This is a genomic window from Mesorhizobium sp. M0195 (genome assembly GCF_040322115.1).
In the GTDB taxonomy this organism is placed as follows: domain Bacteria; phylum Pseudomonadota; class Alphaproteobacteria; order Rhizobiales; family Rhizobiaceae; genus Mesorhizobium.
This window is the reverse complement of sequence record NZ_JAMYSV010000007.1, coordinates 1-112,113: the sequence shown is the minus strand read 5'-3', so window position 1 is coordinate 112,113 and position 112,113 is coordinate 1. Positions and strand designations below refer to the sequence as shown.

116 protein-coding genes and 1 pseudogene (1 of these 117 only partly in view) are annotated in these 112,113 nt (G+C 61.0%); 41 read left to right on the top strand and 76 right to left on the bottom strand.

What is annotated here, in order from left to right:
* Window positions 1-678, top strand: partial view of a sensor histidine kinase gene (locus tag NKJ12_RS16385; protein ID WP_352703896.1) — the 3' portion only. The gene continues 837 nt to the left of window position 1, outside the view; the window shows 678 of its 1,515 coding nt (coding positions 838-1,515); its start codon lies off the left edge, out of view; it ends in the stop codon at window positions 676-678.
* A 3-nt stretch (window positions 679-681) separates the two neighbouring features.
* Here the strand turns inward: NKJ12_RS16385 and NKJ12_RS16380 are convergent, their stop codons facing one another.
* The gene (locus NKJ12_RS16380) at window positions 682-1,680 is read right to left on the bottom strand and encodes a nicotinate-nucleotide--dimethylbenzimidazole phosphoribosyltransferase (protein ID WP_254817266.1); all 999 of its coding nucleotides are present in this window, start codon (window positions 1,678-1,680) and stop codon (window positions 682-684) included.
* Window positions 1,681-1,854: 174 nt separating this feature from the next.
* On the opposite strand from NKJ12_RS16380, the gene NKJ12_RS16375 reads away from it, so the two are divergent.
* Window positions 1,855-2,088, top strand: a complete 234-nt coding sequence (locus NKJ12_RS16375; protein WP_031193575.1) for a DUF1289 domain-containing protein — start codon at window positions 1,855-1,857, stop codon at window positions 2,086-2,088.
* Between the two features lie 13 nt (window positions 2,089-2,101).
* Window positions 2,102-2,806 carry a TIGR02281 family clan AA aspartic protease gene (locus tag NKJ12_RS16370; RefSeq protein WP_352703893.1) on the top strand — a complete coding sequence of 235 codons (705 nt, stop codon included), beginning with the start codon at window positions 2,102-2,104 and terminating at the stop codon, window positions 2,804-2,806.
* A gap of 6 nt (window positions 2,807-2,812) precedes the next feature.
* Here NKJ12_RS16370 and dusA read toward each other — a convergent pair whose 3' ends face one another.
* Entirely contained in the window at window positions 2,813-3,808 is a 996-nt protein-coding gene (gene dusA / locus NKJ12_RS16365) for a tRNA dihydrouridine(20/20a) synthase DusA (protein ID WP_352703891.1), read from the bottom strand.
* Between the two features lie 114 nt (window positions 3,809-3,922).
* Between dusA and NKJ12_RS16360 the strand changes: the two genes are divergently transcribed.
* Window positions 3,923-4,984 (top strand): site-specific integrase, encoded by a 1,062-nt coding sequence (locus NKJ12_RS16360; protein WP_352703889.1) that lies wholly within the window; start codon window positions 3,923-3,925, stop codon window positions 4,982-4,984.
* A gap of 73 nt (window positions 4,985-5,057) precedes the next feature.
* Here NKJ12_RS16360 and NKJ12_RS16355 read toward each other — a convergent pair whose 3' ends face one another.
* Window positions 5,058-5,975, bottom strand: a complete 918-nt coding sequence (locus tag NKJ12_RS16355) for a LysR family transcriptional regulator (RefSeq protein WP_352703886.1) — start codon at window positions 5,973-5,975, stop codon at window positions 5,058-5,060.
* A gap of 269 nt (window positions 5,976-6,244) precedes the next feature.
* Here NKJ12_RS16355 and NKJ12_RS16350 point away from each other — a divergent pair, with 269 nt between their 5' ends.
* The 4 genes from NKJ12_RS16350 to NKJ12_RS16335 all read left to right on the top strand — a co-directional run bounded on the left by NKJ12_RS16350 (window position 6,245) and on the right by NKJ12_RS16335 (window position 9,903).
* Complete coding sequence (locus NKJ12_RS16350; protein ID WP_352703884.1) at window positions 6,245-6,904, top strand: ABC transporter permease; 660 nt, start codon at window positions 6,245-6,247, stop codon at window positions 6,902-6,904.
* A 14-nt stretch (window positions 6,905-6,918) separates the two neighbouring features.
* Window positions 6,919-7,668 (top strand): ABC transporter permease, encoded by a 750-nt coding sequence (locus NKJ12_RS16345; protein ID WP_352703882.1) that lies wholly within the window; start codon window positions 6,919-6,921, stop codon window positions 7,666-7,668.
* A 55-nt stretch (window positions 7,669-7,723) separates the two neighbouring features.
* Window positions 7,724-8,572: a transporter substrate-binding domain-containing protein gene (locus tag NKJ12_RS16340; RefSeq protein ID WP_352703880.1), complete on the top strand. Its 849-nt coding sequence runs from the start codon at window positions 7,724-7,726 to the stop codon at window positions 8,570-8,572.
* A gap of 77 nt (window positions 8,573-8,649) precedes the next feature.
* Window positions 8,650-9,903, top strand: coding sequence for a CapA family protein (locus NKJ12_RS16335; RefSeq protein WP_352703878.1), 1,254 nt, complete (start codon window positions 8,650-8,652; stop codon window positions 9,901-9,903).
* A gap of 16 nt (window positions 9,904-9,919) precedes the next feature.
* Here the strand turns inward: NKJ12_RS16335 and NKJ12_RS16330 are convergent, their stop codons facing one another.
* Entirely contained in the window at window positions 9,920-10,429 is a 510-nt protein-coding gene (locus NKJ12_RS16330; protein ID WP_352703876.1) for a helix-turn-helix domain-containing protein, read from the bottom strand.
* A gap of 161 nt (window positions 10,430-10,590) precedes the next feature.
* Here NKJ12_RS16330 and NKJ12_RS16325 point away from each other — a divergent pair, with 161 nt between their 5' ends.
* Window positions 10,591-10,827 carry a helix-turn-helix domain-containing protein gene (locus tag NKJ12_RS16325; protein ID WP_352703874.1) on the top strand — a complete coding sequence of 79 codons (237 nt, stop codon included), beginning with the start codon at window positions 10,591-10,593 and terminating at the stop codon, window positions 10,825-10,827.
* A 1,330-nt stretch (window positions 10,828-12,157) separates the two neighbouring features.
* Window positions 12,158-12,415, top strand: coding sequence for a hypothetical protein (locus tag NKJ12_RS16320; RefSeq protein ID WP_352703872.1), 258 nt, complete (start codon window positions 12,158-12,160; stop codon window positions 12,413-12,415).
* 305 nt (window positions 12,416-12,720) lie between these two features.
* Here NKJ12_RS16320 and NKJ12_RS16315 read toward each other — a convergent pair whose 3' ends face one another.
* Window positions 12,721-13,272, bottom strand: a complete 552-nt coding sequence (locus tag NKJ12_RS16315) for a hypothetical protein (protein ID WP_352703870.1) — start codon at window positions 13,270-13,272, stop codon at window positions 12,721-12,723.
* A gap of 194 nt (window positions 13,273-13,466) precedes the next feature.
* Between NKJ12_RS16315 and NKJ12_RS16310 the strand changes: the two genes are divergently transcribed.
* Window positions 13,467-13,772 (top strand): hypothetical protein, encoded by a 306-nt coding sequence (locus NKJ12_RS16310; protein WP_352703868.1) that lies wholly within the window; start codon window positions 13,467-13,469, stop codon window positions 13,770-13,772.
* Between the two features lie 166 nt (window positions 13,773-13,938).
* Here the strand turns inward: NKJ12_RS16310 and NKJ12_RS16305 are convergent, their stop codons facing one another.
* A complete protein-coding gene (locus NKJ12_RS16305; RefSeq protein WP_352703866.1) occupies window positions 13,939-15,327 on the bottom strand; it encodes an IS1380 family transposase in 1,389 nt (462 codons plus the stop codon).
* A gap of 176 nt (window positions 15,328-15,503) precedes the next feature.
* Between NKJ12_RS16305 and NKJ12_RS16300 the strand changes: the two genes are divergently transcribed.
* Window positions 15,504-15,725 (top strand): hypothetical protein, encoded by a 222-nt coding sequence (locus NKJ12_RS16300; RefSeq protein WP_352703863.1) that lies wholly within the window; start codon window positions 15,504-15,506, stop codon window positions 15,723-15,725.
* Between the two features lie 29 nt (window positions 15,726-15,754).
* Here NKJ12_RS16300 and NKJ12_RS16295 read toward each other — a convergent pair whose 3' ends face one another.
* Both NKJ12_RS16295 and NKJ12_RS16290 read right to left on the bottom strand, forming a co-directional pair.
* Window positions 15,755-16,015 (bottom strand): hypothetical protein, encoded by a 261-nt coding sequence (locus NKJ12_RS16295; protein WP_352703861.1) that lies wholly within the window; start codon window positions 16,013-16,015, stop codon window positions 15,755-15,757.
* Between the two features lie 13 nt (window positions 16,016-16,028).
* Window positions 16,029-16,211, bottom strand: coding sequence for a hypothetical protein (locus NKJ12_RS16290; RefSeq protein ID WP_352703858.1), 183 nt, complete (start codon window positions 16,209-16,211; stop codon window positions 16,029-16,031).
* 205 nt (window positions 16,212-16,416) lie between these two features.
* Between NKJ12_RS16290 and NKJ12_RS16285 the strand changes: the two genes are divergently transcribed.
* The 12 genes from NKJ12_RS16285 to NKJ12_RS16230 all read left to right on the top strand — a co-directional run bounded on the left by NKJ12_RS16285 (window position 16,417) and on the right by NKJ12_RS16230 (window position 30,765).
* Window positions 16,417-16,695 (top strand): hypothetical protein, encoded by a 279-nt coding sequence (locus tag NKJ12_RS16285; protein ID WP_352703856.1) that lies wholly within the window; start codon window positions 16,417-16,419, stop codon window positions 16,693-16,695.
* Between the two features lie 10 nt (window positions 16,696-16,705).
* The gene (locus NKJ12_RS16280; RefSeq protein ID WP_352703854.1) at window positions 16,706-16,999 is read left to right on the top strand and encodes a hypothetical protein; all 294 of its coding nucleotides are present in this window, start codon (window positions 16,706-16,708) and stop codon (window positions 16,997-16,999) included.
* A gap of 40 nt (window positions 17,000-17,039) precedes the next feature.
* The gene (locus NKJ12_RS16275; protein ID WP_352703852.1) at window positions 17,040-17,828 is read left to right on the top strand and encodes a hypothetical protein; all 789 of its coding nucleotides are present in this window, start codon (window positions 17,040-17,042) and stop codon (window positions 17,826-17,828) included.
* Window positions 17,829-17,998: 170 nt separating this feature from the next.
* A complete protein-coding gene (locus NKJ12_RS16270) occupies window positions 17,999-18,193 on the top strand; it encodes a hypothetical protein (RefSeq protein ID WP_352703850.1) in 195 nt (64 codons plus the stop codon).
* 1,365 nt (window positions 18,194-19,558) lie between these two features.
* Window positions 19,559-20,512, top strand: coding sequence for a helix-turn-helix transcriptional regulator (locus NKJ12_RS16265; RefSeq protein WP_352703848.1), 954 nt, complete (start codon window positions 19,559-19,561; stop codon window positions 20,510-20,512).
* Window positions 20,513-20,764: 252 nt separating this feature from the next.
* Window positions 20,765-21,538 carry a transporter family protein gene (locus NKJ12_RS16260; protein ID WP_352703847.1) on the top strand — a complete coding sequence of 258 codons (774 nt, stop codon included), beginning with the start codon at window positions 20,765-20,767 and terminating at the stop codon, window positions 21,536-21,538.
* Window positions 21,539-21,920: 382 nt separating this feature from the next.
* On the top strand, window positions 21,921-24,302 hold the full coding sequence (locus NKJ12_RS16255; RefSeq protein ID WP_352703845.1) for an arylsulfatase: 2,382 nt from the start codon (window positions 21,921-21,923) through the stop codon (window positions 24,300-24,302).
* A 71-nt stretch (window positions 24,303-24,373) separates the two neighbouring features.
* Window positions 24,374-25,333 (top strand): SphA family protein, encoded by a 960-nt coding sequence (locus NKJ12_RS16250; protein ID WP_352703842.1) that lies wholly within the window; start codon window positions 24,374-24,376, stop codon window positions 25,331-25,333.
* Window positions 25,334-25,423: 90 nt separating this feature from the next.
* Window positions 25,424-26,401 (top strand): formylglycine-generating enzyme family protein, encoded by a 978-nt coding sequence (locus tag NKJ12_RS16245; RefSeq protein ID WP_502905712.1) that lies wholly within the window; start codon window positions 25,424-25,426, stop codon window positions 26,399-26,401.
* 34 nt (window positions 26,402-26,435) lie between these two features.
* Complete coding sequence (locus NKJ12_RS16240; protein ID WP_352703840.1) at window positions 26,436-27,608, top strand: DUF1214 domain-containing protein; 1,173 nt, start codon at window positions 26,436-26,438, stop codon at window positions 27,606-27,608.
* A gap of 3 nt (window positions 27,609-27,611) precedes the next feature.
* On the top strand, window positions 27,612-28,820 hold the full coding sequence (locus NKJ12_RS16235; RefSeq protein ID WP_352703837.1) for an alpha/beta hydrolase: 1,209 nt from the start codon (window positions 27,612-27,614) through the stop codon (window positions 28,818-28,820).
* A 283-nt stretch (window positions 28,821-29,103) separates the two neighbouring features.
* Window positions 29,104-30,765, top strand: coding sequence for an arylsulfatase (locus NKJ12_RS16230; protein ID WP_352703836.1), 1,662 nt, complete (start codon window positions 29,104-29,106; stop codon window positions 30,763-30,765).
* A 734-nt stretch (window positions 30,766-31,499) separates the two neighbouring features.
* On the opposite strand, the gene NKJ12_RS16225 is transcribed toward NKJ12_RS16230, so the two are convergent.
* The 3 genes from NKJ12_RS16225 to NKJ12_RS16215 form a co-directional block, all read right to left on the bottom strand.
* Complete coding sequence (locus NKJ12_RS16225) at window positions 31,500-32,912, bottom strand: hypothetical protein (RefSeq protein WP_352703834.1); 1,413 nt, start codon at window positions 32,910-32,912, stop codon at window positions 31,500-31,502.
* On the bottom strand, window positions 32,902-34,107 hold the full coding sequence (locus tag NKJ12_RS16220; RefSeq protein ID WP_352703832.1) for an MFS transporter: 1,206 nt from the start codon (window positions 34,105-34,107) through the stop codon (window positions 32,902-32,904). The genes NKJ12_RS16225 and NKJ12_RS16220 overlap by 11 nt, the downstream gene beginning before the upstream one ends.
* Window positions 34,108-34,215: 108 nt before the next feature.
* The gene (locus tag NKJ12_RS16215; protein WP_352703829.1) at window positions 34,216-35,103 is read right to left on the bottom strand and encodes a helix-turn-helix transcriptional regulator; all 888 of its coding nucleotides are present in this window, start codon (window positions 35,101-35,103) and stop codon (window positions 34,216-34,218) included.
* Window positions 35,104-35,381: 278 nt separating this feature from the next.
* On the opposite strand from NKJ12_RS16215, the gene NKJ12_RS16210 reads away from it, so the two are divergent.
* Entirely contained in the window at window positions 35,382-36,377 is a 996-nt protein-coding gene (locus tag NKJ12_RS16210; RefSeq protein WP_352703827.1) for a class I SAM-dependent methyltransferase, read from the top strand.
* Window positions 36,378-36,388: 11 nt separating this feature from the next.
* On the top strand, window positions 36,389-37,348 hold the full coding sequence (locus tag NKJ12_RS16205; RefSeq protein ID WP_352703824.1) for a LysR family transcriptional regulator: 960 nt from the start codon (window positions 36,389-36,391) through the stop codon (window positions 37,346-37,348).
* A gap of 44 nt (window positions 37,349-37,392) precedes the next feature.
* Here NKJ12_RS16205 and NKJ12_RS16200 read toward each other — a convergent pair whose 3' ends face one another.
* From NKJ12_RS16200 to NKJ12_RS15970, 47 genes are all read right to left on the bottom strand, one after another.
* Window positions 37,393-37,617 (bottom strand): DUF2274 domain-containing protein, encoded by a 225-nt coding sequence (locus NKJ12_RS16200; RefSeq protein ID WP_352703822.1) that lies wholly within the window; start codon window positions 37,615-37,617, stop codon window positions 37,393-37,395.
* A gap of 1 nt (window position 37,618) precedes the next feature.
* Window positions 37,619-38,869: a TraB/TrbI/VirB10 family type IV secretion system protein gene (locus tag NKJ12_RS16195; RefSeq protein WP_352703819.1), complete on the bottom strand. Its 1,251-nt coding sequence runs from the start codon at window positions 38,867-38,869 to the stop codon at window positions 37,619-37,621.
* Window positions 38,866-40,005, bottom strand: a complete 1,140-nt coding sequence (gene trbG / locus NKJ12_RS16190) for a P-type conjugative transfer protein TrbG (RefSeq protein WP_352703817.1) — start codon at window positions 40,003-40,005, stop codon at window positions 38,866-38,868. Before trbG ends, NKJ12_RS16195 begins: the two co-directional genes overlap by 4 nt.
* Window positions 40,002-40,685 carry a conjugal transfer protein TrbF gene (gene trbF / locus NKJ12_RS16185; RefSeq protein WP_352703815.1) on the bottom strand — a complete coding sequence of 228 codons (684 nt, stop codon included), beginning with the start codon at window positions 40,683-40,685 and terminating at the stop codon, window positions 40,002-40,004. The genes trbG and trbF overlap by 4 nt, the downstream gene beginning before the upstream one ends.
* Before the next feature lie 2 nt (window positions 40,686-40,687).
* On the bottom strand, window positions 40,688-42,049 hold the full coding sequence (trbL, locus tag NKJ12_RS16180) for a P-type conjugative transfer protein TrbL (protein ID WP_352703813.1): 1,362 nt from the start codon (window positions 42,047-42,049) through the stop codon (window positions 40,688-40,690).
* Between the two features lies 1 nt (window position 42,050).
* The gene (gene trbK-alt / locus NKJ12_RS16175; RefSeq protein WP_352703811.1) at window positions 42,051-42,470 is read right to left on the bottom strand and encodes a putative entry exclusion protein TrbK-alt; all 420 of its coding nucleotides are present in this window, start codon (window positions 42,468-42,470) and stop codon (window positions 42,051-42,053) included.
* Complete coding sequence (gene trbJ, locus NKJ12_RS16170; protein WP_352703808.1) at window positions 42,457-43,215, bottom strand: P-type conjugative transfer protein TrbJ; 759 nt, start codon at window positions 43,213-43,215, stop codon at window positions 42,457-42,459. The genes trbK-alt and trbJ overlap by 14 nt, the downstream gene beginning before the upstream one ends.
* Window positions 43,212-45,665: a conjugal transfer protein TrbE gene (gene trbE / locus NKJ12_RS16165; RefSeq protein WP_352703806.1), complete on the bottom strand. Its 2,454-nt coding sequence runs from the start codon at window positions 45,663-45,665 to the stop codon at window positions 43,212-43,214. The genes trbJ and trbE overlap by 4 nt, the downstream gene beginning before the upstream one ends.
* A gap of 14 nt (window positions 45,666-45,679) precedes the next feature.
* On the bottom strand, window positions 45,680-45,976 hold the full coding sequence (locus NKJ12_RS16160; RefSeq protein WP_352664808.1) for a VirB3 family type IV secretion system protein: 297 nt from the start codon (window positions 45,974-45,976) through the stop codon (window positions 45,680-45,682).
* The gene (locus NKJ12_RS16155; protein ID WP_352445486.1) at window positions 45,976-46,269 is read right to left on the bottom strand and encodes a TrbC/VirB2 family type IV secretion system protein; all 294 of its coding nucleotides are present in this window, start codon (window positions 46,267-46,269) and stop codon (window positions 45,976-45,978) included. The genes NKJ12_RS16160 and NKJ12_RS16155 overlap by 1 nt, the downstream gene beginning before the upstream one ends.
* Before the next feature lie 35 nt (window positions 46,270-46,304).
* Window positions 46,305-47,321 (bottom strand): P-type conjugative transfer ATPase TrbB, encoded by a 1,017-nt coding sequence (gene trbB / locus NKJ12_RS16150; protein ID WP_352703804.1) that lies wholly within the window; start codon window positions 47,319-47,321, stop codon window positions 46,305-46,307.
* 218 nt (window positions 47,322-47,539) lie between these two features.
* Window positions 47,540-47,854 (bottom strand): helix-turn-helix domain-containing protein, encoded by a 315-nt coding sequence (locus tag NKJ12_RS16145; protein WP_352664812.1) that lies wholly within the window; start codon window positions 47,852-47,854, stop codon window positions 47,540-47,542.
* The gene (locus NKJ12_RS16140) at window positions 47,851-48,198 is read right to left on the bottom strand and encodes a type II toxin-antitoxin system RelE/ParE family toxin (RefSeq protein ID WP_352741917.1); all 348 of its coding nucleotides are present in this window, start codon (window positions 48,196-48,198) and stop codon (window positions 47,851-47,853) included. Before NKJ12_RS16140 ends, NKJ12_RS16145 begins: the two co-directional genes overlap by 4 nt.
* 366 nt (window positions 48,199-48,564) lie before the next feature.
* On the bottom strand, window positions 48,565-49,020 hold the full coding sequence (locus NKJ12_RS16135) for a ribbon-helix-helix domain-containing protein (protein WP_352703800.1): 456 nt from the start codon (window positions 49,018-49,020) through the stop codon (window positions 48,565-48,567).
* 7 nt (window positions 49,021-49,027) lie between these two features.
* Complete coding sequence (locus tag NKJ12_RS16130) at window positions 49,028-51,013, bottom strand: conjugal transfer protein TraG (protein WP_352703799.1); 1,986 nt, start codon at window positions 51,011-51,013, stop codon at window positions 49,028-49,030.
* 27 nt (window positions 51,014-51,040) lie between these two features.
* Window positions 51,041-52,780 (bottom strand): relaxase/mobilization nuclease domain-containing protein, encoded by a 1,740-nt coding sequence (locus tag NKJ12_RS16125; protein ID WP_352703797.1) that lies wholly within the window; start codon window positions 52,778-52,780, stop codon window positions 51,041-51,043.
* A 244-nt stretch (window positions 52,781-53,024) separates the two neighbouring features.
* The gene (locus tag NKJ12_RS16120) at window positions 53,025-53,798 is read right to left on the bottom strand and encodes a lytic transglycosylase domain-containing protein (protein WP_352703795.1); all 774 of its coding nucleotides are present in this window, start codon (window positions 53,796-53,798) and stop codon (window positions 53,025-53,027) included.
* A gap of 3 nt (window positions 53,799-53,801) precedes the next feature.
* Complete coding sequence (locus NKJ12_RS16115) at window positions 53,802-54,137, bottom strand: DUF736 domain-containing protein (RefSeq protein ID WP_352677194.1); 336 nt, start codon at window positions 54,135-54,137, stop codon at window positions 53,802-53,804.
* Window positions 54,138-54,206: 69 nt separating this feature from the next.
* Entirely contained in the window at window positions 54,207-54,752 is a 546-nt protein-coding gene (locus NKJ12_RS16110; protein ID WP_352703793.1) for a S26 family signal peptidase, read from the bottom strand.
* Window positions 54,749-55,270 carry a DUF2840 domain-containing protein gene (locus tag NKJ12_RS16105; RefSeq protein ID WP_352703791.1) on the bottom strand — a complete coding sequence of 174 codons (522 nt, stop codon included), beginning with the start codon at window positions 55,268-55,270 and terminating at the stop codon, window positions 54,749-54,751. The genes NKJ12_RS16110 and NKJ12_RS16105 overlap by 4 nt, the downstream gene beginning before the upstream one ends.
* Window positions 55,267-55,509 (bottom strand): hypothetical protein, encoded by a 243-nt coding sequence (locus NKJ12_RS32275; RefSeq protein ID WP_502897062.1) that lies wholly within the window; start codon window positions 55,507-55,509, stop codon window positions 55,267-55,269. Before NKJ12_RS32275 ends, NKJ12_RS16105 begins: the two co-directional genes overlap by 4 nt.
* Window positions 55,506-56,666, bottom strand: coding sequence for a replication initiator protein A (locus NKJ12_RS16095; RefSeq protein ID WP_352703789.1), 1,161 nt, complete (start codon window positions 56,664-56,666; stop codon window positions 55,506-55,508). The genes NKJ12_RS32275 and NKJ12_RS16095 overlap by 4 nt, the downstream gene beginning before the upstream one ends.
* Window positions 56,667-56,684: 18 nt before the next feature.
* A complete protein-coding gene (locus NKJ12_RS16090; RefSeq protein WP_023690466.1) occupies window positions 56,685-56,966 on the bottom strand; it encodes a helix-turn-helix transcriptional regulator in 282 nt (93 codons plus the stop codon).
* Window positions 56,967-57,107: 141 nt separating this feature from the next.
* Window positions 57,108-57,653: a DUF2285 domain-containing protein gene (locus NKJ12_RS16085; protein ID WP_352703786.1), complete on the bottom strand. Its 546-nt coding sequence runs from the start codon at window positions 57,651-57,653 to the stop codon at window positions 57,108-57,110.
* 16 nt (window positions 57,654-57,669) lie between these two features.
* Window positions 57,670-57,873 (bottom strand): transcriptional regulator domain-containing protein, encoded by a 204-nt coding sequence (locus NKJ12_RS16080; protein ID WP_352703784.1) that lies wholly within the window; start codon window positions 57,871-57,873, stop codon window positions 57,670-57,672.
* A 134-nt stretch (window positions 57,874-58,007) separates the two neighbouring features.
* Window positions 58,008-58,268: a DNA -binding domain-containing protein gene (locus tag NKJ12_RS16075; RefSeq protein WP_023715497.1), complete on the bottom strand. Its 261-nt coding sequence runs from the start codon at window positions 58,266-58,268 to the stop codon at window positions 58,008-58,010.
* A gap of 175 nt (window positions 58,269-58,443) precedes the next feature.
* The gene (locus NKJ12_RS16070; protein WP_352547069.1) at window positions 58,444-58,770 is read right to left on the bottom strand and encodes a DUF736 domain-containing protein; all 327 of its coding nucleotides are present in this window, start codon (window positions 58,768-58,770) and stop codon (window positions 58,444-58,446) included.
* A gap of 615 nt (window positions 58,771-59,385) precedes the next feature.
* Window positions 59,386-59,826, bottom strand: a complete 441-nt coding sequence (locus NKJ12_RS16065) for a hypothetical protein (protein ID WP_352703782.1) — start codon at window positions 59,824-59,826, stop codon at window positions 59,386-59,388.
* Window positions 59,827-59,960: 134 nt separating this feature from the next.
* A complete protein-coding gene (locus tag NKJ12_RS16060) occupies window positions 59,961-60,128 on the bottom strand; it encodes a hypothetical protein (protein WP_352703779.1) in 168 nt (55 codons plus the stop codon).
* A 302-nt stretch (window positions 60,129-60,430) separates the two neighbouring features.
* Window positions 60,431-61,159, bottom strand: a complete 729-nt coding sequence (locus NKJ12_RS16055) for an ABC transporter ATP-binding protein (RefSeq protein WP_352703777.1) — start codon at window positions 61,157-61,159, stop codon at window positions 60,431-60,433.
* On the bottom strand, window positions 61,152-62,924 hold the full coding sequence (locus NKJ12_RS16050; RefSeq protein ID WP_352703776.1) for a branched-chain amino acid ABC transporter ATP-binding protein/permease: 1,773 nt from the start codon (window positions 62,922-62,924) through the stop codon (window positions 61,152-61,154). The genes NKJ12_RS16055 and NKJ12_RS16050 overlap by 8 nt, the downstream gene beginning before the upstream one ends.
* Window positions 62,917-63,750: a branched-chain amino acid ABC transporter permease gene (locus NKJ12_RS16045; protein ID WP_352703774.1), complete on the bottom strand. Its 834-nt coding sequence runs from the start codon at window positions 63,748-63,750 to the stop codon at window positions 62,917-62,919. Before NKJ12_RS16045 ends, NKJ12_RS16050 begins: the two co-directional genes overlap by 8 nt.
* Before the next feature lie 67 nt (window positions 63,751-63,817).
* Window positions 63,818-64,969: a substrate-binding protein gene (locus tag NKJ12_RS16040; protein ID WP_352703771.1), complete on the bottom strand. Its 1,152-nt coding sequence runs from the start codon at window positions 64,967-64,969 to the stop codon at window positions 63,818-63,820.
* A gap of 53 nt (window positions 64,970-65,022) precedes the next feature.
* Window positions 65,023-65,868 (bottom strand): nitrilase family protein, encoded by an 846-nt coding sequence (locus NKJ12_RS16035; protein ID WP_352703769.1) that lies wholly within the window; start codon window positions 65,866-65,868, stop codon window positions 65,023-65,025.
* Between the two features lie 248 nt (window positions 65,869-66,116).
* Window positions 66,117-66,761 (bottom strand): ANTAR domain-containing response regulator, encoded by a 645-nt coding sequence (locus NKJ12_RS16030; protein WP_352703767.1) that lies wholly within the window; start codon window positions 66,759-66,761, stop codon window positions 66,117-66,119.
* The gene (locus tag NKJ12_RS16025) at window positions 66,761-67,894 is read right to left on the bottom strand and encodes a transporter substrate-binding domain-containing protein (RefSeq protein ID WP_352703765.1); all 1,134 of its coding nucleotides are present in this window, start codon (window positions 67,892-67,894) and stop codon (window positions 66,761-66,763) included. Before NKJ12_RS16025 ends, NKJ12_RS16030 begins: the two co-directional genes overlap by 1 nt.
* A gap of 178 nt (window positions 67,895-68,072) precedes the next feature.
* On the bottom strand, window positions 68,073-68,993 hold the full coding sequence (locus NKJ12_RS16020; RefSeq protein WP_352703763.1) for a DUF2493 domain-containing protein: 921 nt from the start codon (window positions 68,991-68,993) through the stop codon (window positions 68,073-68,075).
* A 343-nt stretch (window positions 68,994-69,336) separates the two neighbouring features.
* A complete protein-coding gene (locus NKJ12_RS16015; RefSeq protein ID WP_502905716.1) occupies window positions 69,337-70,371 on the bottom strand; it encodes a DUF7146 domain-containing protein in 1,035 nt (344 codons plus the stop codon).
* The gene (locus tag NKJ12_RS16010) at window positions 70,371-74,699 is read right to left on the bottom strand and encodes a strawberry notch-like NTP hydrolase domain-containing protein (RefSeq protein WP_352703758.1); all 4,329 of its coding nucleotides are present in this window, start codon (window positions 74,697-74,699) and stop codon (window positions 70,371-70,373) included. The genes NKJ12_RS16015 and NKJ12_RS16010 overlap by 1 nt, the downstream gene beginning before the upstream one ends.
* A gap of 172 nt (window positions 74,700-74,871) precedes the next feature.
* Complete coding sequence (locus NKJ12_RS16005; protein ID WP_292177283.1) at window positions 74,872-75,138, bottom strand: DUF6117 family protein; 267 nt, start codon at window positions 75,136-75,138, stop codon at window positions 74,872-74,874.
* On the bottom strand, window positions 75,135-75,560 hold the full coding sequence (locus NKJ12_RS16000) for a hypothetical protein (RefSeq protein WP_352703756.1): 426 nt from the start codon (window positions 75,558-75,560) through the stop codon (window positions 75,135-75,137). Before NKJ12_RS16000 ends, NKJ12_RS16005 begins: the two co-directional genes overlap by 4 nt.
* A gap of 101 nt (window positions 75,561-75,661) precedes the next feature.
* Window positions 75,662-76,138: a UCP036055 family protein gene (locus NKJ12_RS15995; protein ID WP_352447726.1), complete on the bottom strand. Its 477-nt coding sequence runs from the start codon at window positions 76,136-76,138 to the stop codon at window positions 75,662-75,664.
* A gap of 96 nt (window positions 76,139-76,234) precedes the next feature.
* Window positions 76,235-78,367, bottom strand: a complete 2,133-nt coding sequence (locus NKJ12_RS15990; protein WP_352703752.1) for a ParB/RepB/Spo0J family partition protein — start codon at window positions 78,365-78,367, stop codon at window positions 76,235-76,237.
* A gap of 174 nt (window positions 78,368-78,541) precedes the next feature.
* A complete protein-coding gene (locus tag NKJ12_RS15985) occupies window positions 78,542-78,913 on the bottom strand; it encodes a DUF2958 domain-containing protein (protein WP_352703751.1) in 372 nt (123 codons plus the stop codon).
* On the bottom strand, window positions 78,910-79,887 hold the full coding sequence (locus tag NKJ12_RS15980; protein WP_352703749.1) for an ArdC family protein: 978 nt from the start codon (window positions 79,885-79,887) through the stop codon (window positions 78,910-78,912). Before NKJ12_RS15980 ends, NKJ12_RS15985 begins: the two co-directional genes overlap by 4 nt.
* 192 nt (window positions 79,888-80,079) lie before the next feature.
* Window positions 80,080-82,017 carry a DNA ligase D gene (ligD, locus tag NKJ12_RS15975; RefSeq protein WP_352703747.1) on the bottom strand — a complete coding sequence of 646 codons (1,938 nt, stop codon included), beginning with the start codon at window positions 82,015-82,017 and terminating at the stop codon, window positions 80,080-80,082.
* Window positions 82,018-82,441: 424 nt separating this feature from the next.
* Window positions 82,442-82,903 carry a hypothetical protein gene (locus NKJ12_RS15970; protein ID WP_352703745.1) on the bottom strand — a complete coding sequence of 154 codons (462 nt, stop codon included), beginning with the start codon at window positions 82,901-82,903 and terminating at the stop codon, window positions 82,442-82,444.
* Between the two features lie 157 nt (window positions 82,904-83,060).
* On the opposite strand from NKJ12_RS15970, the gene NKJ12_RS15965 reads away from it, so the two are divergent.
* Together NKJ12_RS15965 and NKJ12_RS15960 are read left to right on the top strand one after the other, a co-directional pair.
* The gene (locus NKJ12_RS15965; protein ID WP_352703743.1) at window positions 83,061-83,816 is read left to right on the top strand and encodes a hypothetical protein; all 756 of its coding nucleotides are present in this window, start codon (window positions 83,061-83,063) and stop codon (window positions 83,814-83,816) included.
* A 104-nt stretch (window positions 83,817-83,920) separates the two neighbouring features.
* Window positions 83,921-84,196: a hypothetical protein gene (locus tag NKJ12_RS15960; RefSeq protein WP_352703740.1), complete on the top strand. Its 276-nt coding sequence runs from the start codon at window positions 83,921-83,923 to the stop codon at window positions 84,194-84,196.
* A 1-nt stretch (window position 84,197) separates the two neighbouring features.
* Here NKJ12_RS15960 and NKJ12_RS15955 read toward each other — a convergent pair whose 3' ends face one another.
* The 4 genes from NKJ12_RS15955 to NKJ12_RS15940 form a co-directional block, all read right to left on the bottom strand.
* Entirely contained in the window at window positions 84,198-84,791 is a 594-nt protein-coding gene (locus tag NKJ12_RS15955; protein ID WP_352703738.1) for an SOS response-associated peptidase, read from the bottom strand.
* Between the two features lie 71 nt (window positions 84,792-84,862).
* Window positions 84,863-84,961, bottom strand: a complete 99-nt coding sequence (locus tag NKJ12_RS15950; protein ID WP_352703735.1) for a DUF982 domain-containing protein — start codon at window positions 84,959-84,961, stop codon at window positions 84,863-84,865.
* A 531-nt stretch (window positions 84,962-85,492) separates the two neighbouring features.
* Window positions 85,493-85,705 (bottom strand): cold-shock protein, encoded by a 213-nt coding sequence (locus NKJ12_RS15945; RefSeq protein WP_352704064.1) that lies wholly within the window; start codon window positions 85,703-85,705, stop codon window positions 85,493-85,495.
* Window positions 85,706-86,286: 581 nt separating this feature from the next.
* Window positions 86,287-87,192 (bottom strand): transcriptional regulator GcvA, encoded by a 906-nt coding sequence (locus NKJ12_RS15940; RefSeq protein WP_352703733.1) that lies wholly within the window; start codon window positions 87,190-87,192, stop codon window positions 86,287-86,289.
* 119 nt (window positions 87,193-87,311) lie between these two features.
* On the opposite strand from NKJ12_RS15940, the gene NKJ12_RS15935 reads away from it, so the two are divergent.
* On the top strand, window positions 87,312-87,527 hold the full coding sequence (locus NKJ12_RS15935; RefSeq protein WP_352703731.1) for a DUF1127 domain-containing protein: 216 nt from the start codon (window positions 87,312-87,314) through the stop codon (window positions 87,525-87,527).
* An 87-nt stretch (window positions 87,528-87,614) separates the two neighbouring features.
* Here the strand turns inward: NKJ12_RS15935 and NKJ12_RS15930 are convergent, their stop codons facing one another.
* From NKJ12_RS15930 to NKJ12_RS15920, 3 genes are all read right to left on the bottom strand, one after another.
* Window positions 87,615-88,862, bottom strand: a complete 1,248-nt coding sequence (locus NKJ12_RS15930) for an MFS transporter (protein ID WP_352703729.1) — start codon at window positions 88,860-88,862, stop codon at window positions 87,615-87,617.
* A 70-nt stretch (window positions 88,863-88,932) separates the two neighbouring features.
* Window positions 88,933-90,348 (bottom strand): chromate efflux transporter, encoded by a 1,416-nt coding sequence (gene chrA / locus NKJ12_RS15925; protein ID WP_352704062.1) that lies wholly within the window; start codon window positions 90,346-90,348, stop codon window positions 88,933-88,935.
* A 17-nt stretch (window positions 90,349-90,365) separates the two neighbouring features.
* Window positions 90,366-91,343, bottom strand: a complete 978-nt coding sequence (locus NKJ12_RS15920) for a chromate resistance protein ChrB domain-containing protein (RefSeq protein ID WP_352703726.1) — start codon at window positions 91,341-91,343, stop codon at window positions 90,366-90,368.
* 286 nt (window positions 91,344-91,629) lie between these two features.
* On the opposite strand from NKJ12_RS15920, the gene NKJ12_RS15915 reads away from it, so the two are divergent.
* From NKJ12_RS15915 to NKJ12_RS15895, 5 genes are all read left to right on the top strand, one after another.
* Complete coding sequence (locus NKJ12_RS15915; RefSeq protein ID WP_352704060.1) at window positions 91,630-92,226, top strand: superoxide dismutase; 597 nt, start codon at window positions 91,630-91,632, stop codon at window positions 92,224-92,226.
* Between the two features lie 39 nt (window positions 92,227-92,265).
* Complete coding sequence (locus NKJ12_RS15910) at window positions 92,266-92,691, top strand: YncE family protein (protein WP_352703724.1); 426 nt, start codon at window positions 92,266-92,268, stop codon at window positions 92,689-92,691.
* The gene (locus tag NKJ12_RS15905; protein ID WP_352703722.1) at window positions 92,688-93,155 is read left to right on the top strand and encodes a chromate resistance protein ChrB domain-containing protein; all 468 of its coding nucleotides are present in this window, start codon (window positions 92,688-92,690) and stop codon (window positions 93,153-93,155) included. The genes NKJ12_RS15910 and NKJ12_RS15905 overlap by 4 nt, the downstream gene beginning before the upstream one ends.
* Window positions 93,156-93,280: 125 nt before the next feature.
* A complete protein-coding gene (locus NKJ12_RS15900; protein ID WP_352703720.1) occupies window positions 93,281-93,958 on the top strand; it encodes a response regulator in 678 nt (225 codons plus the stop codon).
* Window positions 93,959-94,005: 47 nt separating this feature from the next.
* The gene (locus NKJ12_RS15895) at window positions 94,006-95,376 is read left to right on the top strand and encodes an ATP-binding protein (RefSeq protein WP_352703718.1); all 1,371 of its coding nucleotides are present in this window, start codon (window positions 94,006-94,008) and stop codon (window positions 95,374-95,376) included.
* A 35-nt stretch (window positions 95,377-95,411) separates the two neighbouring features.
* Here the strand turns inward: NKJ12_RS15895 and NKJ12_RS15890 are convergent, their stop codons facing one another.
* Window positions 95,412-95,714: a hypothetical protein gene (locus NKJ12_RS15890; RefSeq protein ID WP_352703715.1), complete on the bottom strand. Its 303-nt coding sequence runs from the start codon at window positions 95,712-95,714 to the stop codon at window positions 95,412-95,414.
* 298 nt (window positions 95,715-96,012) lie between these two features.
* Here NKJ12_RS15890 and NKJ12_RS15885 point away from each other — a divergent pair, with 298 nt between their 5' ends.
* Together NKJ12_RS15885 and NKJ12_RS15880 are read left to right on the top strand one after the other, a co-directional pair.
* On the top strand, window positions 96,013-97,293 hold the full coding sequence (locus tag NKJ12_RS15885; RefSeq protein ID WP_352703713.1) for a cytochrome b: 1,281 nt from the start codon (window positions 96,013-96,015) through the stop codon (window positions 97,291-97,293).
* A gap of 127 nt (window positions 97,294-97,420) precedes the next feature.
* Window positions 97,421-98,278, top strand: coding sequence for a DUF1259 domain-containing protein (locus tag NKJ12_RS15880; RefSeq protein WP_352703711.1), 858 nt, complete (start codon window positions 97,421-97,423; stop codon window positions 98,276-98,278).
* A gap of 107 nt (window positions 98,279-98,385) precedes the next feature.
* On the opposite strand, the gene NKJ12_RS15875 is transcribed toward NKJ12_RS15880, so the two are convergent.
* The 3 genes from NKJ12_RS15875 to NKJ12_RS15865 all read right to left on the bottom strand — a co-directional run bounded on the left by NKJ12_RS15875 (window position 98,386) and on the right by NKJ12_RS15865 (window position 100,720).
* Window positions 98,386-99,102: a HoxN/HupN/NixA family nickel/cobalt transporter gene (locus tag NKJ12_RS15875; RefSeq protein WP_352703709.1), complete on the bottom strand. Its 717-nt coding sequence runs from the start codon at window positions 99,100-99,102 to the stop codon at window positions 98,386-98,388.
* An 18-nt stretch (window positions 99,103-99,120) separates the two neighbouring features.
* Window positions 99,121-99,750, bottom strand: a complete 630-nt coding sequence (locus tag NKJ12_RS15870; protein ID WP_352704058.1) for a DUF1007 family protein — start codon at window positions 99,748-99,750, stop codon at window positions 99,121-99,123.
* A 145-nt stretch (window positions 99,751-99,895) separates the two neighbouring features.
* A complete protein-coding gene (locus NKJ12_RS15865; RefSeq protein ID WP_352703707.1) occupies window positions 99,896-100,720 on the bottom strand; it encodes a class I SAM-dependent methyltransferase in 825 nt (274 codons plus the stop codon).
* A 206-nt stretch (window positions 100,721-100,926) separates the two neighbouring features.
* On the opposite strand from NKJ12_RS15865, the gene NKJ12_RS15860 reads away from it, so the two are divergent.
* On the top strand, window positions 100,927-101,514 hold the full coding sequence (locus NKJ12_RS15860) for a TetR/AcrR family transcriptional regulator (protein ID WP_352703704.1): 588 nt from the start codon (window positions 100,927-100,929) through the stop codon (window positions 101,512-101,514).
* On the opposite strand, the gene NKJ12_RS15855 is transcribed toward NKJ12_RS15860, so the two are convergent.
* Window positions 101,515-102,042, bottom strand: coding sequence for a hypothetical protein (locus NKJ12_RS15855; RefSeq protein ID WP_352703702.1), 528 nt, complete (start codon window positions 102,040-102,042; stop codon window positions 101,515-101,517).
* A gap of 268 nt (window positions 102,043-102,310) precedes the next feature.
* On the opposite strand from NKJ12_RS15855, the gene NKJ12_RS32270 reads away from it, so the two are divergent.
* Window positions 102,311-102,451, top strand: coding sequence for an ATP-binding cassette domain-containing protein (locus tag NKJ12_RS32270; protein WP_502905711.1), 141 nt, complete (start codon window positions 102,311-102,313; stop codon window positions 102,449-102,451).
* 225 nt (window positions 102,452-102,676) lie between these two features.
* Here NKJ12_RS32270 and NKJ12_RS15845 read toward each other — a convergent pair whose 3' ends face one another.
* Genes NKJ12_RS15845 through metC form a run of 5 tightly spaced genes read right to left on the bottom strand, consistent with a single transcriptional unit; the run spans window position 102,677 to window position 108,005 of the window.
* Window positions 102,677-103,465 carry an amino acid ABC transporter ATP-binding protein gene (locus NKJ12_RS15845; RefSeq protein WP_352703700.1) on the bottom strand — a complete coding sequence of 263 codons (789 nt, stop codon included), beginning with the start codon at window positions 103,463-103,465 and terminating at the stop codon, window positions 102,677-102,679.
* A gap of 9 nt (window positions 103,466-103,474) precedes the next feature.
* Window positions 103,475-104,581 carry an amino acid ABC transporter permease gene (locus NKJ12_RS15840; protein ID WP_352703697.1) on the bottom strand — a complete coding sequence of 369 codons (1,107 nt, stop codon included), beginning with the start codon at window positions 104,579-104,581 and terminating at the stop codon, window positions 103,475-103,477.
* Between the two features lie 2 nt (window positions 104,582-104,583).
* Window positions 104,584-105,699, bottom strand: coding sequence for an amino acid ABC transporter permease (locus tag NKJ12_RS15835; RefSeq protein WP_352703695.1), 1,116 nt, complete (start codon window positions 105,697-105,699; stop codon window positions 104,584-104,586).
* Window positions 105,700-105,739: 40 nt separating this feature from the next.
* Window positions 105,740-106,771: a transporter substrate-binding domain-containing protein gene (locus NKJ12_RS15830; RefSeq protein ID WP_352703693.1), complete on the bottom strand. Its 1,032-nt coding sequence runs from the start codon at window positions 106,769-106,771 to the stop codon at window positions 105,740-105,742.
* 28 nt (window positions 106,772-106,799) lie between these two features.
* Complete coding sequence (metC, locus tag NKJ12_RS15825; RefSeq protein WP_352703691.1) at window positions 106,800-108,005, bottom strand: cystathionine beta-lyase; 1,206 nt, start codon at window positions 108,003-108,005, stop codon at window positions 106,800-106,802.
* 101 nt (window positions 108,006-108,106) lie between these two features.
* Between metC and NKJ12_RS15820 the strand changes: the two genes are divergently transcribed.
* Window positions 108,107-109,045, top strand: coding sequence for a LysR substrate-binding domain-containing protein (locus tag NKJ12_RS15820; protein ID WP_352703689.1), 939 nt, complete (start codon window positions 108,107-108,109; stop codon window positions 109,043-109,045).
* A 38-nt stretch (window positions 109,046-109,083) separates the two neighbouring features.
* On the opposite strand, the pseudogene NKJ12_RS15815 reads toward NKJ12_RS15820, so the two are convergent.
* Window positions 109,084-109,206, bottom strand: a pseudogene (locus NKJ12_RS15815) (metallophosphoesterase); the annotation flags it as partial.
* Window positions 109,207-109,308: 102 nt separating this feature from the next.
* Between NKJ12_RS15815 and NKJ12_RS15805 the strand changes: the two are divergent.
* Both NKJ12_RS15805 and NKJ12_RS15800 read left to right on the top strand, forming a co-directional pair.
* Entirely contained in the window at window positions 109,309-111,357 is a 2,049-nt protein-coding gene (locus NKJ12_RS15805) for a heavy metal translocating P-type ATPase (protein ID WP_502905710.1), read from the top strand.
* 439 nt (window positions 111,358-111,796) lie between these two features.
* Entirely contained in the window at window positions 111,797-112,018 is a 222-nt protein-coding gene (locus NKJ12_RS15800) for a recombinase family protein (protein ID WP_502905715.1), read from the top strand.
* Window positions 112,019-112,113 lie beyond the last annotated feature (95 nt).

The window sequence follows — 112,113 nt, the reverse complement described above, 5'->3', positions numbered from 1 at the left end:
TTTTCCGAAGTGATGGCCAACGAGGTGCTCGGCCCGATGAGCAACCCGACATATCGCGACTATGCCCGTGACGTGCACGACTCCGGACAGCATCTGCTCGACCTGATCAACGAAATCCTCGACCTGTCGCGTATCGAAGCGGGCCGTTATCAGCTCAATGAGGAGCCGATGATGCTGCTTTCCGTCGTCGAGGATTGCTGCCACATGATGGAGTTGAAGGCGCGCAACAAGGACATCCGCATCGTCCAGGATTTCGAAAACGCCTTGCCGCGCCTGTTTGCCGACGAACGCGCGGTGCGGCAGATTGTGCTCAACCTCTTGTCCAACGCCATCAAGTTCACCGCGACCGGCGGCGAAATCCGCGTGCGCGTCGGCTGGACGGCGGGCGGCGGGCAATATCTCTCCGTCAAGGACAATGGGCCGGGCATACCGGAAGACGAGATTCCGATCGTGCTCTCGGCCTTCGGCCAGGGCTCGATCGCCATCAAGAGCGCCGAACAGGGTACAGGGCTTGGCCTGCCGATCGTGCAAGGCCTGCTGGCCATGCATGGCGGTGAATTCCAGCTCCATTCCAGGCTGCGCGAAGGGACCGAGGCGATCGCAATCTTCCCGCTGAGCCGGGTGATGGAGGAACTGCCGGCGCTGCCGACCAAGGCGGTTGCTTCACGCCGCCGCTGAATGCTACCCGCCGACCGCGGCTGCCATGCCGGAGCTGGTCAGCGCGGCCGCCTTGACCAGGCCGGCGGCAAGCGCCGCCCCTACCCCCTCGCCTTGACTGACGCCCAGATCGAGCAGCGGGCGAAGGCCGAGGCGCTCGGCGGCCTTGGCATGGCCAGGCTCCGGCGACAGGCTTGCGAGGAGACAATGATCGAGCGCGGCGGGGTTGGCGGTATGTAGGACGCCAGCGGCCGCAGTCACCGCAAACCCGTCGAGCAGCACCGGGATCTTCTGCATCCGCGCCGCCAGAATGGCGCCGCAGATCGCTGCGAATTCCCGTCCACCGACCCGGCGCAGCGCTTCCAGCGGGTCCTTGAGGCTCGCGCCGTGAAACGCGACCGCGGCATCGACCACCTCCGCCTTGCGCCTTTGCATCGCTGCGTCGGCCCCTGATCCAGGGCCGACCCAGTCGGCGCCGGTGCCGCCGAACAGTGCGGTGCAAAGGGCCGCGGCGACAGTCGAATTGCCAACGCCGAGGTCGCCAAGGCAAAGCAGGTCGGTGCCGCCGGCAATCGCCTCCATGCCGAAGGCCATGGTGGCGGCGCAACCGCGCTCGTCCAGTGCCGCATCCTCGGTGATGTCGGCTGTCGGAATGTGCAGAGCCAGATCGAACACCTTCAAGCCGAGGTCGTTGGCGATGCAGATCTGGTTGATCGCTGCACCGCCGGCGGCGCAGAGCTCGACTGCATTTGCCGTAGCGGCGGCGGGGCGCGGCGAAATGCCGTGGCGGGTGACGCCATGATTGCCGGCAAAGATCGCCACCAATGGTCGAGTCACCGCCGGCGGCGCGCGACCGCTCCAGCCGGCGAGCCAGGCGGCGATGTCCTCGATGCGGCCAAGCGAGCCTTCGGGCTTGTCTGCCTTGGCAAACAACTGGCGAACGCGGGTGTTGGCAGCCATATCTGCCGGCGGCAGGCTCACCAGGAGGTCGCGAAAATCGTCGAAAGGCAGTGCGCTGGTCATGTCGATGGCAATCGTCCTTGTGAATTGGTGAGCGGCATAGCCGCCTTGGCGGGCCGGCACAACCTCGGCAAAACTTCGAGGTATTGACGCGAACGCACCCGTTGGCGGCGCATCCCGGAGGGCTTGCATTGACTTTGTCGTTGCACCATGTGGAGGCTAGCCAAGGAAATCCTTATGACGGCCATTGAATCCCCGTGCATCTTGGTCTGCTCGATCGACATGAAAACCGGCTTCTGTTTCGGTTGCGGCCGCACGCGCGAGGAAATCGCAGCCTGGATCGACATGACCCCGCAAACCCGCCGCAGCGTCATGGCCGAGCTGCCGGCAAGGCTGGAAACGGTCGAGCGACGCCCCCGCCGGGAAACCCGTCGCAGCCGCATGGCACGCGAACGCGACGCCCTCTCGTGAACCGGCCGCAGAGATGAACCGACTGCTGTGGATTCTGATCGTCGCGATCGGGGCAGGTGTACTCCTGCTCATGCTCAACGATTCCGCCGGCAATACATTCGGCATTGAGAATTACGATTTCAGCCAGTTGATCTGGCTTGGCGCCTTAGCGGCACTCGTCGGCGCCGGCCTGCTCAGATCGGGCAGGCCGTTGGGCACCATGGCCCGCAGCCTCGGCGCCTGGGGCGCCATCGTGCTGGCGCTGATCGCCGGCTATCAGTACCGCTATGAGTTGCAGGATTTCGCCAGCCGCGTCACCGCCGGCCTTGTTCCCGGCAGTCCGCTGGCGCTGGGCGTGGAAGAAGGCCATGCCACCGTCACCCTGGACAAGGCCGGCAGCGGCCATTTCGAAGCGCGCGTCACGATCAACGGCACGCCGATCCTGACGGTTGTCGATACCGGCGCGACCAGCACAGTGCTGACCGCCGAGGACGCTGTGGCGGCCGGGTTCAATTCGGCGGCTCTCCACTTCACCATCCCGATCTCGACCGCCAACGGCATGACGCGCGCAGCGGCGGTGCGAAGCGACGAACTGTCGATCGGCGGCATCGTGCGCAAGGACATGCCCATCATGATCGCCGCACCCGGCACCCTCGGTCAGAGCCTGCTCGGCATGAATTTCATTAGCTCGCTGTCGGGTTTCGACGTGCGCGGCGACCGCATGATCTTGCGGGATTGAGTTCGCTCAGGCCGCCTCTGCGGTCCTGCCGAAATCGACCTCGGCGAAGGCTGACTTCAGCACCTCCGGTCCGGCACCCGGCCGTGTCGCCTCGGTGGAGAGGATCTGCCGGTAGCGGCGTGCACCGGGCAGGCCGTGAAACAGCCCGACCATGTGCCGGGTGACATGCCCGAGCCGTCCACCCTGTTCGATATGGCGTGCCGCATAGTTCGCCATGGCGTCGATCAGCGCGGCAAAGTCGAACAACTCAGCTGTGCTGCCGTAAAACGCGGCATCCATGCCGGTCAGTATCCCTGGCGTGTGATAGGCAGCGCGGCCGAGCATGGCGCCATCGACATGGTCGAGATGCGTCAGCGCTTCTGCGAGAGATTGAATGCCGCCGTTGATGCCGATGAATTTGTTTTGTTTTCTGGCTTTCAGCCGATAGACGCGGTCATAGTCGAGCGGGGGGATGTCACGATTTTCCTTTGGGCTCAGTCCTTCCAGCCAGGCCTTGCGGGCGTGCACCCACAGCGCGTCGGCGCCGGTCGCGAAAACACCATCGGCCAACGCATCGAGTGCCGGTTCCGGATCCTGCTCATCGACGCCGATGCGGCACTTGACGGTAACCGGTATTTTCACCGCCGCCTTCATCGCCGCAACGCAATCTGCGACGAGCACAGGCGCCTTCATCAGGCAGGCTCCGAAGGTGCCCGACTGGACGCGGTCGGACGGGCAGCCGACATTGAGGTTGATTTCATCATAGCCGAAGGCTTCGCCGATGCGCGCCGCCTCGGCCAGCTTTCCCGGATCGGCGCCGCCGAGTTGCAGCGCCACCGGATGCTCGCTGTCGTCGAAGCCAAGCAGGCGCTCGCGTGCGCCGTGGATGACCGCATCGGCCACCACCATCTCGGTGTAGAGCAGCGCCTCGCGCGTCAGCTGGCGATGGAAGAACCGACAGTGCCGGTCCGTCCAGTCCATCATGGGTGCCACGGCCACTCTATGGTCTTGATTTTTCAGCATTTTTTCTTTAGCATCAAATCGTTAGAACCTGCCAAGTGCACACGAATTTACGCCAGAATACGACCCTTTTCGCCACGTTTCGATCTCTCAGTGCACACGGAGCGCACACGAAAAATGGCCACCTACACAAAGCTCTCGTCCGGTTCCTGGCGTGTCCAGGTCCGTCGCAAAGGTCGCTACGTCAGCGAGACCTTCCTGCGCCGAGACGATGCACGACGCTGGGCGACCGAAACCGAGCGCCAAGTCGATCGTGGTGAGACGCCGACAAAGTCCCGTATAGCGCGCCTGAAGACCTTCGGCGAACTCATCGACCTTCATATCGACGACATGTGCGATGTAGGCAAGTCCCCTCGCCGCTCCAAGGCCGCAGCCCTCGATATGCTCCGAAGACATCTGGGGAAGTGCAACATCGCAGCCCTTGATCGCGAACGGCTCATTCGTTTTGGTCGCGACCGGGCCGACCAAGGCGCCGGACCGATGACTCTCGGTATCGACATCGGCTTTATAAAACTCATTCTGGCTCATGCCGCTGCAGTTCACGGCCTGCCCGTCAAGGTCGAACCAGTTGATCTCGCGCGTATCGCCCTCAAGAGACTTGGCCTCGTTGGGAAAGGTCACCAGCGCGACAGACGGCCGACGCAGGATGAACTCGACAGGCTCATCGGCCACTTCGATGCAAACGCTCGTCAAATTGCTCCGCTTAGCCAGATCATACGTTTCGCCGTCGCAACCGCGATGCGCCAGGAGGAGATCTGCAAGGTGCGTTGGTCCGACCTGGAATCTCGCACGCGGATGCTTCTTATCCGTGACCGGAAAGACCCTCGGAACAAGAACGGCAACAATCAGCGCATACCGCTATTCGCGGCAACCGGATACGATGCGTGGGCCATTGTTGAGGAGCAACTGGCAAAGCGCAGCAATGAAGATGATCGAATTTTCCCCTTCAATCATAGGTCAGTCGGCACCGCCTTCCGTCGAGGGTGCGCGGACCTGGACATCCACGACCTTCATTTTCATGACTTGCGGCACGAAGGGACAAGCCGCCTTTTCGAGGCCGGATTCACGATCGAACAGGTTGCGCTGGTAACTGGGCACAAAGACTGGAAAATGTTGAAGCGCTACACCCATCTGAAGCCGGAGGCTCTCCACGCGCTGTTGGCAGCGCGCGCCGCATAGAAGCCGGCGCAAGTGCGATCTGCTGTGTGCTAACAACAAAAACTTCAATCTGCCGCTTCCTGAGGATTACCTATCAACCTCCCTCAGGCGGCTGCGTGGAAAACGCAGCGATGATCGCCTCGAGCGAGACATTCAATGCATTGGAAAAGGTCCTGCCCTTCTGCCAAATCGCAACGTAGTGATAGAGCGCGGACGGTTCCACCGGTTTCGCTTCGAGGTTAAACGCCGCGTATTCACGCGCAATGATCTCATTGGTTATCGAAATGCCCAGGCCAGCCGAGACGTATCCGGCTTCGTGACCGTTGCAATCGAATTCCACCAGTATGTCTGGCTCAACGCCGGCGAAGCGCAAGGCATTGAAGTTCATCTGGTGAGCGGCGAACTTGGGATCGATATCGACGATCGTTTCGCCTGCCAGGTCTTGCGCCTCGATACAGGTCTGTTTTGAAAAGCGGTGGTCGGGATGGAAGATGCATACGTTTCGTGCCGACCCGAGCGGCGCCCATTCGAACAGGCGTGGATCCAGGGGCAATCTCGAGATTCCGAGATCCGCGCGCCCAGCCAGGATGTGCTCGCCAATCTGCTCGTAGCTTCCCGAAATCGATCGGACATTCGAAGCGGTCTTTGAGTGGATAGTCGCCACGACTTTGGGCAAGGTCACGAAGCCGAAAACAGAGGGCGCGGCAATCGCAATCCGTTGCTTTTCCTCGTTCTTCATAGCGAAGATCGACGCCTCCAGGCGATCCAGCGACGTCAGGGCAAGTTCTACGTTTCGCAGGAGTTCCCAGGCTTCCTGCAAGGGGACGATGCGGTTGGCTGATCTCTTGAAGAGTGTGATGCCGAGCGTGATCTCGAGTTGCTTCACGTGTTGACTGACGGCCGGCTGGCTTATCCCGAGCGCTGCCGCCGCTCGCCTTGTCGATCCGGCCCGCAAGACTTCTCGGAAGACCTTCAGTTGACGAAGCTTGAGGTCGCTCTGCAACAACTCCATTCCCTGCGCGCCTTTCCCTGATAACCACCCGGGAAGCAGAAATCGCCATCCTGAGGAGCACCGAACCACCTCAGTATATAACGGCGCGTTATAGATAAAATAATAAAAATTATAGATTGAGTGTGTAATTTCACGCGCTAGAATTAGCGAATATCCCAATTAACTCCAAATTACAAATATAACAATTCACAACCTTGGGTTATACGACTTGGTCTGAGTGACAAAGGCCGGCGTATCCTTCGGTAATTGCGAGTCGAGGAAAGCGCCCCATGGGTGGTTTTACTACTCAGTTTGTTGTCGCACTCACCGTGACCATCAGCCTGGCCCTTGTCAGCGGCTGCCTTGGTACGGCATTTGGGTTGTTTTTGGCGATTTCGAAGGGCACGGCAAAACCGCGCCTCAACGCGGTCGTGACCGCCTACACCACAGTCGTCCGGGGTGTACCAGAACTTCTGATTATCCTGCTCATCTACTTCGGCGGAACCACGCTCGCCAGCAAGATCGCCGGCCGGTATGTCGAGGTGAACGCATTCACCGCAGGCGTTATCGCGCTCTCGGTCGTTTTCAGCGGTTATGCGACCGAAGTGTTTCGCGGCGCGATTGCGGCTGTGCCAGCGGGCCAAACCGAAGCGGCAAAGTCGCTTGGGCTGAACGCCTGGCAGCGCTGGATGTTCGTCATCGGACCTCAGATGCTGCGGTTGGCGCTGCCTGCCTATGGCAATCTCTGGATTTCGCTCTTCAAGGATACCGCACTGGTTTCGATCGTCGGCCTGACCGACATCATGCGCGTTGCGTATGTGGGGGCCGGATCCTTGCGCGCACCGTTGACCTTCTACCTTGCGGCCTCCGCTCTCTATCTGTCGCTGACCACCGTCACGCTGCTGTCGATCCGGCTGGCTGAGCGGCGCTATCCGGCACTCGGCCGGTAGGAGGGATGCGAACCATGAACCTCGGCTTGATGTTTGACGCAATGGTTGTCCTGCCTTCGGGCGTTGGTCTCACATTGACCCTGACGATTTTGTCGCTGACGGCCGGGTTCCTTCTGTCCGTGCCGCTTGCCTTCATGCGCGCATTTGGACGTCCCGGTCTTTCGCTCTCGGTGCTGGCATACACCTATGTCATTCGCGGCACGCCGATGCTCGTTCAGCTCTTTCTGCTCTACTACGGCCTGGCTCAGATCGAGGCGGTGCGAACCAGCATCTTCTGGGTGATCCTGCGCGACCCTTTTTGGTGCGCCCTTCTGACATTTTCGCTGAACAGCGCGGCACACACCACCGAGATCCTGTGCCGCGGTCTCCAGTCCGTGCCTAAGGGTGTCACCGAGGCAGCCACGTCTCTCGGCTTGAAACGCTTCCAGATCGCTCGCCTGGTCATTTTCCCGATCGCTTTCAGGATATCGCTCCCGGCCTACGGCAATGAGATCGTCGGAATGATCAAGGGCTCGTCCCTGGCGAGCACGGTAACGCTGCTCGAGATCACCGGCATGGCGAGACAGATGGTTTCGACCACGTTCGCGCCGTACGAGATCTTCATCGTCGCCGGAGCGATCTACCTATCGCTCACCTCGATGGCGGTGAAAGCGATCCAGTTGCTGGAGCGATGGCTGTCGACCGACGGCCATCCGGTTCGCCGACGAAAGGCGCGATTGCGCCCCGCCCTACCTGACCCAGAGATCACGACGCCCCTGCCCTGACGCCGCCGCAGGTTCTGGGCTCCCCTTTCCATCCAAACCAACGAAGAGGTGCATCATGCGCATACCCCTGGCTATTGCTGTTTCTATCGCATCCCTGATGTCGGCAGTGCCGGCGAGCGCGCAAAGCGAGCGCGTCATATCGATTGCCACTGAAGGCGCCTCGCCGCCCTGGGACGGCACCGACGCGAACGGTCAACTTTACGGTTACGATATCGATGTCGGACAGGAGCTGTGCCGTCGCATTGAGATCAAATGTACCTTCGTCCCGCAGGATTGGGACGGGATCATCCCGGCACTGCTTGTCGGCAAGTTCGACGTCATCATGTCCGGGATGGCGATCACGGAAAAACGCAAGCAGTCGATCGCGTTCTCGATCCCCTATGCCACCGGCTTCAACCAGTTCGTGGTGCGCAAGGACCTGGGCCTCGACGCCGGCGGCACCAAGGAAAAGGTCAACCTTTCGACCATCGGCGACAAAGAGAAGGCGACCATCGAACGCCTCAGATCGAAACTCGCCGGCAAGGCGATCGGGGCCCTGCGCTCGTCGAATTCGGAAGCAGTCGTGAAGGAAATCCTGGGCGATGTCGTGACCATTCGCAGTTATGACAGCCTGGACAACATGAAGCTCGACCTTGCCGCGGGTCGCATCGACGGCGGCCTCGCCGACTATTTCACCTGGCGCGATTTTCTGGAGACACCTTCCGGTTCGGATGCGGTGTTTTTCGGGCCGGAATTGAAGGGCGGGCTCTGGGGGCCGGGCGTCGGTGCCGGCATGCGCAAAGACGATGCCGAGTTGCTCACCAAGTTCAACGCGGCAATCGACGCGGCCACCAAGGATGGGACGATCAAGGCGCTGAGCCTAAAATGGTTCAAGAGCGATATCTCACCGGCCGTGTCGCAATAGGCCTCGGCAACCGACTTCGACATTGACCTGGCGCTGGCCGGAACGCCGGCGCCCTCCCCTCCTTCAAGGCGAATTCCATGAAAGACCAGTTCTGCGCGGTCGTTACCGGCCAATCCCTGATCAAGCACGACGTCCGTGACGTCAAAGACGAACGCTTCATCGCGGTTACGGACTTCCTGCGTCAAGGCGACGTCGTCTTCACAAACTTCGAGTCGACGATCCTCGGCAAGCATGGCGGGTGGCCGACCAAGGGCAAATACTTCGGATATTCCAGGGCTGAAGTGCTCGACGCATTGCAGGCCATCGGTTTCAATGCGCTTGCGCTGGCAAACAACCACGCTTTCGATCTCGGTGCTGGCGGCATCCTCTCGACGCTGGAGGAGGTGGAAGCGCGCGGTTTCCTGCATGCCGGCATCGGTGCCGACGAGACTGACGCCGGGAAACCGGGCCGCCGCTGGCTGGGCGCGCGCGAGGTCGCGCTTCTTGCGATGGATGCAGGCCCCGGCCCGACCAACATGTATGCCGAAGACCGCACGGCCTTCCGCCCGGCTCGGCCCGGCGTCAATCGCCTGAACACCGTTCGCAAGATGGGGGTGCCGGACGGACATTTCGGCAGACTGGCAAGGCTGAGCGCTCATTTGCAAAGCTCCCCGTTTGAACTGGCCAACTATGCGCAACCGGAGGACCCGGTAGAGGTGTCGGCCGGCACGGAGATCAATTTCTACGGCACCGTGTTCGCGCAAGCCGCCGATTTCGGCCGTCTGATCGAAGTCGATCAGCGGAGCGCGAGTGTCCATCTGGCCGCCATCCGGCACGCGGCGGCACAAGGCGATTTCGTCATCGCCTATTTGCACCACCATCATTGGGAACCAGGTTGGCAGGACGTGCCGCGCTGGGTACAGACCTTTGCGCGGATGTGCATCGACGCCGGCGCGAACCTGTTCGTCAGCCACGGCGCTCCGGTGCTGCAGGCCGTGGAAATCTACAAGGGCTCGCCGATCTTCTATGGCCTCGGCAATTTCCTCTTCCACGTGCACGCCGACGAAACCGAATGGGATCCACCGGAAGTCTGGCAAAGCATCGTCGCCGCATGCCGCTATGACGCGGGCGGAAACCTCGCGGAAATAGACCTCCTGCCCGTCCTGATCGGCGCGCAGGCCCAGTCTCTCGGATCGGCAACAGGCAGACTGGTGCCCGTCGCCGTGACGGGAAGCGCGGCGAAAGAGATCCTCGAGGGATTCGCGACCCGCTCGCGGGCGTTCGGCGTCGAAATCGAAGTGTCCTCGGCTTGCGGCCGTATCGCCGTGCCGGCTGCCCGAAAATTCGGCTGACAGGCCTGACTGGCCGTTAGGCGGTCTTGCATTCGGCCGGAGAGGATTCGCCGGCCGTCTCGCTGTCCGCCTTTGTGTCTGGCAGGGCCAGTTCTTCTCCTAACGCTGCGATCAGGGACGAGACGCGACCTCGCACACGCGGCGGAAGATTCACTAGCCCCTCGATCAGGCGCCGGCCCTCCGCGCTGGCAATGAAATCCAAGCGCTCATCGACCGGCAGGGGCCGCGCCTCGACGCGGGCCTCATCGTTTCCCGGCAGGCCTTCGAAGAAGCGGCCGACAGGAACGTGCAACGACGTAGCGATCTCGTAGAGCATCGACGCGCTCACGCGATTCCGCGCGTTCTCGTATTTCTGGAGCTGCTGGAAGCTAATACCGATGGATCGCGCGAGCTGGGCTTGTGATATGTCCGACTGGACCCGAACGGTCGCAATCTGCCTGCCGACATGCCGATCGGCAAGATGAGGTTCACTCTCGATCTTTGGCTTCGACGCCATCCGAAAGACGGGTTGTTGCGATTTCAACAATGCCTTTCTGTGCTCCCATAGTCAGTCGGATAGGGTTGTGGCGGTGTGAACTAGCCTCGTCTCTAGGTCACCTGAATGGCAAACGGCCATTTAATATACCTTATAGGGTGTAAAATAACCCTATATGTGGCAAAGAAAATCGGCCTGCCGATTGTGGACTCATGGTCAGTCCACGACAGATTCGAGCCGCACGGGCTTTGCTTGGTTGGTCGCAGCAGGAGCTAGCTGACAAGGCAATTGTATCGCTGAACGCGCTGGCCCGGTTGGAAAATGGCAAGGTAGATTCCCGGATCAGCACTTTGCAGGCGATTGAGGCGGCTCTGACAAAAGCGGGTATCGAATTCTTATCCGCTGGTCAGAAGGGTGAGGGTGTACGGCTCTTAGATCCTCTGGTTTGAATGTTCAGTTAGCGGAAAGACGGGATCCGGGCCGCATTGGGCTGTGATCTCGCCATTGCAATTGACGTTCGCCTAGATACCCTCCTGCGCGTGACGAAAGGTAAAGTCGTGTTATTGTCGGAATCAGTCATGATCCGAGCTCCAGACAGCTTGGGTTGTGGTTAGGTCGAACGATGTGTTGGAGCACGTCGTTCGGCTGCGAAAAGCGAACCACAAATTACGTACATACCGTACATTACGGACACCATCATTGTCAAACACTCCTGATCCTGTCGACACCAAAACCGAACGCTTCGAGTTGCGACTCTCGACTGACTTGCTTGCTCGCGTTGACGAATGGCGTCGCACTCAGCCAGATCTGCCCACTAGATCGGAAGCGTTCCGCCGATTGGTGGAGGCTGGTCTAGCTTCAAAATAGCTTACGCCTTAGTAAAAACATCTCGCTTACAAATTGGAGCGTCTCAAGGATGCTTACGCGATCGACGGGACGGTCGACTTTATTGGATTCGAAATTGCGCACCCAAACCAGTGACAAGCAGGTCTGAGAAATCTGTGGCTCCCGAAGCGAACACGTTCATGACGTGGGTGCAGCATCGAGCCATCCAATCGCCCCTAGCGTGATTGCCGATGTGGCATTCGTTTGACGATTTACAGCCACACTGGTTGGGCGGTCGCTATCCCGACCGCGGGTCACCCTGGGCGTCTGCAAACCACATTGGCTCCCGGCAGCTTCTAGGCCGGAATCGGACTGGCAGCTTCCAGTATAATGATGGGCAGATGCGGTCGTTCCGCTCTTGGCCTATAGGCTGACCTCAAAGTTTCTTGGCCTGTCCAATAGTGTGAAAATCGTATTTCACACCGACGGGCATATTCAACGCCGCTTACTTCGTAGTTTTTTTCGCGCCAGCCCAACGTGAAAGCACACCCTTCACACGGGGTCGCAGGTTCAATCCCTGCATCGCCCACCAAAATCCATTAAAAATCAGGCACTTAGTAACGTTCTGCTCAACTATACCGCCCTGACGTTTTTCATCTCGCCACCATCTCGCCACTGAACCGACAATTTTTTCGACTTTGGCGTCGCGAGCTGAGCGGCGGCTTTCGCCTCTTTCACGGCGGTAACAGGGGTTCGATTCCCCTTGGGCGTACCAGACTTTTCAAGCACTTAGCAGATTTCCAGTCTGCCCGCGGGCAATTTCCCCTAAGTTTTCCCTAATATTCGCCGGCATTCATTGCCGTCCATTTTGGCGAATCAATTTCCCTTTCATCCCCTGCCGCGTTAGCTGCTTGATGAATTATAGGAGGATTTGCAGTGGCAAAGAGGTTCCCTATGTCTGATGACGACCGCCGTCAGATGATCGAAAACGGCGACCTAATGCCGGACACCAACGGAGACGACAGATTTGCAGGGCTGACGGCTGAAGAGTCAGACGAGTTTTGGCCGCTTAGAGCGCTTGCGATTGCGGGACAATGGATGGGTGATCCCTCCAGAGCACGCTATCTCGCACTCATCGAAAAACGCGACCGAGTGCGCGAAGGTCTATTCAATGAAGAATTCAAAGCTAAGCGGACGGGGCGTTTAACGTAAAGCACGCTCAAGGCTCCTCATGGCCACAGGTGGGGGAACGCGGTCCTCATCCATGCCATAAGTGCCAGGATCTCTTCGACAGGACGGTCCCGGTATTGCTCTTTGATCTGGCGTACGATTTCAGCATTTTTGATCATTTTGATGCTCCTGTGTTTCAGTTCACGAAGCATAGGCTAGACCGAAAGCAATATGGATTTCGCCTCGCTGACGAACCAATTATTTGACGCCGTTTCTGTTCTTTTCAATGGCTTAACGCGTGATGAGAATATGGAAAACCCATATTTCATAGGCGCCGGCCCGGCGCTTTAGATAAAGGCCATCGCGATCGAGACAACTGTCACTATGACACCAAGGATCGTGTAAATCGTCGAATATTTGTTCAAGTGGTCCCCAAGCCGCCCTCCGAAGGGCGATGGCACTTCCGGGGCATTTTTTGCGATTTCCTTTGCGATCGACTCGTTATCGCGTCGGCGACGCTCTTCGGTCGACAACCCCAGTTCGCCGCGGAAAAACTCTTCAGACTTCGCGGCAATTTCCCTCCATTCAAACTCCTGCTTGCCCACTATCCGGATAAAGTCCCGTTTGAAGTTGGGGTGGCGGTGCCAATGACGTTGCACTTCGGAGAAAGCAATCCTGCCAGAATCCAGCGCCTTTTGGGTTGGGGAACCCAGTCCCCCCTCACACTCCCAAAAGACAAAATTCTTTGTTTCCGGCGCACGCCAAGTGAGGTCCATCAGGTTTTCGACGTCCTCATCCTCTGCCAGGTCAGAGTTATAGATGTAACGGAATGAGGACTTCCGAACACTGGACACTAATTCCATCGGGAAAATCGGTAGATCTTCCTCGCCTTCAGACATTGGTCGAGCGCCTTTTTGATTCCTGGGAGAACGCAAAGGGTACAAAAACCTTGTGGGAAAAGCCCGCCTCGGCAGGCGCCCGACGCTTCTTGCCTGTAGATGTATGGTGCTGGCTAGGGTTTGCGGTGTCCCCTGACAAGAGACGTGTGCCGCAAACCCTGCGTTCCAGTAGGCGCAACACCCGCCGGCGGGAGATGGCTAGCACCCATCTCCCGTTGGGGCTGCACGGCAACATTGGCGTGAATTTCACTTTCGCGCAACGTGATCCGACCGCAAATGTTGTGGGCAACAACGGAGTTTTCACCATGCGAGACTGGGAAGACGACTACATTGAGGCGTGGAACGTTGGCGGGGCAGACGCCGTCAACAAGCTGATCAAAGACAGGTGTCCCAATGCGGAAGATCAGGTTCGAGAGGCACTTCGATTGGACGATACTGGCCACTGGGATGTGTTGACTCACGAATCCACTAGCCCGGATTTCTCAAGCCTGAGCTGCTGAAGCGGCGGTTGGCGGCTGATTGAGGCAGGCGGGCCGGGGCTGGCGAGGTGGCCAGCGGGATGGCTCGCGTTGGGCGAGTCTGGTGGTTGGCTGTGATCGTGGAAGTAGTGTTGGCGGGCGCGCGGACGCTGCGGGAGGTCGTCGCGGTGGTCGGCCAGGTTCCGGTTCAGGCGGAAGAGAAGGCGCGGCGGAGATACAGGTGGGCCATTTCGAAGTCGATCTGGTTGGGGCAGGCCGAGGCGATGGCGAAGTGGATGCGCCGGACGCTGGTTCGCACCTGGGCGCCGAGCTTGAACAGCTTGAGGCGGATGGTCTGCACTGAGGCGTCGGCGAACTGGGTGTACTTCAGGGCGGTGCGGCGCAGGGCTTCGACCAGAACGTAGGCCATGGCCGAGAACAGCATGCGCAGCTGGTTGGCTGGCAGGGTGGCCGAGGAGGCCCGGTCGGCGAACAACTCGAACTGCTCGCCGATGCGGTTCTCGGCCTCGCCGCGGGCGCAGTAGAGCTCCTCGTAGAGGGCTCTGGCGTCCCACCGTGACTTGGCCAGCGAGGTGACGACGAAGCGAGGGTTTGAGCCCTGCGGCGTGTGCTCGGCCTTGCCCACCACCCGGCGCCGGCGGCTCCAGCTGTCGAGCGTGGCGTAGCGGAAGTCCCTGAACAGGCGGGCCGCCTTGCCGGAGGCGGCGCATAGGCTCGCCACCTCGGCCAGCTGCGGGGCGATCTCGTCCTGCAGGCGGACATTGCGGGCCAGGCCGAAGACGTAGTCGACCTGGTTCTGCTCGCACCAGGCCATCAGCGCCTCGCGGGCGAAGCCGCTGTCGGCGCGCAGAATGATCCGCACTCTGGGCCAGGCGCGGCGGATCTGGGTGATCATGCGGGCGAGCTCCTCCACCGAGCCTGACGCCGCGTCGATGTTGGAGCGGCGCTGGCGGGCCAGGAGCAGATGGCGGCCGCAGAACACGTAGAGCGGCAGATAGCAGTAGCAGTCGTAATAGCCGTGGAAGAAGCGGCCCTCCTGATGGCCGTGCAGGGGGATGTTGGTGGCGTCCAGGTCGATCACGATCTGGCGCGGCGCCCGCTCATGGGCTTCCACGAACAGCTCGATCAGCAGCGCATCGACCATGGCCGGGTCGCAGTCGATCTTGTGATACTTGGCCCCGTGGCGCCGCGGCGTGTGCTCGATCCGGTTCAGCGTACTCTTGCCGGCCAGCGGCTCACAGTCGCCGCGCAGATGCGGCTTCAGCTTGCCGGCCAAGACCTGCAAGGCCGGATCCTTGCGCAGCTCGTCATGGTCGTTCAGGTCCTCGTAGCCCAGCGCCAAGCCGAACACCCGCTGACCCACCAGCGTCTCCAGTCGATGCTCGACCAGGCGCGGGTCGCGCCGATCGGCGAAGCAGCCGGCGAAGCGGCGGATCAGGCCCAGGCCCTTGTCCAACTGGCCCAGCAGCAGCGCCCCGGCGTTGGAAGTGATGGTCCCGCCGTCAAAGCCGGCGACCACAGACTTACGTTCGACCGCTTCAAACTCGAACAGCTTCGCGCTACAGTCCGCCTGCATCGGGGGAATCCTTCAGAATCCGATAACCCATTGTCGCAAATGAATTATCTCAGATTCTGGCCCTCGATGCACTCGTCAGGTTTGAGAAATCCGGGCTAGGGGCCCCCGGAAAAAAATCGATCGAGCCGTAATAAGGCATTACCTGGGCTAGAAGCCAGATTTTCACAGGAGGCATTATGCGAAAAGAGATCGGCAGATACGCCTGCGTCGGGGACGACCGGAAGCGATACACGGTGGTTGAGCTCCACAATCTCAGGAAATTTCAACCTATCGACGGTCCCGCAGAATATATCCCCACCACAAAAGAATGGTTCCTCTCGACGGGCGAGGACGTCAATCAACTGGAGGACGGTAATTTCAAAACGGTGCTTTCTGAAGTTAGTTTGACACGAATTTGACGTCTCTGCGCCCGACCGAGCGGACATGTCTAGCGATGCCCCGGCGTCTTCGGATGGCTGGTGAAAGAGATGTTCCGGTCAGGGCGCCCCGCGTCGCGGCATGGCTGGCAGTACAGCACCTTGACGAGATCCCAGTGCATGCAGCCATGGTCTTCGCCAAGGCGTTTGACGAGCGCCCGGAGATCGAGATTCACATTGCGCCGGCAGGTCATGCAGTCGACCGAGAGCCCCGATCCGACCTGCAGCTTCTTGCCGAGCGTGTCCTCGACAAACGGATATTTCATGGTCATTGGCGGCCGCCAATCATCCGCGAAACCTCTCTGTGTGCCAAACGATTTTGCCATCCAGCTTCATCGGCTTGTGGATCATCAGCCGTTTCGGCAGATGCTCGGGATGCACCTCCAGCAGGGTTATTTTGATCTGCGGCTTGCATCGACTGCAGTCGAATTTGAGCGACATCGGATCGACACCGCCGCCATAGACCATCATGAGGTCCGCTGATCGGCAGTAGCGGACGTTGCCGCAGCTGCACTCGGCCTTCACAAGCATGTTGTGCCGGGTCGCCTTGCCCAGCGTGTCTATCGGATCGTGCGCCATGGACCTAAATGAGGAACATATTCCTCCGAGGTCAAGGCCCTCTTGACTCCGATGTTCTTATTTTGTTCACTGTTGGCAAAATGGAGACACAGCCATGAAATCGATCATCGCCACCGAATCCGAACAGCCCGAGCTTTACGCCCTGGTGAAGCGTGAGCGTCCAGCGATTAACAGGGCGGTCGACAAGATGACCAAGCAGATGCGTGGCCTTTCCGATGTGAGTCAGAAAGTGGCCATTGCCCAGCTTACCGCAACCTGGGCATTGGCGAACTATCCAGACGACCCCGATCTTGCGTTATCTCTTTCGGAGGCAATCCGCCATCAGACGGACATCTATCTCCGGGAAATCACGAAGGCGGGCGTTCGGCACTAGGGGAAGTTACATGGGCCGCATCAGCGTTGCAGTGGACCTGGAGAAGGCCGCTGATACGATTGCGGACGTCTCCCGTGCGGACCTTCAGATAAAGCTACGTCGGGCCGCTCTGATGCTCAGGAACGTGGGCGGCATTGATCTAGACCCAAAGGTCGATGAATCGCTAACCGGGCTGGCCGTTGAGATGGGATTATCCAAGACGGATCTCATTAGGACCATCGTAGGCGATTGGCTCATCGCCAACGCCTATCTGCCCGTGCCGTGCACCCTTGATGAAGAGGGCGCCACTGAGGGAAGTGCTTAATAAGCCTGCTCAAGCGAGGAAGGCAGCCGGAGGGGCATCCATGGAACGCAGCGACGTCTGGTTCATCGCGGTGGTCGCGGCGACATTAGGCTTTCTGGCCGGAATGGCCTGGATGGATAACGGGCACTCGGCCGATAAGCTGGTAACTTATCAAACTCTGATCACAGGCTTCATGGCTGTCGCCGCCGCGTTCATCACGGTCAACGCAATGAACCGATCGGACCAGGAGCAGAGGCGACGGCACGCTGAGCAGATGGCGCATGTCAAAGAACCTGAGCGTCTTGTCCGGCGGCGAGCTGCAGAGGTATACCCGCACTTCTTCAGCTACCTTGCAGAAATAGCCGAGAATATCGGCCTTCTTACGAGGGAAGACAGAGGCCCCAAACACATCGACAAGCAATTGCTCAAGATGGCCTCGGACTTTCTGATCTTACTGCACCAATCGGTGCATTCCGAGACGATGCGCCAGGCCCGCTCATTTTTTGACGCATCGACAGAGACGAACTTCCAGTTCATCTCGCTAAAGGATAACGACTTCGAAAAGGATGAGTATAGGGAGTCCCTAAGACCCATTGCGGTTCACGTCATGGACGGAACCCTTCCGGATTACGAGGAGTCGGACTATTTCTATCGTCTGTGCGACACGATCCATGATATGCATACACCGCTGGTCGGCCTTTCGCGCGGCGACCAGAATTCGGATGGGCGCTGTCTCGTTTTTTATTGGCCATACGTTGCAGCAACACGTTCCCCAGCGTTTGCTAGCTTCGCCTCGGGCGAAGACGCTATTGCAATTCGTCAACGGACGATAGCGAACTCTGGTGTTTAACTTGTGGACGACTCGTCGGAAGTCTATAGCGGAACGCGTTGAACGCGGCAAATTTTCCTAGCCGGGGGAAAGACCCGGAAGATTTTGTTTATCAGACTTGGAGTAGTCTCCTTGTGCGCGGTCATTTGGTAGTGATCGGATGCGCGATCATTAGTTTGGAAAGGGCTGCAATGCCTAAATATCAGCACAATGGCTGGAAAATTCAGACTCAGATGACCTCTGCTGGCTGGCATGCGCTTATGTGGGCGCCCGGGAGCTCGCTCTGCAAAAGCGAGGTCGCAGAAGCGACAATCGACGAGGGTGAGCAAATGTGCCTGGCTCGTGCAAAAAACATGATCGAAGGCTGGGAAAACGGCAACGCTTAGATCGATCCTCGGCGCGGATGAGACGAAAAAGCCGCCGCCCGAGGGCCGCGCGGCTTGCGGGTCATTTGGTCGTCCGATCGTAGGCCGCTCGATTCCGGCATTCCGCGCAACAGTAGCGAGCCGCTGGGCTGCCGGGCTGAAACATGTCGCCGCACTGATCGCACTTGCGGGGTGTAGCCTTCTGGCCCGCTGCCCTGCACTCGATCGAGCACCAATTCTGAGTATGTCTGTGCGGCTTGAACACGCGCTGGCAATGGCTACACAGGCGTTCGGGCTTCGGGGTGCGGCCGGCGTCAGTGCATGCCCGCGAGCAATAGAGACCGGCCTTGCTACGGCTGAGCGTCTGGAATGCCTTCTTGCACGTTGCGCATTCTTTTTGCTCGAGTATGTCACCGCGGGCATGTCGTGCGCACGATGACGAGCAGAACCGGGAGTCCTCCACGGAAGGCCGAAACGACGTGCCGCAGAACTCGCAGGCCCGCTTGCGAAGCTGTTGCTTTTGGGCAAGGTAGAATGCCCGCTTCGTGATTTCCTTGCCCTGGTAATCGTCCGCCTGTTCACGCCGGACTTTGGTGGCCAGTCGGCAGAGTTCGCTGCACCACGACACGCGCCGCAACTGATGGTCCGACGTGTCGAGCAACTGGCCGCAACCAAGGCAGTTTTCTCGATCGGCGCCTTCCGATTGACCTTGCAGCCAGGTCGGAGCCGCCGAGGACCGACGATCCGCTTTTCTCTCTACCCAACGTCTTGTGCACGCCGCATGTCGCCGCCTGGACGACTGAAGGAACTCAGGCCATCGGCTGGCATGCGGCCAAGAACCTGTGGGCGATGATGAGCGGCGAAGGACGTGCCGATATCGTCAATCTGCACGCGCGTGCAGCGGACGGTCAGGTTCTGGAATGAACTAGCCAGAAAGGTGCCCTTCCGCTGGCGAGCCCCATCTCGGCCGATTATACAATTCCACTGTCGGCCAACACCGTCCCGTAGTGCCCAAAGCCAGATTGTTCAAGCTTGGCAATAAGACTCGGCGCCATCAAGCCAAATCGACACGATCCCAGGTAGGCAAAGCCCTGATTTCGTTGAAATATTGAATAGAATCCTCGTCGTGTCGAATATTGCAAGCCTCATTTTGACGTTGTGACATCGTCAGGTTAAGGTTAGAACCTACATTAGGTCGAGAGAGGTTTGTTCGCATCGCCACAACGTCTAGTGTAGTTAGTATGCATCATCACATTGATCGACGATGCTTGTGAATTGGCCAAAAAATCGAGGTTCTTGCTGCGTACCCGATCGAAGAGGTTGCTGCCTTGTTTTGTAGCGGGCCGTTATCGGCCCGGTTTGGGATTGGGTCTGGCGGAGGATTGAATGTCCGAGCTTAGTGCCACCGCCCGCAAGGTCTCGATCGACAGCGTGGAAGCGCTTCGCGAGGCGGTCGCTGGTGCGGATTTCGATATCGTCCAACTTGCAAGAGGCAACCTGACAGGATCGTTGACGCATCTAAGCATCGGAAGCTTCTCCATGAGCATTGGCCGGTTCTCGTCCGCCGTTCGCTCGCGCGGCGTCGTTAGCCCCGACAGGCTGACCTTGGCAATGCTCCTTGATGGGTCCAACCCAAGATACAGCTGGAGCCACGATGTAATCCCCGGAGACATAGGGGTCTTTCCGCCGCGCCTCGACCACGAGAGCGTCTATCAAGGCCCGGCATCATACGCGACCATCTCGATGTTGCCGCCTAACATCGCCGAGATATTCGCCGATGAGAACCTGTCTCAAGACTTATTTAAAGTCGCGGACCGCTATCGCCTTCCCACACAGATCAGAGCGGAGATCCGGAAACGCTTTCTCGCCATCATCGCACAGGTAGAGCCAAGTACGCTTGAGTTATCGCCCGCCGCCGCTGATTTCCTGATGCGGTCAATCAAGGAGGTGTTCGCGATGGGCATACTTCAGTGCATGCCGCCGAGACTTCCCGTTCCGATCCATCACGGTGCTCAGCTTGTCAACGACGTCGAAAATCATATGGAATCGGCAGGTGTGCGCCCTGTCCACATCTCGGAAATCTGCGGCGCCTTTCGGGTTTCAAGACGTACCCTTCACAGGGCTTTCCTTGAAACCCTAGGCATAGGGCCGATCGGCTACCTTCGGCGAAAGCGGCTGTGCTCGATCCAGGCAATTCTCAAACGAAGCGATCCGGAGATGACGAATGTTTCGGACATCGCCATCGAGCATGGTTTCTTCGAACATGGCAGATTTTCTGGCTACTATAAGGCACTGTTTGGCGAAACTCCTTCGGAGACGCTTCGGACTGGCGCCGGGTGATTTCGACCAAGTTTCTGGCCAGAGCCGGATTTGAGCACGGCTAACGAGTGGCACAAACTGCACAAGACGATGCGTTTGGATCGGCGTACCATCAGCTTGTTTGAGTAGGTGTGATGCGAGGGATTACTGGACACTTGACGGTAAAAAGGACCTGAGCGGCGCGCCAGCACTTGATCTAAGGCAGAACTATCAGAACAGCGTCGGCATTTATGCCCGACGTAAGTTCTAGTTCTGTTTTACGGGAGGCGCACTATGGGCCATTCATTTTCCTACCTCGCCGCCACGGGTGTTGTGACCATCTGCACTCTGTCGTCCGGTGCCGGAGCTCAAGAGGCCAAGGATACTTCGGGAACAAATCCTGCCGTGTTGAGCAGGACCTTGGCGATCTCGAACGAGTATCGATTCCTGCCTGGGGATGATTATTACGATCTCACCAACCTGCGCTACACGGAGCCATTCTTCGACGGGAAGGCATCGGTCCGACTGACGTTGCCGTTTGATGCAACGAACCTGACAGGCGAGAACCAGTTCGGCATCGGCGACATCTCGGCAAAGCTCAACTGGATCCCATACATAAGCCGGCAGCAGGCGTTCATTCTCAGCACCGAGATTTTCGCGCCCACTGGCTCCGAGGATGTTTTCGGCAGCGGCAAATGGGTCGCCGCTCCCGGACTGACCTGGGTCTATTTTGCCAGCCCTGAAATAATTGTCGCCCCCGCCTACATCCATAGCCTTTCGTTTGCCGGCGACAGAGACCGCGCTGACGTCAATCGCGGCGATTTCGACCTCTACGTCGTCTACAAGCCCCACGCCAAACGCTGGTGGCTCACCTCGGATGTGACCGCCAGCTACGATTTCGATGCCAAGAAAGCACCCATGTCCTGGGAGGTCGCCCTGGGCTTCAATCTCGGCAAGCTGGCTCGCGGCGGGGCCATCAACGGGTACATCAGACCCGGTATCGGTATCGGCAACGATCGCCCTTACGACTTCAACATGGAGGTTGGCGTTTCGCTTGTCAGTTTTTAGCGAACTTGAAGCACGGCTTTGGTCGTCAGGCATGCAAGCGAGGACGCAAAAGACAGATTGGAGGCTCAAATGGCCCGATTTCAATTACGTGCGGCGACAGCGTTGACACTATTCACGCCCGTCCAAGCTGCCGCTCCAGCCACTGGAAGGCCTCGACATCGGTTCAGACAACATCTCGGCAGTGGCCCGGACCACAAATCGCCGTTCGAATTCGGCGGCAAGATCCACGGGGTGACAATCGCAGTGCAGAAATGAGCGGCATTTGACCTAAGCCCGCGATCCCAACCGGCAGCACCACCGGCGGTGCAGCGAATGAAATGAAGACCGAGGGAGAACAACTACCGCCGGCGTTGGAAAAGGTGCCAAGACAGGAGGAAATCCGATGTTCACGACCACTGTAAATCGCCTTCGCAATCTGGTGACCGTCTTTGCGACTGCGGGTATCGCAACGCTCGCCCAGACGACATTCGCCCAGAGCCAGGATGCATCGCCTCCCGTTGGCTCATTCTCTTTGCCTAGGCCGGATTTCCATTTCAAGGGACAGGTCGGCCGCACATATCTTGACTCCGACCCAGCAACCTTCCCACAGATCGTGCGTCCGCCAAAAGGCGCGCCCAACATCGTGCTGATCCTTCTCGACGATGTGGGCTTCGGGCAGTTCAGCGTGTTCGGCGGTGGTGTGCAGTCGCCAAACATGGAAAAGCTCGCGGCGCAAGGTCTGCGCTACAATCGCTTCCACACAACGGCGCTGTGTTCGCCGACGCGAGCCGCCCTGATCACCGGACGCAATCACCACATGACAGGCAATGGCAGCATAACCGAAGCTGCTACAGGATATGATGGCTATACAGGTATCATTCCGAAGAGCGCCGGCACTGTGGCAGAAATACTTCGGCAGAACGGCTATGCGACCGCCTGGGTAGGCAAGAACCACAATACCCCAGTGTGGGAAACAAGCGAAATCGGTCCGTTCGACCGCTGGCCCAATGGGCTGGGCTTCGACTATTTCTACGGCTTCAATTCCGGGGACACGAGCCAGTACGAGCCGATCCTTTACGAAAACCACAACCGCGTTCCGCGGTCGACCGATCCCAACTATCACCTCTCCACCGACATCGCCGACAAGTCGATCGCCTGGATGCAAAAAGTGAAAGCGATCGACCCGGATCGGCCATTCTTCCTCTACGTCGCTCCCGGTGCGACCCACTCGCCGCACCAGGCGCCGAAGGAGTGGATTGACAAGTTCAAAGGCCAGTTCGACACTGGCTGGGACCGCTACCGCGAGATAACTTTCGAGCGGCAGAAGAAGCTCGGCGTCATTCCGGCAAGTACCAAGCTCACACCGCGACCAGAGGGTCTGCCCGCGTGGGATTCGCTCAATGCCGAGCAGAAACACCTGTACGCCCGAATGATGGAAGTGTTTGCCGGGTATGGCGCCCATGTCGAGCACGAGATGGGACGCGTCCTCGATGCTGTGGCGAAGCTGCCCGATGCCGACAACACATTGATCATCTACATCGTCGGCGACAACGGCGCGTCGGCGGAAGGCGGCATCGAAGGCTCGACCAACGAGAATGCCTTTTTCAACAGTGTACTGGAGACGTGGCAGGACAACCTCAAGGTCATCGACGAGCTCGGCGGCCCGAAGCACTTCAACCACTTTCCGTCGGCCTGGGCGTGGGCCATGAACACGCCGTTCCAGTGGACCAAGCAGGTCGCTTCACATTTCGGCGGCACGCGCAATCCAATGATCGTTTGCTGGCCGGCAAAGATCACCGATAAAGGTGGCCTGCGCGGCCAGTTCCATGACGTCGTCGACATCATGCCCACTCTGCTGGACGTGGCTGGCGTGCAGGCGCCGGACGTTCTCAATGGCGTGCCGCAAAAGCCAATTGATGGCATCAGCATGACCTACACGTTCGGCGACGCGAAGGCTCCAGACCGTCGCAAATCTCAAGTTTTCGAGATGGGCGTCAACCGCGGCATGTACCAGAACGGGTGGATGGCCTCGTCGCTATCTTTCGTTCCCTGGCAGCCGGTTCGCACTGGCTTCGATATCGATAAGGCAAAGTGGGAATTGTACAACATCGACGAAGACTTTTCCCAGGCTGACGACCTTGCCTCGAAATATCCTGAGAAGCTCCGAGCTTTGGAAGACTTATGGTGGGCCGAAGCAGCACGCAACAACATCCTGCCGCTAGATTGGCGCGGCCCTGAGCGAATGTCAGCCGAACTAACCGGAAAGCCGAGCCTTGCCCATGGCCGCAAGACGTTCGTCTATGAGACCCCGCTCGTAGCGCTGCCTGAGGCCTCAGCGCCCGACCTCAAGAACAAATCCTTCACCATTACTGCAGAAGCAGAGATCCCACCCGGCGGTGCCGACGGCATGATTTTCACCCAAGGTGGCTTTACCGGCGGTTGGGGCTTCTACATCGAGCAAGGCAAGCTGGTTGGTCTGCACAACTATGTGGCTCTCGAACGCTACCGCGTCGTCTCGACCGAGCAAGTTCCGACCGGCAAGGTCACTCTGGAGATGGACTTCAGATCCGACGGTGGCGGCATGGGTAAGGGTGGTGAGATCTCACTCCTCGCCAACGGCAAGAAGATCGGCGAGGGTCGGGTCAATAAGACGACGCCCTTCAAATATTCCCTCTACGAAGGGCAGGATATCGGCGAAGACAGTGGCTCACCAATCGACTTTAGCTACACGCCGCCATTCAAATTTACAGGCAAGCTCGGCCGGGTGACGGTGGACTTGAAATGAATGACCTGATCCGGCTTCCCCGTGGTATTGTTGATATCTGGGAGGACCTGTCGTTTCTTGGGAGGGACGAGATGATCAAATCCAGATCAACTGCATGCCTCCTTGCCACGGCGACCGTCTTTGGAGCTTTCGCTTCCGTCCAGGATGCAAGGGCCACCGAGGCGGTAGCTGGGCGGTATGTGCCCGGCGCTTTCGCTGGCCCAGGCGCGGGCATTGTGCCGCCGACGCCGGGCGTCGCCTATTGGGCGGTCTCCAACGTCTACTACCATGGCGAGGCAAGCGGCCAGATTCCGTTCGGCAATGGATCGGTGGCGGTCGGCATGAGCGGCGATGTCTGGGCTACGGTTCTGGCGGGGATCTACGTGCCCCCATTGCACTTGCCGGGCAACTGGACCTACGCCGTCGAGGTCGCCGTCCCTATTGGCTGGACCGGAGCAAAGGCCCAGGTCGGCCCCTTTGGGGTGGATCAGCAGGTCGCCGCGCTCGGCGACATCGCTTTCGCGCCGGTCGTGCTTGGCTGGCACAACGACGCCATGAACACCTGGGTATCGGCATCCCTGACGATTACGGCACCAACCGGTGAATGGAAGCAGGGTGACCTGGCCTTCATCGGCCTCAACTATTGGACATTCAGCCCGGCCATCGGGTTCACCTATCTCGTTCCCGAGCACGGGCTGGACTTCTCGGCCAAGTTCGGCGTCGACATCAACACCAAGAACCCCGACACCGACTACTACAGCGGCGCGACGGCTCACCTCGATCTTTCGGTCACAAAGGACATTACGAAGAGCCTGTCCGTCGGGGCGATCGCAGGCTTTCTGGACCAGATTGAAGACGACCGCGGTGCATTCGCCGACACCCACAATGGCTTCAGGGGCCGCTCCATCGCGATCGGCCCGCTGGTCAAATACAAGGCCACGTTCGGAGAGAAGACCGAGGTCGATTTCACCTTGAGATGGGCCCATGAGGTCGAGGTCGAAAACCGCATGAAGGGAGACGCGGTCTTCTTTGACGTCGCCGGGAAGTTCTGAGCGGTCGGGTGAGGCGGTGCGCTCGCCGTGATGGCAACACGTTGACCGTGCGGACCGACGATGTGAGTGCCTGTTTTTAGGATCATTTCGATGAGCACCGATACCCTTGCCGAAGTCTTCGATAGCGCCGCGGCCGAGCCGCCTTTTCCGGGTATGCTCTGGATCCCCGGCGGCACCTTCCTGATGGGCTCGGACAGCCACTATCCGGAGGAAGCGCCGTCACACCGGGTCAGTGTCGACGGCTTCTGGATGGACAAATTCACCGTCACCAATCGCGACTTCGAACGATTCGTGGCGGCAACAGGCTATGTCACCCTGGCTGAGAACCCAGCCAATCCCGATGATTATCCCGGCGCCTTGGCGCACCTCCTGGCTCCATCCTCGATGATGTTCAGGAAGCCGGACGGTCCGGTCGACCTCAGCAATCACTACAATTGGTGGGTCTATGTCCATGGGGCCAACTGGCGCCACCCCCGGGGGCCGGCCAGCACGATCAAGAAGCTTGCAGAGCATCCCGTTGTGCATGTTGCCTACGAGGATGCAGCGGCATTTGCCGAATGGGCTGGCAAGGAACTTCCCACTGAGGCCGAATGGGAACTCGCAGCGCGAGGCGGCCTCGACGGCGCCGAGTACGTCTGGGGCCACGATCTTACGCCGGACGGCAAGCACATGGCCAACACCTGGCAGGGAGAGTTTCCCTACCGGAATGCTGTTGACGACGGTTTTGAATATACTGCCCCGGTAGGTTCATTCCCTGCCAACGGCTTCGGTCTTTACGACATGGCCGGCAATGTCTGGCAATGGACGACCGACTGGTATCAGGAACATAAGGCGATCGACAGCCCGTGCTGCACGGCCGTTAATCCGCGCGGAGGCAAGCGCGAAGCGAGCTACGACGCCCGGCTGCCCGATGTGAAGATCCCGCGCAGGGTCACCAAGGGCGGCTCCCATCTGTGTGCGCCGAACTACTGCCGGCGCTATCGGCCCGCGGCGCGAATGGCGCAACCGGTCGACACTTCTGTCTCTCATCTCGGCTTTCGCTGCATCGTGCGCAGAAAGCTGGATTGAACGGTCAATAGCACAATCCATAAGGATACTAACAATGCCGCCCGCCGTCGCGATAGTCCGTCGAATAAATCTGATCTACCTCATCCTTCTTGCGGCGCTAGTGACCATACCCACCTTGGCGGGCATGGACTTCTCGGCGGCGAAGTCGATAGGCGGTGCGGTCGCGGTAACAGCCGACAACTTTACCCGAGCTGAGACGGATTCCTATTTCGCCAACATCGTCAAAGCAGCTGATGGCTTGGGCAAATTCTTTCATCGACGCGAAATTGAGCCGATCGACAATCAAATCGTCATATGCGGCAATCGCGACACGCTGTATTCAGCAGCGGTGTTTGACCTCGACGCAGGACCAGTAACGATCAATCTGCCCGTTTCCGGTCAACGCTTCATGTCTCTCATCGTGATCGACGAGGATCAATATACGCCAGCCGTTTTTTACGGCGGGAGTCATAGCTTTACGCGGGAGCAAATCCGCACACGTTACCTGATGCTGGCGTTGCGAATCTTTGTCGATCCGAACGACCGCGGAGACCTTGAAAAGGTGCATGCACTACAGGACGCCGTGAAACTCGACCAGCCGGAGCCGGGCAGCTTCGAAATACCAAATTGGGATCCTATTTCCCACAAGAGGGTGAAGGACGCCGTTTTGGTGCTTTACGCCACGGTGCCCGACCAAAACCGGATGTTTGGCACCAAGGCGCAGGTTGATTCTGTTCGTCGCCTTATCGGAAGCGCCGGCGGTTGGGGAGGAAATCCTGACAGCGAGGCCAAATATCTTAACGTCACTCCAAACCAAAACGATGGCAAGGCCGTCTATCAGCTCGTTGTCTATAACAACGTTCCTGTCGATGGGTTCTGGTCAATCACGGTCTATGACGCGGGAGGCCGCTTTCAGAAGAACGAATACAACGCGTATTCGATCAACAATCTCACTGGAAAAAAAGCTGCTGACGGTTCGGTCACAATCCAATTTGGCGGTTGCGACGGCAAAGTCCCGAACTGCCTCCCAACCATGCCGGCCTGGAACTATATGGTCCGGCTCTACCGTCCGCGCCCAGAACTCCTAAACGGAATTTGGCGGTTCCCGGAGTCGCATTTGGTGAACCGAGTTACGCTGCCGAAGGCAGAACTTTGGTGGTTCAGGCCTGAATTTGAAGGATCTTCAGCATATCGCCAGTGCGGAAGTTCTCCTTGGGACAAGTGCTAGTCAATGTACAAGCGGCTTAAGAAAATAGTTTCGGTTTTGTGTCTGCTCACGCTGACTGCGTGCGGAGGGGGACCGCAAGGCGTCCTAGCGCCAGTCGCCGCGAACATGTCGGCGTCGACGTCGGAGGTAACGATGTTGGTGGCGACCAGCCGCAAACCTTCCGGCGATCCTGCAACTCTGTTTACAGGCGAACGCAGCCCGACACTTTCGTTGACCGACTTGACGATTTCAATTCCCCCGAACCGGGTATCCGGCACGGTCGAGTGGCCGAAAAAGCTGCCGCCGAATCCCCAAAAGGAATTCGCCGTCGTTGCCGTGAAGAACCTTTCGATTCCCCAGGCGGGCGACTGGCTGCACTCCCACAATTCGAACGGTCATGTCCTCGTGTTCGTCCATGGCTTCAACAACCGCTATGAGGATTCCGTTTTTCGCTTTGCGCAATTTGTCCATGACTCGGGGGCAAAGGTCACACCCATTCTCTTCACCTGGCCATCGCGCGCGAGCGTGCTCGACTACAACTACGACAAGGAAAGCACCAACTTTTCCCGCACCGCATTCGAGCGAACATTGAAGGCTTTGGCCAATGATCGCACCGTCACGGACATTACGGTCATGGCTCACTCGATGGGGACGTGGCTCGCCATGGAGTCGCTCAGGCAGATGGCATTGCAGGACGGGCGGGTGACTCCCAAGGTCAAGAACGTAATTCTTGCATCTCCCGACCTTGATGTGGACGTCTTCGGGCGCCAGTGGACCGAACTCGGGCCGGAAAAACCCAAGTTCACGATCATGATCTCGCGGGACGACCGGGCGCTTGCCATCTCGCGTCTGATTTCTGGCGATGTCGATCGGGTGGGGCAGATTGATCCGTCAAAGGAACCGTACAAATCAAAGCTGCAGGCAGCAGGGGTTACGGTAATCGACCTCACCAACGTAAAGACGGACGATCGTTTAAACCACAGCAAGTTTGCCGAGAGTCCTGCAATCGTGGCGTTGCTGGGAGCTCAATTGGCCTCCGGTCAAATCCTGACGGACTCGCGAGTAGGCCTTGGCGACGGACTAGGCATGGTGATTGCCGGCACTGTGGGAACCGTAGGCAAGGTCGCGGCAACGACGGTCAGTGCTCCCATCGCGATGGTGGAGGGAAAAGGAAGCACCCCCGCCCCCGATCAGCTCGGTACGATTCTAAAGCACGATCCGGCGGCGGAATGATGCCGATCCGGCGGAAGGCTCGTCATAATGAGAGGATTGATCATGTTCAGAGGAGAAAGTGACGCTTGCGAGCGCATCCGAGCTGTGAGCGCCATTTCGCGAAGTGCCGCGATAGGAGCACAACATCGCTGAAGCGCATCCTAACGTCAGCGCTTCGGTTTGTTCTCGCCCAACATATTGGGCCACAGCAGTTCGTGACAGAGCACCGGCTGAATCATTGTGCTGCCATGTCGCGACTCCCGTAGGAGGCGAGACAGGTAAAGCTAAACGGAGGAGCAAACACATGACAAAGGATAGAAATAATCCAAGTCCCGTCCGGGTCAATAGACGCTCTCTTTTGCTGGGCGGCACCTCCTTGGCAGCCTCGGCACTGGGGGTAGCCGGCGCGAGTCAAATCCAAGCCGCGCAAGCCCAGAACCAGCCCGCAAATTCTTCCTCGGGGCGACAACCGAATATCCTCGTGATTTGGGGCGATGACATCGGCTGGCAGAATGTCAGTGCCTATGGGATGGGCACGATGGGCTACACCACTCCCAATATCGACCGCGTCGGGTTGGAGGGTATCCGGTTCACCGATCACTATGCTCAGAACTCCTGCACCGCAGGCCGAGCATCTTTCATCACCGGCCAGTATCCGATCCGCTCCGGAATGGTGACCGTCGGGGTGCCGGGTGACAAACTTGGCCTGCAAGCGGCATCACCTTGCTTGGCGGAGGTGCTGAAGAAGGCCGGCTACGCCACTGGTCATTTCGGCAAGAACCACCTTGGGGATCGCAACGAGCACCTGCCGACAGCGCACGGTTTCGACGAATTTTTCGGCAATTTGTACCACCTGAATACCCAGGAGCAGCCCGAGTATCGCGACTACCAGGAGTTCGCCAAAGCATATCCCGGTGGGTCGAAAGCCTTTGCAAACAAGTACGGGACGCGTGGCGTGCTGCACTCAGTCGCCAGCGACACGGACGATGTCACGGAGGATCCACGATTTGGTCGCATCGGCAAGCAGATCATCGAGGACACCGGACCGCTCACCATTGAGCGGATGAAAGATTTCGATGCCGCCGAGGTCATCCCTAAAGCGTTCGATTTCATGAAAAAGGCGAACGGCAGCGGGAAGCCATTCTTCGTTTGGCTCAACACCAGCCGCATGCATCTTTACACCCACCTGAACGACAAGTGGCGCTATGCCGCCGATAAATACACCTACGATGAAGATATCCACGGCAGCGGGATGCTCCAGCACGACCATGATATTGGCCTCGTCCTCGATTGGCTCAAGGAGAACGGGCTCGAGGACGACACCATCGTTTGGTACTCGACCGATAACGGGCCGGAACATTCATCCTGGCCGTGGGGCGGGACAACGCCGTTCCGCGGCGAAAAGATGACCACCTACGAAGGCGGCGTGCGGGTGATTTCGATGCTGCGCTGGCCGGGCGTGATCAAGGCTGGCCAGGTTCTGAACGGCATTCAGGCTCATATGGACATGTTCACCAGCTTCGCTGCGGCCGCCGGCGAAGCTGGTGTTGTTGAACTGATGAAGAGTGAAAAGAAACAGTATATCGATGGTGTCAACAATCTAAACTATTGGACAGGCAAAGCGCTGGATAGCAGCCGAACGAATTTCTTTTACTACTACGAAAGCAAGTTAATGGCTATCCGAATCAGTCCGTGGAAGGTACATTTCCAGACACGCGAAAACTACTACGATATCATTAGACCACAATTGATATTTTTTAACATTCGAGCTGATCCATTCGAGAGTTACGACAGCATCGATTCCTTCGGTCATCTGGAGCAGAGGGTATCGTGGCTGTTCCAGCCAATGAACGAACTCGTCGGCGAGCACCTAAAAACACTCGCCCAATATCCGCCGGTGCAAGGCGGAAGCTCATTCGACATGTCAAACGTTGTCGAGGATTTCTTGCGGAAGTCGCAGCAATAGCCGCGCAGTTGAGTTGACGCTGCGCATCTATTGACCAGGCGACGCCATCGTTAAACTAACCTAGCAGCCCCCAAAGTGAAAAAGGTGCCTTAGACAGAGGAGAAAGCTGAAATGAACACCGTTCTCAAAACGATTGCCATAGTTTCGACCTTGGCAGTGGCACAGCCCGCATTTTCTTTTCCTACAGATGTACGACCGTCCGGTGAGCAGTGGACTCGCCCCTTCGCAGAGCCGGTGGTCCGCAGAAAGGTAATCAGGCCGAGAGTGGTACGTCCGAGGCCGAACGTGATTATCAGGAGAAACGTGGTGGTACGGCCGGTTCGTCGTTGGGTCCGCAGGCCATATTTTGGAGCCATTGTGGCTGGAGTAGCATTGGGGACAATCGTCGCCGTAGCGGCCGCATCTGTGCCACCCCCTGCACCTTCTGCAGATCTGTGTTGGTTCTGGTCGAACAACGCCAGAACGAGAGGATACTGGGACTACTGCGTAGCGCGATAACGCTGGCAAGCTTCCCCACAAGCTGTGAGAACCGGGGAGAAAGTGACCGTGTTCCTCGATGGTGGCCGCACGACAGGTATGCGCGGAAACCGGCGCTGCGCGCAAGCCCGATCTATAGACTGACGACGTCTGCTTTTAGTAAGCGGCAGAGCTTCCCTCAACGGCTGAAATTAGGCGCGAAGCAGCCATTCGCAAACCCGAATACACATGCCAATTGCTGGAAGCGCATAAACGTTTCAGGAAAAGGCCCATTCCTCATCGGTCGGCCCAATCAGCCCGTTTCGCAACCGGCTGTGAAGTTCATGCCATGACGGGTCAGTCACGAAGCCTCTCATGCTTCCACATGCCTCGGCGAAGGAAATGTCGCTCAAACGGTCGATAAGATCACTCATCGCGCCGTTCCTGCAATTTAGGAATAGCTCAAGCGGATCATCATCACACTCAATTACCCGATGTCCCCAAGCACCCGGTACGTCGTCGGTTGCGAGAGCCCGCCGAAGATCTTCATCCACGCCTGCGGCCTCGAGCGCCCGGCAGACGACATAGCGCATCAGGGGGTAGTAGATCGGTTGATAGCTGCCGCCAAGCGCGCGCACGCCGGGCAGGATCGACAAAACCAGAAACATCATCAGGAGATTTGGGACAAGGCTGCGGTTTGCCAGCCGCTCGAGGATGTCGGGGGCTGTGAAGCACGCCACCTTTATACCGGTCGCAGGGTCGATGAGTTCTCCGGCCACCAAACGCAGCGGGAGGCGTTTGCCATTTTCATAGAACCAGAAGAAATCAGTACCGCGCGCGAGCCAGCCGCTCCAGGGGCCGGACGCGAGCCCGTCGAGGCCGGCAAGGATATTGTAGGCGAACTTCGGGTCTTCCAGCAGTCTCATGCGTAGCCAGGAATTTTCGTCCGACAGATGGTCGGCCACCAGGTCAGCGATATCCTCGTCGTCAATCTGCAGGAAGGCAAAGCGGCCTCCGAACATTTTTGGCCAAAGCATGAGATTGGCTGCCTTGATGGCGTGCGCGGGCCGCTCGAATTGCGTCTTCGGCAGAAGGCTACGAAGCAGCGTGAGCGCGTCTCCCTCAGTGTTCGGCTCCCTCGGTAACAACTCGAACCTGTAGGGTCCCGGCCCGGCTAGCAGGCTGTATCCGATCATCCGGCTTCGGCTGAGGCCGAAGACGTTGACCGGCTTCCCGCCAACGGTGAGCCAGCCTGGCCCCTTGCGTGCCCTTTCAACGAGGTTCACCGTCGAAACGGCGTAGGAAACATAGGTCGAACAGCCATGCGCCGAGAGACCAAGGAGGCTGAAGATATGCGTGTAATAGGCTTCTGGCTCCATGAGGAGAAACAAATGAGGGCCTGTCTGCAACACGCGGCGCCTTTCGAAATCCCTGCAGATTTCCGAGGCGGAATCGGTCGATAATCCGTTTCGTGTCGCTGCCTTCCTGATGATGTCGAGTAGTTTGGTGAAGGCTCGAAACCGGATTTCTGGCACGGACCTGGAAGCTGGCGCCTCGAACAGGCGAAACGCATAATCGCGGATCGGCCGGGAATGGTATGGGCTCATCCAGGGGTAGAGTGCCGTCAGCGACCCCAGGACTGCCTGTTTCGCATCTACGCCTGCTGTTAGCTCTTCCACCTCACGATTCACCTTTTTCTTGTGTCTGAATTACACCGACGCTCAAACACGAAATACTGATGAGGAGCACCACTCCGAAGCTGAAGAAAATCGTCGAAGGAAATGCTCGATCTCCTACAGCGGCGGCGATGCCGAAGACGAGTAATCCGAGCGCCACGGCCACACTGTGCATAATGCCTTTTGCCCGGCCCAACAGATAGACCGACACTCGCAACTGCAATGTGACTTCAACGCTGACGCGTCCAAGATTGTACAGAAATCCGAGCGCGGCAAAAAGGATCACTGTCCAGGGCGTGCGCACAGATGTCAGCGCCATGAGGACCAGCGCCGTTAAGCCCAAAAGCATGAGATGCCGCGCGTGGGTACTCATCGCTCTTTCAATCCGGAATAGAGAGACCGCACCGATCAGTGAGCCCACCGACCATGCAGCCTCGAGGTAGCCGAAATCCACGGCGGTACCCTTCTGCTCCTGGAAGACGAAGCTCGATCCCATGACGCTGACAAGCACCGCGCTTGTATAGAGAAGCGCGTAGACGACAATGAGACGACGCAGGCTTGGATCGAATTGTGCTGCCGAGATTTTGGCGATGCGGACATCGCGCGAAACCGGTTCCAGCCGCATCAAGGCCAGGCAGCCGGCTGAAAACAGGAAGAAGGCAGCAAGAACGGTGAATGGCAGGGCTGGGGAGCGCTCATGCAGCAAAGGCCCTGCAAGCAGAGCTGCGCCGAGATTGCCGACCTGCATGACGAAGAAGACGGCGGAATTCGAGGCTACAGGATCCCGGCCGTCAGCGATCACGGGGATCATTGATTGAGAGCTCGTTAGCGCGACACGGTCGCAAAACGAAAACAGGGCCGCTGACAGGCAGATGATCAGAAACACGTCCATGTAGAGGAGCGCGCAAGCGGTAGCCAGCATAACGACGAAGCGGCTGAGGTCTGCCGCAACGTTCAGGCATCGCCTGTCAAATCGATCCGCCGCTACGCCGGCCAGAGGGCTCGCGATGAATTCGGCAATGCTTGCGATCGCAAGGAACGTCGCCACGCCGGCGGTCCCGTACCCTCGCTCGACGAGAATCCAGGCGGATGCGATGTAGTAGCCGTTTCGGGCAACAGCCGCCGATAGCGTGCTGGCCAGGAATCCGAGGCAGGGATTGGACCGGCCGGCCCGTCCTTTGCCATGATGAATTCGAACCAGGTTTGACATGAGCGGCGTATCCCGGGCTGACCGCCGATGGATACCTTCTTCCGCCAAGCCTGCTTTACTGTGATGTTGGGGATTTCCGATACTTGCTGAGAACCGACAGGCGGCGACCTAGATTCTGCACTTACGACGAAATTCCGTCGGGCCCGCACCGAAAGCCCGCTTAAAGGCGGTCGCGAAATGGCTCGAGCTGCCGAAACCACATTCCATCGCGATTTCCGTCGCCGACAGATTGGTCGATCGCAGCATGTCCGCGGACTGCTCCAACCGTCGCTGCGCAATGAATGCGTGCGGCGTCATGCCTGTCGACTGCTTGAAGGCCCTCCAGAAATGGAACCGGCTAACCCCAATTTCTTTTGCCAGATCGGCGAGCGTAGGTCTGCCGTCCGACAACGTCTCGATCATTCCCACCGCTCGCTTGAGATCGAACGATGACAAACCGCCTTTTGCCGGCTCCTGATGGAAGCCGTTCAACCTTAACATTTGCCCGAGCAATTGCGTGGCCTGGCACTCCACCATCGTTGCGCTGATGGGGTCAGGCTGCTTGAGCTCCAAGGCAATCCTCTGCAACGCCAACTCTGCAGTGCCGTCCCGAAATCCGATCGAAGGCGGCAGCACTGCCGGGCGATGGCGAGCCATTCCCGCAAACACCTCGTCGGCGAACCCTTTTTCAATCGAGACCAGGAGGTAGGAAGCGGTCGCGTCCCCCTCGTCCCACCCATTCCAATCACTGCCGGCGGGCATGAAGATTATCGAACCGGCCCGGCGCGGCAAAAAGGCAATCCGGCGCCCGTCCACAATGTCTTCTCCGCGGCACGCTGTGCCCTTCAGATTCATCAAGAACACATGGTTTGGCTGGAGGATTCTTGTCTCCTGGCGCTCAAGCCCGGTTCTTTTGACTACGTCCGCCCGCACGCTCCCCCAATTCTCATACTTGTGGGCAAGCGATTGGTGCCGTGAACGGCGATTCTCGGTCGGGTCGAGGGCAAGAGTATTCACGTATCGACAGCCTCCTTACTGGCGAGTGGCCAGTCGTTGCATGATGTGGCGAACCATGGGTTGCTGAACAACACGCGAATAACTCTGGATTGGTAGAAGATGTGACTTTAGCGAAAAAATGGCAAACGAGTGAAAGCCGCCTGTATCCGGCAGGCCTACCAGTTGGCTCAGCCAATACTTGAGCCAGGTGAAATATTAGACTCCACTTATCTTAGTGGAATTTCCCCCATCGACGTATCGGCATCTCACCAATGGAACGGTGCTGGAGGCATACTGCGATGCGTGGACTCGACGACTTTCTAACTGAGTGCGACCATGGCCCACGGATCAACGGACTAGCCGGCTTTTTCGCCGCTACCGCCGCTGGCAAGAGCGGGATGCCAATCCGCAAGCCGGTCGCCGACGCCCGCCTTCTGCCGAGCGATGAACCGCTGCGCGACCTGGTCAGCCTGCATGCGGCACGACAAGGTTTTTTCGACCAGCACTATCACGGCAGCATTCCTTACAGATTGGAGGAAGAGTGCCGGATGGCCTACGCAGTGCTGAAATATGCACGGCAGCGTGGCGCTCCGCTTGCGCTATACAGCCTTGGGACAGCGGAAGGCACGATGGCGCGAACATTGTCGGAACTGTCCGAGGGACAAATACGCACGCTGTCGTGCAGCCCAAACGCGGAAAATTACAAGTGCTTCATGGCCTATGGCGAACCGCCGCACGCCGACTTCTTCATTGGCCCCTTTCATAGGTTGACCAAGGACGTCCTGAGCTCGAATCCGCGACTGGCAAATTTCGCTCACGGGTTCGATATTATTCTGGAAGATACGACCTTCCAGATGTACTCGCCCAACAGAGCAAGTCAGATCGAGTTCGTAACCCAGCACCTCAAGGCGGACGGAATCTTCGTCTTCGTCGAGAAGTTCCGGGCAACCGAGGAGCCGGACTACAGGCGTCGCGAATATCAAAAGGATTTCGGCTTCAAGGCGCGCTATTTTCCCCCAGACGAAATCGAGAAGAAGCAAACCCTCGTTCTGGATACGATGTTCGGCAATGAGGTGACTTTGGCAGAGATGGCTGACGCAATACGCGCGCATTTCAGCTACTGCTCCCTGACGTGGAACAGCGGAAATTTCTGTAGCCTCGCGGCGAGCAATAGCGAGAAAAACCTGAACCGGTACCTCTACCAGATGACCACTCCAGCCATTCCGCACGAGTACGTCTACGAAACGAGCTTGTATCCGACTCTGCCCGTTAGCGTCCCCGCCGCGCAGGAATAGGCTCCTGCGCCTTGAGACAGGTCAACAACACGCTCCGCCGTTTGGACCATGTCTTCGCAGCTGTCGATCATGGTAGCCTCAGGCAGGCCGCAAGAGTTCTCAGAGTGAGGGAATCCTGTGTCAGCCGCAACATCGTTGCTCTCGAGCAATTGCTAGACATGCAGTTGTTTGACCGCGACGTCCATGGCGTTCGGCTGACCGAGGCGGGCCGGGCCTGGGTCGATCTTGTCCGGGCCCATTATGAAGCCTTGCAGGATGCCTTGGCTGGAGGTAGTCGCGGTCACCAGGATTCCAAAACGGTCAGGATAGGGTTATGCGCCCAAATGGGGCGCACTTTCGTGGCACGTCTCATCGATCGTTTTGGCCATTTGCATCCGGACGTATGCGTCTCGATCGAAGACGTTCCACTCGAGCAGTGCCTTGCGGCTATACGCCGCCGGCGCCTCGACATCGTCTTCACGCACGGACTCGAGAACGCCGCCCTATGCCGTAGCGAGATATTTGCGCACGAGCGCTTGTTCGTTCTACTGCCCTGCTACCATCCGCTTGCTGAAAGGCCTGCGGTCACATGGGCAGATCTTGCAGATACGTGTCTGCTGGTTTCAGGCGGATCCTCCCGGGATCTGCGTTTGCTGGAGCATATCGCTGCAAATGGTGGCCCCACTGTCCAGATATGTCGCACCAGCGAAGCAACGGTCATCCTCAAGGTGCAACTCGGTCAAGGCGTCACTCTGGCGGGCGAGGGTTTTGCCAGGACAGTCGCCATCGACGCCATGGTTTGGAAACCGATCAGTGGCCAGAGTAGCGTCAGTTCGATCAAGGCAGTGTGGCTGGAATCGAACCCAAAGCGCGCGCTTTTGCGGCTGGTTGGGACCGCAAGAAACATGGTGGCAGCAACGCGACCCAGGCCCACCCCTGTCAATGCAGGAAGTACGGAACGCCGCGGCGCGATTTCTGAAGTCACGCCATGACTCGGAGGCGCGACCGTCGCGGTTCGACTTCAGTCGTCCGGCCCTTAGCCACTTTCGGAACGCTTTGCCCTGGCAAAGCCCCGATCCGTCGCAATGAACCTCTCCAACATCGCAACGATAAGGCGCGGCGCATCGGCTGGCCGTTGCCCCGCGTCGCGGCCGAGTATCTCGGCATAGGCGGTCAGGTCACGATGCAGTGCCGCGGGGAGTTCCACCATGACCTTGACGGGTTTGTCGTCGGTGATCGGTCCCAGTTTCAGCTTGGCCATTTCAGCCTCCGTAAGGTTCAAGCACGAGATCGCGCGTGACGATGACGCGCACCGGGAATCCCGGTCGGATGGTGAGCGTCGGCGCTATGTTGAGCTGCCGCTGGACGATCTGCTGGCCGGTCTGGCTGATGCTGTCGGAAGCACCCTGGCGCAAAGCGCGCATGATGTCGCTCTCCTGGTCCGACGATCCTGCTTGCGCCCCGATGCTCAGAACCGTGGAAAGTGCTGCAGCCTTGAAGAGCTCGCCCCAATGATAGTCGACGCCATCCTTGAGGCCAGCATAGCCCTCGGCGTCCGCGCCAGGCTCACGTTCCAGAACGATGGAGCGGCCGTCTGGAAAAATCAGTCTGGTCCATACCAGCAACACGCGACGCTGGCCGAAGCCGACACCATTGTCATACTGGCCGATGAGGCGCGTCCCCTGCGGAATGAGAAGGATGTGGCCGGTTGGGCTGTCATAGACATTCTCCGTTACCTGCGCGGTGATCTGACCCGGCAGGTCGGAACGAATGCCGGTGATGAGGGCGGCTGCGATGACGGCGCCCGCCTGCAGGACGTTCTTCGACGCTGGCGGCGCAACACGATCCGACGAGACGGTGCGCTTGTCCGGCGGCTGATTGAGGAACGCGAGTTGGCGATCCTGCGCCGAGGGCATCGCTGGTTGCGGCGCGAGGCCAAGGCTGGCGAGGTCGGTCTGTGGCATGGTGCCTGTCGTGCCTGTTCCAGGCTGAGCGGCGGTCGCGTCGCTTGCGGGCCGCGTTTGCGTGGACGCAAACAGACGCGCGGTCCTCGCCGCTTCCAGTTCCTGCTCCCGGCGCTGTTCCTCCGGGTCCGGTCCAACGGGGCCTGTCGATGGCGCGGGGCCGCCATTTTGCGCGTTGAGGATCGGGCGGCCGAAATCGCCCGGAAGCGCTGGGCCAAGCTTCGGAACGCCGGCATAATCCTTTGGCAGGCCGGCGAGCCCATCGGGGGTCGAACGATTATCGGTTGAATACAGCTCCTGACCCTGGCCTTGCTGACGGTTCTGCAGCGCATAAATCAGCGTCCCGCCTACAGTGAGGCTTGCGGTGAGCCCCAATGCGGCCAGCGCCTTGCGGGACAGACGTGTTACGCGCGGCGGCTCCGCGCGCAGCCGCATGGCCGCCGGCTCGCCCGTCAACGGACGGGCGCGATCTTCGGCTGACTCCACCCTTTCTTTGTCATTTATCGGCCCCCGGGCTTCTTCCTTCCCGGGATCCATTTTGTCGCTCATGATGACGACCCTCCCCTGTCTGTTCGGAGGTACGTCGCTGGCGGGGTCTCACCAGGGCCACGCATCCAGGAAAATCGACTGCTCCTAACCCCATCGGTACGTGAGACGCGGACGCGCTGCTGCTTCTTGCCGGCGCCGAAGCGCAACTCGGCGGCGGCAAACAGCCGGTCGACGATCATGTAGTTTCCGCGCACGCGAAAGTTGACCAGCTCGGAAGTGTCGCCTTCTGGCCCAACCACGAAGACTGGCGGCATCTCGCCCTGGCCGATGCCCCGCGGGAACTCGATGAACACCTGCTTGCCATCGTCGAAGGCGCGCAGCGGCCGCCACGGTGCGCGATCGCCAGTCACCTCGTAGCGGAAATTGACGCGAGAAAGATCGATGCCCGTCGAGACCGGCTGTGCAGCCTCAGCCTGCTGGTTCTGCCTGCGCAAGGCGATGAGTTGGTCCTGCGGGTATTGCCAGGAGACGGACGCCATATAGGTCGACGGCGTCGAGCGCAGCTCCATGTGATAGGTACGCAGATCGGTATTGATGACGAGATTGGTGAGAAGGTCGGCGCGCGTCGGCTTGACGAGGATGTGGACCTGCTTGGCCCCGCCCGTACCGCTCTCGGTATCGCCGATGATCCAGCGCACGGTGTCGCCGGCGGCGACGGGACCGGAGCCGACGAGCTGCTCGCCGGGCTGGAGCGCGATGTCGGTGATCTGCCCCGGCGAGGCATAGACCTGATAGAGCGCGCCATCGACGAACGGATAGACCTGCATCGAGTTGATGAACCCGTTGCGCACAGGCTGGACGCGCGCGGCGGCATTGGCCAGGTTCACGCGCGCGGCCGGATCGGTCGGTTCCAGCTCCGGCTTTGCCTCCTTGCCGACCGGCTTCAACTGGCCGGGAAGCGGCAGCGGCTTTGACAGCTCGACCACCTTGACGGGTGCGGGCGGATCGACGGCCTGCACGGCCGGGACCGGATCGTCATAGGAGATCTCCGGCGGCTTCTGCCTGGTGGCACAGCCCGCAAGCGCCGATGTGCAAAGCAGAAGTGCCGCAAAGGCCATTTTGCGGAAGGCCGGCATTGCGTGGATGAGGAAAGCCGGACGCCCCCAGGGGGCGGCTTTGCAGAGTGCGGGCGTCATTGTCCAAGCTCCTTCGACCAGTTGATGGCGTTGATGTAGATGCCAAGCGGGTTCTTCCTCAGCGCATCGGCGTCGCGCGGGGGCTGCACGACAATGGTGAGAATGGCGGACCAGCGCTCCGTGGAAGCGAGTGAGCCATCCTGATAGCGGCGTTCGACCCAGGCGATGCGGAAGCTCACCGGCGATGCGCGGATGACCGACGACACGTCGACGGCGACTTGCTGCTTGCCGACCTTGGTGAACGGGTCATTGGCGCGCGCATAGTCGTTGAGAGCCAGCGCCCCGCCCTGCGTCGCGAAGTCATAGGCGCGCAGCCAGTTCTGCCGCACGATGACCGGATCGGCGGGGATCGACCTCACCTGTTCGATGAAGTGCGCCAGGTAGAAGGCGATCTGCGGATCGTTCGGCTGATAGTCGCCGACTGCGGGTCCCACAGCCTGCGCCTGGCCGAGACGATCGACCTGCACCACCCAGGGCACGATCGAGCCGTTGGCGGATTGCCAGACGAGTGCTGTGGAGAAGCCGGCGGCGAGCGCCAAGCAACCGAAGGCCATGGTGCGCCAGTTGCGCGCCTGCACACGAGCCGAACCGATGCGCTCGTCCCAGACCTGGGCAGCGCGTTGGTAGGGCGTCTCGGGTTGTGGGGATTTGCCATAGTGCGTGGACGGTCGTTTGAACATGCTCAGTCTCTTTCAGAGAGGTTGATCGAGGAGCCGCCGCCATGGCTGTCGCCACTGCGAACGGCGTGGGCGGCGGCCTGGACGCCATGGGTCATCTGTTGCGAGCGCTTCATGCGCTTCGCCCAGGCTGGCTGACTTTCGGTTGCGGAGGACGCGACGGGTGCGGAGCCGGCTTCGGGCGCGTTCGCGCCGATTGTGCCAGCCGTGGATGACCCGCCCGTCGTCTCGAAGGCAGCGCGAGCGCCGGACTGGTAGCTGTGCTTCATGCTGCCTGCCGCATTATTGGCCGCGCGCTTGAGCGGTGAGATGGCACCTTGGGCACCGGCGCTGATGACACCGCCGAGCCCGGATGCAACCCCGGAAAAGCCTGACTGTCCCGCCGCGCCGAGGCCGTAGGCTGTGGATGCCCTGCCCGCAGTGGCGGCACCGCCACGGGCCGCCGCTGCAGCACCGCCGCTGACAGCCGCACCTCCGGACACGACGGCGCCGCCGGCCGCTGCGCCCACTGCTGCCATGCCGCCGGCGGCGAGCCCGGTGCCGACCGCCGCACCCGCGCCGAGCTGCGGGCCGCCAGAGACGAGGCCGTTGGCAATGCCAGGTCCAAATATGCCAAGGCCGAGCAGCGACAGTGCGGCCAGCACGATCGCCATGGCGTCGTCGATCGACGGCGTGGTCCCGCCGAATCCGGAAGTGAACTCGGAGAAGAGGGTCGAGCCGATGCCGATGATGACGGCGAGCACCAGCACCTTGATGCCGGACGAGATGACGTTGCCGAGCACCCGCTCGGCCATGAAGGCGGATTTGCCGAACAGACCGAAGGGAATCAGCACGAAACCGGCGAGCGTCGTCAGCTTGAACTCGATCAGCGTGACGAAAAGCTGGATCGCCAGGATGAAGAAGGCCAGCAGCACCAGCGCCCAGGCGAAGAACATGCAGGCGATCTGGATGAAGTTCTCGAAGAAGGACCAATAGCCCATCAGGTCCGAGATCGAGTCCAGCAACGGCCGGCCGGCATCGAGCCCGGTCTGCGCCACCTTGCCCGGGCGCATGAGATCGTTGACGGTAAAACCCGTACCCGAGGCCTTCAGGCCAAGCCCGGCGAAGCTTTCAAAGACGATGCGGGCGAGATTGTTCCAGTTGGAGATGAGATAGGCGAAGACGCCGACGAACAGGGTCTTCTTGACGAGGCGCGCCATGATGTCGTCGTCCGCGCCCCAGGACCAGAAGAGCGCAGCCAACGTCACGTCGATGACGATCAGGGTCGTGGCGATGAAGCCGACCTCGCCGCCAAGCAGGCCGAAGCCGCTGTCGATGTAGCGCGTGAAGACTTCGAGGAAATGGTCGATGACGCCCATGCCGCCCATGTCAGCGAGCCTCCGGCCGGGGCGGCTCGACCTGCATCGCGGGAGCGGTCACATCCATCCGCGTCCCTTCTTTCCGGTCGGCTGACGCCGGCACATTCGGAAACAGCGTTGTCGGCGCTACCGGAGCAGGCGCGGTTGCCGAGTCACGTTGACCGAGAAACCGGCGCCGGCTGGCTGCCCACGCTTTCAGACAGCCGGGATCGCGAGGACCGGCCTCGCCCATCCCGGAACAGCGGCGCAATTCGGATGCGAGTGGGTCTTGTGGCGCGATGGAACGGTCCCGCGTCGCAAGGGCGTCAGGCTCGTCGTCCTCGCTGCTCATCTCGATTGCGGTCACTGTCAAAGCGACCGCGATGAAGATGACCGCGCCGATGCGAGCGAGGAGCTTGCCTTCCATCGCGCCGACCTCAGTTCTTGCCATAGAACATCTGCGCACTGCCGGGCTGGTAGCCCGAGCCCTGCGTCAGGAAGCGCCGGCGCTGCTCTCGGCCCTGGTCGGCAGCGGTGGCCTGTTCGGCCGATTGCAAAGCCTGCGCCCGACCGTTCGCGGCGACGACAGCGGTGAGATCGGCGAGTTGCTGCGCCTGAAGCGCGAGGAGCTGGTTGCCAGCCTGTGTTGCCTGAAGCGCTCCGGTCGCACCCTGGCTCTGGCCGACCAGCGCCGACATTTGCGTGCGATTGGTGTCGATGTTGCCGACGACGCCCGCCTGCACTCGCATGGCATCCTGAAGGCCACCAACCGTGTTGCCCCAGCGCGAGCGCGCGTCGGCGACGAGTTGCTGATCCGAAGCCGACAGCGAGACGTTGCCGTATTTCTGCTGGAAAGCCTGATCGATCTGCTGGACGTCATAGGCAACGTTCTGCGCCTGACCGAGCAGTTGCTGCGTACGCTGGACAGACTGCTGGAGCTGTTGCAGCGAGGAGAACGGCAGGCTTGCGAGATTGCGGGCCTGGTTGATGAGCATCTGCGCTTCGTTCTGAAGCGAGGTGATCTGGTTGGTTATCTGCTCGAGTGAGCGCGCTGCCGTCAGGACGTTTTGCGAATAGTTCGACGGATCGAAAACGATGAAGGCGTGTGCCGGCGTCGCCAGGATGGGCGAGAGCGCGACGGGCGCGACAAGCAGTGCGGCGGCGAACTGCATGCTAAGGGAGCGGCGCAGTTTCATGGGGACTTCTCCTTGTTGGTGAGGGCGGGGCTGGTTAGGGCGGGAACGAGTTCAGCGGCCCAGCCGACGCCGCGGTGGCTAAGCCAGGCAGCGAGGAAACCCTCGCGGCCGTGCTCGGCGAAGATGCGGGCGATCGCGGCCTGGTCGGTCTTCGCGGATACAGCGCAAAGCGCGAGTGCCACATCCGACAGACCGAGCTCGAACAGCCGGTTGCCGCGACGGGACTGGCAGTAATAGTCGCGCTTCGGCATCGCCCGCGCGATGATCTCGATCTGCCGATCGTTGAGGCCGAAGCGGCGATAGATCGCGGTGATCTGCGGCTCGATGGCGCGCTCGTTCGGCAACAGAAGCCGGGTCTGGCAGCTCTCGATGATCGCGGGCGCGATTGCCGAAGCATCGATGTCGCTGAGGGACTGCGTGGCGAAGATGACGCTGGCGTTCTTCTTGCGCAGCGTCTTCAGCCATTCGCGGAGCTGGCCGGCAAAGCCGTCATCGTCCAGGGCAAGCCAGCCTTCGTCGATGATGAGGAGGGTTGGCGCGCCATCGAGCCGGTCCTCGATGCGATGGAAGAGATAGGACAGGACGGCGGGCGCAGCCCCCGTTCCGATCAGTCCTTCGGTTTCGAATGCCTGGACCGACGCCGATCCGAGATGTTCGCGCTCGGCATCGAGCAACCGGCCGTAGGGACCACCGACGCAATAGGGGCGCAATGCCTGCTTGAGATCATTTGATTGCAGCAGCACGACCAGACCGGTGATGGTGCGCTCCTCGACAGGCGCGGAGGCCAGTGAGGTCAACGCCGTCCAGATATGCTCCTTGACCTCAGGCGTGATCGTCACATTCTCGCGCAACAGGATTGCCACGATCCAGTCGGCGGCCCAGGCGCGCTCCGGGACATCATGAATACGCGCGAGCGGTTGAAGGCTGACGCTGTCGATCGCCCCATCGCTGAGATCGCCGCCGAGATCGTGCCAGTCGCCGCCCATGGCGAGTGCCGCCGCGCGGATCGAGCCGCCGAAATCGAAGGCGAAAACCTGTGACCCTGGATAGCGGCGGAACTGGAGCGCCATCAGCGCCAGCAGCACGGACTTGCCGGCGCCGGTCGGGCCGACGATCAGCGTATGGCCGACGTCGCCGACGTGAAGCGAAAGCCGGAACGGGGTCGAGCCTTCGGTCTTGCCGAAGAGCAGAGGGGGCGCTGCAAAATGCTCGTCCCATTCCAGCCCCGCCCACACCGCGGAAAGCGGGATGATGTGGGCGAGATTAAGCGTGGAGATGGGAGGCTGACGGACGTTGGCGTAAACATGACCCGGCAGGCTGCCGAGCCAGGCGTCGACGGCGTTGATGGTTTCGATAATCGCCGTGAAATCGCGGCCCTGGATGACCTTTTCGACCCGGCGCAGTTTTTCGTCAGCGATGCCGGGATCATCGTCCCACACCGTCACCGTCGCGGTGACATAGGCCATGCCCGCATAGTCGGCGCCGAGCTCCTGCAGCGCCATGTCGGCGTCGGCGGCCTTGTTTGCAGCGTCGGTGTCGACGAGGACGGACGCCTCGTTGGTCATCACCTCCTTGAGGATCGCGGCGACCGATTTTCGCTTCGCGAACCATTGACGCCGGATCTTTGTCAGCAGCCTGGTGGCATCGGTCTTGTCGAGCAGGATCGCGCGTGTCGACCAGCGATACGGGAAGGCCAGCCGGTTCAGTTCGTCGAGCAGACCCGGCGTGGTCGCGGTCGGGAACCCCGTGACCGTGAGAATGCGCAGATGCGACGCGCCAAGCCGCGGCTCGAGCCCGCCGGTCAGCGGCTGGTCGGCCAGCATGGCGTCGAGATATATCGGCGTTTCGGGAACGCGGACACGGTGGCGATTGGTCGAGACGCAGCCATGCAGATAGGTCAGCGTCTCGGCGTCATCGAGCCAGCGGCACTCCGGCATGAAGGCTTCGACAAGGCGCAGCACGCGGTCGCTGCGGTCAGTGAACCCGGTGAGCACCTCATTGGGGTCCAGGCCCTTCTTCGCGCGCCCTTCATAGAGCCAGCTTTCCGCGCGCGCGGTCTCTTCGGCGGGCGCAAGATAGGTGAGCGTCAGAAAGTAGCTGGACTCGAAATGCGCGCCGGCCTCCTCGAATCCCGCCTTTCGTTCCGCATCGACCAGAGTGGAGGCCGCATCCGGAAAGCTGCTGTCGGGATAGCGGGTCGAGGGATGGCGCTGCGCCTCGACGAAGATCGCCCAGCCGGAGCCGAGGCGGCGGAAGGCATTGTTGAGCCGGCCTGCGACGGCGACCAGTTCGGCCGGAACGGCGCTGTCGAGATCGGGACCGCGAAAGCGCGCGGTGCGCTGGAAGCTGCCGTCCTTGTTGAGGACGAGGCCGGCGCCGACCAATGCCACCCAGGGCAGGAAGTCGGCGAGCCGGCTGCTGCGGTTGCGATATTCGGCAAGGTTCATCATTGGCGCGACCTCGCTTAGACCGTGAGATGCGCGGGGATGCGCAGATGCCGGCGAACAACGTCGACGAAGAGCGGATCACGCTTGGCGGCCCAGACGGCGGCAACATGGCCGATCGCCCAGATTGCGAGGCCGACGAGCCACAGACGCAGTCCCAGCCCCACGGCGCCGGCGAGCGTCCCGTTCATGATGGCAATGGCGCGCGGGGCGCCGCCGAGCAGGATCGGCTCGGTCAGCGCCCGGTGCACGAGGACCGCATAACCCGGCACTGCGTAGTCCGGCATTGACCCGCTCTGTTCGACCGAACCCGCCATCAGACCAGCGCCCCGCCGCCGAACGAGAAGAACGACAGGAAAAAGCTCGACGCCGCGAAAGCGATGGACAGGCCGAACACGATCTGGATGAGCCGGCGGAATCCGCCCGACGTGTCGCCGAAGGCGAGCGTCAGGCCAGTTACGATGATAATGATCACCGCCATGATCTTGGCGACCGGCCCTTCGATCGACTGGAGGATCTGTTGCAGCGGCTGTTCCCACGGCATCGACGAGCCGGAGGCATAAGCGGGCGCGGCCATCACCAGGACGAGCGTGGCACCGGAAACGGTCATGGCGAGACGATGGCGCGCGAGGCGTAGGCGTTGGATCACGGATTTTCTCCTTCAGGGCTTTGGATGAGCAAGGTCGGGCTGTCGCCTGTCGCGAGGACGGCTGGCGCGACCCGGTAATCACCGTCCGGGCGAAGGCCATCGACACGGGCGAGTTCGGACAGCCGGCGCGCGGAGCCGCGGCCGGAAAGGACGGCAACCAGGTCGATCGTTTCGGCGATCAGCGCGCGTGGAACGGTGACGACGGCTTCCTGGATGAGTTGTTCCATGCGGCGGAGCGCGCCGATGGCGCTGCCGGCGTGGATCGTGCCAAGGCCGCCGGGGTGGCCGGTGCCCCAGGCCTTGAGCAGCTCGAGCGCCTCGGCCCCGCGCACCTCGCCGACCGGAATGCGGTCGGGGCGCAGGCGCAGCGATGAGCGAACAAGATCGGAGAGCGACGCGACCCCGTCTTTCGTGCGCATCGACACGAGATTGGGCGCGGCGCATTGCAGCTCGCGCGTATCCTCGATAATGACGACGCGATCGGCAGTCTTGGCCACTTCAGCGAGCAGCGCGTTGATCAGCGTGGTCTTGCCCGTGGATGTGCCGCCAGCGACGAGAATGTTCGCGCGGCCGGCAACGCCCAACCGAAGTGCGTCCGCCTGGCACGCCGACATGATCCCGGTCGCGACATAGTCTTCAAGGGTGAAGATGGCGACGGCGGGCTTGCGGATCGCGAAGGCGGGCGCCGCGACGACGGGAGGAAGAAGTCCCTCGAACCGCTCCCCCGTCTCGGGCAGCTCGGCCGAGACGCGTGGGGCGCCGGCGTGGACCTCGGCACCGACATGATGAGCGACGAGGCGAACGATGCGTTCGCCGTCCGCTGCCGACAAACGCTCTCCTGTGTCGGATAGGCCCTCCGACAGGCGATCGATCCACAGACGCCCATCGGGATTGAGCATCACTTCGACGATGCCGGCGTCGTCGAGATAGCGCGCGATCGCGGGTCCGAGCGCTGTGCGCAGCATGCGTGCGCCGCGCGCCAGACCTTCTGAATTGTGATGCGAAGCTGCCATCCTGTCCCCGTTTGGATCCGGGGGAACATGGACGGCCCCTGGACGGGGATGATTAAGAGAGCCGCATCTCGAGTGGTTTCAACACCTATGTCGAGGCGTAGTGGCGTAGCGTGCAAATACAGGAGATTGGCGGTGCCGACCAGCAATCAAAGGCTGACGATCTTCAGGCAAGGGCGGCGCTCGCCGTCAATTGTGCGCTCGTCGGCAAAGCCATCTGGTCAAGCGGCCTCACGAGTTGACCGTCGAGGCTTGTGGCGAACCACCACGTCGACCTTGTAGTCGAGCCGGTCCAGACAGCGAACCAGCCTGTCTATTGAAAACTTACCCGTGCGCCCGGTGGCGATCGCGGAGACGTCGGGCTGTTTCATTCCGAGCAGTTCAGCCGACTTCGCCTGGGTCAGGCGCCGGCGCTTGATGATGGCGCGGATCTCGCGGGCCAGCTTGGCCTTGAGCAATTCCTCTTCGGGATTGTCAAAGCCGAGGTCCGCAAACACGTTGCCGCTGCTCACTTCGGCCGTGATGTCTTCTGTCATGACTTTGTTCCTTTCCCATAGTTTTCGCGGTAGTGCGCCTCGGCCGCCTTCAATCGCACTGTCACGAGATCGATTTCGTGCTTGGGTGTCTCCCTGCCCTTCTTCGACTTCTTCTGAAAGCAATGAAGCACGTAGATCACGCCAGCGAAGCGGACGGTGTAGACCGCGCGGTAGGTATCTCCGTCGAAGTCGTCGACCACCTCGAGGATGCTGCGGCCCCCAAACCCTTTCAGGGCTTTGACAGCCGGGTGCTCCTCACCATTCTGGGCGTCGTTGATTGCGACACCCATCAACCGGCGAACATCGACCGGAAACTCGCGCAGGTCGTCCTTCGACGACCCCATCCATACCGTGGGCTTTTGGTTTCTCATTCGCCCTTTGCCTTATAGCACACAGACTATAATTTTCAACGAAAAATCCTGACACCGCCTAGCCACTGAAAATAACTGGTTCGGCTCAGACGGCTATTTTTTCCAGGTGATCATAGAAGCTCATAAAGGCGTGGTCCCTCATGCAATCACGGACATTAAATTGCGGATTTCGCGCCCAAAATGGTTTCCGGATAAGAGACTCCACCCTGCGGCCGTCTAGTTCTGTTCTGCCAAACTCGACAGGTTGGCAAAGCGCGTTCTGTGACAACATATCGTTCCAACGCTTTGATATGTTTTGACATATCGATGCTTTCAAAATCTCGGTCCGCCTCATTTAGTCTAGCGCGCGGGTATGCCGGGCTGGTGTGTGTCCAGACCGCCATCGATGTCCTCGGAGATCTCCTGCCGAAGCTTTGGACCTCTCGCCAGGCGCCGGCCGAGCGCGGTGACGAAGGCATCATAGCGCTCGCCCGCCTTGGCATGGGCGGCCTGTGCCGCTGGCTCGGGCAAAGCCGGTGTGGTCGCCAGCCAGAAGCGGACGAAAACCGCGAGCGTCTCCACGGCAATTGCGACATCGCGCTCCTGGCGTGTGATACGCCGATCGATCTGGTCGAGCCGCTTGGTGATCGCCGCCTCCTGTCGCTCGGCGGCATCGGGTGAGAGGAACGATTCGATGGCCGCCTCCGCGACGAGCGACCGGGAAAAGTCGCGGCGGGCCGCATGTTCGGCCAGCCTGCTCATGACCTTCGGATCGAGATAGACGGAAAGGCGTTGTTTGCGGGGTGGCTTTACCATGGGAGCCTCACATATCCACGCCGTCGCCGGGGTCGAGCGACACCTGTCGCGCAATGCCTTGCATCAGACGCGTCAGTCGACGGTTGCGGGCAACCTCGTCCTCCACGTCGTCAAGGTGATCGATCTCGAACTCGTTCTCGGTCGAAGGCTTCACGACCTGCTCGACGCGACTGAGCTCAGGTTGCCGACGACGCTCGGAATCAGTTGTGTCGTCATCGGTGGCCGACGGCGCCGACGTGGCTTCAGCCATCTGCGGACGGGAGGGCAGAGGCAGTTTCGTCCAGTCGTCGGGCCTCCCCTCCTCCGCCGCCGCCGTCAGCACCGGCGGCGGCAGGATACGTTCCTGGAAGCGAGCATCTTCATGATAGCGGGCCTTCTTGGCACGGATCGGCGGCGCACCCGAAACCATGACAATCTCGTCGGTGGATGGGAGCTGCATCACTTCACCCGGCGTGAGCAGAGGGCGAGCCGTCTCCGAGCGGGAGACCATGAGATGGCCGAGCCACGGCGACAGCCGATGGCCGGCATAGTTCCTCATGGCCCTCATCTCGGTCGCTGTTCCCAGCGCGTCGGACACGCGCTTGGCGGTGCGCTCATCGTTAGTGGCAAAGCTTACCCGAACATGGCAGTTGTCGAGGATCGAGTTGTTCGCGCCGTACGCCCTCTCGATCTGATTGAGGGATTGAGCGATGAGGAAGCTTTTCAGCCCGTAGCCGGCCATGAACGCGAGCGCCGACTCAAAGAAGTCGAGGCGGCCAAGCGCCGGAAACTCGTCAAGCATCAGGAGCAGCCGGTGCCCTTGCGCCCTCACCTGCAGATCTTCAGTCAGGCGGCGACCGATCTGATTGAGGATCAGGCGAATGAGCGGCTTGGTCCGGTTGATGTCGGACGGCGGCACGACGAGGTAGAGTGTCGTTGGATGCTCGTCATCGACAAGGTCGCTGATGCGCCAGTCGCAGCGGCGCGTGACCTCGGCCACGACAGGATCGCGATAGAGGCCAAGAAACGACATGGCGGTGGACAGCACGCCGGAGCGCTCGTTGTCGGATTTGTTCAAGAGCTCCCGCGCGGCGCTGGCGATGACCGGGTGCGGACCGGCTTCATCCAGATGCGCCGTTTTCATCATCGCGGACAGCGTCGATTCGATCGGACGCTTTGGATCGGAGAGGAATCCGGCGACGCCGGCAAGCGTCTTGTCCGGCTCGGCGTAGAGGACGTGCAGGATCGCGCCGACCAGCAGGGCATGGCTGGTTTTCTCCCAATGGTTCCGCCTCTCGAGCGAGCCTTCTGGATCGACCAGGATGTCAGCGATGTTCTGAACGTCGCGGACTTCCCATTCGCCGCGGCGCACCTCGAGCAGTGGGTTGTAGGATGAGGATTTTGGATTGGTTGGATCGAACAGCAGGACCCGGCCATGCCTGGCGCGGAAGCCTGCGGTGAGTTGCCAATTCTCGCCCTTGATATCGTGAACGACGGCTGAACTCGGCCAGGTCAGAAGTGACGGGACGACGAGGCCGACACCCTTGCCCGAACGTGTGGGCGCGAAGCACAGCACGTGCTCCGGTCCATCGTGGCGCAGATAGGCGCCGTCAAACCGCCCAAGCACCACTCCATCGGAGCCGAGAAGGCCAGTTGCCTTGACCTCCTGCTTGTCTGCCCAGCGGGCGGAGCCGTAGGTCTCGACCATCTTGGCCTCGCGAGCCCGCCATACCGACATGCCGATGGCGACGGCGACGGAGGCGAAACCGCCGGAAGCCGCGATAAAGGCTCCCTCCACGAAGATCGACGGCGCGTAGGCATCGAAGCCGTACCACCACCAGAAAAAGGATGGCGGAAGGTAGAATGGAAAGCCCAGGACATGGAACCATGGCCTGCCGAGCTCGGGCTGGAATGCCAGGCGCCAAGCCACCCACTCCGTCGCGCCCCAGGTCGTGAAGATTACGATCGCGACGACCGCGAGGATCTGGCCCCAGAGTATCTTGGTGGCAGACATAGAAGTGGTCCTTTCTTCAACATGAGGTTAGAGGCCGAGGCCTCGCTTGCGGCCAAAACTCCAGTCGATGCCGTCGTCATTGCGAGCGACGCCAGAGACGTGGCGGCCAAGATGTTTTTCCAGGGACGGCGTCCAAGGCACCAGTTGGAAACCGAGGCCGTCATCGATCATGGCGAAGCGGCCCGACGCGAGCGTGAAACGTCGCCGGTAGGAACCGGCTATGAACTCGCCGCCGCGGGCGCGATTGAAGGGCTGGCCGGTTTCGGCCGAGAGCTTTTCGCCGAGCGCCTCCAGTTCGCGGCGACGCAGCGTGTCAATCAGGCTGCGAGTGAAGGTTGTGCGTTGGCCATGCCGCTCGCCGAGGCCCTGTTGGACGAGGTGGTCGGTACGGCGCTCCATTGCCTGCCGTACCTCGGCGCCGAAACCGGATTCCGACAGCGCAGTCGGTTCGCGGGCAATATTCTGCCGGTCAAGCCAGGTTGCGCCGGCGGCGGTAACCTGCCGCTCAATATCGAGATCGGAACGAACAGCGAGTGCTGCGCGCGGATGTCCCTGCGCGTCACGGAACTTGCGCAGCTCGACGATCGAACCCAGAGCGCTGTCGCCGGCGGCGTCGAGATCGTACAGCTTGATGTGGTGCGTACGGCCGTCGGTGCCATCGACCACGGCGTAAGCGCTACCCTGCAGCTCATCATTGAGACCTCGGTCGACCAGCCGACCCATGATCGGCGTGTCGAGGCGCTCTGCCGCCAACACATAGTTCGCCGCGCCACGCTCGATGCCCTGTTCGGTCAGCGCGCGGTGCATCCGCTTGATGATGTCGCCCCGCTCGCCAAGCTCGCGCAGCGTCGCCTCGGCCTTTTCGTCGATCATCCATTGGCCTGGGCCGACCTGTTCGGCAAGGCCAAGGGTTTCGAGCTTGCGCACCCGCCCGACCTTCAGCACGTGATACTCATCGGGCTGAGCGTTCGCCGGGGACGCAAGATCGACAACGCCTGTGTCGCGGCCATCGCGAACAAGCTGCCGGTCAAGCTGGGTCCAACGTTCGGCCTCGACCTGACGCTGCAGATTGCGGCGGATGTCGAGATCGGTGCGCGGGCCGAGCTCCTGGGTAACAAGGTCGGCGGCGCGGGCGCGCATCCCCTCCTTGATGTAATCGCGGGAGATCACAAGATCCTGCCCGTCATCAGTCTGGCCGCGCAGGATGATGTGAAGGTGCGGGTTGTCGGTGTTCCAGTGATCGACGCCAGCCCAATCGAGCTTCGTGCCGAGGTCCTTTTCCATCTGGCCCATCAGATCGCGGGCGAAGGCTTTGAGATCCGCCATGTCGACGGCATCCTCCGGCGAGACGATGAAGCGGAAGTGGTGGCGATCATCGCTGCACCGCTCGGCGAAAGCACCGCCATCCACCTCCCCGGTCTCCGGCCCGAATAGCTTTGCCTTCTCCCCGTCACGGGTGACGCCCTCGCGGCGCAGATAGGTGAGATGGGCGGCAAGCGGCGCGGCGCGCAGGCGATGGCGCACCAGCCGTGTCTTGACGATCACGGTGCGCGAGCTCCCGGTGAGGAGACGATTGGCGCGCACGCTCGCCGAGCGGCCACGCCCGAACGTCGAGCGATTGCCCGGACTGATCCGGCCGGAGCGAGAGATGCGGGCGCCGGCCTTCTGGGCGGCGGCGAGCGCCTGCGCGATGAAGGGCCTGGCGCGCTGGGCGCTGGACGAGCGGATGCGGCCGGGCCGGATGCGGAAACCATCCTCGCTGGTCATGGCGAAGGCCACACACATCGAGCCAAGGCACGGAAATCACAGGGAAAACGGCGGCACGGCGCGGTGCGCCAGATACTCGCACCTCGCGGAAATGCCACATAACCTCTTGAAACAACACGACCGACCGACGCCGCACCTCGCGGCCTTTTATCTAGCCATCTTCCGGTTGTTCTGCCCACCTTCCGCCTCCATCCACGCCACGGTGCGCTGGAGCTTGCGGTTGCGCGAAAACGCCCAGGCGCGCTCATGGCTGGATCCCTTCGCTCGCTTGCGCCACGAAGAGGCCCTCGGACAGCGGCACGATGGCGGAGACATCGCGCACGGTGGGTGCGGAGCTCGCGTCATTTGGTGGTCGCTCGGTCGGCACGAGAGCGACAGCCTGTATGCGATCCGGCTGACCTGCGAAGAGCGAGCCGCGCTTCCGGGGAATGGCCTCGACAGACGTGACGGCGAAAGGGCGCATACCCTCGCTTTCACCGATCAGGGGGGCGAGCATCGCGACATAGGCGCGGGTCTCGGCCGGCAACGGACGCCCAGTGAGGTAGGCTTCGTAGCGTGCAGGTCCCGCGTTGTACGCGGCCAGAAACCCTGGCGAGCCGAAGCGATCGTGCAGTTCGCGCAGATACGCCGTTCCAGCCAGGATGTTGTCCCGGGGATCGAATGGATCGCGGCCAAGCGACCAGCGGGCGCGCAGATAGTCCCATGTGCCGGGCATGATCTGCATCAAGCCGCGGGCGCCTGCGCTGGAGACGGCGCGCACATCGCCCGCACTCTCCTTGCGCATGATGGCGCGTATCAACGCGGTCGGAACGCCGAAGCGGTGCGAGGCTTCGCTGATATGCGTGCCGAAAGGATCGCGCTGCGACGATCGTGTGAGAGGTGTTTCCTGCGCCAAGGTCGCCGCCGGCATGACGGTCGCGACGGCCAGGCCGCAAAGGAGGAGCAGAGCCATACGCCGGGCAGCACGAAACGGCCCGGGCGCACCGCGATGGCTCGTCGACGGACGGCGAGCGCGCATCGTTCAATCCTTCTCGCTACGGTCGCGCGGGCGCGCCCAGTGCAGCGACCAGGACGTTTTGTCGTCGCCATTGCGAAAGAGGTTCGCGCGTATGGGCTGCGCGAAGGTCGGGTCGTCGAGCTGGATCGAGACATAGTCTCCGGCCTTTTCGCTGGAGCGTTTCCAGCCGGCGCCGATCTCGGGGCCGTCCTCGCTTCCGGCGTGAACGCGGTAGTCAGGCGCATTCTCCGTTTCGCTCGCCTCTGCCGCCACAATGGCGATATCCAGGTTGAGACTGAGCGTGTGGATGCGCCCGCTATAGCCAGTCTTCTGGCGCGTGAATTCCCCGATCTGTTGCATGTCTGACTCCTGTTTTCAGTGGTGCGGTGATGAGGGCTGGCGGCACGACGCGCACCGCCGGTCGCGCGCTCACCGCGTCGGCGCGCGCCATTCGAAGCGTCCGTTGCCGTCCTCGTCTGTCCACAGCGGGACGGCACGGCCGATGATCTGGCTGGTGGAGAGGAGGCCGAAGTAACGTCCGTCGAGGCTGTCGCGGACCTGCCAGTTCATCAGGAAGACTTCGCCGCTCGCGATGCGGCGACAGCCCTGCCAGGCCGGCAGCTCACGTCCGGCCCGATCACGCTTGAGCGCCGCGCCCGCCTCGATACCATCGACAGTGACAGTGAGGTTCGAGCGACAGACACGCTGCCCGGAAACGCCAAGGATGCGCTTCAAGAGTGGCACGCCCCTCGGCAGATAGCCGCGATCGGCGAGGAAGGCCGCGAGCGGCGCAGGGGCGTCCACGGCCACAAGATCGGTGACCTCGAACGGTCCGTGGAAGTCGATCGTGTAGAAGCCGATCGGTGCGCTAGCTGACGCATTCCAGATGAGCTTCGTGGGCATCGAAGTGAGGCCGGGATAGCCGATGCCCATGGTTGCGAAAACGCTAGCGAGGATGATCCCGGCGCGCGTCACAGTTCGGTCCTCTGGCGCAGCAGGAAAGCACGATGTTGGTCGAGCGTGTAGCTGCGCGGCGCGTGGCCGGCGGTTATCCGGTTGTGGATGTGCCGCCAATGATCGGGCGACACCAACTCAGGCTCGATGTCGAGGCGCTGGATGGCGTCGATCGCCTGCAGCACGCGTTCGACCTTGGGCCAACTCTCGACCTTCAGAAGGATGTCGCCGCCGGGGCGCACGAAGGGCAGTGTCTGATAGGCTTCGCCAGACGCGACCGCACGCACGATGTCGATGCGTGAGATGATTGTTCCGAAGTCGTTCGCGGCCCAGCGAACGAAGGCGAAGACCGTCCCGGGGCGATAAGACAGGATGCGTCGGCGACGATCAACGATCTGTTCGTGGGCGTGGGTGCCGAACCGTATCCAGTTCTCTTGTCTCTTCTCGACCCAGGTCAGTTCGACATGGACGAGATTGTCGGTAGCGTGGTGCGTGGCCGGGAACGCGCCGCGCATGCGGGGAGCCGCGATGCCAGTCATTTCGGTTCTCCTGATGCGGTGGGAAATTCGCGCGCGAGCCTCGCGCGCAGCGTGTCGGCGACGATGACGTCGTGCTGGAAAGCGGCGATGCGGTCGCGCTCCTGAGTCGTCATGTCGGTGGTCTGGCGCACGACGAAGGTCGCGAACTGATTTCCCTTGCAGGTCAATTCACCGGCGAGAAGCAGCGTCAAAGTTGCCTTGCCGACACCGCTCTTTTGATTGAGGAGTGCGACGATCATCGGGTGCTTCCCGAGCGCGGATCAAGAGGCGGAGTCGGAGCTTCGGAAGCGTTGGTTGCCGTGTCGCGGCCACCAGAAACCGTTGACTTTTTCGGGGTCTTGTTGGTGGTTACGCTGAATGCGTTGCTGGCTCGCCGTCCGAGCCTCTGCACATCGCGCGCGCGCTCTTCAGAGTTAGATTCTGGGTTAGAGTCTAAGTTAAGGGCGCGATTTCGGCTTTGGTTTCCTAGGGTTAGGCCCCGTTTGGGTTCCTGATAGCACGAGCCTGCGGTTCCCGATGGCACGATAGTTCCGGTTCCCGATAGCACGATGCCGTCCACAGGCTTTCCACAGGAGGCGATCCGCTCGAAAGCGAGCAGCGTCCGGCCGCCCATCTCCACTTCGAGGAAGAGCGTGTAGCCGGGCAGCGGCTGGCGGCGGATGATGTCGCGCAGCTCGAAGGCAAAGCGCTTGTGGGGCGACAGGCTGCCGGATTTCTGGTGAAGGTGACGGAAGTCGAAGCGCCAGCCGTCGGGCTGGCGGCCGCCATGCTTGCGCACCAGCCGATAGAGCCAGCGCTCCAGCCCGCCAGTCAGGTCGAAATAGGCGCGATCGATCGTCAGCACGAGCGCGTCATCGAGGACTGCCTGGTAGAACCAGTCGGGGACGATCAACTCGATCCCCGCGGGTTTGCCATGGCGATCGATGCGCTCCTGCCACTCATTGATCCATGAGAAGCGGTGACGCCGGCCTTCGGCGGGCTGACGAATCGTCGTCGAGACGGTGGTCGACTGCAGCCGGTCAAGCCCCGCCTTCAGGCGCTGATAGTCGCGCAGGCTCTTGCCCCGGCCGACGAAGGTCAGAATCTCATAGGGCGTGGCGGCCATCAGGCGCGAGGTGCGAAGGCCGGCGTCGCGCGCCTCGACGATCTGGCTCGCGGCCCAGATCAGGATGTCGGCGTCCCAGATGGTCGCCATACCATGATCGGGTACGGCTTCGACCCGGATCGTGACGTTGCCGGCCATGAAGTCGATTGGCGCGACGCGATGGGTCTTGGAGAGGGAGAAGAACGGATAGGCCATGAGATCCTGCGCATCTCGTGGGGCGAAGTCGCCAGGCAGCGCCCTGAACAGGTCGAGCTGCCCGCGCTCCGAAAGGGATTGGTTTCGCGCCGCCATTTGGAAATCCGCGCGCGGTCAGCGTGCGTATCGTCCGCCGTGCGTCGGCGGCGTCGGCGTGTGACGCTTGGCCGGCAAGACCGACCCACGCGGATCGGATGTAGAGGTGACAGCGCCGCGTTCGGCCCAAGCCTGAAGATCGTCGACGGCATAGACGACACGGCCGCCGAGCTTGCGGTAGGAAGGACCAGTGCCATAGGTACGGTGCTTTTCGAGCGTGCGGGCGGACAGGCTGAGGAAATCCGCAGCTTCCTTGGTACGCAGGAAGCGCGGCGGCAGAACGGCGATATCGGGTCGCATGGGTCGGACCTCCGTGGGGTTTTGGACGGCCGCTGGCGTTCAGCGGTGGACGGCGACCACGGTGGCGGAGAATGGGCTTCGCAAGGGATGGGGAAGTTGAGGGAGGCTAAAATCCCACCCCCCTGTCCAGTGTCACAACCGCTACGATCGGCGGCGATGACGCAGGATCTGCAAATAGCCGCCGCCGATCATGGCGGTGGCGCCCTCGACCAGGCCGATCACCGCATCGCGCAGTGCGGAGGTTTTCCAAGGATCGGCAGCGACGCGCTTAGACCCGTAAAGGGCGATGGCAATGTCGCGGTAGCTCGCGCCATTCGAGTGGCCGTCAGCGGCCTGCATCATCAGACGAAAGCGGCGTCGCTGCTGTGGTGTCATCCGCGTGTCCGAAGCTGTTGGGCGCTTTTGCCAGGAACGCCAGAAACGGGTGAGTGCTTCGATCCGTCCCAACGTTTGTGCATCCAAGGGGATCAGCGCCGCCAGGTGGCCGTGCGGGTCACTGCCGGGCAGAAGGAGAAGTTGGGTCGCAACATCTGCACTATGGACACTGTGACGTCCTTCCGGGCTGTCCTGGAGCACGCCCAGGCCGGTCAACGGCGCCGATCGCAAGGACGACAGGAATTCCGGTGCCGGCACGAGAGAAACCACAGCTGGATCGACGTCAGGCGACCAGAAAACGTCTTGCGCCAAGGCGGACAAATCCGGCCTAGCCGGGAAATCGTAACCCCCACAGCCGCTGCGCCTCAGGCCGGAATGGTGCTTTCTCGGCTCTTGTGGTCAGGAGCGCTTGGTAGTGCCGTTGATAGGGTTCGTGACGTCGCAGACACTCCCAGGCAAGCCCTTCGATTGGTAAAGTGTCGAAATAGTCATAGCTGTCATTGTCTCGCCAATGCGACGTATCCGGCCTCATCCAAGAGCTCCTCGCAAACAACGCGTAGACCCCGCCTCCAAACGATTCCGGGTTGTAGCGATTGGCGGAAGACCCTTGCCGGGCATCGGGTGATGCCACTTCGGCATCACCCGCGAACCACAGGCGCTGTGGTTCTAGTTGCCGGGTCGACGCAAGAGATGACGGTAGCCTGCACGCGCCATCCAGCGCGCTCGCGCCAGATGGCTGTCGTGGATGCGCCGGGCGCGTTGCGGCTCCTTCGTCAGATCAATGCCGAAGAGGATTTCGACCACCTCGCGCCAGTCCGCACCGTCGTCGGCGGCGTCAAGCAGGCGCATATAGAGCTTGACGTGTTCCCGATCGTATTCGGTGAGTTCGTCACTGGTCGGCGCGGTTTCGTCAAACGGCTCGATCATCGCTTGCCTCGTCTTCACAGAGTGAGCCTGCATTTTATAGAAGCAATTTTGCCAGCGGAGGATGGTTGATCAGCATCGGGCGATGCGGTTTCGGCATCGCTCTCGGCTTGCGAGAACCGAACCGGACGTCCGCGGAAGAAGGCCCCGGCCTTCCAGCCGGGGCCTGCGCGGGTCCTTAGTCACCCCGCCGCGCGTTCGGGCGGGACCAGATGAGCGAGAAACCCTCACCTTCCTCGTCGTCGAAGAGGTTGGCGTAGATCGGGGCGTTGAAGCTCGGATCGTCGAGCTTGAGACCCAGGTAGTCGCGGCCCTCGTTGGAGGTCTTCGACCATGCGGCACCGATCTCGGCGCGGCCGACCAGCACCCGGTGGCTGGGAGCGTTCTCGCCAGTGGCGCGTGTGTCTGGGACGATGCGCACGTTCTTGGCCTGGACGCTGAGGGTGACGATTTCGCCGGTGAACTCGTTCGCGGTGGTCTTCTTGAAGGTGCCGATGGTAGCCATTGTAAGTCTCCCGTTTTCTGTTCCCGAGCCCGCACCATGCGGCCTCGATGGCGATCACGTGGCCGGAGGCGACCGATGACGCATCGCTTGCGACCGGAGCAGCGCGGAAGACGGCGCAGGAACGGCTTTCTTGTCTCGCGAGGAATGGCGGCGCTCGGGGTCCCCATGCGCTTGCGGCATGGGGTGGGAGCCGGCAGGGGAAGAAAGTCGAGACGCGCCGTTGCGGCCTAGGCGGTCGAGGCTTCAGCCGTCCTTCGGCCAGATCAGCCCATTGAAAAGGCCGTTTGGAGCGCTCTTGGGACAGATTGGCAACGGAGACGTTGGCGTGCAACGCGCCTCCGGCAGATCGCTACGAGTTCACTGGCGTCGTCCGCATTCCAGGTGCCGGGAACCGCACGCACCTCCAACGCCGCAGCCACCGGCCGCGCTGCCGTCCTGCTACCGACTGGTCGACCTGCCATGGGCATCGACCGAAGAAAGTCCAAGTCCACAAACGAGGCCGCGCCGGCACGTGGCCGTTGCTCGATCCTGGCATGGAACCCGATTGCTCCAACCACCGATAGTGAGGTGGCTAGGCCTTCGTCGGTCTGGTCCGCCCGCGTCGCCCGCGCGGGTCTAGGCTCGAACCACGTCCCTGCCGGATTGGTCGGCGGCTGTCATGCCCGCGACCCGGAGATATGCCGTGACGCCGACGGCGGTCGCGCCAATGACGGAAAAGACGATCTGCCAGGTTTCCGAAGGCATCATGTGCTTCGCGATGCCATGGGAGGCATGGTAGCCGGCAACGATCGCAGGCGCGATGAAGACCAGCGTGATCGCCAGCTTGGCCCACATGGGGCTGATAACGCTGAGGAGGATTTGGCCGACGCCGAGCGTCAACCCGGCTGCGAGGCTACCAACGAGGATCGCGCCAAGCCAGCCGGCACCGGTGTTGAATGCCCACGTGCCTGCGCTGACCCCGACGAACAACGGAAGGGCGAAGATAGCAAGCGTGAAGAGCAACCAGCACAGGATACCGATGGCCGCGATACAAACGAACATGCTGAGGATGATCATGGTGGTGTCTCCGAGAGAATAGCTCTGGCGATTGCGCCTTCCACCACCACCTCGGCGCAGCGCAGAGCATAGCAACGAAAACCGCAGGCGAAAACTGCCAAAGCTCTGTTTCGCCAGCGGCAATGTTCGCCCCGTCATGGGGTGAACGGGTCGATTTCGCCGATGATGGCGGTGTCGTCGCCGTCATACTCGTTTGCGGGCACGACCGAGAGAGTGCCGTCGCCGGCACGAAAGATGACGATGGCTACCATGAGGGTGGCGGCGAGGCTGAAGGCGAAGGCATGCGCGTCGGCGAGGGACATCGATCCGGCTCCTGTTTGAAGCGGAGGACCCTCCCCCGCTGACAGGCGCCCGATGTGTTCGGCCGATGGCCGCAATCACCGCGAAGGCGAAGCCGGAGCGGCGGCACGCTTCGCGTAGTCCGACCCCTTGCGGGTTGATGGCCTCAGGCCGTCGGCTGGACCAAGGATCAGCGCAATGGATCGCGGGGTGCGGGCATCTTCAAGTCAGGAGTGGTGCCGTTGGCGCGACCCACTAGCTCCAGGAGATTCTGAACGAGCTGCCGCGCGATGTGGTTGGCGCCATTATGCCGGATACGTGCCTCTTAGATCTTCAGGTGCTGAAGAACCTTGTCCGCAGTTCCCTCCCCAACCTCGCCCGCATCGTCGATGCGGCCGAGCTTCAGCACCGCCCAGCTGTCAGCTATGCCAAGCGCGAAGGGCAGGTTCTGTTCGACGATCAGGATCGTCGTGCCGTTGGCCCGGCGTTCTTCCCTAAGAGCTGTGGCGATGCGTTCGACGACGGAGGGCTGCAGGCCCTCGGAAATCTCGTCGATCAAAAGCAGCTTTGGCTGCAGCATCAGCGCGCGGCCGAGGATCAGCATCTTCTGCTCGCCGCCGGACAGCGTTCCGGCGCGTTGCGACAGCCGCTCCCTGAGGAACGGAAAATGCCCGTAGACCCGCTCGACGGCTTGCGCAAAACCGCGATCCGAACGCAGAGCGAGCCGCAGATTGTCGCGGACGCTGAGATCCTGGAACAGGGCCTGTTCCTGCGGCGCATAGCCGACGCCCGATGCAATCAGCGAAGCCTGGGAAACGCCTGACATCGACATACCGTCAAGGCGGATATCGCCCGAACGCAGCGCGACGAAACCGAGAATGGTTTTGAGCACCGTGGTCTTGCCCATGCCGTTCTTGCCCATCAGCGCAAAAATCTGCCCGGGCGCGATGGCGAGCGACAGCGCCTCGATGATGGCAACCGGCCCATAGCCACTCGAAACGTTCGACAGTGAGAGTTTCGGCACGGTGGTTTTGGCCTCTCTGGTCTCAAGCATGAGCGGCTCCCGAGTAGATCGTCCTGACCACCTCGGAATTGACGACCTCGGCGACGCTGCCGTCGAGCACAAGCCTGCCCTGGTGGAGAACGACGATCCTGGTCGAGATGTCGCGGACGAAATCGAGATCGTGCTCGACCAGGATGGCGGCGAACCCGAGCTCGCCGGTCAGCTTCTGCAGCGTGGCGCCGATGGTGGTGCGCTCTACCTTGGTCAGCCCTGCCGTCGGTTCGTCGAGCAGGATGAGTTTTGGCTCGAGCGCGACGACCATGGCAAGCTCGAGGCTCTGCTTCTGCCCATGCGACAGCAGCGACACCGGCCGGCCGAGCATCTGGTCGAGACCGGTGGAGCGCAAGATGTCGGCGGCAGTTGCGGGCAATCCAAGCGTGGCGGAGCGGCGCAGCGGGCTTGGCGCCTGGTGCGAGGCGCGTGCCATGCGCAGGCAGTCGGCGACGGTCAGGCTGTCGAAGACGCTCGCCACCTGGAATTTTCGCCCGACGCCAAGCGCCACGATTTCGTCCGGCGTCATGCCGATGATGTCCTGGCCGGCGATGCTGACGCTTCCGGTGGTGGCTTCGGTGCCGTCACTGAGACACCGCATCAGCGTCGTCTTGCCGGCGCCATTCGGGCCGACGAGGCTGACCAGTTCGCCAGGGCGCACGTCGAGGTCGATGCCTTGCAGCACCTGCAGGCTACCGAAGGATTTGCCGAGGCCGCTGACGGAGAGCACGCGGTTGTCGCCAGCGCTGCCGTTGCCAGCCTGCGCGACGGCGATGGCCGGGCTCCCGGCGGTGTTGGTTTGAGCCGCATTGCGGCGCGGTAGCAACATTGCGAACAATTGCGCCAGCCCGTTCGGCAACAGGATAATCATGACCACAAACAGGGTTCCGACGACCAGGTTCCACAGGAAGGGCAAATCGCCCGACAGCTGGGCGCTGAGGTAGTCGATGCCGATCGCACCCATCACCGGTCCGATGATGGTGCCGCGGCCGCCAAGGGCCGTCCAGATGACGATCTCGGTGCCGAAGACGAAGCCGGTGTTTTCCGGCGCCACCACGCCCGACGCATTGGCGTAGAGGAAGCCGGCAATGCCGGCGACGCCGGCGAGGATCGTTGTCAGCACGATCTTCAGCCGTTGCGGATCGAGGCCGAGATAGGCGCAGCGCGCTTCATTGTCGCGAATGGCGACGAGCAGCTTGCCGGCATCGGAGCGGGTGAAGACCAGGGCGACGACAGTGGTGACAATCAGGCAGATGCCGGTCAGCCGGAAATAGCCCGGCAGGCCGAGCGGCAGGCCGGAATAGCCGACCAGCCCGCTGCTCGATCCTGTCCACACGCCGCCGGAAAACACCAGCTGCGTCACCACGATCGGCACAACCAGCGAGATCACGGTCGCATAGAGCGGTGTCGAGCCATGGCCGAACGACAGCCAGCCGACGAAGGCGCCGAGCAGCACCGGCACGAGGATCGCCAGGGCCAGCGCCAGTGCCAGAAAGGCGGGCGTCGAGCCGAGATGGCTGAGCACCATGGCGCTGGCATAGGCGCCGGTGCCGAAGAACGCCGCCTGGCCGAAGGTTAGGATGCCGGTGTAGCCCCACAGAATGTCGACGGTCACCGCCAGCATGGCGTAGATCATCGAGCGGGTCAGCACGTTGAGCGTGAAGCGGTCGAACAGCGCAGGGCCGATGATGACGACGACCGCCGTTGCAAGCGCAAGGGCTGCAAACAGCCAGGCCCGCGGCGGGATGGAACGGCTTTCAGGCATGGGCAAATCCCTTCGGGCTGATGCGCAGCACCAGGGCGCACAGGACCGCCACCGTGATGCCGCCAAGAATGGGGCTGACGAAGGTGCTGACCAGAACCTGGGCGCCACCGAAGACGAGGCAGGCGATGGCCAGCGTCGAGAAGGACGAGCCGGCGACCATGACTAGCATGAACGAGCCGATCAGCCAGGCGACGCCCATATTCGGATCGACGCTGGTCAGCGGCGTCAGAAGCACGCCGGCGAGTGCCGCCAGTCCGGTGCCGACCATGAAGGTGGCCAGACGCACGCGCGCCGTGTCGATGCCGAGCGCACGGGCCAGCATCTCGTTCATGATCACCGCTTGCGCCGACAGGCCGAGCCGCGTGCCTTCGAGCAGGAAGGTGAAGGCAAGCCCGATCGCCAGCGCGGCAGCGACCGCGAACAGCCGGTAGAGCGAATAGCCGACGCCAAAGACATCGACCGTTCCCGAGAGGAGATTGGGGGTGAATTGCACGTCGCGCCCGAACCACAGCGTGATCAGCTGGCCGATGACGATGCCGAGACCCCAGGTCGCCAGAATGGCGTCGAGCGGCCGGCGATAGAGCGGCCGCACGATCACCAGTTCGGTGATGCCGCCAAGGATTGCGCCAACGGCAAAGGCGATCGGCAGCGCTGCCCAGGGATTGAGCCCGAGGCCGGCCGTTGCCACTGCACAATAAGCGCCGATGGTCAGCCAGGCGCCGTGGGCGAAATTGATGATCTTCAGCACGCCGAAGATCGCCAGCAGGCCGGCAGCGACGATGAACAGGATCGCCGCCGTCGTCACCATGTCCAGGAGAAGCGTCATGGCAAGTTCCCGTTCGTGTGGAACGGGGCGGCGCGGAACCGCCGCCCCATTGCTGATACAGACGCGACTACAGCTTCGGGCACTGCTCGCCGGGGTCGACATCCTTGAAGGTGTCGACGACGGAAACCGAACCGTCCGCCTTTACCTGGCCGAGATACATGGTCAGCGGAGCGTGGTGCTGCTTGTTCATCGAGACCGTGCCGCGCGGGCCGGTGAAGGATACCTCGGCGAGTGCCGCAAGCACAGCTGCAGTGTCGGTCGACCCGGCTTTCTCGACCGCGGCCTTGTAGAGGTAGATGCCTTCATATTCAGGCACCGAGAGGTCGTTGGGGGTGCGCAGATCCGCACCGAACTTCTTCTCGATCGCTGTAAGGAAGCTCTTGTTGGCGTCGCTGTCGATGCTGGTGACGTAGGAAGCTGAAATGAAGATGCCAGCCGCGTCCGCGCCCATGCTCTTTGCGGTCCCCTCGTCGACCGCGAGGTTGCCATAGGGGATGGTGACACCGGCGCCGCGCAGCTGCTTGGTCAAGGTGACGTTCGGCGCGCCGCCCGCCGTCGAGGTGATCACCGCATCGGCGCCCGAGCTCTTCAGATTGGAGATGATCGCCGTCCAGTCACTCCCTTCCATCGGCAGATACTCCTCGCCGACGACGCTGGCGCCCGACTTCTCGATATAGGCCTTGGCGAATTCCAGCATGCCGCGGCCGAATGAATAATCCGAGCCGATCAGGAAGAACTTCTTGGCGCCTTGCGTCTTGATGAAATTGTCGACGATCGGCGGCACCTGCTGCTCCGGCACCCAGGCATTGACGAACAGGTTGGCGTTGCAGGATTTGCCCTCGTAGAACGAGGTGTAGATGTAGGGGATGTCGCCCTTGGAGATGATCGGCAGGCCGGCATTGCGGGCAGCACTGGTCTCCATGGTGATGACGGCGTTGACCTCCTTCTGGAAGACCAGCGAATCGAAGGCTTTTTGCGCGCCGGCCGCACCCGAGGCATCGTCGGCGATCTCCAGCGCAAGCTGGCGTCCGAGCACGCCGCCGGCGGCATTGATCTCGGCGACCGCGAGTTCGGCCGATTGGACGACCGACGGTGCGACGACGCTGTTGGCGCCGGAGAGACCGACCGGGATGCCGATCTTGATCGGGCCGTCCGCGGCGAAGGCGGCGCTGGTCAGGGCGGCGCCGGCGAAGGCAAGGATCACTGCTCTGTTCTTCATGGTATTCCCCTTTCTCTGGTTGATCGTACCGGGTAGTGCCGGCTTCTTCTTGGTTATCCGTAGACGTCTGCGCGGCGGTCGCCGATAGCGTCGTTGCGCTCGCTCAGCGCGCGGGCCCTGGCGACCTCGCCGAGGTTGATCGTGGCGATTAGGATTTCCTCGTCGGCTTCGCTGGCCGGCCCGGCGATCGGCCAGCCGGTCGGGCCGACGATCAGGCTTCTGCCGACAAAGGGCTGGCCGCGCTCGATGCCGACACGGTCGGCGCAGGCGATGTAGATGCCGTTGCTGTGGGCGGCCGCCTTGTGCAGGATGTTGGCCATCGGCTCCGGGTGATCGCCCTGAGCGGGCATCGGCACCCAGTTGGTCGGCACGCAGACCAGCTCAGCACCCTTCAGCGCCAGTTGCCGGTAGGTTTCCGGGAACCAGCCGTCATAGCAGATCGCCACGCCGATCCTGCCGATCGCGGTCTCGAACACCGGCAGGCCGAGATTGCCCGGCTGGAAGTAGAGTTTTTCGCGGTTCCACAAATGCAGCTTGCGATAGGTGCCGATGGGACCCGATGGCCCGCACAGCATGGCGGCGTTGAAGAACCAGTCGCCGTCGCGCTCGGCAAGGCCACTGACGATGTGGAGGCCGAGTTCGCTGGCCAGCGAGCACAGCAGCGCTGCACTGCGTCCCTCCGGAATGGGTGCTGCGAGTTCGGCGAGCTCTTCCCGGCTGTCAAAGACATAGCCGCTGTCAGCGAGTTCCGGCAGCACCACCACCGACGCACCGAGACCGGCGGCCTGGCGGATCAGCCGCTCCATCGATCTGAGATTCTTGTCCAGCCGGCCGATCGCTGGTTGAAACTGGATGCAGGCCAGACGGAGGTCCGTGGATGCTGTCGCCGATAGTGCCAAAGCCTGCCTCCAAACGCAAAAAACCCCTGGGCGCGGAAGTCATCCGCGAGCCAAGGGCTACATAGCCATCAATGTGAAACGGCATTCCTGCCGAAGAGCAAACCTGCTCGTGCTTTAAGAAGTTGCACGGACCGAAGACTGCGTCAAGGGCCTAAGATTCCGGCGCCAAGAAACGGTGAAGAGTTCAATTTATAGAAGTAAAATCAGCCGGTTATAGAAGCTTTCTGCCGTGCCCCGCCGCCGGCACCCTATCGATCGTTCGGCTGTTTCTGATTGCCCTGCGCGGAAATCCCAAAGCCGAAAGCCCGCATCGCTTCCTGCGCGGCAAGGATGCCGTCGGCCACGGAAACCAGCGCGATGCGCTTCGACGTCGCCTGGTCACGGATCAATTTGTAGGCGGTCTCCTCGTCGACCCCGTTCATCTCGACCAACACCTTGACCGCCTTCTCGATCGTCCGTCGACCTTTCAGAGTATCCTCCAGCTTGCGCACCTTGTTGGCCAGCCGTCCTTCATAGCCATAGCGGTAGCGGGCCAGCGCGAACTGCGTCAGCACGCCGAGCTGCCGGAGCGGCTTGGTGATGACGCCATGGGCGTTGAGATCGATGATCGCCTTGATCGAAGTCGGGCTTTCGTAGGTGACGATGGCGACGACGGCGGCATTGACGCCTTCGATTAGCGAAACCATTGCATCGGTCGGCGCCTCGCCCACCTGCACGAACACCGTATCGATGTCGCCCGGGATCGAAGCCGGCGGCGGCCACGCCGCGCGAACCTCGCAGCCGAGCCGCCTGAGGTGATCGACAAGGGCGGCACCATCCTCGTCCTTGGGGTGGATGACGAGGATCTTCGCCTGCCTGAGATCGTTGAGGATGCGTTTGAGCGTTGCCGTCATTACAGCCACGGCTCTTCGAAATGGGTCGAGGCGAGATAGGGGTCAGGCCGAATCGGCGCCTGCGACTGCCAGGCGATGTCGAACTGGCCGGCAGCGTTGGCGATGCCGATACGCGGCGTCGACCAGACGTGACGGTTTTCCTGGTCGAACATTATCCGTCCCTCCGGCGACGCATAGTCGACTTCTAGCGCCGCCTGACTGAGGCGGAAAGTGTCGAGGGTTCCGGCCTTCTCCAGCGCGCGGGCGAACAGATGCACCTGCGTATACGCAGTTTGCGACCACATGGTCGCGGTTGTGCGGTCGCCAAAGCGGCGGGCCAGGTCACCGACAAAGCGCTGGTTCTCGTCGCTGTCGACACTCGCCAGATAGGGCGCTGCCAGCACATGGCCCGTACAATGCTCGGCGCCGATCACGCGGATCTCGCCTTCGGCCAGCGTCAGGCTGGCGATCGGCCGCTTTGTCCGGTCGATGCCGGCCTCGGCATAGAGCCTGTAGAGGATTTGCGCGCTGCGCCCGATCACCGTCGAGAAGACGGCGTCCGGCGCGGCCTTCTCGATGTCGGCCATCAGCCGGTGGATCCGGCGTTCGTCGGCATCGAGCGGCACATATTGTTCCTCGACAATGGTGCCGCCCTTGCATTCCAGCAGGTCGCGCATCACCCGGTTGGATTCATGCGGGTAAATGTAGTCGGACCCGGCCATGAACACGCGCGGCCCGTAGCGTTGCAGGATGAAGTCGGCCAGCGCGAAGGTGTTCTGGTTGAGCGTGGCGCCGGTGTAGAGGACGTTTTCGGAATATTCGAAACCCTCGTAGATCGAGGGATACCAGAGCAAGCCGTTGTAGCGCTCGACGATCGGCAGCACCGCCTTGCGGCTGCCCGACATCGAACAGCCAAAAATGACGTTGACGTCGTCCTCGGTCAAAAGCTTGCGGGCCAGCGACCGAAACGCCTCGGGGTCGCTACCCGGGTCGTAGGCTATGGGCTCGATCTGCCGCCCCAGCACGCCACCGCCGGCATTGATCTCCTCGATGGCAAGCGCAGTCCCGTAGAAATGCTCGCTTTCGGTGACCGAAGTGATGCCGCTGCGCGAAAAAAGGATGCCGACGCGCCATGTCTGGGCTGTTCCTGTCACGGCAATCCTCCCCTGCGCTTTTCCGGCAAAGGCCTATTGCACGCGGGGCGCCATGGCAATCGCGTAAACTTGCCGTTTGCGTCGTGAAAGATGTATTTCCTCTTGAGCGAGAAAGAAGACATTGCAAATAGGGCGGGCCAAACCTGCTTGGCGTTTGCGTGGGTCAAAAAGGCGGCACTCACGAGTTGCCGAGCCGATAGACCGGGATGCCGAGCTTGCGGGCCTTGTCCGCGAGGTTCTCCTGAATGCCGGTGCCCGGAAAGATGATGACACCGATCGGCATGACCGCCAGCATCTGGTCGTTGCGCTTAAAGGGAGCGGCCTTAGCATGTTTGCTCCAGTCGGGCTTGAAGGCGACCTGCGGCACCTTGCGATGATCGGCCCAGCGGGCGGCGATCTTTTCGGCGCCTTTCGGTGATCCGCCGTGCATCAGCACCATGTCGGGGTGCTTGGCGCGGATTTGGTCGAGCTTTGCCCAGATCAACTCGTGATCGGCGGTATCGCCGCCGGAGAAGGCGATCTTGGGGCCGGCGGGTAACATGACCTCGGTTTCCGCGCGCCGCCTGGCCGCGAGGAAGTCGCGGCTATCGATCATTGCGGCGGTGAGATGGTGGTGGTTGACCATCGACCCCGTGCGCGGTCGCCAGGCCGAGCCGGTGTACTGATCGTAGTGGTCGGCGGCCTGGTCACGCATGAGCTCGAAGGCGTCGCGCCGTTCGATCATGGTCTGGCCTTGGGCGGTGAGGTTCTCGAGTTCAACCGCCTTGATCTCGCTGCCGTCCTGTTCGCGCTGCAGTCGGCGCTGGGCCTGCTCGTTGTCGTCCAGTTGCCGCTCGATCCGTTGTACAGCTCGGTGGAAGACATTGGTGACGGACCAGAGCAGGTCATCGAGGTCGGGTTCGAGGCGCGTGTCGGCCAGGGTGGCGATGAGGGCGTAAAAGATGTCGGCCACGGCTCCGGCCACGTGGTCGCCAACGGGGAGCGGTCGCGGATCGGGCTCGTCCGCAAATGGGCGCCAGCCATAGAGCTGGAGTTCGGTGAGAATGTGATCGGTCGGAGAAGCGGCGTGGTGCGGTTCGGTGTCGTCGTGCTCGCTCATGGGGATGCTCCCGTCGGTTTGACCGCGACCCTCGCGGCCTTCATGGCGACGAGAGCCCACGGGCGGGTTGGCCCGACACCCGAAGTGAAGCGGAGGGCCGGAGCGCAGCGGAGGATGGCGGCGGCCGGCTATTTTGCCTCGCGATGGAAAGGCGTCGCGCCCAATCGCTGCCATTCGCGAGCAGTCGTGCGCCGCCGGAAAATAGTCGGCCGCCGCCATTGCCTGGCCGGCCAGTTCGTGGGCCCGATCGCCCTCTCGAAGGCCGGGTCGCGGTTCTCTGCCGGCGGGCCACGCATCCATGCGGCGCAGCCGGCACCGTGCGCCGCGCGCTTCCCCTCACGGCTCATGCCGCCTGTTTCAGATAGCGGATGCGATCTTTGCGCATGAGCTGGTCCGCAATCGAGGCCCGGAAGGCGGCAAGTCGGAAATGGCGGAGATCTTCGTTGAAGTCCCCCGTCTCTGGCGACAGCACGATTGCCTCGATTCCGGCGTCCGTCGCGCGCTCGAGCAGGCTGTCTCGGGCACCGTCACCGGCCGGATCGTTGTCGCGGATGACATAGAGCCGCTGCAGGTTTGGCGGGAACAGGATGGCGGCGAGATGAGCCGCCGAGAGAGCCGCCGCCATCGCCATGTCGGGCAAGGCGCATCTGAGCGACAGCGTCGTCTCGATGCCTTCGCCTGCCGCCATGACGCTGCCGGGTACGCCGAAGCGGACGGCGTGACCGAGAAGGTCACCCATTGCCCGACGCGGCGTGTCGACGGGTGCCTTGCCGGTGCCGTCCCGTGCGAGCCAGGTGCGGTGTGCGCCGGTCAGATGCCCATCCAGATCGGTAACGGCGGCAATCATCGCCGGCCAGGTCTCGGTCGGTCCATGATCGTCTGGCCGGTAGTAGCAGTGTGGATGGAACTGCAAGGCTGCGGTACCGTGCAAAGTCGCAATGGCACGTCCACGCAAATACGTTTCCACGACGGTGCCGATAATGGGCTTCGACATGGCGACCAGTCGGCGAGCCGCTTCCGGAGATCCAATGGGGACCTGCGTGATCGGCGCGGCCGGTCGGGGTGCCATGGCAGCTGGCATAGCGAGAAACACGCGCGCCTCGTCAGCGACGTCCCGGAAGTTGACCAGTCCGAGGCATTCGCGGATGACATCGAGCAGGTCGCCATGCTCGCCGGTAGCGGCGTCGGTCCATTTGCCTGGCGGTCCCTTCTGGGATGGCTGCAGACGCACGAACATCGAGCGGCCCGGCGCATTGCGGACGTCGCCGACGGTCCAATAGTTGCCCTGGCGACGGCCATTGGAGAGGTAGTGGCGGCACACCGCCTCGGCATATTCGCCGAGGCGGTGTGCGAGGTTGGATGCAGCGTGACGCGGAATCATGCAGTCTCCCGCTCACTGACCCGCTCGATTGGGAAGCGGTCGAGCACGCGCTCCAGCACGGCGAGCCCGTTGGCGTCGATCGGCACGAACATCCTGAGCTTCCACGAAATGATCTCGTGGAAGAGACCGTAGGCGGTGAGGCGCTCGCGCATCGTGTCGGTGAAGCCGGACAATTCGATGCGCCATGCGCCCATGACGCGGCTGCGGCGAAGCTGGAGATCCTCGGCAAGTTCGAGGATCGTCCGGCCGTCCATGAGAGCCGCAAACGCCTGTTCCGGCGACAGCGCAACCACGTTCGTCGCAGAGGCGTTGGCGGCCCATGCCGGCGAGACACGGCGGCCGATGAGGCGCTCGCCCTCGTCGGTCTGAAGTCGATAAACGCGGGTCGACTCGTTGGGCAGGCGCTTCCAGATCGGCAGCAACAGGCCGGTGACCATGTGCAAGACCGAGTCCGAAAACTCCGACACCCCGGCGATTTCGGCCGTCCAGGCAGTTATGAACGCCTCGCGGTCGGCCTCTACCCAGCGTGTTTCGCCCATGGCCTTAAGCGGCATGTTCTGGCCTTCCATCGGCCGGATCAGGCGGACACGTCGCTCAACCTCGCCATCGTCGAGCATGACGCTGGGGGTCGGGATCTGCACGGCGGCGCGGCTCGATTGCTCGTTGATGAGCAGTAAGGCACGCGGATCGCAAAGGTGATGGAGCGCCGCATCGATTGTGACTGGCCGATTGAGCTTGCGTTCGGTGATCGTGAGAAGGCGCGTTTCGGCGCCGGTGCGCGGATGGGTGTAGATCACCTGCCGATCGGTGACGACGAAGTTTTCGGCCTGCAGCGTCTCCAGCCCGGCATCGTAGGTGCCTGAGGCGATGGCGCCATCGATCCGAGCGGCCAGCAGCTGCTCGAACGCGCCGAACAGCACGCTCTGCAGCTCGATAGTCAGCGCCAGCAGCCGGTTCAGGAAGGTGGTGATCGGCGGCAACTCGTCCTTGATGCCATTGGCATCCATCAGCTTGAGACCCGTCGCCGCCTCGAAACGCTCGAGCGAGCAGCCCTCGACCTTGCCGCGTACGATCAGCAGATAGAGTTGCCGTAGCGCATCGCGGGCATAATGGCTTTCGAGGTTGTCCTCTGGCCGGAACAGGCCCTGACCACCGGTCTGGCGCTGGCCGCGCGTGATTGCGCCCAACGTGTCGAGACGGCGGGCGATCGTCGAGAGGAAGCGCTTTTCCGCCTTCACATTGGTCGAGATCGGCCGGAAGAGCGGCGGCTGCGCCTGATTAGTGCGATGCGTGCGGCCCAGGCCCTGAATGGCGGTGTCTGCCTTCCACCCGGCTTCGAGCAGATAATGCACACGCAGCCGCGTGTTCCGGGCCGAGAGTTCGGCGTGGTAGCTCCTCCCCGTTCCGCCCGCGTCCGAAAAAACCAGAACGCGCTTCTGGTCATCCATGAAGGCTTGCGTCTCGGCGAGGTTGGCTGACCCGGCACGGTTTTCAACGACAAGGCGCTCGCCCTTGCGGACAATGCGGCGCGAGCGACCGGTGACCTCGGCCACGATGTCCACCCCGAAATGCTGGACGATCTGGTCGAGCGCGCCGGGGACAGGCGTCAAGCTGGCGAGTTTGGCAATCAGCTCGTCGCGCCGGGCGACCGCCTCGCGGCTCTCGACGGGCTGGCCATCGCGGTTGACCGGGCGCGACGACAGATTGCCTTCGGAGTCGGTGAAGGGCTCATAGAGCTGCACCGGGAAGGAATGGGCGAGATAGTCGAGGACGTATTCGCGCGGCGTGATGTCGACTCGGACGTCGTTCCATTCCTCAGTCGGCAGCTCGGCCAGCCGCCGTTCCATGAGCGCCTCGCCCGTCGAGACGATCTGGACAACGGCCGCATGGCCCTCCTCCAGATCGCGGGTGATGGAGCGGATCAGGGTCGGCGTCTTCATGCTGGTCAACAAATGACCGAAGAAGCGCTGCTTGGCGCTTTCAAAAGCGCTGCGCGCGGCCGACTTGGCCTGGGCATTGAGCGTGCCGGTGCTGCCAGTGATGTTGGCCGCCTGCATCGCCGCATCGAGATTGTTGTGGATGACGCCGAAGGCCCCAGCGTACGCGTCATAGATGCGGACCTGTTCGGGCGTCAGCTCATGCTCGAGCAGTTCGTATTCGACGCCGTTGAAAGAGAGCGAGCGGGCCGTATAGAGGCCGAGTGCCCTGAGGTCGCGTGCCAGCACTTCCATCGCCGCCACGCCGCCGGCCTCGATCGCCTCGACGAACTCGGCGCGGGTCGAGAATGGAAAATGCTCGCCGCCCCAGAGGCCGAGCCGCTGGGCATAGGCGAGATTGTGCACGGTGGTGGCGCCAGTCGCCGACACATAGACGATGCGGGCTTGCGGCAGTGCGTGCTGCAGCCTCAGGCCGGCACGGCCTTGATGGGAGGGAGCGGCGTCCCCGCGTTCGCCCTTGCCGCCACCGGCGTTTTGCATGGCGTGCGCCTCGTCGAAAATGATGACCCCATCGAAATCCGGACCCAACCATTCGACGATTTGTTTGACCCGCGAAACCTTCTCGCCGCGATCGTCTGAGCGTAGCGTGGCATAGGTGGTGAATAGGATGCCTTCCGCCAGCGTGACCGGCCTGCCTTGCGGGAAGCGGGAGAGCGGGGTGACCAGCAAGCGCTCCATGCCGAGCGCGGACCAGTCGCGCTGCGCATCCTCGATGAGCTTGTCGGACTTGGAGATCCAGACCGCCTTACGACGGCCCTGCATCCAATTGTCTAGGATTACGGCGGCGGATTCGCGGCCCTTGCCTACCCCCGTACCGTCGCCGATCATGAAGCCTTGCCGGAAGCGCACGGCACCCGCGGTGTCATCGGCCGCGGCGCTAACCACGTCAAAGGTATCGTCGAACGTCCAGGCGCCGGCGAGATACTCGGCATGAGCCTCGCCGGCATAGATGACGGTCTCGAGCTGCGCGTCCGAGAGCAGGTCAAGGACGTTCTTCGGCAGGCGCGGCCGGTAGCTCGGCTTGGGTGGCGCCACCGAGGCCATGGCCGCCGATTGAACGAGCTGGGTGGGGTGAGCCCGCGAGCCGGGGATGCGGATCGCCTGAAGCTGGTAGGCCTCATAGATGGCGTCGCTGATCTGACCCCCCTCGGCCGCCTGCCAGTCGACAGCCTCATAAGCGAGGTCGATGGCTTCCGGTTCGGCGATCGACATGCGTGGCGTGGTTCTCGCCGAGCGTTTGAGATAGCCGTGCACGGTGCGGGGAGCGGCGACCGCCGATGCCGCGCTCGAAACGGCGGCCATCACGACCGGCGGCCGCGCGGGAAGGCGCTCCTCAATCCACGTGAGGAGCGTTGCCGCATCCGGAGCGACGTCGGGAGCATCCGGGAAGACGGTGGGATCGTCCGCCGGCAGCTTGTCGATGACGGTGAGGCGTGTCGGAAAGGTCGTGCCATGCTTGGCGTAGGCCGAGCCGTCGATGGCGGCGGAGAAGACGACGCGGCCACGTTCCTGCAGGCGCGTGAAGGCAGCGGTCCAGGCCGGATGGTCGGGCGAGAAGTTCGCACCAGTGATCGTTACCAGCCGCCCGCCGGGAGCCAGTCGCGTCAGCGCCGAGGCAATGTGACGCCAGGCCGCATCGGCCATGCGGCCCTCGACATTGGCCATGACGGAGAATGGCGGGTTCATCAGCACCACGCTCGGCACGGCGCATGGATCGAGATGGTCATCGATCTGAGCAGCGTCGAAGCGGCTGACGGGAACGGCCGGAAAAAGGGAGGAAAGAAGTTCCGCGCGCGTCGCGGCGAGTTCGTTGAGGACGAGCGAGGCACCGGCGATCTCCGCCAGGATGGCGAGCAGCCCAGTGCCGGCGGAAGGCTCCAGCACACGGTCGCCGGGCGTGATGGCGGCGGCCGTTGCGGCGACCAGGCCGAGCGGAATCGGCGTCGAGAACTGCTGGAAGGTCTGTGCTTCTTCGGACCGGCGCGTATGCGTCGGCATGAGCCCTGCGATCTTCGACAAAGCGGACAGCCGTGCAGCCGGAGATTCGGCTTTGCGGAAGAGCGCCTTTCCGTACTTGCGGAGGAAAAGGACCGTTGCGGCCTCGCAGGCATCGTAGGCCTGCTTCCAGTCCCAGGCGCCGGCGGCGTCGGAGGCGCCGAATGCGGCTTCCATCGCCGAGCGCAGCTTTGTCGCGTCGATGCACTCGCCGCGTTCGAGACGGGGAAGCAGCAGGCCGGCGGCGGCGAAGATAGCGCCGGCTGCACGGGTTTGGGCGAGCGGGAGCGGCGCGGCGGTTGGAACCGCCGCAGCGGGCGAGATCATGTACATGGTGTGAACCTCGGGAGAGCGGGGACAGGACCGAGCCGCGCGGCGCTCTCTCTGGACCGCACGGGTTCAAACCCATCCCGGCCCGCCTCTCCCTCTCAGGTCCCGCCGAAGCTAAAATGAAACAAGCGCCCGGCCATGAGGTGGAGCGCTTGCCGGTATCAACCGATCTCGATCATATTCCGCCGTCAGGCTCCGACTTCTGTAGGAAACCTTTGGCGTCGTCGGGATCGGGCGGCAGGTAGGCATCATAGGGATTGCCGTCGGCAAGATGACCGAACGGCGTGAACACGTAGTCCGCGCCCTCCCGCCCGACCGCGCAGATTACATAACGCCGCTGCCCGGTCGCCGCGTCGGCGCATTCCATCAACGCGAGGTTGCCGTCGCCGGCGGCACGAAGCAGAGTCTGGAAGTTGCTGCGGGCATGGTCGGGAATGCTCATGGCAAGTCCTTCGCATCTCCGGGTTCAACTGGATCGCGGGCGCCCGCGAGGATCGCTTCGCCGCGCGCGATCGCCCATTCGGCCTTGCCGAGCCACCCCGGCGGCGTCGGTCGGCGGGCCTTAGCATCGCCGACAATGATCTTGAGCAAGCCCAGCATGAGTTCGAATTGTGCGGCCTTGCGCTGCACCGCTTCCCCAAAATGTGCAGGAACCGGAATGGCCTGTCCACGATACGCGGCGCCGGCACCCTGCCATATGCCGGTGACATGGGTTTCGCCCGAGGACTCGCAATCCTCCCGCTGACCCGACCAGTCAGTGTCCTCGATGGCAAATCGGCACGCGACGTCGGGTGTCTCAGCCAAATAGGTTGAATGCCGGAACACTGGCAGGTGGTACGTCGTCTCGATGGTGAATTGCGGCATTTGCTGCTCCTAAAAAAACGGGCGGCCCGGCGTTCGTCTCCGAGCCCCGGCCGTGGCGGGTCGAGGTTGATGTTCATGCGTGCAGGTGTGATGTTTCGCGGTTACGCCGCCGCCCGCCCCTCGACGACATCGGCGCCGACTTCGTCGGCGGTGACGTCTTCAAGACGCGCATTGCGGTACCCGGTCTTGGCCAACCAGAGTGCGGCCGCCTCCCGGCTCTCGGCGAGGTGCAACAACTCGTCGTCGTCGCCGATCTGCTGCAGGACCCGGACCATGCCGATACCGGGCTGCTCGACGATCTTGAAGCTGAGGTCGCTGTCGACCGAGTAGGTTCGCATGACCGTCACGAGGATGACGCCGCCGGAGGAGAAGTTCCCTTCGTTGAGCGTGATCGAGGCCGGTGCGCTGTAGGTCGGACGGTCGCGCGGCGATGCCTTGCGGACCAGACGGCCGAGGCCGTTGCGACGGCCCCAGTCGGCGAGCTTGCGGGTAAAGCGCGCGGGCGGTTTGGGGGTGCCGTCCGAGTACTGGATCAGCGAGCCGAGCGGGGCGTTGTCATAGACGATGTGGGCGGACATGGATGTCTCCTGAAACGAAAAGGCCCGACAGGGCGTCGGGCCATGAGGGTGAGGTGAAGAGGAACGGGGCGACCGGAGTCGCCCCGTCGATGGGTGCTATTCGGCAGCGACAGCGTGTACGATGACCTCATCGGCTGCCGCCGAGTCGTCTTCGTCATCGCCGGCGAGGAATTCGGGCAGGTCAGGTTCCTCGCCCTCGCCCGGCTGCGCGGGCGGTGCGTCATGATCGATCAGACGGAGCGGTTCGGGTAGCCAGCCACTATCGGCAAGGAGGCGTTCGGCCTCCTTGGCCATGTCGCCCTTCTTGAGGTGGTCGATGAGTTGAGCCGCCTGCTCGCCGGCACCTTCGCGCACGGCTTCGAGGATGCGGGACTTGGTGACCCGGCCGAGATAATTATCGACCGTCGGCCGCCAGCCCGCATCCACCATGTCGAGCCCGGTGGCGTGGGAGAGCCGGTCGGCTTCGCGCAAGCGCTGCTCCAGCCCGTGCTGGGAAACGCCGCTGCCATAGGGGTTAGGTCGCTCGAACAGCGCGTTGATCCCATAGCTGACGCAATGCGCCAGCAGTGTGTGCTGACTGGCTTCATCGAGACTGTCGAGCCAGGTCCACAGAGTCTGGTCGTCACCGAGCGGGATGTCGCCCTTCCACGCCTCATGGCGTTCATCGATCGCCTTGGCCGCGGCGCTGTCTTTCAGGTCGGCGTCCTGCGTCGGCAGGTGGACATGTCGAACGAACGCCTCGACGCAGCCGGTGGTGGAGCGATGACCGAAGGTGTCGAGGACGAGCCTATGCAATAGCGCCGTGATGGCCACATGCTGGTTCTCGGCCACGGCGTTGCGCAGCGCCAACGTGCGATGCGCGGTGAGTTCGATCACCAGGCGCTCGGGCAGCGGCTTGATGGTGTCGCCGTCATCCTCCTCGGGCTCGGACGCCTGCGCGCCGATGGTGATGGTGGCGCGGCGGACCGAAGGATCGTCGCTGCCATCCTCGCTCCCGGTCACACCGCCGGGCTCGGCGGCGTCGCCGTCGACCGCTTCCGGCGCTTCGTCCTCGAGGCGCACATATCCGCGATCGACGACCAGGTCACCGTCACGGTCGATGCTGATGAAGGCACCGGCGCGGCCGATATCGGCGGGATCGTAGTTCATCGGGCGGCTCTCGAACGCCTCCAGCACAGACTCGATCTCGCCGAGACGTTGATCGACCGCGTCGGGGAGTTCGTCGGATTCGCCATACTCGGCTTCCAGCCGTTCGTACTCCGCGCGCAGGGCTTCGCGTTCCGCCCGCTCCGCGTCGGTCAGATCGACGGGGGTGCCGGCCAGTGCCCGCAGACCGTGATTATGGCCATAAGGCAGATCGACATCGACCACGATCCACTTCCAGCCCCCCGCCGCGATTTCGTCGGCGATCGACTTCAGCTTGTCGCGGACCAAGCGGTCGAGCAGAGCCGTGTCCTGCAGCCAGCCGCCATTGTCGGCCTCGAACAGGTCACGCAGCACCACGCCGCCGGCGGCGACATAGGCCTCGACACCGACGAACAGCGCCCGGCGATCGCTCGCGCGCACCGTGGTCTCCGTCAGTAGGCGCCGGATCTGCTGCGGCTCCTTCGACCAGGAGTTTTCGAGCGCCTCCCAGACCTGCTCCTGACGGGCGTGATCGTCGGTCACGGTAAAGGCCATGAGCTGCTCGAGCTGCATGCCCTCCTGCTCGTAGACCTCGTGCAGCTTGCGCGAAACTTTTGCGAGCCGCAGGCGCTGCTGGACAAAGGTAGCGGACACGAAGAAGCGTGCCGCAATCTCCTCGTGGCTGGCGCCCTGGTCGTACAGGGTCTGGAAGGCGCGAAACATGTCGAGCGGATGTAAATCTTCGCGCTGAAAATTCTCGGCCAGCGAATCCTCCTCGATCGGGATTACGCTGTGGGCGTCACTGACGACGCAGGGAACTGGCTCGGTCTTGATCATGCGCTTCTGCTTGACCAGCAGTTCCAGCGCGCGATAGCGGCGCCCGCCAGCCGGCACCTCAAACATGCCGGTCTCGTTACCCTCGCCATCCAACACTGGGCGGACGTTGAGGCTCTGGAGCAGGCCGCGCCGTGCGATCGAGGCGGCGAGATCCTCTATCGTTTCCCCGCGCTTGATGCGCCGGACATTGGACTGGCTCAGCATCAGCTTGTTGAAGGGGATGTCGCGTGAAGCGTTGAGGGTGATCTTCTGCTTGGGCGTAGCCATGTGGACTGTCTCCGCGACGGGCGACCGAGACTCTCTCGACCTCCAAACCCGTCAAAAGAGACGGGCGCAGCCCTCTCACTCTGAGGACTGCGCCGCACACCGAAGATCCGAAGGGGACAGGGCCGCAGACACGGCTTTGCGCATCTGCGGCTTTGCGGATTTCAAGTTGAGATCTCACGCGCCGTCTCGGCCAGACTGGGCGGCGTGGTAGAGGAGGCGTTCCGCGTCGCGAAGGCTTCCGGCCCGGCGGGCGGCCTCTGCCCAGACCGAAATCGGCAGGTCGGTGGCAAAGAGGATGTCGCGCTCGATGCCCATGCCGAACGGCAGCCGGATCGACGTCATCTCAAGGAGCGAGAAGCTGCCCAGCTCGGGATAGCCGAGATCGGCGAGACCGAACATGGTGTCACCATTGGCATCCAGTTCGGTTGCGAGCCAGATCCCTTCGCCGAGCGGATTGACGAACTTCACGACCGGTACGTGATCGGCGTTGCGCTCGCGGCCATTGGCCAGCAGGCGCTTGCGCAGTTCGTCGGTGAGGAGGATCATGCCGCCCTCCTCTCGATCTCGATCTCGGTCTCATCGACCTCGGCGTGGCCTGCCCTGGTTCCGCTATCAGGTTGCGGAAGGAAGGCGAGCAGCCAGTCGGCCGCCTTGCTGGCCTGGGAGGCGGCACGTACGATGGCGCGGTTGTCTTCGCGCAGGACCTCAAGCCACGAGGCCAGGTAGTCGGCGTGGCGCACGGTCGGTACAATACCTAACGAGGCGCAGCAGAAGGCTGCGTTCATCTCGGCGACCAGTTCCTCGAAAGCATATCTCTTGGTGCCGAAGGCGCCGCCGAGGTCACGGCCGACGCGGGAGGCATGGCCGGTCGCATGCCCAAGTTCATGTAGGGCGGTGCGGTGCCAGTCGATCGTCTCGAAATAGGCCTGCGGAGGCGGCACCTGTACGTAGTCGTGCGCCGGCACATAATAGGCGCTATTGCCGCCGATGCGGAAATCGATCCCTGTCGCCTTGATCAGTGCGTCGACGGCCGGCTCGATCAGCCCGGGCTCTGGTGCAGGCGCAACCACCGCCAGATCGTCGGGCAGATCCTCGCATTGCGCCACGTTGAACACGGTGAAGCGCTTCAGGAACGGTATCGCCTGTGCTGCCTCGCCGGTTTCCCGCGCGCGATTCTTCTCGTCGTCAGGGATGAAGCGGTCAGCATAGACGACGGTGGTCCCGTGTTCGCCCTTGCGGACATGGCCGCCCAGCGATAGCGCCTGGCGGAAAGTCAGCCACCCCTGGACGGGAAAGCCATGCTCGACGACCGCGCCCCACAGGATTAGCACGTTGATCCCCGAATAGGCGCGGCCAGAGGCGGCATTGGCCGGCATGGCGAGGGGGGCTTGCGCCGCCGCCGTGCCCCAGGGCTGCACCCAGGGAAAGCGCCCAGCTTCCAGCTCGGCGATGATCTTATTGGTGATATCGTCATAGAGGCTTGTCCGGTCGGCGCCGGCGCGAGCGTAGTGTCTGGACATCGCGGTTCTCCGCGACGGGCGCCGGAGGCCTTCCCTCCAGCTCTCAACCCGTCACGGCAAACGGGTCCGTACTCTCACTCTAGACGGCGTTGCGGGGGCCTCCCGCAGAAGGGGGGGACGCTCTCGAACTTGGGGCAAAGGCGGACCGCGCCAAATCAGCAAATGTCGCTGACTATCTAGGTATGGTCATGGCTACCGGACTGCGTGGCGGATGCGGTCGGTAAGCGTTTGTTCGACGTCGAAATAACCTTCCCAGGCTTCGGGCAACTGAGCCCGCGCGGCGGCGGCGAAAACATCGAAACCGTTGGCGCTTTCGCAGGTGGGCAACTCATCCCAGCTGACGGGCACCGCGCACGACGCCCCCGCGCGTGCCCGAGTCGACCAGGGGCAGATTGCAGTGGAGCCCTGGCCGTTGCGCAGGTAATCGAGAAACATTCGGCCCTTGCGCTTCGCCTTGCTCATATTGGCGACGAAGCGCGGCGGATCTGTACGGGCCAGCAGTTCGGCGAAGTCTTGGCAGAAGCTCTTGACCTCGTCCCAGTCTGCCAGGGGGACGAGCGGGACGACCACATGAACGCCCTTGCCGCCGGACAGCAACGGCCACGACTGCAGTCCAAGCGCTTCCAGAATGCCCCGAATGTCGAGGGCTGCCTGCTTGACGGTAGCAAAGCCCAAGCCCTCGTCGGGGTCGATGTCGAAGATCATGCGGTGCGGCAGATCCGGCTGCTGGCGACGGCTTCCCCAGATGTGGAATTCGAGCACGTTCATCTGGACGCCTGCGATCAGCCCAGCCAAGTCATCGACCCACAAGATGCGGCTTTCCTTACCGGACATCTTCTCCAGCTGGCCGTCATGGATGGCCTTGGGCATGCCTGGCAGTCTGTGCTTCTGAAAGAAAGTCTGTTGCAGGTCGCCGTCGGTGTCGCGCACCAGCGACAGCGGCCGATCCTGAATGTGCGGCAGCATCTTCTCGGCGACCACGGCATAGTAGGCGGCGAGCGTGGCCTTGGTCACCTTGGTCCCCGGATACATGACCTTGTCCGGATGCGTCAGCTTGACGCCGACAGCAGCGGCGATCTCCTTGCCGATTCCCGGATCGATAGTGGCGGAGCCAAGAGTTGCCGGCGTCTTCGGCATTTCCATCACCACCTGGTCGGCCCGCTTGTCTTCGCGTATGCCCTCAAAGCTTGGATGCCGCAAGCTGCCGTCCGGTGTCACTTCGGCATAGGTAACCTCGGCAACAAGTTCGGGCTTCACCCATTTGGCACGTCGGGCAATGTCTCTCGGAACGGAGGCGAAAGCCGGTTTCTCAAGACGGCGTCTCTCGAGCTTCGCGAGGATGTCCTTGCGCATCGCCGCGGTGAACCCCGTGCCGACGCGGCCGCGATAGATGAGCTTGCCGTTGTCGTAAGTGCCGAGGATTAGCGAGGCCATGCCATGTCCTGTGTCACTTAGGCGATAACCGCCGACAACGAATTCCTGTCGCTTCGTGCACTTGATCTTGAGCCAACTCGAGGTGCGGTCGCCGACGTAGGAGCTGTCGGCGCGCTTGGCGATGACGCCTTCATGGCCGCCCTCGCACATAGCGTCGAACACCCTTTTGCCTTGGTCGACGATGTGGCTGGAGAATTGCAGGCGGTCGTCAGGGCCGCGCGCGCCAAGCAGGGACTCAAGTCGTTCCTTGCGCTTTAGGAGTGGCTGGTTCGACAGATCTTCGCCATCGAGTTCAAGCAGATCGAAGGCGTAGAATTTGAGGGGCATACCCGCGGCAATGCCGGTTTTCAGCATGGAGAAGTTCGTGCGGCCCTGGCTGTCGATGGCAACGATCTCACCATCAATCAGAACCGCGCCTTTGGTCAGTCTCTGAAGCGGCGGCAAGATGACCTTGAACTGTCGGGTCCAGTCGTGGCCATTGCGGGTATAGACGACGACATTCGAGCCGGAGATGGCGACTTGGGCACGATAGCCGTCGAACTTCATCTCGAAGAGCCAATCCTCGCCCACCGGTATGTGGTCTGTCAGCGTGCATAGCTGGAAGGGACGAAACTCCGGGAGCCGATATGTAGGGACAGATTCTGAGTCTCTGGGCCGTGTGCGCCTTTTGCTGAGGGTGCCGTCTACGGCCGACATGCGGAACTCGGATACATAGTCCGATTCAATACCGTGCCTGGGATTCGGTTCCGTGCCCAAGCATCCCGCGCCGGCGAGCGTCGGCGCTCAAAGGAAGAACGGCGTATAAAACGCAGTCCTGCGCGCGTCCGCAACAGCGGACAATCGTCGCGCGCAGGACGGAGGAAATTCGCCCCCGCCGCGGGCGGTGAACAGGACAGCCGTAGGAGCGTCAGCATAGCGCCGGCCGCAGGACGGGACGCGGGACCGACTGTCCCCGTTCGCGGTGGTCCGCATAGCTTGCGTCGACGCCGACCGGCGGAGATCGCGCGCATTTCCGGCTCTCGACAGTCCGGCCGCTGATCGGCGACGATGCGATAGGATTGTCCAACCCAGCGCCGAGTTGGCCTGGACGAAATCGATGAGGTCTTGCATCCCTTTACCCTCAATTGCGTGGCAGCTTGTGAATCTCCAGCCTGACAGGCCCTCCCCTGTCACAACTTGTGCAGAAGAGCGCTCGCTCGACCGAACTGAATAGAGCGCCTTTTCCGTAGCGTTCGATGAGCCCGGCAGGCTTTACCGTTGCATGGTGCGAACAGGATCTGCACCAAGCCCGCAATACATGCCATTCGCGAAGATCGCCGAGCGCCACATCGAGGCCAGCGTGAAGGCTGCCATCGATGATCGCCTGCGGTGGGACCTTGACCTCGCCTGGTGTCAGGATTTTCTCCATCACATGCCGACTGTTGTAGTGGATAAGCAACATTCCCGGCCGGCGCCGGATGGCGGCTTGCCAAGCCGCCTGACTCACCGTTGAATCGGGGGAACGCGAAATCGTTTCGGATAGGGCCTGCTCGTCGCGATCCCACACCTCGATCCGGAAATTGTCTTCCGCTGTTTTCGCCATAGCTTCGCCGGCCAGCGCGATTGACGCCGAGCCATGGTCCTTTGCTGCTCCAGATCTCGCTGAAATAAGGAACATATTCCTCTCTCGTCAAGAGGAAGCTTGACTCTGCGTTCTCTTTTTGTTCACTATTGGCAGGATTAGCCACAGGAGGCGAACCATGGAACTTCGCTTGAACATTGAAGACGCCACACCCCGAGAGCTCGCACGCGGCATCGCGGCAGCCGAAGCGGTGTTTGCACGCGCCGGCATTACGGCCTTGCAGGGCGCGGAAGGACTGTTCGCGTTGGAGGGCTGGGACATCAAGGGCTTTCCAGAAGACGACAAGCCTACCGAGGACGAGGACCGGGCTGCCACTGTTTGGCTGGAAGCCGACAAGGCTGCGGCGGCGGCATGTTGCGCGGGCTGGCCCGCGGAAAAAGTTCCGCACCATCAGGTCATGGAACTGATCAACGTCCCCCGCACGAAGTTGCAAGCCGAGGCGATTCCGGACACTTGGCCGGATCGTAAGCAGCTCTATCCTGACGTCGTCAAGCGGCTGGAAATCTCGACCGGCCCGGACCGCCAGATCGATTTCGATATCGCCTTTGTTCTCGGTTGGGTTCCCGAGCGGCCGACGCTGGATCGGGTTGAGCCGCTTTCGGAAGATGGAGACCGTATCCCCTTCTTCACCAGCGACCTTGCCCAGGTCGAAGAGATGGCCCGCAAGGCGCTCAAGGACTGGACAATCGAGATTGATCGGGATCCCTGCGATGCCCACGTTTTCGACCCGGCGGCTGGCGATGATGATGATGAATTGCGCATGGCGGCATGGCGTGATTTCGACGGCTCCTTGCATATGGAGAAGCCGCCGGCAAACCCTGCAACCGCGCTGACGCTGGCAATGATGCGCGGCCAGTCCATGCATTTCGAATAGTGGTCAAACGCAGCCGGGGCTCACCAACGCCATCGGTCATAGACCGCGACTGGCCACACCAGGTTGCGCTGCCCGATGACCTCTGCACCGACCGGAACTTCACCATGATCGCGAAGTTCTGCCAGGAACGAGGGCTTAAGCACCAGACGCGGCATGTGCAGGCGATATGGCCGAACGGCAAATATGAGACCTATCGACTCCATTGCTTCAGCGATGCCGCATCGGCAGAGGCGTTCCTTGATCACTTCGAGGGGCAGATGTTCGATCCGATGCGGGATCGGGAGAATGGAAAGGTACGGGGCGTCTGGCGCCGCATGGGCGAATACACCCCAGTTCTCGATCTCGGCCCGCTCAGCGTACCAGAGATCCTGCGCAGCTAAGTCACGAGCTTTCGGGGCGAACTGTCTCCGCCGATAGCGATCCGGCCGGAAGCGGTCGCAAGAGCTCAGCCTCGGGCTTTGTCAAATTGATCCAGGCTGCCCAATTCTCGGGCTGAAGGACCACAACCTGACGATTGTGATAATGCGCGACATCCGGCCCTGGATCAGTAGTCAGCATGGTGAAGGTGGGTGGCTTGTTGCCGACCGCTTCGCGCCAAAGCCCCGCGATGGCCAGAAAGGGATAGCCGTTCAGCGTGAAGCGATGTTTCGCCTTCGGATATTTCGTGCCGGTGAATTCGAAGAACGCAGATGCCGGAATGAGGCAGCGGTTGCTGTTTCCGAATTGCCGACCTTCGGAGCGGAAGTTGAACACCGGTCCGCCCTTTGGAGCGGCCGGCGGAAATCCGAACGTCATCGAAGCCAGTTCGATCGCATCGCCGGCAGAACGCATTATAGGCGCCGGGTCATTGATACGGACATCATCAGCCTGAGGCAAATCAAGTTCGGTTTGGTGGGTGGGGATTTTGAGCGCCAGCGACGCCATCATCCGGCAATATTCGGCCCAGAGTACATGCTGTTCATAATCGTTGCACATGGGAGGCTCCGGACCTGGCCGACTTGTTTACAGTAAGGCTATCGAGGGCACGATGAAAAGCGGATCGGCGCTCAACTGAACGGATCCCGCTCAACGAGGATGTCTGCCTCCTTTGCGGCCTCGACGAAGGCCTTGCGGGCGTCGCCGGTTTCTTTCAGGCCCTCGATCACGCCAAGGCAAGCGTCTTAGGAGGCCCAGCGGCGGCCCCTTCGCAGGAACGAAAATGGAAGAGAAGCAGAACTTGCCAAGAGGCAGGCACTCAAACGTCACCTATTTTACGATTGCGCCGCCTCAACAGCCCATATGGCCAATAGAAAAAGGCCGGACTGTTAAGTCCGGCCAAGCATGAAGGTTTGAAACCTTCAGAGGGGAACGCGCCGGACGAATGGGAGGAGACATCCGACGCGTCACGCATATGGGTCGAGGTCCATAACGTTTCAACCAAACCGGCTGGACCACCGTTGCCGCTTCATGGAGCCAAGCATACAATGCTCGAAACGATCGGCGGGCAGCTTCACTTCGGCCAATCATCTCACTGCAGGAGCTCGCGACTATCTCGCATGATCGCTCCCAAAGACTTGCAGCAATCAGGCACCCGGTCGTCGGATCACGTCATGTTTCGTGCGCGCTCTTTTTGCCGCCGTCAGTACTTCGTGACGCTGCCGCGCCGTTCCGGCACTGCCGGGGCGCACGAGAAAAAATCAGTCCGCTTTGCTCAGGCTACCAGCAGAGGACTTGCCGGTGCGGCGGTCCTGCTCAATCTCATAGTTGACCTTCTGGCCGTCTGCGAGGGTGGAGAGCCCGGCGCGTTCAACGGCGGATATGTGGACGAAAACGTCCTGACCGCCATTGTCGGGCTGAATGAATCCAAAGCCCTTGGTGCTGTTGAACCACTTCACGGTTCCAGTCGCCATATTCATATTCCTTGTGACATTTGCAGCGCGTTTGATCCGACGGTTTAAGTCGGATCGGTTTGTATCGAGATTTGGTGATAGACGCAGCAAACGCGAAAAATCGCAAGGCCCGGATCGATCGGCGGAAGTGTTAAAATCACTCACCTTGGACACCAATATCGATTTGTACGGCCTCGAAGGAATATTCTCTTCGATCTCACGATCCCACGAGAGTCGCTCAAAATATTGTTCTTCGCACCGGAATCCCGCCGAAAATCGAATAATGGTCGTTTGGGCGGTCAGCTTCGCCGAACGATCGGCGGGAAGACTGAGTAATTTAGCGCGTCCGCCCAAACGTAGCCCGATTTACGATTCTGCCGCCCAACGGATGACCCTTGGCTATATCGAGGTTTTGAGGACACATAGTGCACACGAAAGCGTGCCACACCAGAGCGGGCAGCGACGACACAGCGACCAGGCGCAGGATCGCCCTCCCCGCCTTGGAAAGTGGCCCTACGAGAAGCAATCACGTTGGGCATCCAACGAGAGTTCCATTGCGAGGCGCGACCCGCGTGACCATCGTGATCTGGTAGGCGCTGGACCTATTGAACGAGCGTCTTGAGGCGACGTACGTCATCGGCGGCCTCGGCCAACAGCCAGTCGCGGAATGTCGTGATTTTGGGGAGCGTCGACGTCGCCTTGGGGCAGACGATCCAGTAGGTCTTGGACAATCGCAGAGCTGTGGCGAATGGTCTTACGAGGCGCCCGTTGATGAGGTCCCAAGCCGCAAGCGTGGTGCGGGCGAGTGCAACACCCTGGCCGTCGACAGCGGCGTCTATGACCATGCTGGCGCGGTTCAAGACCGGTCCGTGGGAGAGATCGGTATCGACCACGCCGGCGGCCTCGAGCCATTCCGACCAATCCTTTCGGTCATCAAGATGCAGCAACGGAAAGTTCAGCACATCGGACGGCTCGCGCATCCGCTGGTGAAGTTTGGGACTGCAGACCACGAACAGTTGCTCGGAGCACAGGCGGACAACATCGTGGCCCGCCCAATTGCCATCGCCATGCCGCACGGCAAGATCGACGTCCTCTCTTGCGAAGTCGACGTGATGCATGGTTGCGGAAATCCTGAGATCGATGTCCGGATGCGTCTCGGCAAACCTGCCAAGGCGGTTTACCAACCACTTGGCGGCAAAGTCGGGCGACGTGCTGACGGTCAGCGCTCCGGCCCGAGATAGATGCTGGATGCGTTGTGTGCCGAGTGCTATGCGATCGAAGGCATCGCGCACCACCTCCAGATAGGAGAGGCCGGCCCGCGTGATGCTCAGCTTTTGACGTTCGCGATCGAACAGCCTGATGCCCAATTCGAGCTCGAGCGCCTTCACCTGATGGCTCACCGCACCCTGCGTCACGGAAAGTTCGTCCGCCGCCCTGGTGAAGCTCTCGTGGCGCGCCGCCGCCTCAAAGGCTTTGAGGGCGTTGAGTGATGGCAGTCGGCGGGCCAATTTCGCACCATGTCATGAGAAAAATTGGGCCAAGCACGAGAAACCATGCTTTGCACCCTTGGAGAGATTGGAGCATTTCCGCACCACACGTCAACCAGCGCATTGCGGAAGGATGAGAAATGTTGATTGAGACGCCGAGGCGTTCATCGCCACAGGCAAGTGCCCATCGTGTCATGGAAAATTTAGTGCGCTCGATGGCATCGGTGGCGCGCTGGATCGAAATCCATCGCCAAAGGAAACAGCTGGCCGAACTCGAAGATCATCAGCTGGCAGACTTGGGTCTTAGCCCTGCGCAGGTTCGGAAGGAATGTGCAAAGTGGCCGTGGCAGGCCTAATTCTCGACTGAGGCCGACATCCCCATGGGCAGCGCACGGTCATCATTTCGCTTGTCGTTGCCAAGTCAGGCAAGGCATTTGCGGCTGCTACTGACCATCTCGTCGTTCCTCCGGCGGACGAACCTTTCGGAACATTGCAAGCAGAAGGATGTCGTAGAGAATTTTCAAGGCGCCCGCGATGAGCAGCGGCCAGCCGAAACTTGAAACGGCAAGCAGCGAGCCGGCAAGCATGGGACTCGCCGCCGACGCGAGGCTGCGCGGGACAGCTGTCACGCTCGCCGCTGCAGCACGCTCACCAGGCGTCACCACCGCCATGACGTAAGAGGTGCGGGTCGGTACGTCCATCTGCGACAATGCGCTCCGGATCAGCAGAAGGACGATCACCGGAGCGAGGGTCTTCATGAACGGAATGAGCAACAGGCACAGGCTCGATGGCAGGTGGGTGAACACCATTGTGTTCACCAGCCCGATCCGCTTGGAGATTTGAACGGCCACCAAATATGACACGGCTGAAAGCACGCCCGTACAGAAGAAGATTGCGCCAGTCGTGGCGAGGGACAGGCCAAAGGTTTGATAAAGCCATAGTGCCAAGAGGGACTGCACCACAAGCCCGCCGGCAAATGCGTCCAGGCTGAAGAGTGCGGCAAGCGTGAAGACGATGGTTCGAGACTTGCGCAAGGGCTCCGCCGGCGCCGCACTTTCGTCGATCGACTCGTCCGGTAGCCGCCGATACAGCAAAAGCGCTCCGACCCCAAGCAATGCGTACAGCAGGAAGGCAAGCTGGAGGGCTTGCTTGATCTCCAGGCCGACAAGCTGTCGCAGGAGATCGGGGGCGCCGGCCGCCAGAGCGCCGACTGCCCCTATGAGGGAACCGACAACGCTGTAGCGGGCAAACAGCGCCGTACGGTCGCGATCGGTGACACTGTGCGCGAGCTGCGCATGTTCCAGGGGCAGAAAGACGCTCACGTCGCCAGAGGATGGGTTCAAAGTCCCGACGAATGCGACCACGAGCAGCGGCCAGAAATCATGGACGAGCGTAAAGGCAAGTCCGGTCAGAACCATCAGGCCTGCTGCCGCGATAAGCAGTGAACGGCGCGAGAAACGGTGCGCGACGGCCCCGACGCCCAGCGTGAGCGCTGCCGACCCCGAAAGCGTTGCCGTGGCGAAGATGCCGATCTCGAAGGCGTTGAAGCCGAGTGCCGCCAGATAGGCGGGAAGCAAAATGCTGACGAGTCCGTCGCCGAACGCCCGCAATCCCCTTGAGGCTAACAGGTAGGAAGCCGCAGGGCCGGCGCCCGAGGGCAGCAGCGCAAGTCCGTGCTTCGGATATCTCAAAGCTTCGGTCGACCTTTGGGCTGTCAAATCTGGCTCCTGCCGGGCGAGCGGTTTGCGCCGAACGATTGGCCTAGATCGAACCCGCCGCAACGCCATAAAGCACGCCCAATATCGAACATGCGGCGAGCACCGGGATCACGCCGACCTTGAAGCGAAACACTGCAAGCATCGCACCGAGGGTCAGCAACAGCGACGGAATGTTGATGGAACCGAGGACTGGTACGTCGAGCCTCATGCCGAGCAGGTCAACTTGATGCAAATCGCGGAACAAGACATGAAGTGCGAACCACACCGCGAGATTCAAGATCACCCCAACCACCGCTGCCGTGATGGTCGACAGCGCTGCTGACAAGGCCTTGTTGCTGCGCATCGTCTCTATGTATGGCGCGCCGAGAAATATCCAGAGGAAGCACGGAACGAAGGTCACCCACGTCGTCAGAAGGCCGCCGAGCGTTCCGGCGACCAACGCGTTAAGCACGCCCGGCGCGCGGTAGGCTCCCATGAAGCCGACAAACTGGGTGACCATGATCAGCGGACCGGGTGTCGTTTCGGCCATGCCTAGGCCGTCCAGCATCTCGCCTGGCTTGAGCCAGCCATAATGGTCAACGCCTTGCTGGGCGACATAGGCAAGCACTGCATAGGCGCCGCCAAAGGTGACCACTGCCATCTTGGAAAAGAAGATCGCGATGTCGGTGAAGACGTTGCCTTGCCCAAGGAATACAAGCAGCCCAAGGACCGGGACCAACCACAGCAGCAATCCCACCCCGGCGACCTCGAACCACCACCGGGCGGATGGCCGTGCATGAGCCGGCACGCCCTCGCCAAGGATCGAGTCGGCATCATTGACCTGGGTGCCGCCTAGCTTGCCATGTCCATTGCCTGGCTGGAATGCAGCCCAGCCTGCCCGGCCCCCGACGTAACCGATCACAGCCGCGACCAGGATGACCAGCGGGAACGGAGCCTGGAAGAAGAACAAGGCAATGAAGGCTGCTGCAGCGAGGCCTACCATCACGTTGTTCCTGAGCGCCCGCCTGCCGATCCGCAGAACCGCTTCGAGCACGATGGCCAAGACCGCCGCCTTCAGGCCGAAGAAGAGCGCCTGGACGGCGCCGACATTGCCGAAAATCGCGTAGATCCAGCTCAGGACCATGATGGCGATCGCGCCTGGCAGCACGAACAAGATTCCCGCGACGAGGCCGCCTTTGGTCTTGTGCATGAGCCAGCCGATATAGATGGCCAATTGCTGCGCCTCCGGACCGGGCAGCAGGGTGCAGTAGTTCAGCGCGTGCAGGAATCTGGTCTCGCCGATCCAGCGCTTTTCCTCGACAATGATCCGATGCATCATGGCGATCTGGCCGGCCGGGCCGCCGAAACTGAGCATTGCCACGCGAGCCCATACGCGCATGGCGGCAGAGAACGAAACGCCATGGTCGTGAGTGTCGGCCGACGGCGGCTGGGTCGCGATGGGCTGCGCTAGATTGGCCATTGCTTGGGTCCTGACGGTCATCCGCGTTTCTTGCGGAAATACTGATAGAGGTTGTCGAAGACAGGAGCGCCCTGTGTGATCCGTTGCTCGTCGCTCTCGTTCGCCATGGCGATGCCGGCGATCAGGCTGGCAATGCCCGTTGCCTCCTCGCGGCCGAACTTGCCATCCTTGAGGTCGATGTCATGGACGATTTCGGCGATGGCCTGGAGTGCCGGATCGTTCATTCCGGCCCGGGTAAGCAGCACCTCAAAGCTGCAACGGTCACCCTCATGGGTGATTTCGCCCTCAAACATGTCGAAGCGCAATTCCCCCTCGTTCGGCACGTATCCCTTGCCCGCCACGAAGCGAATGACCGCATCCGGGTCGATGAAGCGGCGGATCAGCCAGCTGCAGGCGATCCGGTCGACGTACACATCCCGGCGCGTGACCCAGGTCCGGCGCTTGAGCTCGCTCGGCTCGGCCGCCTTCTTCGGTTCCTTGATCATGGCCTTGTCCTCTATAAGCTGTGCCTCGAGCTCGGCGATCAGTCCCTCGCTGGCGAGGCGACCGTTGGCGCCGAAGAAGTCGATCGTGACGACCTCGGCGAGCCGCTTGCGCAAGCGGCCGAGTTGCGGACGCGCTTCCGCATATTTATCCGCTGTCGCGTCGGTCTTGATTGCTGCGGCCAGAGCGCGCGCTTCCTCGACGATCTCCGCGTAATCGACGTCACGGGCTGCGTCGAAGAGCGCGCGGACCTGGCCGTCGGACAAACCATCGACGAGGCGCGCCTCGCACATCATGGCTTCGCCGCCGCCAGCGACGATCTCCTTGAGAAGCCATTCGAAATCCTCCTGCATCTCGGCATTGGCCGGCAGGGCGTAGACGGTGCTTTTGACTGCGACCGCGCCGATGCCTTGCAACCGTCGCCAGATCTTCACCCGGAAGTAGGCGGGTTTGCTCGGCAGTTGATGGATCAGGAGCAGCCAGCGCTGCTCCTGCGATTGCCCCTCACTCATAAGTGAACCGTATCACGGACAAAGCTAAATGCAACACTTGTATCATTTTTTATTCAGGCATAGCGTTCGTTTCCTCACGGGAAGAGCCGTGCCCCAAACCGCCGGCCGCCCATTTTGGTGCGGCTTGATTCTACACATCACCATAGAGAGTAAGCATATGACCGACGGAATAAGACGACGCGACTTCATGCGGAATGCCGGACTCATTGCTGGCGCTGCCGCGACGGCGACGCTGATTGAGAGCCCAGCTCTGGCTCAAGCATCTTCCACTTCGAGGCTCAAGCCCATGAACTACGAGATTAAACCGCTCCCGTTCGACCCCAAGGACATCAAGGGCATATCCGAGAAGGTGCTGGTGAGCCATTACGAGAACAACTACGTCGGCGCTGTAAAGCGGCTCAATGCGATCGGCACGCAATTGGCGGAACTAGATTTCGCCAAGGCGCCCGTCTTCATGATCAACGGCTTGAAACGGGAAGAGCTAATCGCCACGAACTCGATGATCCTGCATGAAGCGTATTTCCAAGGTCTCGGTGGCGGCGGTGCGCCGAAGGGGGCTCTGGCGGACGCGATCACGAAGGACTTTGGTAGCGTGGACCAGTGGCGAACGGAATTCGCGGCTATGGGCAAAGCCGAGGGCGGTGGGTCGGGCTGGGTAATCCTCGCCTATTCGCCGCGCGACAAGCGACTGGTCAACCAGTGGGCCGCCGATCATACGACGACCTTGGCGGGGGGGCGGCCCGTACTTGTCCTCGACATGTATGAGCACGCCTATCATATGGATTACGGCGCCAAGGCCGCCTCCTATGTCGACGTCTACATGGAAGCGATCCGGTGGGAGAATGCAGCGAAGCTCTTTGAGGGCTACAGTCGCGAAGGGTGACTTTCAGCGAGGGCGCGAAACACGGAAGGCATGTCATTCATGATGCGTTTGAAGACGGCGCGCGTGTGGCGCGCCCTGCTTGCTGGATTGGAAGTCGCGGGCGGAGGCATGGCTTCCGTGCCGACGCTCGCGGCCCCTCCTCCTCCCGCGGACCAGTTCGTCGCGCTGGAGCGCGATGTGCCGCTCGGGCCGAAGATCGACCGCTTCGATTTTCAAACCCTCGACCCCGGCACCGGCCGTTTGTTCATCTCCGGCATGAGCATCGGCAAATTATTGGTATTCGACACCAGCACCAACAAGCTGCTCACAGAGCTGGACGGGTATCCCCAGGTCACCGGCGTGCTTGCCGTTCCGGAGTTGCACAAGGTCTATGCCAGCGTGCCGGGCGACGGCATCGCCGCCTGGCATGCGATCGGCGCGCCAACCGTCCCCCTGATGATAAGCGAAGAAAGGATAGCGTCATGAAATGGGTTACCCGCGAACGTCCGGTCATCGACCGCATTGCCTGCCCCTGGCTGATTGCACGCTTCATCGACAAGGAACCTGAGTTCCTGTTCGTGGTGCCTGATCAGGTGGTCCGCGTTGCCCAGGAAACGGGTGCGACACCCTACGACGTGCCCGGCGTCGAATTCACGCATGTCGGCGACGGCTGCAGTTTCGACACCTTCGTCTCGAAATACGGCCTCGAACGCGATCCGGCGATCGTGACCATTGCCGCGATCGTGCGCGGCGCCGACACGGATCGGCACGATCTCACGCCACAGTCGGCGGGGCTGCTGGCGATCTCCATGGGTCTGCGGGATGTGACGCCTGACGACCACGAGGTGTTGAGGCACGGCTTCATCATTTACGACGCGCTCTATGCCTGGGCCTCGCGCCGCAAGGCAGAGACGCACAGCTGGCCGCCTGCCTCGAAGCCGGCGGCTTGATAGTTGCCTTGTGTCTACCTGAAATCCTCTATGGCGCCGCCCTCAATCCATGGCTTGCGTCCGGTGCAGGCCTCGCTTCCAAGGCGACTGTCAGGGTGGAAGTGGCGCAGAATGGCGAATGAGACATGCGTCTGCTGATCGTCGAAGACGAGATCCGTCTTACGGAACTTCTCCGCCTTGCCCTTGCACGAGCTGGGTTCGTTGTGGATGCGGTTGCTTGCTGTGAAGACGCTGAAGAAGCTCTTTCCGTCATTCCATATGATGCGGCAATTCTCGATCTAGGACTCCCCGACGGTGACGGCCTCGAGGTGGTCAAGAGATTGAGATCGGGCGGCAATCTGGTCCCAATGCTCGTACTGACAGCGCGCGATGCAGTTGAGGATCGCGTCCTCGGTCTCGATACAGGCGCCGACGACTATGTCATCAAGCCATTCGCGATGTCCGAACTGATTGCTCGCACCAAAGCGATGCTACGGCGCCCCGGAGGTGCCCTCGGGGCTACGCTCAACGCGGGGAACATTGCGCTCGACACAATTGGTCGAGACATACGCGTCGATGACGTCCCCTTGCCGCTCCCGCGGCGTGAATGCTCGATCTTGGAGCATCTGATGCGCCGGCTCGACCGCGTCGTTCCAAGGACGGTGCTTGAGGACAAGCTCTACGGCATGGATGATGAACTTGAGTCCAATGCCATTCCAGTTCACGTCCACCATCTGCGTCGCAAATTGACGGAAGCGGGAGCTACGGCGGAGATCCACACAGTGAGAGGGGTCGGTTACCTTCTCACCGAAACCAGGACATGATTCGAGGTCGCTACCGCCACTCTCTCCAGCTACGCCTGGTGACGCGGTTGGCTGTTGTTTATGTAACAGCGACCGTGATTATCGTCGGCGTATTGGTCTATCGGGCATATGACACTGCCGGCACGCTCAACGATCGGGAACTGAGTCTTCGCGCGACGGACCTTGCTCGGTCTATCTCCATGGACGCCGGAGGGTTTGCCCGGCTCAATTTGCCGCCGACGCTGCAGTCCGCCTATCAAGCGGCATCCGGTGCCGACATCTACGCGATCCGCGGGCCCAAAAATCGGATTATCGCCGCCTCACCGACAAGCTTCGGTGCGCTGGTGGAAGGATGGCCAGCCGCGACGGACGACCCTGATTATTTCCGTCTCGAGCGTTTTGGCAGCGGATCTGAAGATTATTATGGTTTGAGCATAAAGCTGGACAGTGTCGCTGGTCCGCTTTCAATTTCCGTGGCGCGGGCCGCTGACGCTGATGCGCTGATCCGCTCCGTTTTGCGAGATTTCGTCCTCGATATCGCTTGGGTCATCCCGCTTCTGGTATTGATAACGCTGGCAATCGGAATCCTTGCGATCCGCAGCGTCTTGAAGCCTGTCCGCGAAGTTTCGGAAATGGCAGCGGCCATCGGCCCGAATGCAACCGGCGTCCGGTTATCGGACGAGCATCTTCCAACCGAAATTGCCCCTCTTGTCGCGGCGATCAACCGCGCGCTGGATCGGTTGGAGCGCGGCTTTGAGGTTCAACGTCAGTTCACTGCCAATGCCGCCCACGAACTGCGAACCCCACTTGCAATCATTACCGCCGCACTCGACACCATGGAGGACGTCGGGGATCTGACCAAATTCAAGACCGACGTGGCGCGCATGAACAGGCTCATCGAGCAGCTTCTCAGCGTTGCCAGATTGGACGCGATCGAACTGGACACTTCGGATACCGTGGACCTAAACGCCATTGCAGCGAGCGTTGTCGAAAGCATGGCACCCTGGGTCTTGGCCCAAGATCGGATGATCGCCTTCAATGGCCACGTCAAGGCCGTGCGAGTGAAAGGAAATGTAAATGCCATAGGCGACGCGATCAGGAACCTTGCCGAAAATGCCGTCCACCACACGGCTCCCAAAACCGAGGTGACAGTCAGCACTTATCCTGATGGAAGCGTCAGTGTTGCGGATCAAGGCCCCGGCATTCTCGTCGAGGATCGACATCGGGTTTTCCGGCGTTTCTGGCGCGGCAGCAGCGCCGCCTCCCAGGGAGCCGGTCTTGGATTGGCGATCGTGGCGGAGATCATGAATGCACATGGTGGTGGCATCCTCGTCGACGACAATCCCTACGGCGGCGCCACCTTTACACTCTGTTTCGTGTCACTTGATCCGGATAACGCAACGGGTCCGAGCGAAAAGCCGGACCCGTTACACTTTTAGGACGTGCAGGTTTCGCAGGGTACGTCGCTCACCTCTCAATCGCCGTCGTCGTCACCGTCATCGGCGCCACCACTGACGTTTCCGGTTTGCGAATCAACGACTAGCTTAGCGTTTTTCCCGTCTTTGGATCCGCTCACATCGAGATACTTGCCCTGGCGGACGATCTGTACGTCCGCATAACCATCCGACTGCATTTTTTGTCGGACCTGATCTTCGGTCATAGGCTTTCCGTCAGCGATGAAAGCGGGGCCGCCGCTTTGCACAACCGTTGCAACTACCGCTCCGGTCGCTCCGAAAAGCAGACCCGCGCCAAGGAGCCATACAAATAGTCGGTTCATTGATTTTCTCCATTATCGAGTAACTTCCACGCTCATAATCGAACATCCGAATTTTAAGGCAGAATTAACCCGCACTTTCCCCGAGATATCCCCGACATCGTCAAGGAAGCTCCTGACGGCCATTTGCGATGAGGACACGCAAAGGTCGCGTTGACGGTGTCGGAAGGTGGGCGGCGCGTTCGGCACCTTGGGTTCCCGACACACTTAAAACTGCCTTAAAAGAGAGCGCCCAAGATCGCTGCCTCGCACGCTGGGCTTCCAGCGCCGGCGCAACGGTTTTTGGCACAAAGGGCACGGGATGGCTGGCTCGGCGAATGATCATGCAGGAGGCCGTGAGAGGGGCAGTCGGATCGCGCGATGGATAGACCATCGCTTGCCAATCTTCACCTTCATTGACCATGATCTGAGGGACTATCCGACGCCGAGGAACCTGAACTATTTGTGGAATTTCGGCTCGTTGGCCGGGTTCATGCTGGTCGTCATGATCTTCACCGGCGTGGTGCTCGCAATGCACTACACAGCGGATTCGAAGCTCGCCTTCGGCTCCGTCGAGCACATCATGCGCGATGTAAATTACGGATGGATGATCCGCTATATCCACCTGAATGGCGCATCGTTCTTCTTCATCGCGACCTACATCCATATTTTTCGCGGCCTCTATTATGGTTCGTACAAGGCACCGCGCGAGCTGTTGTGGATGCTCGGAGTCGTCATCCTGCTGCTGATGATGGCGACCGCGTTCTTTGGCTATGTCCTGCCATGGAGCCAGATGGGGTTTTGGGGCGCTACGGTGATCACCAACCTGTTCTCCGCAATTCCGGTAGTTGGAGAGAGCATCGTCACGTGGCTTTGGGGTGGGTTTTCCGTCGACAATCCGACGCTGCAGCGCTTCTATGCTCTGCACTACCTCCTGCCGTTCGTCATCGTCGGCGTCGTAATGCTGCATCTCGTCGCGTTGCATCGGCACGGTTCCAACAATCCGCTCGGCATCGACCGCAACGGACCGGGAGACAGCATCCCCTTCCACCCCTACTACACGGTCAAGGACCTGCTCGGGTTAGCGGCTTTCCTGATGGTGTTCGCCTTCTTCGTTTTTTACCTGCCGAACTATCTGAATTCCGCCGACGCCTTCATCTCGGCCAATCCACTGCGAACGCCTGCCGAGGTCGTGCCGCAATGGTATTTCCTGCCGTTCTACGCAATCTTGCGCTCGATCCCGAACAAGCTTGCCGGCGTCATCGCCATGTTCTCGGCCGTGGCTGTCCTCTTCATTCTGCCCTGGCTGGATACATCGAACGTCCGCAGTGCTCGCTTCCGGCCAATCTACAAATGGATCTTCTGGCTCCTGGTCATCGACGTCATCGTTTTGGGCTGGGTCGGGGCCAACAAGCCGGAGGGACTTTTCGTTCTCATCGGCCGCGTCGGCACGTTCTATTACTTCTTCCATTTCCTGGTCGTGATGCCGCTCCTCGGCATTTTCGAGCGGCCGCTACCGCTCCCGACCAGTATCGTCTCGGCAGTCCTGCCGAAGGGCGGCGCGCATCCTGCCGCAGCGCAGGTGATGGCAGATGCGCCGTAACCAATCCAGCCGTCGCGTACCGACGGCGAAACCAACCCAAATGCCGAAGATCACGGCCGACTGATCAATTGGCACTGAAGAAAAGAGGAATACCGCTATGACACTACCTACCCGCCTGGCAGTTCTTATGGCTGCCGCAACTCTCGTCACCCCCTCGTTCGCCGCCAATCCCGATTGGAGCCAAGTCGGAAAGGCGCTTGGCAAGGGAGGAACCACGCTGTCCGACGGCGTCTATAGAGTTGGCTTGCCACGAACCGACCTGAAAGTTTCGCTCGATGGCGTATCGCTGAAGCCAGGATTTGCCCTCGGCGGCTGGATAGCGTTCGAACCAATGGGGAACCAGGCCATGGTCATGGGTGACATCGTTCTGACGCAGGACGAGGTGAACCCGGTCATGAAGAAGCTTCAAGAAGGTGGGATCGAGATCACTGCGTTGCACAACCATTTGCTGCGCGCGGAGCCAATGACACTCTACATGCACGTCTTCGGCCAGGGCGACCCGGCCACGCTCGCCACAGCGCTACATGCCGGGTTGGCGCTGAGCAAGACACCGATGGAGAATGCCGCGTCCGGTGCCGCACAGCCGCAGATCGAATTCGATGCGGCAGGGGTCGACCAAACCATTGGTTATACAGGTAAGGCCAATGGCGCGGTCTACCAGTTCACGATTCCGCGCGCTGAGCCGGTCGAGGAAAATGGAATGGAAGTGCCGGCGTCCATGGGCTCGGCAATAGCAATCAATTTCCAGTCGACTGGCGGCGGCAAGGCGGCGATCACCGGTGATTTCGTGCTGACGGCAAAGGAGGTCAATCCAGTCATCAAAGCCCTGCAAGACAACGGCATCGAGATCACGGCGCTGCATAGCCACATGCTCGATGAGCAGCCGCGGCTCTTCTTCATGCATTTCTGGGCGAATGACGACGCGCAGAAGCTTGCAAAAGGCTTGCGCGCTGCACTCGATAATGTCGCGGTCAAAAAGAGCTAGGTTGGTCCCGTTCGAGCGTCAACGTCGCTCCGCCTGACATGTGAGCTTAATCGGTGGGTTGGCCCACCTGCCACTCACCGTTAAGGCCTTGCCGATCGCTCGAGCCATCAGTTCGATGAGATCTGCCAGACAGCAACGCCGGCTAGAACAAAGCCTGCGATGCCTTCGATAGCCCGCGATATGATATCAAACAGGCGTGGCCGGCTGTCGAAGAAATGCACCAGCCGCTCCCGAAACAGGATCGACAACACCGCCACGCAGGACAGGGTCAGCGCCACGCCGGCCATCATGGTAATTGCAAACAGGATGCCGGCGAGCGGAACGCCTCTGGCTATTGCGAAGGTCATCACGAAAAGTGTCAGCGGGCATGGGATCAAGCCGGCCATCACACCCACCGCCTCACCTTCATGCTTGTGGTGATGACCGTGGCTCAGAGCGCGCCAGAGCATCCAGACACCAATCAGGCCAAGCAACCCGCGGCTGACGTCTTCCAGTAGAGGCGCACGGCCAACACTGCCCAGGGCAATCGATACCAACGGCAACGAGAGCGCCGCGATCAGCACCGCGATCGTCACGTGCGTGAAGGAAAGTGTCAGCGATACCAGAAGCCCACGAGGGACGCTTGCATCCGATCCGGCCAGATAAGTGGCCAGCACGGCTTTGCTATGGCCCGGCGTCAGGGCATGTGCCGCACCGAACAGAACGCCCATCGGCAGAAAGGCCGTGAAGGCCAACCAGCCGCCACCGGCCGAAAGCAGTTTGATCTGCTCGGCCAGCGCCAGGTAGATTGTGCGTTGGAATTCAACAAGGGTCTGGAAAAACACGATCGAAATGGCTCCGCTTCAGCCGCACGTCAATTCAAGGCGCGTCGCGAAAATCTTGCCGAGATCGGTCCCCGTCGGATCACTGAAGAACGCGTCTGTCAGGCTCTTCTGGTTCTGCGCGATGGCCGTGTCCGGATCTGGACGCACGACCGCGCGTGAGCAGCCTTCAGGCAGGCCAGCCACCACAATCTTGTTGTCGTCGGTAAAATCGATCGCGGTGTAGAAAGTCGGATCGTAGACGCCGATGCTGACTTTTCCAGCAAGGGCCAACAGGTCCTTCGGCTGCGTTTCGAACTGGACCACGAGCTGATCGTTTTCATAGCTGACGCTGAATTTCGGCGGTGGCGCCATAGCCACGTCCTTGCCGTTCAAGGTCACCATCTGAAAGTAGTTGTACTCGGCCAGCGACGCATGGACGGTGAGAGCGACTTCATCGAGTTCCTTGGCATCCAGGACAAGGTCGGAATTCTTGTCGAATTCCATCAGCACGGTGCTGGAAAAGAGGTCGTCGAAACGCCAGGAGTGTCGAAGCGACTTGACCGTCCTGTCTGGACCGACGGTCAGGTCCAGCTTCGCTTCGGCAAACACATGCGGATGGGCGTTCGCCGCCGCGGCGGAAGCGAGCAACAACGCCGCGCCTGATATCATGCCAGTCAGTCGCATTTTTCGCTCACATTTCACTCGTCGATTCCGCATCAGGCAGGACACCTGCCATTGCAAGCAGGCCGAAATGGGACATTCAAACGCCAATTCTTCAGAACAGGGTCGCCATGCAACTAGCGCCTGAGCGTCATCACGACGCCTGGCCTGGCTGGTCCTTGTTCGTCGTCGCGCGAATATAGCTCAGGTTCTTGGTACCTATGGCGCCGATATCGCTGACCTGGAATCCGCTCTCGGTCAATAGCGAGGCGACCGAATGCAGATCGACATGGCCATGCTTGTGAAGCTTGGGCAATCTGGATTTGCGCACCGGCCTGCCGAAATCGATGAGCAACAGCCGGCCCGCTGGCTTCAAGACGCGTGCCGCCTCGCGGACGAAGGCCGATCGAACGGGCTTCGACAGGTGATGCAGCATCAGCGTGCCGACAACGATGTCCAATTGCGCGTCTTTGAAGGGAAGCTCCTGCGCCGTCCCGTTGACGAAAGTCAGATCGAGACCGGACCGCTCGGCCTTGGCGCGCGCCCTCTCGATCATTTCGGCCGACGCATCGACGCCGGTGACGCTCCCATCCGAACCGACCAGCCGCTTCGCGGCAATGGCAAGGGTTCCCGTCCCGCAGGCGACATCGAGCATCGCTTCGCCGGGCTGGAGTTTTGCCGGGCGAAGCATGAGCTCGCGAAAGCGGCCCTCGCGGCCAAAGGTCAGAACGCGCGCGAGCAAGTCATAGGCCGCCGCCCGGTGCAGGACAATGCCGATGCCCCTGTCGCTCGCGCTCTGCGCGCCGTTGCCGACGAGGCCCTTGTGACGCAGGCCGCCCCACAGCGCAAATACCGCGATCACCGCGAGGACGAGGCCATGGAATGCCGCCGTCCAGGCGCCGGCCTGAATATAGCCCATGCCCAATTTGGCGAGGACGAGGAAGCCGGCGACCAGCGACAGCTTGGCAAACAGGGCCAACGCTATCATCCTCTTGCGCGAATGCGATCCGTTACCGGCGTGATGATCAGATGAGTGCATGTCTGGCGACCTTCTGCTTCATTGCGGCGTGCCCAAACCCGATTTGAGCTCCTGGACTTGGCGTATCATAATGGACACAATGTCTGGAAATGCTGTTGTCGGACATCGGACCGCCGAATGTCCGAAACCGGGCACTGCAGAGAGCCATGGCCATGAAAATCGAACGTGCGGGCGAGCGGAACACGATCGATCGACGCGTCGCGCGGACGCGCGGCCTGCTGCAGGACGCGCTCATCGCCCTGATTCCGGAGCAAGGATACGCTGCCATCACCGTCGATGACATTTGCCAGAGGGCCAATATCGGCAGGTCGACCTTCTATACCCACTATGCCGACAAGGATGCTCTGCGCAGCGCAACCATCGAGGCGCATCTGCGGTCGATCGGCCGCAGGCGCGAGGTGGCAAGTCAAGCGACAGGTAGCCGCCTGTTCGAGTTCAGCCTGCCCATGTTCGAGCACGCCCATGCATTCCGACCGCTTCACCACGCATTGCTTGCAAGCAGCGGCGATACGATCCACGACGAATTGCGTGAGCGTATCCGGCGAGCCGTCCGGGAAGAACTCGTCGAGAAACGGATCGGCGATCGCGGCATGCCTGCCGAATTCGCCATTCAGTTCATAGCCGGCGCATTTCTTGCGGTGCTCGCCTGGTGGGTCGCCACCGACATGAACCTTTCACCGGCACAAGCAGACGACCTGTTCCAGAGGATGGCGGGAAAAGGCATCGGAGCCTGACTAATCGTCGGCTATCGAGCTTGCAATGATCGAATCCGATCGCCCCATGTCGACCGGCGATGTCAAATGGACGAGCTGTTTTCGATTGCCGGCAATCAATATGTAGAGTTTGGAGAGATGAGTCCCGGCCCGGTCCTCGCCGATCTTTTCGGCGTCTGTCCGGGCGAAGAAGCGTTGCTCGAATGTCGCGCGGTCGACGTCGAACAGTCTGATGGAACAGGTCTGCACGGCCTTGCCGTTCAAGGTGGCTTTGGTCACCGCGATTATGGTTCCGGCAGGTAGATCGTTGCCAGTCACCGCCCACCCCTGAAAGGCATCCACGTCATCGACTGGAGCAAGCGCTGCGTCACCGGATAGCGGTGTCCACCCCCGCGTCTTCGCCACAGCGGCGGTTCGCTCGAAGTCGGGGCCATGGGCAAGACAGGTTTCGTGAAAAGCTTCTAGCCCCAGATCGACATTGTCGGCATACACCGGTGTCGATATCAGGCAGACGCCTGCGAGCGCAAAAGCGAAAAGGGCTGTCGACATATCAGTTACACCTCGCGCTGAGGAGCGAGTACCGGTACGATTAAGATGGAGCCATTGGCACGTTGGTCAAGCGATCGCCAGGGCATCGACCTGCAGAATGAAGCGGGGCACGTTGCTTCACGTTGGCTCGGGCATGCCGCGGGCTGCTACGGACCCTCTCGTCGTTCCTCTGGCGCAAGCGGAAGGATGTCGTGGACAATCTTCAAGGCGCCAGCGATCAGCAGCGGCCATCAATCTCGAAGTCGGCGACAACGAGTTCGTCTAACTGGTGGGCGCATCGGGCTGCGGCAAGAGCACGCTGCTGTCAATCATCGCCGGGCTGCAGGACTACGATGAGGGCGAAATGCTGGTCGATGGCAGTCCGATCAATGGGCCGGGCCGCGACTGTGGCGTCGTCTTCCAGTCCTAGACCTTGCTGCCATGGCTGACCGCGCTGCAAAATGTCGAAGTCGCGCTGCGCGAGACCGGACATGATGCAAAGGACATCACCGAGGTGGCGCATAACACCTCGACCTGATCAAGCTTAAGGTGCGGCTCGATATCCGAAGCCTAGCAATCATAGTTTCATCCAAGAACCTCCTCAGATGCGTTAGATGATAATCTTGCAGTGCCTGCTCCTGCAAGCGCCTTTCAGTTATCGAGCCTCAATCTGCGACAGGAACAGCTTTGTGCGCTCGTGGCGCGGGTGGTCGAAGAATTCGGCCGGCGTGTTCTGCTCGACGATCTGGCCCTGATCCATGAAGATCACGCGGTTGGCGACCTTGCGGGCAAAGCCCATCTCATGGGTGACGCACAGCATGGTCATGCCTTCCTCGGCCAGCCCAACCATCGTCTCCAGCACTTCCTTGATCATTTCCGGATCGAGCGCCGAGGTCGGCTCATCGAACAGCATGATGCGCGGGTTCATACACAGCGAGCGGGCGATGGCCACGCGCTGCTGCTGGCCGCCGGACAGCTGGCCGGGATATTTGTTGGCCTGTTCCGGGATTTTCACGCGCTTGAGGAAATGCATGGCGATTTCCTCGGCCTGCTTCTTCGGTGTCTTGCGCACCCAGATCGGCGCCAGCGTGCAGTTCTCCAGGATGGTCAGATGCGGGAACAGGTTGAAGTGCTGGAACACCATGCCGACCTCGCGGCGCACCTCGTCGATCTTCTTGAGATCGTTGGTCAATTCCTTGCCGTCGACGATGATCTTGCCCTTCTGGTGCTCTTCCAGACGGTTGATGCAGCGGATCACCGTCGATTTGCCGGAGCCCGAAGGGCCGCAGATGACGATGCGCTCGCCGCGCATCACTTTCAGATTGATGTCCTTCAGCACATGGAACTCGCCATACCATTTCTGTATTCCCGCCAACTCGACAGCGACTTCATCGTTTCGAGATACAGACCGACGACTGGAATTGCTCGCGATGGTTATTGTCATGTACCCCTCTCAAAAAGAGACCCGGCCACGCCGTTCCAGGAAATCGGAAAACCGGGCGAAGGAAAACGAAAGCGCGAAGAAAATCGCGCCAATAAACAGGAACGTTTCGGCCGCTGGAGAAGGCCAGGCGGGGTCGGCCAACGCCGCCTTACCCGAACTGATGAGATCAAACAGCCCAACCACAAGCACCAGGCTGGTGTTCTTGATCATCACGATGATGGTATTTGCCAAAGCAGGGATCGCGACCTGAATTGCTTGCGGCAAGATCACCAGTCGTTGTATCTGCCAGAAGGACAGGCCGAGAGCCTCGGCTGCTTCATACTGCCCAGCTGGAACGGCTTGCAGTCCACCGCGTATCACCTCGGCCAAGTAGGCAGAAGCAAACAGCGTCAAGGCAATCAACGCCCGCACGAACTTGTCGGGAAGGAGATAGTCCGGCAAAAACAGAGGCAGCATGATCGAGGCGACGTACAGGATAGACAATAACGGCAGCCCGCGAATTCCTTCAATGAAAGCCACTGTGAAAATTCGCATGGCAGGCATCGTCCTCGAGCGGCGTCCAAGTGCCAGCAATATGCCAGCCGGAAACGCTACGCCGATGGCCACGACGGTTAGGATCAGTGTCACTGGAAGTCCGCCCCAGGACGATGTGGGAACACTCGCCAGTCCGAATCCGCCACCCATCAGCCACCCAACCAGCATCAGGGCGACAATCCAGAGCGCCAACAGAACCGGTTTCCAACTCGCTGGCCGAACCGACCAGCCGAGGAGTCCTATGATCAACACACAAACCAGAGCTGGACGCCAGCGCCCGTCAAAAGGATAGATTCCGAAAAGCAGTTGACCGGATTTTGCATAGATAAAACTCCAGCAGGCGCCCGACGCCGCCCGGCAGGCATCGGGATCGGGGTCGAACAGGACCGCATCCAAAATCAACCAGCGCAGCATGGCAGGCACCGTCGCGAGCAAGCCAGCGCCAAAAACTATGGTGAGCATTGCATTGAGGGGTGAGCCAAAGAGAAGTTTGAGCGTTTCACGAACTTTGTTGACCACCGCTCTCACCGAAAATGAAAGCATTATTGGCTGTTCATCAAGCTCCACAGACAGTGGCTTCATGATTATCGCTCCACTATCGCGATACGGCGGTTGTACCAATTTGCTATCGCTGACAAGGTCAAGTTCAACGCGAGGTAGACACCTAGAATGATGAACAGTCCCTCGATCGCATGGCTCGACTTGCTTATGGTGGTGTTCATGACTGCCAGGAAATCCGGATACCCTACCGCGATCGCCAGCGTCGAGTTCTTGACGACGTTGATATACTGGCTGTTTAGCGGAGGCACGACTATCCGCAGCGTCTGCGGGATAATGATCAGTCGCAATATCCGCGTTTGGGATAGACCGAGCGAGCGGCCGGCATCCCATTGACCTTTGCCGATGGCCAATACGCCGCCTCGAACGATTTCGGCAACGAACCCACTGGTGTAGATCGTCAAACCGATGAGGATCGTGCTGAGTTCCGGCGTCAGCGCAATTCCACCCCGGAAACCAAAACCTGCAAAGACGGGCCAATCGATTTGGATCGATGCACCGGCCGCCCACAGGCCGAGTGCCGATGCGCTCAACAGTGCAAGCACCAAAAACGATAGCCTTCGCACAACGAACGCACGCAACAGGCGCGCGCCGATCAGCAGGCCAACAAGTCCGACAAGACCCCATTCGATTGATTGCAGGCTGATGGTGACTGCCGGCATCACCAAGCCGCGCATTGAGACATAAACGCCAGGCGCAAGATTGGCGGCTTGAGCGATCGGCGGAAGGACCTTCCACCATAGGGAATAGAGAAAGATGAGCAGGACAATGGGAGGCGTGTTGCGCGCTACTTCGACCCACACCTTGCACGTCCCTGAAGCAAGCGGATTACTGCTTAACCGCGCAATTCCTAGGATCAAACCTATGATCGACGAAAAGACGATGACCAATGTCGAGATCAGGATTGTATTCGCTATCCCGACAACGATCGCCCAGTAGTAAGGGTCACGCGGCACATATGGCAGGATGGATTCGGAAATCACGAGCCTTGACGGGACGGTAAGGAAGTCGAACCCAATCGGAATGCCGCGGGCCTCCAGATTGGCGATCGTCGTGGTAACGAGAAGAGTCGCAAACCCGACGAGCGCGAACACCAAAGCGCCTTGGATAGCGATCGATCGAGCTTTCGCGTCGTTGAGCATCAGGCTCTCCTTATCTTGTGATCTCGTATAGTTACCGCGGTCAATCCCACGGTAGCGGGTAGTTCAAGCCGCCATCCTTGGCGAGGGCGTTCATACCGCGTTCAACCTTCAGGGGGCTGTTCTTGCCGAGGTTGTTGTCCCAGATTTCCGAATAGTTGCCCATCTGCTTGATAACGTTGTAGACCCACTTGTCATCGAGCCCGACCGGCTTGCCGAATCCAGGCTCCTCGCCCAGGACACGTTTCACCTCATCGCTTCCCGTCTTGAGTTTTTCGTCGATGTTTTTTGAGTCGATCCCGTTGGCCTCGGCCCAAACCAAGGCGTTGACCGTCCAGCGAACGATGTCGAACAGTTGATCGTCGCCGCGCGCGATGGCAACTCCGTTCGGCTCGACGGTATTTCCGACCCTGATGATCACGTAATCATCCGGATTTTTGGCGACAGTGGCGCGTTGTCCGGCAGCGGCGGTCCCATCCGTGACATAGCTGTCGCACCGCCCACCGAAGAAAGCATCCCGAGCCTGGATCGTGGAGTCAAAGTAAACTTTTTCCATCGCTATGTTGTACTCGGCCTCGGTCTCCTGGATTGCCTTTTCGGTAAGGCTGCCGCCGCCCTGCAAGCACACCGTCCTGCCGTCCAGCTGTTTTGGATCGGTGATATTGTCGGCTTTGCGGACCAGAAGGCCGTCGACGTCGTACAGAGTGAGCCACACGAAGCGAACGACCGTGTCGCGCGTGAAGGTCAAGGTCGAAGTACGGGAAAGGATATCGATTTCACCTGTCTGCAGTGCCGAGAACCGCTGGCCTGCGTTGAGCGGCACAAAACGGATCTTGTCCTTGTCACCCAAAATGGCGACGGCAAAGGTGCGACAAATGTCCGAGTCAAAGCCGCGGTAGTAGCCTTTCTCATCCGGCCGCGAGAGGCCTGGCACGCCTTGACTCGCGCCACAACTCACATAGCCGCGCTCCTTGATCTTGTTGACGACGCTCTGTGCGTCCGCCGGCGTTCCAAGCAGGGCCGAGGCGGCGATGCCGAGGCCAACTGCCGCCGATTTGAATGTCCTGAATTGCATGTCTTGTTCCCCTTTCTTGGTTCGATAGTTAGATTCCAAGCCGTACTGGCGGTTCGAAATGTTCCGCCTTCGGTTCCAGCATCCGAAATGCCTTTTCCAGATCAAGAAGGAGGTCATCGACGTGCTCCAGGCCGACGCTGAAGCGCACAAGAGGGCCTTGCTCGACGGCTCTTGTCGATGTGCGAACCGGAGGCGGATCCATCACAGCAACGATGCTTTTCGTGCCGCCCCAACTGGCCCCTATGCAAAACAACTCCAGTGCCTCGATCGCCGACGCAAGTTGAGGGCGCGTCCAAGGCTGCAAAATCACGGAAAACAAGCCCGATGATCCCGAGAAATCGCGTTGCCAGATCGCGTGTCCAGGATGGGAAGGAAGGGCCGGGTGAAGAACCTTGACGACCTCCGGGCGCCCTTCAAACCATTTTGCAATCATCAAGGCGTTCTCTTCTGCCCGATCGAGTCGAACGGGAAGGGTCTCGATACCACGCAAGACGAGCGCGCAATCTTCCGGTGAAACGCCATAGCCAAGATAGCGCGATACGTCTCGAAGGCGCCGGTAGAAGGCTTCATCGCGAACAGTGACTGAACCCATAAGCACGTCGGAGTGGCCCGCGAAATACTTCGATATCGCGCTGATGGAGAAGTCTGTGTTCTTTTCGAGAGGCTTGAACCGAAGCGGAGTGGCCCATGTATTGTCGACCGCTACGAGCGCACCGTGTGCCTGCGCGGCCGTTGCAATTGCCGCCATGTCCTGGATTTCCATTGTCGCCGAACCAGGAGATTCAACCAGGACCAGCTTGACTCGATCATTTAGGAGCGCGGCAATACCGCCACCGATCAACGGGTCATAATACCTGGCCTGAATTCCGAGAAATGATAGAAAGTTATCCGACAGGGTCCTGACAGGGTCATATACGCTGTCCGGGATCAGCACCTGATCGCCTGCTTTTGCGACAGCAAGAATTGTCAGCACAATTGCGGCAAGACCCGACGGAACGACCAGAGTCTTGGTCCCGTTTTCAAGTGAAGCGATCCGGGCTTCGAGAGCCCTTGATGTCGGGGTGCCGTATAGCCCGTAGGAATAGCCATCGTAAAAATTCTCGCGGCGGCGTTGATAGGCTTCCACTGTCGGAAACACGACGGTGGACCCGCGGCAAACGGGAAAGGACAGGCTTTGAAAGCGGGATGCCGCAATGGCATCGTCTGTCTCTAGGCATCTTGTATCGTCGTGCATTCCGGAAATCCCTCGTCGCGCTCAAAGAGTAGACTTGTAACAATCGCATCACAAATGCATAGTGATCACCGAATTATCCATTTCGGTTATAATGGCCTTGCATGAATCTTGCTCTGATCGAGATCTTCAGCGCCGTCATGAAGACAGGCTCGACCACAAGGGCCGCTGCCCTGTTGGGAATCTCGCAACCTGGGGTCAGTCGAGGGTTAAGAAGGCTCGAGGACACGACCAAACTCAAATTGTTCGAACGGTCTGGCCCGCGGCTCACGGCAACGCCTGAAGCCCTCCTTCTTTACCGCGAGGTTCAGGCAGCCCACGCGGGCCTCGATCGATTGCGGCAGGCGGCCGCGCGTATTCGCGAAGTGGGAACCGGTTCGCTCAAGGTGGCGAGTTCGGCCGCTTTGGGCTTGAGCTTCATGCCGCGCGTAATCGCGAAATATCTGAAGCGCCGTCCTGATGTACCGATAACATTTGAGATCGCCAGTTCGTCAGCCGTACGCGATCTGGTGACAAGTGGTCTGTTCGACTTCGGGCTTTGTGCGAATGAAATCGACACAACCAATCTGGTTGCCGAGCCCTTCATCGAAAGTTACGGCGTGTGCGTGTTTCGCCAAGGCCATGCTCTGGAGCGCAACCGCTTCGTCAGTCCACATGATCTCCAGCAGGAACGCCTGATTTGTCTCGCACCTGAGGATACTGCTCGCAAACAGCTCGACCATCATCTGGTTGTCGCGGGTGTCTCGCCGCGCATGATCGTGGAGACGCAGTTCTCTGCCACAGTTTGCCAGCTTGCGATCGAAGGAGCTGGTGTAGGCGTCGCCAACGTCCTCAGCTATGTCTCCGAGGGCTATGAAAAAGCTGGGCTCGTTGCCCGCCCATTGGTTCCCACCGTCAATTTCGTCACTTTGCAGATCCTGCCGCCACAAAGGGCAAGATCTAGACTCGTTGACGAATTCTCCGCGGATTTGGTTCAAGAGCGCGATAGCCTTCTTCAACAATGCACGAGATACAACCCGGACGGATTTCTAAAGCGTAAGTAAACGTCAGTCGTAAATCAAATCAGTTTACATACAGCGCGTATCTGCAGGAAGGTGAAGCCGGAGGCTGCGGCCTCGGCGGCCTTCGCTTCACCGAGCAGGCTGAGCGATGTCGGGACACCGCCCGAAAGGGTCCAGAGCACACCGGTGCCCGCCCCGATCATGCACTCCCTGGTGCTGTGCTTCTCGATCGGCCTTGCGATCACTCTCGTCACGGTCGGGGCCGCCGCTGCCCTGAGCGTCCGGCACGCGACCAGGCGTTGGTCGTGGTTCTCGACATCGCGCGCTGGGCGCCCTATTTCTCATCGCCGTCGGCCTCTATGTCGGATACCATGGCTGGACAGGACTATCCGCCGCGGGGGCCTGATGCGCTCACGCTTCAAGCCAAAACCGCAATCCGAGATAGCGAGCCAATGGAATCCGAGATAGCAGGCACCGAAAGCGTTGAGCCGGCGCCTAAGGCGGTTCCATCGGGTTGGCGATCGCTGATGACGCGCGAACGTTGGACCGAAGTCGCGCGCATTATATTTACCGGCCTGATGGCCTTTCTGTACTGGCAACAGCTGATTCCCATTCAAGCCTTGTGGGTGGCCGTTGCCATCGGCTTGTATCCGCTCGTCAAGACCGGCGTCGTTGACCTCGCAAAAGAGCACAAGATCGGTACCGAAATATTCGTCACCATCGCCACGGTGGTGGCTCTGATCGGAGGCGAGACCGTCGCCGGCGCGGTCCTCATGGTGATCATTCTGATCGCGGAGTTCATCGCCGATCTGAATATGGATCGTGCGCGAGCCTCAATCAAAGACTTGATCGGCTCGGTGCCCCAAGTGGCGCTTGTGCGGGACGCAGGTGGCGAACGCAAGGTCCCGATCGAGAATCTGCGCGCAGGCAACGTTGTCTTGGTGCGGGCCGGCGAGAAGATCCCGGTCGATGGCACCGTCGTCGGTGGAGCGGCTTCGGTCAACGAAGCATCGATCACAGGAGAAAGCATTCCGAAGGACAAGAGCGATGGCGCCGATGTCTTTGCCGGAACCATCGTCGAATCCGGAGCCCTCGACATCGAGACCGAGAAGGTTGGTGCCGATACAACCTTTGCCCGCATTATCAGTCTGGTCGAGAATGCCGAAGCAGAACAGGCGCCCGTCCAGAAACTGGCGGATAAGGTTGCGTCATGGCTGATCCCGGTCGTGCTGATCTTCCTCGTCGCGGTTTATCTTTATACACGCGACGTTCGGATGATCGTCACTCTGCTGATTTTCACATCGCCTGCCGAACTCGGATTGGCGACCCCTCTGGTGATTATCGCAGCCATTGCGCGAGCCGCACGCAGTGGAATTCTGGTCAAGGGCGGCGTCTATCTGGAGTCTTTGGCCAAGGTCGACGTCCTGGTGTTCGACAAGACAGGCACCCTGACGGCAAACAAGCCCGAGGTTGTCGGCGTGGAGATGCAGGACGGCACGCTTTCGGAAGCTGATCTGATCGGCCTTGCCGCCGCCGCCGATCGGCGCTCGGCTCACCCCTTGGCGAAGGCGGTCGTCAATTATGCCGCGCGGATGAAAATCGATGTCCCGGAACCGGAGCAGTACGAGCAGTTGCAGGCGCGCGGTGTGAAGGCGACGGTCTCCGGACGCACCGTGCTGGTCGGGAATGCATCGTTGCTGCGCGAGGCCGGCGTGCCGCTTTCCGATGCGATCGAAAAGGGCGGACAGACGCCGGTTCACGTCGCGGTCGATGGGAAATTCGCGGGCGTGATTTTTATTGCCGACACATTGCGACCAGGTGCGCGCGAAGCGCTGGCAAAGCTCCGTGCAACCGGGGTCAAGCGCATGGTGATGGTGACGGGTGACAATGAGGCCACAGCGCGGACCATCGCCAAGGAGCTCGGCGTGGATGAAGTGCGTGCCAATCTGATGCCGCAGGACAAGGTCGCCGCCATCGCCGAACTGCAAAAGCAGGGCCATCGCGTAGCGATGGTCGGCGACGGGATCAACGACGCGCCGGCGCTGGCACGCGCCGATGTCGGCATTGCGATGGGCGGCGGCGGCACGCAGGCAGCGCTGGAAGCCGCCGACATCGCATTGATGAAGGATGATCTGGCAAGAATTGTCAGCGCCCGCGCGATTGCGCGACGCGCTTACCGGACAATTCAGGAAAATATCTTCGTCGGTGTCGGTGTTGTGCACGTTTTAGGCATTACCGCAGCGCTGATGGGCTGGATCGGTCCTATCCAGGCAGCGATTTTGCACTTGGGGCCAGATGTCCTGGTGTTCCTGAATTCGGCAAAACTGCTGCGCGTTCGAATCCAAGATGTTTAGCGCATCTCTTTGGAGCCTAAGGCGCTTGCAGTTCTTTGGACGACAAATGCGTCCAATTCGCATGGCCCACGAAACCGGGCAACCCGCAACCAGAGCACGCTTACTTCTGGGGCGCTGGTGGCGGTTGCCGCCAAACCACCCAGCCGCATACCCGATCACAAGCAATATCACGATCACGGCTGCCACACCGTACCAGCCGCCTGTCCATGCAATTCATGGTTACACCAAATATCGCGCTGCGCTTGGCAAGCCAGCGATTTCTTCGATCCTTTGGTCGTCGGTTTCGTGACGAGCGACCCATCTGATCCCCTGATGACGGAGTAGGCCAAGTAGGGATTCCTAAGAAGCGCGTAGGCCTCTCTGCGGTGCCAAAGCAGCCTCGGGTGCAAATGCCTGTCGGCTGCGCTCGTGTTTCTAAAACTGATAATCAGGATCTGGCCTGCAGCTGCGTGCTCTCAAAGCCGCCGGCTGCAAGCGGCTCGCGGAGGAGCGAGCATCTGGAGGGGACCGACCCGAGCTCCATCGGCTTCTTGGCGAGCTAGACGAAGGCGACATCGTGGTTGTCTGGAAACTCGACCGACTGACGCGTTCACTCAAGGACATGCTCCTTATCCTCGAGAAGATCGAAGGCCGCCGGCGCCAGGTTCTGCTCACTGACTGAGGCAATCGAAGTAAGCGCTGTTCTCAGGCCACGGCCTTGAGCTCGAGCTTGTCGATGTAGGCCCAGGGCAGGAGATCGTCGATCTGGCTGTTAGG

Coding starts and splice junctions, on each gene's coding strand:
- NKJ12_RS16380 (WP_254817266.1), bottom strand. CDS start 1,680: ATGACCAGCGCACTGCCTTTCGACGATTTTCGCGACCTCCTGGTGAGC.
- NKJ12_RS16375 (WP_031193575.1), top strand. CDS start 1,855: ATGACGGCCATTGAATCCCCGTGCATCTTGGTCTGCTCGATCGACATG.
- NKJ12_RS16370 (WP_352703893.1), top strand. CDS start 2,102: ATGAACCGACTGCTGTGGATTCTGATCGTCGCGATCGGGGCAGGTGTA.
- dusA (WP_352703891.1), bottom strand. CDS start 3,808: ATGCTGAAAAATCAAGACCATAGAGTGGCCGTGGCACCCATGATGGAC.
- NKJ12_RS16360 (WP_352703889.1), top strand. CDS start 3,923: ATGGCCACCTACACAAAGCTCTCGTCCGGTTCCTGGCGTGTCCAGGTC.
- NKJ12_RS16355 (WP_352703886.1), bottom strand. CDS start 5,975: ATGGAGTTGTTGCAGAGCGACCTCAAGCTTCGTCAACTGAAGGTCTTC.
- NKJ12_RS16350 (WP_352703884.1), top strand. CDS start 6,245: ATGGGTGGTTTTACTACTCAGTTTGTTGTCGCACTCACCGTGACCATC.
- NKJ12_RS16345 (WP_352703882.1), top strand. CDS start 6,919: ATGAACCTCGGCTTGATGTTTGACGCAATGGTTGTCCTGCCTTCGGGC.
- NKJ12_RS16340 (WP_352703880.1), top strand. CDS start 7,724: ATGCGCATACCCCTGGCTATTGCTGTTTCTATCGCATCCCTGATGTCG.
- NKJ12_RS16335 (WP_352703878.1), top strand. CDS start 8,650: ATGAAAGACCAGTTCTGCGCGGTCGTTACCGGCCAATCCCTGATCAAG.
- NKJ12_RS16325 (WP_352703874.1), top strand. CDS start 10,591: ATGGTCAGTCCACGACAGATTCGAGCCGCACGGGCTTTGCTTGGTTGG.
- NKJ12_RS16320 (WP_352703872.1), top strand. CDS start 12,158: ATGTCTGATGACGACCGCCGTCAGATGATCGAAAACGGCGACCTAATG.
- NKJ12_RS16315 (WP_352703870.1), bottom strand. CDS start 13,272: ATGTCTGAAGGCGAGGAAGATCTACCGATTTTCCCGATGGAATTAGTG.
- NKJ12_RS16310 (WP_352703868.1), top strand. CDS start 13,467: ATGGCTAGCACCCATCTCCCGTTGGGGCTGCACGGCAACATTGGCGTG.
- NKJ12_RS16305 (WP_352703866.1), bottom strand. CDS start 15,327: ATGCAGGCGGACTGTAGCGCGAAGCTGTTCGAGTTTGAAGCGGTCGAA.
- NKJ12_RS16300 (WP_352703863.1), top strand. CDS start 15,504: ATGCGAAAAGAGATCGGCAGATACGCCTGCGTCGGGGACGACCGGAAG.
- NKJ12_RS16295 (WP_352703861.1), bottom strand. CDS start 16,015: ATGACCATGAAATATCCGTTTGTCGAGGACACGCTCGGCAAGAAGCTG.
- NKJ12_RS16290 (WP_352703858.1), bottom strand. CDS start 16,211: ATGGTCTATGGCGGCGGTGTCGATCCGATGTCGCTCAAATTCGACTGC.
- NKJ12_RS16285 (WP_352703856.1), top strand. CDS start 16,417: ATGAAATCGATCATCGCCACCGAATCCGAACAGCCCGAGCTTTACGCC.
- NKJ12_RS16280 (WP_352703854.1), top strand. CDS start 16,706: ATGGGCCGCATCAGCGTTGCAGTGGACCTGGAGAAGGCCGCTGATACG.
- NKJ12_RS16275 (WP_352703852.1), top strand. CDS start 17,040: ATGGAACGCAGCGACGTCTGGTTCATCGCGGTGGTCGCGGCGACATTA.
- NKJ12_RS16270 (WP_352703850.1), top strand. CDS start 17,999: ATGCCTAAATATCAGCACAATGGCTGGAAAATTCAGACTCAGATGACC.
- NKJ12_RS16265 (WP_352703848.1), top strand. CDS start 19,559: ATGTCCGAGCTTAGTGCCACCGCCCGCAAGGTCTCGATCGACAGCGTG.
- NKJ12_RS16260 (WP_352703847.1), top strand. CDS start 20,765: ATGGGCCATTCATTTTCCTACCTCGCCGCCACGGGTGTTGTGACCATC.
- NKJ12_RS16255 (WP_352703845.1), top strand. CDS start 21,921: ATGTTCACGACCACTGTAAATCGCCTTCGCAATCTGGTGACCGTCTTT.
- NKJ12_RS16250 (WP_352703842.1), top strand. CDS start 24,374: ATGATCAAATCCAGATCAACTGCATGCCTCCTTGCCACGGCGACCGTC.
- NKJ12_RS16245 (WP_502905712.1), top strand. CDS start 25,424: ATGAGCACCGATACCCTTGCCGAAGTCTTCGATAGCGCCGCGGCCGAG.
- NKJ12_RS16240 (WP_352703840.1), top strand. CDS start 26,436: ATGCCGCCCGCCGTCGCGATAGTCCGTCGAATAAATCTGATCTACCTC.
- NKJ12_RS16235 (WP_352703837.1), top strand. CDS start 27,612: ATGTACAAGCGGCTTAAGAAAATAGTTTCGGTTTTGTGTCTGCTCACG.
- NKJ12_RS16230 (WP_352703836.1), top strand. CDS start 29,104: ATGACAAAGGATAGAAATAATCCAAGTCCCGTCCGGGTCAATAGACGC.
- NKJ12_RS16220 (WP_352703832.1), bottom strand. CDS start 34,107: ATGTCAAACCTGGTTCGAATTCATCATGGCAAAGGACGGGCCGGCCGG.
- NKJ12_RS16210 (WP_352703827.1), top strand. CDS start 35,382: ATGCGTGGACTCGACGACTTTCTAACTGAGTGCGACCATGGCCCACGG.
- NKJ12_RS16200 (WP_352703822.1), bottom strand. CDS start 37,617: ATGGCCAAGCTGAAACTGGGACCGATCACCGACGACAAACCCGTCAAG.
- NKJ12_RS16195 (WP_352703819.1), bottom strand. CDS start 38,869: ATGAGCGACAAAATGGATCCCGGGAAGGAAGAAGCCCGGGGGCCGATA.
- trbG (WP_352703817.1), bottom strand. CDS start 40,005: ATGACGCCCGCACTCTGCAAAGCCGCCCCCTGGGGGCGTCCGGCTTTC.
- trbF (WP_352703815.1), bottom strand. CDS start 40,685: ATGTTCAAACGACCGTCCACGCACTATGGCAAATCCCCACAACCCGAG.
- trbL (WP_352703813.1), bottom strand. CDS start 42,049: ATGGGCGGCATGGGCGTCATCGACCATTTCCTCGAAGTCTTCACGCGC.
- trbK-alt (WP_352703811.1), bottom strand. CDS start 42,470: ATGGCAAGAACTGAGGTCGGCGCGATGGAAGGCAAGCTCCTCGCTCGC.
- trbJ (WP_352703808.1), bottom strand. CDS start 43,215: ATGAAACTGCGCCGCTCCCTTAGCATGCAGTTCGCCGCCGCACTGCTT.
- trbE (WP_352703806.1), bottom strand. CDS start 45,665: ATGATGAACCTTGCCGAATATCGCAACCGCAGCAGCCGGCTCGCCGAC.
- NKJ12_RS16160 (WP_352664808.1), bottom strand. CDS start 45,976: ATGGCGGGTTCGGTCGAACAGAGCGGGTCAATGCCGGACTACGCAGTG.
- NKJ12_RS16155 (WP_352445486.1), bottom strand. CDS start 46,269: ATGACCGTTTCCGGTGCCACGCTCGTCCTGGTGATGGCCGCGCCCGCT.
- trbB (WP_352703804.1), bottom strand. CDS start 47,321: ATGGCAGCTTCGCATCACAATTCAGAAGGTCTGGCGCGCGGCGCACGC.
- NKJ12_RS16145 (WP_352664812.1), bottom strand. CDS start 47,854: ATGACAGAAGACATCACGGCCGAAGTGAGCAGCGGCAACGTGTTTGCG.
- NKJ12_RS16140 (WP_352741917.1), bottom strand. CDS start 48,198: ATGGGGTCGTCGAAGGACGACCTGCGCGAGTTTCCGGTCGATGTTCGC.
- NKJ12_RS16135 (WP_352703800.1), bottom strand. CDS start 49,020: ATGGTAAAGCCACCCCGCAAACAACGCCTTTCCGTCTATCTCGATCCG.
- NKJ12_RS16130 (WP_352703799.1), bottom strand. CDS start 51,013: ATGTCTGCCACCAAGATACTCTGGGGCCAGATCCTCGCGGTCGTCGCG.
- NKJ12_RS16125 (WP_352703797.1), bottom strand. CDS start 52,780: ATGACCAGCGAGGATGGTTTCCGCATCCGGCCCGGCCGCATCCGCTCG.
- NKJ12_RS16120 (WP_352703795.1), bottom strand. CDS start 53,798: ATGCGCGCTCGCCGTCCGTCGACGAGCCATCGCGGTGCGCCCGGGCCG.
- NKJ12_RS16115 (WP_352677194.1), bottom strand. CDS start 54,137: ATGCAACAGATCGGGGAATTCACGCGCCAGAAGACTGGCTATAGCGGG.
- NKJ12_RS16105 (WP_352703791.1), bottom strand. CDS start 55,270: ATGACTGGCATCGCGGCTCCCCGCATGCGCGGCGCGTTCCCGGCCACG.
- NKJ12_RS32275 (WP_502897062.1), bottom strand. CDS start 55,509: ATGATCGTCGCACTCCTCAATCAAAAGAGCGGTGTCGGCAAGGCAACT.
- NKJ12_RS16095 (WP_352703789.1), bottom strand. CDS start 56,666: ATGGCGGCGCGAAACCAATCCCTTTCGGAGCGCGGGCAGCTCGACCTG.
- NKJ12_RS16090 (WP_023690466.1), bottom strand. CDS start 56,966: ATGCGACCCGATATCGCCGTTCTGCCGCCGCGCTTCCTGCGTACCAAG.
- NKJ12_RS16080 (WP_352703784.1), bottom strand. CDS start 57,873: ATGAGGCCGGATACGTCGCATTGGCGAGACAATGACAGCTATGACTAT.
- NKJ12_RS16075 (WP_023715497.1), bottom strand. CDS start 58,268: ATGATCGAGCCGTTTGACGAAACCGCGCCGACCAGTGACGAACTCACC.
- NKJ12_RS16070 (WP_352547069.1), bottom strand. CDS start 58,770: ATGGCTACCATCGGCACCTTCAAGAAGACCACCGCGAACGAGTTCACC.
- NKJ12_RS16065 (WP_352703782.1), bottom strand. CDS start 59,826: ATGATCATCCTCAGCATGTTCGTTTGTATCGCGGCCATCGGTATCCTG.
- NKJ12_RS16060 (WP_352703779.1), bottom strand. CDS start 60,128: ATGTCCCTCGCCGACGCGCATGCCTTCGCCTTCAGCCTCGCCGCCACC.
- NKJ12_RS16055 (WP_352703777.1), bottom strand. CDS start 61,159: ATGCTTGAGACCAGAGAGGCCAAAACCACCGTGCCGAAACTCTCACTG.
- NKJ12_RS16050 (WP_352703776.1), bottom strand. CDS start 62,924: ATGCCTGAAAGCCGTTCCATCCCGCCGCGGGCCTGGCTGTTTGCAGCC.
- NKJ12_RS16045 (WP_352703774.1), bottom strand. CDS start 63,750: ATGACGCTTCTCCTGGACATGGTGACGACGGCGGCGATCCTGTTCATC.
- NKJ12_RS16040 (WP_352703771.1), bottom strand. CDS start 64,969: ATGAAGAACAGAGCAGTGATCCTTGCCTTCGCCGGCGCCGCCCTGACC.
- NKJ12_RS16030 (WP_352703767.1), bottom strand. CDS start 66,761: ATGACGGCAACGCTCAAACGCATCCTCAACGATCTCAGGCAGGCGAAG.
- NKJ12_RS16020 (WP_352703763.1), bottom strand. CDS start 68,993: ATGAGCGAGCACGACGACACCGAACCGCACCACGCCGCTTCTCCGACC.
- NKJ12_RS16010 (WP_352703758.1), bottom strand. CDS start 74,699: ATGTACATGATCTCGCCCGCTGCGGCGGTTCCAACCGCCGCGCCGCTC.
- NKJ12_RS16005 (WP_292177283.1), bottom strand. CDS start 75,138: ATGAGCATTCCCGACCATGCCCGCAGCAACTTCCAGACTCTGCTTCGT.
- NKJ12_RS16000 (WP_352703756.1), bottom strand. CDS start 75,560: ATGCCGCAATTCACCATCGAGACGACGTACCACCTGCCAGTGTTCCGG.
- NKJ12_RS15995 (WP_352447726.1), bottom strand. CDS start 76,138: ATGTCCGCCCACATCGTCTATGACAACGCCCCGCTCGGCTCGCTGATC.
- NKJ12_RS15990 (WP_352703752.1), bottom strand. CDS start 78,367: ATGGCTACGCCCAAGCAGAAGATCACCCTCAACGCTTCACGCGACATC.
- NKJ12_RS15985 (WP_352703751.1), bottom strand. CDS start 78,913: ATGATCCTCCTCACCGACGAACTGCGCAAGCGCCTGCTGGCCAATGGC.
- NKJ12_RS15980 (WP_352703749.1), bottom strand. CDS start 79,887: ATGTCCAGACACTACGCTCGCGCCGGCGCCGACCGGACAAGCCTCTAT.
- ligD (WP_352703747.1), bottom strand. CDS start 82,017: ATGTCGGCCGTAGACGGCACCCTCAGCAAAAGGCGCACACGGCCCAGA.
- NKJ12_RS15970 (WP_352703745.1), bottom strand. CDS start 82,903: ATGGCGAAAACAGCGGAAGACAATTTCCGGATCGAGGTGTGGGATCGC.
- NKJ12_RS15965 (WP_352703743.1), top strand. CDS start 83,061: ATGGAACTTCGCTTGAACATTGAAGACGCCACACCCCGAGAGCTCGCA.
- NKJ12_RS15960 (WP_352703740.1), top strand. CDS start 83,921: ATGATCGCGAAGTTCTGCCAGGAACGAGGGCTTAAGCACCAGACGCGG.
- NKJ12_RS15955 (WP_352703738.1), bottom strand. CDS start 84,791: ATGTGCAACGATTATGAACAGCATGTACTCTGGGCCGAATATTGCCGG.
- NKJ12_RS15945 (WP_352704064.1), bottom strand. CDS start 85,705: ATGGCGACTGGAACCGTGAAGTGGTTCAACAGCACCAAGGGCTTTGGA.
- NKJ12_RS15935 (WP_352703731.1), top strand. CDS start 87,312: ATGTTGATTGAGACGCCGAGGCGTTCATCGCCACAGGCAAGTGCCCAT.
- chrA (WP_352704062.1), bottom strand. CDS start 90,348: ATGGCCAATCTAGCGCAGCCCATCGCGACCCAGCCGCCGTCGGCCGAC.
- NKJ12_RS15920 (WP_352703726.1), bottom strand. CDS start 91,343: ATGAGTGAGGGGCAATCGCAGGAGCAGCGCTGGCTGCTCCTGATCCAT.
- NKJ12_RS15915 (WP_352704060.1), top strand. CDS start 91,630: ATGAACTACGAGATTAAACCGCTCCCGTTCGACCCCAAGGACATCAAG.
- NKJ12_RS15910 (WP_352703724.1), top strand. CDS start 92,266: ATGATGCGTTTGAAGACGGCGCGCGTGTGGCGCGCCCTGCTTGCTGGA.
- NKJ12_RS15905 (WP_352703722.1), top strand. CDS start 92,688: ATGAAATGGGTTACCCGCGAACGTCCGGTCATCGACCGCATTGCCTGC.
- NKJ12_RS15900 (WP_352703720.1), top strand. CDS start 93,281: ATGCGTCTGCTGATCGTCGAAGACGAGATCCGTCTTACGGAACTTCTC.
- NKJ12_RS15890 (WP_352703715.1), bottom strand. CDS start 95,714: ATGAACCGACTATTTGTATGGCTCCTTGGCGCGGGTCTGCTTTTCGGA.
- NKJ12_RS15885 (WP_352703713.1), top strand. CDS start 96,013: ATGGCTGGCTCGGCGAATGATCATGCAGGAGGCCGTGAGAGGGGCAGT.
- NKJ12_RS15880 (WP_352703711.1), top strand. CDS start 97,421: ATGGCTGCCGCAACTCTCGTCACCCCCTCGTTCGCCGCCAATCCCGAT.
- NKJ12_RS15870 (WP_352704058.1), bottom strand. CDS start 99,750: ATGATATCAGGCGCGGCGTTGTTGCTCGCTTCCGCCGCGGCGGCGAAC.
- NKJ12_RS15860 (WP_352703704.1), top strand. CDS start 100,927: ATGGCCATGAAAATCGAACGTGCGGGCGAGCGGAACACGATCGATCGA.
- NKJ12_RS15855 (WP_352703702.1), bottom strand. CDS start 102,042: ATGTCGACAGCCCTTTTCGCTTTTGCGCTCGCAGGCGTCTGCCTGATA.
- NKJ12_RS15845 (WP_352703700.1), bottom strand. CDS start 103,465: ATGACAATAACCATCGCGAGCAATTCCAGTCGTCGGTCTGTATCTCGA.
- NKJ12_RS15840 (WP_352703697.1), bottom strand. CDS start 104,581: ATGAAGCCACTGTCTGTGGAGCTTGATGAACAGCCAATAATGCTTTCA.
- NKJ12_RS15835 (WP_352703695.1), bottom strand. CDS start 105,699: ATGCTCAACGACGCGAAAGCTCGATCGATCGCTATCCAAGGCGCTTTG.
- NKJ12_RS15830 (WP_352703693.1), bottom strand. CDS start 106,771: ATGCAATTCAGGACATTCAAATCGGCGGCAGTTGGCCTCGGCATCGCC.
- metC (WP_352703691.1), bottom strand. CDS start 108,005: ATGCACGACGATACAAGATGCCTAGAGACAGACGATGCCATTGCGGCA.
- NKJ12_RS15820 (WP_352703689.1), top strand. CDS start 108,107: ATGAATCTTGCTCTGATCGAGATCTTCAGCGCCGTCATGAAGACAGGC.